The sequence below is a fragment of the Plectonema cf. radiosum LEGE 06105 genome, from assembly GCF_015207665.1.
Taxonomy (GTDB): domain Bacteria; phylum Cyanobacteriota; class Cyanobacteriia; order Cyanobacteriales; family Nostocaceae; genus Rivularia; species Rivularia radiosa_A.
This window is the reverse complement of record NZ_JADEWL010000019.1, coordinates 1-84,453: the sequence shown is the minus strand read 5'-3', so window position 1 is coordinate 84,453 and position 84,453 is coordinate 1. Positions and strand designations below refer to the sequence as shown.

Here is an 84,453-nt window from a genome sequence, read left to right as displayed (position 1 = left end):
CCCCCGAACCCCATCCCCTTAAGCTTGGGTGATGCTGACGATTTTTCCACCTTGACGGAGAATTTCTTGCATCTTATTTGATAAACGTTCGTAAGGTACGACAATCGCGTAGCTACTGCGTCTTACTTTGGGATACCCTGGAGAAAGCTGACCCGTTACTTCGATGCGATAGGAACGGTCTCCTATTCCGACTGCGTTTCCTACATTTTTTCTGGGAGATACATCGTTACTTGCACGGTAACTCCAGTTATTATTACTACCTGATGGTCCAACAATTGAAGATGCACTGTTGGTTCCTAATTCCCTGGCTAAACGAGACTTGTTTCCTTCTACCTGAGCGCGATCGCTATTGGCATAACCCCGGTATAAACGGAACATCCGATTAAACCCTACGGTTTTTTGTCCTGTTTGAGTTGCAAATCCACGATAATAAGGTACTATGTTATCACCAAAATTTTCGGTATACTCCACTGAATCAATGTAGGAGTCTATCTCAATGTCGTACCCTTCGTTATGATACAAATCGTTGTGGTAGCTCACTTCCGACTCATCGTAAGGAGCGCGACCCAATAAGTGCTTGTAATTTAGTTCGATAAATCGAGTTTGGAAATTGTTGTAGAAAAACTTCTTCTTATACAATTCCGATTTTGCAACTACACGCACAAACTCGCGCACGCTCATGTTACCGTCACGCAAAAGTGACTCAGCACTTGTGAGTTTTTCCGCAGCCATTAAATAATCATTACCTAAAAGCTGTTTATACGTAGCACGAATTACGCCTTCTATATCTTCCTTGGTGGCGTTGAGGCGTAATTCCACTCGCGGTGACTCATCAAAGGCTTCTGTTCCCAATCTGGATGCTGCTGATGTAATCGCCATTGCTATTATCCCCTTTTATTTTCACACAAATGGTGAACTGATTTTTGATATTTTTTTATCTATCTTTTAAAAACAATGCCCGGAGACCGATACAACCGCTAGGTGATAAACCCCATCCAGCACTTGCATCCCTCTCCGGGCTGACCGCAATACTTAGCTTAATGCGTTGATTGCGTAATCCATGTAGGTGTTAGCTTCGTTAGCAGCTTGACCGCTTAAACCGTGATTGCTTTTGATGTACTTCAAAGCTTCTATATACCAGCTAGGAGATAAGTCAAAAGAACGGTTGATTTCATCCAAACCTGCAATTAAGTACTCGTCCATAGGACCTGTACCACCAGCTACCAAACAGTAAGTTACCATTCTTAGATAGTGACCTACGTCGCGAGCGCACTTGGACTTACCGCGAGAATCAGCAGCGAACTGAGGTCCCTGCATTTGAGTGGTGTAAGGATACTTCTGATAAACAGCTTGAGCAGCACCATCAATCAATTGCTGAGCTTTGTTGGTCAAAGCACGAGCAGCTTCCATGCTCGCAGCAGCGCGATCAAAACGACCGTTAACAGCCTGTAATTCAGTGTTGCTTAAGAAACGACCTTGGGTATCGGCAGATGCAATTGCTTCGGTAATTGGTGTCTTCATGTCTTACAATCTCCTTTTATGTCTTGTTCTTTTTTTTGCCTGGATACCGATTTTTGGTTCCGGCTTGATTCTGGGTTTCTCTATCTTTATTTAGAATCTAGAAAGCGTTTTTCTACGCAACCGCAGCCGCAGCACGGTCAAAGTAACCACCCAATTCAGACATTAACTGGCTGCAATCACCCTTGGTGATTCCATTGGGGTCGTTAGCCATTTTGATCGCAGTATCTTTCATTTTTTGAACACCAACTGCTACGGAAGAACCGGGTGTACCCAAAGCTTGGTAAGTTTCGCGCAAACCATTCAAGCAACGGTCATCTAGTACGCTAGCGTCACCTGCAATCATGGAATAAGTTACATAGCGCAAGATGATTTCCATGTCGCGCAAGCAAGCAGCCATACGACGGTTGGTATAAGCGTTTCCACCAGGAGCAATTAACTGGGGCTGTTCTTCAAACAATGCACGAGCCGCATCGGTAACGATTTGAGAAGCATTGCTGGTAATCCGGTTAACAGTATCTAGGCGCTTGTTGCCTTCTTTTACCATGTTGCTCAGAGCATCTAACTGCTCGTTGCTCAAGAATTCACCTCTGGAGTCGGCTTGAGAAACTACCTTTGCGAATGCATCTAACATCGACTTTTTCTCCTGATTGCTTAGTTTTTATGTATGCCTTGATTAAAAATGGCAGTGTTTTATCAATGGATGGGATATAACAGATGTTGTTTTAACTGCCTTTTCGTTTTTCTCAATTTCTTTCTTCGACAATACCGAATTAGAAATATGAGAATCTTGGCTTATTTTATGAGAAATCGACAACCTTTACGAATTGATTGTCTCTTTTAAGTTTTGCCTGTTATTTAACCCCTCCAAATTATGTTTATACACTGCTATCAGAACATAATTTATTACAAAATGTTAATAAATACGATACTGCAATAAGAAAAACCTCAAGTCCTTCACATATAAGAACTTTGCCTGAAAAAACTGGCTTTTTATTGTTACAAAAGTTTGTATATTTACTTAAAATTGCTCATCTATTTATTTGTCAAGTTTTATTAATTATCCCAAAACCCTATGTATGGCAAGTAATTGAGTACCATGATACAATTCCAATCAGTAATGACTGACTTAATAGTTGTTAACAAAAACAAATATTAACTAAATGTAAAGATTTGAAAATTATTTTGCGATCGCCAAATCAAAAAAAGCTGAAAAGCCTTGGAATTCAAAGCGATTAGTGAAAAGTTCCCAGCGAACAGTTACTCACAAGGAACAAAAGAAAATTAATTGTCTATTGATCACTGTTGACTGTCTTAGGATTGGTATTTTCTATTTGAAGTAGGATTGATTCAGAAACTCGCTTAGCGTCGTCGTAAAACTTGTAATAAAGTTAAAAATACTTGAGGAAGAGGTGCAACAACTGCAACTAAATCCTTAGAAATAGGATGTTGTAACTGAAGTTTCCAAGCGTGTAAAGCTTGTCCGGGTAAGTTCACTCCTACCGAACGACCGGAACTATAAACAGAATCTCCTACAATGGGATGACCGATTTGAGCGCTATGGACGCGAATTTGATGGGTTCGTCCAGTTTCTAACTGAAAGTGCATTAATGTATAATTTCCTAAACGTTCTTTGATTTGCCAATGGGTAATAGCTTCTCGTCCACCTTTTTCCACGGGGACAACCGCCATTTTTTTGCGTTCTTTGGGATGACGACCTATGGGTAAATTAATGGTACCCAATTCTTCGGGAGTAACACCATACACTACACCAAGATATTCTCGTCGTGCAGTTTTGGCTTTAAGCTGGGCTTGTAAACTCTGATGTGCAACTTCAGTTTTGGCGATCGCGATCGCGCCTGTGGTATCTTTGTCAAGTCTGTGGACAATTCCGGGACGTTGAACACCCCCAATTCCTGGTAAATTGGGACAATGGGCCAAAAGTGCATTCACTAAAGTTCCGTCAGGATGACCTGGTGCGGGATGAACTACTAAACCTGCTGGTTTATTTAAAATTAGTATGTGATCGTCTTCATAAAGAATATCCAAAGGAATATTTTCCGAACGCAATTCTAAAGGTTCGGGCTGGGGTATCGTTAAAATAATCAAATCCCCTGCTTTTATCGGTACTTTTTTCGAGTGACAAACTTCACCATTAAGCTCAACGTTACCTTGTTCGATCAACTGTTGAATTCGCGATCGCGATAAATCGGTTTTATTTTGAGAAAGATAACTATCTAAACGGGAAGCGTTTTGCTCTACTCTTAAAGATATTGATTGATTTGATATCATTGGTGCAACTTCTCGAAATTGCTTCTTTCGGTACAAAAGGTAATTAAGAGGTGGTTTTTTGGTGTCTAGTTAAATTTCAAATAATAACCTATTATTATATTTTATTTATCGCTAACAGATTATTAGCTCTTAACTACTATGATTGATCGAAGGCAATATGTTTACAACGATATTTATAGCATTTTGTCCTAAATACTTAAAATTGTCAAAATATAAAAGTATTAAATCCAGCACGGGAGCAAACACCATTTGTCATTGCAACCGGAACGTAGTGCAGGGAAGCATTCACCCGTAGGGTGCGGTTCATCGCAGAATCTTTGGGATTACGTCGCTATCACCCGAAGGGTGCGGTTCATCGCTCGTAATGACAGGATGACGTTACTGTTGCGTAAGTCCTAAAATCCTACATTTTAATTGTAACTATTGAATTAATCGAAGCATGGAAAGATATGTAATAATTGCAACTATAATGCTAGTATAAAAAACTGATAACGTGTTCTAACTACATTGCTTGATTATTTTCAAATAATTTTGCAATGTTGAAATTTTTCTAAATGATTCGGCTCAAAGTTCCTTATTTTTGTTCTAGTATTTAAATGAGTGACGTTATAAGGAACGCTTAACAGAGTGTTAATAACTATCTAAAGAGTAAAATTGACTATTTATTAGACATATTTGGCTTTTTTTTATTTAGTGAAAGCATTCTGAGTACTAAATTGAAACCGAATTAACGAGATATGCAAAATAATAAATTGTCTTTAGAAAAATATTTATCGTTTGATTTAGAAAAAGCGGAAGATTATCAAAATCTAGAAGTAGACTTATTTGAGAATTTGAAAGATCAGGAAGATTCTTTTAGTGAAAATTATACAGAACTCAGCGGTCAAACTCAAAATTTAGATAATTCAAGTTTAAATGCATCTCAATCAGATGTTAATCAAAATAATGACAAGGTACATGATAACGGAAATAGCTTTCTAAATACAAATATTAATCAGGTAGATGATGGGATTAGAGAGGATTATTCCACCGTAGAAAAAAATGAAATCCACTATCTTAATTTCATTAGAAAATCTGAAATAGCGGTTTATCAACAAAATGCGTTAAGAAATCATCGTTACAGCGATTATCAGCAAGAAGAGAATCTCAAGACTTATACCGTTGTTTGTATTGATGATAGTAGAGCCGTAGTAAACGCGATTAAAATGTATTTAAATGATAAAATATTTTCTGTTATTGGCATCAATGATCCACTAAAAGCTCTAATGCAAATTGTCCGCTTAAAACCGGATATAATTTTATTAGATATTACTATGCCGACATTAGATGGATATGAATTGTGTTCTTTGTTAAGGAAACATTCTTTATTGAAAGAAACGCCGGTAATTATGGTGACAGGAAAAAAAGGAATCATCAATAGAGTTAAAGCCAAAATGGTAAAAGCATCAGATTATTTAACAAAACCCTTTCAGAAAAAAGATTTGCTCAAAGTAATATTTAAATATATTGTTTGATGATTATTTTCAAGCTTAAACCTGTATTTACGTCAAGTTAACCTTTTGTGAAAGCGAATAGTGGGAAAAAGTCAAACATACGTAGTTTTACGGAAGTGCAGTGAAGGAATTGTTAAGTGTATAACAGTACTGAACTGATGATATTATGAAACAGCTTTATGAAAAGCATTTACTTAAACTTCTCCGTAAAAGCTTCAGCTACAGCAATTAGTTACAGATTTGTATCTACCATTTCTCTAACATTGCTGTGCTTCTCCTCACCCTTACTCGTTATTAACACAGCTTCAGCACAGACAGCGGATAATACTAACCTTGAACAAACAGCAGTTGCGAGCATCAACTATGCAGTATCTACCTTAATGGAGGTATTGCGAAGTGAAAATGTAGAAGCTAGAATCAATGCTGCTCGTGCATTAGGTGGAATGGGTACTCAAGCTAAAATAGCTGAACCCGCTTTAACAGTAGCATTATACGACAAAGAAGCGCGAGTGCGTTATAGTGCTGCAAGCGCGATCGCAAATCTCGGTGGAGATACCAAAAATGCTTTTCCTGTCTTAGTCAAAGCTTTAGAAGATGAATCGAAATGGATTCGTCACGATGCTGCCTATGCTTTGAGCAATATTGCATTGAATTTCCAAGGGAAAGTTCGTGATTTATCAGCAGAAGAATTAAATCAAACAGTGACTAACCTTGAAAATAGCTTAAAAGTTATGCAAGATTCAAAATTAGAGATTCCCCCACAAGCGATTAAATCTATTAATGATTCCTTGGATACTTTGAAGAGAGAAAAACAGCGACAGTAATTTAGATCCAGAAGTCGGCTTTCTTAAACAAACCCGACTTCTCTGACAAGAAATACTTATGACTTTAGTCATAAATTTGAAATATTCAACATGAGATTTCTACCACAAACATTTTTTTGTTTAGAATGTTAATTAAGTGGGTCAAAGTTGTTTACAAAAAAATCCCCAACCCTATATCTTGCAATAATTACCACAAAAAACAGCTTTCATACTTCAATTTATTTGGTTAGCGAGAAAATTAGTTCTCGCAGAGAATGCAAGATATTAACAAAGATTTTTCCAATATTCCAACATTCCAACAAGTTATCAACAGAAGGTGTAGAAATGAATAGAACATTCAAACGTATATTCTTACCCAGTTTATTAGCTACAGGTATATTCGGTGCTACTTTTGTACCAGCAAAACCTGCTGCTGCTGATGATAAATTACTCGAAGACGTAGGAATTGGTGCTGCGGCTGGTGCGATTACCGGAATTATTACCAACAACGATTCTATTTTCACCAACGCTGCTAATGGTGCTGCTGCTGGTGCTGCGGTGAATGCTGCAAATAGCGGTAGAAGAAACAAAAGAGATCGTAACCTTGTTCAAGATATCGGAGCTGGTGCAGTCGGTGGTACTGTAGCAGGTGAAATTACCAACCGTAGAGGCACCCTGAGTAATACAATTAACGGTGCTGCTGCGGGTGCTGCTATCCATATTTTACGCAATAAATAAAGAATTGGTCATGGGTAATAGGGAATTAAATCTTTAAAATCCCTGTAATCCATGTAATCTATTTCAATCCGTGTTCTAGAATTGTTAGCTTTAAATCCAGCTTATTTTTTCATCAACCTATCCTTAACCTAACAGGACATCGAATTAAGGTATTCTACTTAATACAAAGGATTATTTGTTACATTAAGTGCTTACCTGAGTTAAAGATGACCAGACTATTGGATATCTTCTTAGCAGGGGGTTTTATGATGTTTCCTCTGCTATTTTTGTCGGTTGTAACCTTAGCTTACGCAATACAGCGCGGTTGGTTTTGGTTGAGGTTGGTGATTGAGGAAAGACAGGTAGTCCAGGATGTGTTAACGGTAGCACAATACGATTTGAACAAAGCAGAAAAAATCGCAAGAGGTAACAAAGATTTAGCAATTGCCCGTTTTCTTTCTGCACCGCTAAAACTGAATAATCCAACTCAGGAAAGCTTTCATTTAGCAGTAAAAGCAGCGGCTGATCAGGAATTAGTTGATATCGGCGGTAGTGACAAACTCTTAGAGAGCATAATTATTATTGCACCTTTATTGGGCATTTTAGGTACTGGTGGTGGTTTAATTGCCACTTTCATGACTTTTAGAAATGGTGGTGCAGACGGTAGCAATACTAGTGGGGTTGCAGATTCGATTTTGCAGGCATTGATTAGTAGTGCAGCAGGTATTGGGGTAGCGATTCTAGCATTTGCTTGTTTGCGATTTTTTGTAATATTACGTGCGCGTCGTGTAGATTATTTTTCTACACTAGGTAATCAATTAGAGTTGATTTATGTGCATTTTTGGGAGCAGCCAGTTGAAGATGCCAAAATCATTGAATAAATAGTCTACCTACGCTATCGAAATATTTAATTTATAACCTAATTAAAATGTAGAGACGTTGCAGTGCAACGTCTCTTTACGTAAGATATTGTATCAAATTAATATTCTATATTGCTGATTTGAAGTATAAAACGAATTGGATAACCAAAACGTTTATAGAGACGCAAGGATTTGCGTCTCTACATTCTGATTGCCTGTAAAATCAATTACAGATTAAGCAGGATTATTTTTCAACAAAAGAACAATTGCTCCTTTACCTTCTTTTGTAGGTACAAAAGAAATATACTTGATAAATTCACCTTTCTTGATTTCGTACAGAAGCTCAGAGGCTTCATCCTTTTTGATTCGAGATGCTTCAAAACCTTCGGATTCTAGGTTACTTTTGATAACTAGAGCTAATTCTTCAGGAGTGTTTTTTGCATCTTTACCCAAGACTTTTTCTACTTCGGGAGTGACAGCAAAATCCTTTTCTTCTGTCCAACCAAGTTGAGTGTAAAGATTGCTGAATGTTACATCAAATACTTGTTGCTCAGTCTGAGAATTTTCTTGCAGATTTTGATTACTCAATCTGTAGCAGTCAACTCTCTCTGAAGACAAAAGAATCATCGTACCCGGCTCTTTAGTTGCAAAAAGTTGCAAAAATTGAGTTAAATTTTCTTTGGAAACTTGATAAACCTTTGTATCAGGTTCGTCAGTGAGTTTTTCTACTTGGAAATCTGTAGCTGCTAATCTGTTCTCAAAATAAGCTGCAACTGCATCTAACGAATCAGATGTAAGTCGAGTACGTCTATCTAGTCTTGCGATTTGTGTTCCACAAAAAATCGGTCTAACGCTGATGTAGTTGGGAAAATCAGCAAATGGATTTACAGGAAGTTCTGTTGTATTGTTTGTTTCAGAAGGTGTTTCTTCTGATTGTGATTGTGTTGTTGTATCAGTAGATTCTGATGGTGCTATTTCTTCTGGTTGTGATTCTGTTGTTGTGCTGTTTGCTTCAGAAGATGTTTCTTCTGGTTGTGATTGAGTTGTTGTATCCGTAGATTCTGATTGTGCTATTTCTTCTGGTTCGGATACTGTATTTATAGGTTCTGGAACTAATTGGGATACTGGTTCGGATGGTGTGAAATTAATCTGCGACTCTGGTTCACTTGTACTAACATTGTTAGTTTCTGCTGGGAAATCTGGCAATGGTGCGGCATTGTTCTGTGATTCATTGAAAGAAATACCCGGCTCATTCAACGAAACATCTGATTCGCCTAAAGAATCACCCGACTGACTTGATTCATTTAAAGCTAAATCGGGGTTTGTATTAGTTCCATCTTCTAAATCGTTTAATAAAGGTGGTTCTTCGGGTATTGTTACCGTGTCCCCTTCACCCAAAGAATCTAGCTCTGGTTTCTCGGTAATCGAACCATCTTCGTTAAATAATTCTTCCTCGATTCCTGCTTCTGAGACATTTGCAGCATCTTCTGCATTTACATCAGCATCAGTCGAAGTGAAAGGTATTGGTGCTACAAATAGCAAACCGTGTAATGTTGCTGAAGCTAGCAACATTTGTGGAGAAACTTGTCGCAAGGGAACAAGCAAATTATTCAGAAAAAATGACTTAATCATGTATTTTGCTCTGGGAATCTGAATTGCACTTCGGGCAAGAAAAACTTAAGAAAATCAAATATCGATGCACAGAGCGAAACCAGATAATTATTTTGAAGCATAGAGCATGAATTATCAAGCCCAAAATTTCATACTCTATACTTTCTTAGTCAAAATTTATAGCATCCTGTATATCAATATGTTAATCATAGCATTATTTGAAATTCATATTGTTTTTTTGGCTTACAAAAGCTAGCTTAATTATAGATATTTATATGACTTTTTTCAAAACAAAATTTTTAATTTTTTTTGACAAAAACAATAGTTACTATTACCTAAAAATCAAAAATTAAACTGATTTTAATAATTTTCGACTGGTTTGTTTAACAATTCTTAACTAGTAAAAGGGTAGGGTATTTCTGGTAAGAACCTCACGTAGAATTCTATCCCCCACAAATCGAAATACTATGAATTTTAAAGCTACTGCATTGAATCGAATCGTAACTTCTTCTGTTGCTGCTGCTGCTGTTGTATTAAGTCCTGTTTTCGCAACAGTTGCTCAAGCGCAAACTCAATCTTTAACTGGTGCAGGTGCTAGTTTCCCTGCTCTTTTGTATCAACAATATACTCGTGAAGTTCGTAAAACACACTCTGATTTGCAAGTAAGCTACACCTCTTGTGGTTCTAGCTGTGGTATCCGCAACTTTATCAACGGAACTGTTGATTTTGGTGCTAGTGACGCAGCTATGAGCGATGCAGATATTGCTAAAGTTAGCCGTGGCACAATTTTAGTACCTACCGCAGGTGGTGCTGTTTCTGTTATTCATAACATTCCTGGTGTAAAGGATCTCAAGTTGTCCCGCACAACTCTACCTTTGATCTTTGGCGGCGCAATCACCAACTGGAACGACGCTAGAATCAAAAAAGATAATCCTGGCGTTAACTTGCCTAACCTAGCTATCACACCTGTTGTCCGTGCAGATGGTTCCGGTACCACTTTTATCTTCACAAACCACCTCAGCACCATTAGCAGCTACTTCAAGGGAAGAGTTGGTACTGGTCAGAATCCAAGCTGGCGTTTTAAGTCAGTGAGAAAGGGTCCCGGTAACAATGGTGTAGCTGCTTTGGTTAAACGTACTCGTGGTTCTGTTGGTTACGTTAACGACTCTTACGCTTTTCAGAACAAGCTTAACTCTGCAATGGTTCAAAACAGCAGCGGACAGTTTGTGGCTCCTTCTTTGAAGGCTTCTAACGAAGCTTTGGCTAGCGTCCAGTTCCCCGCTAACTACCGCGTATTCGTTGGAGATTCTTCCAAGGGTTATCCCATCGTTGGTTTAACCTGGATGATGATTTACAAAAAGTACCCCACCGCTGCTAAAGCTGCCGCTGTTAAGAAGTGGATCAATTGGGTAATGACCAAAGGTCAAAGCTTGAACGACGATTTGCTCTTCACCAGCATTCCTGCTAGCGTTAGACAGCGTGTTATTAATCAAGTTAACAGTGAAGTTAAGTAATTAATTTAGAACGCAGAAAGCTTTTAATTTGAATTGAGTTAAGAGTAAATTTTTCTAACTTCTGTGTTTCCAATTATTAGTTAATTGAACGAAGATGGGGTGGGCATTATGATCATTTTGCCCACCCTTGTTTTCAGGTGTGTGTAGTAAATTTACTTGATTGTAATTACAATCCAAAATCTAAAATCTAAAATCTAAATCACGGGTAATGGCTAATTCATCGGTTCAACCAAATTCAGCAGTTGATGGCAAGCTCGATATTTTCGCTCAAGATGCGAAAAATATATGGTTAGAGAAAGGGTTTAAGTGGCTGGTACATGGTTTTGCAATTTTTGTGGCAATTCTGTTTCTGTGGATGGTTTACATCATTTTTCAGCAAGCAAAACCAGCCATTGATAAGTTTGGGCTAGGATTTTTGTGGAGTCAAGAATGGAATATTGAAGCTGAGATTTATGGTGCATTACCCTACATTTACGGAACACTTGCAAGCAGCCTTTTAGCGATTTTAATTGCCGTACCTGTAGGGTTGGCGATCGCCTTAGTTACCAGTGAAGATTTTTTACCTTCCTACGTGCGATCGCCAGCAGCTTTTATGGTGGAATTAATCGCTGCAATTCCCAGTGTAATTATTGGTTTGTGGGGCGTTTATATTTTAATTCCGGTTATTTTACCCTTGCAAACTTGGTTGTCGGCAAATTTCAAATGGATACCGCTGTTTAATACTGATTCCCCTAGTGGTGATAATTTATTAACAGCGGGAATTATTTTAGCTATTATGATTTTGCCAATAATGGCAGCAATTAGCCGCGATGTTTTGTTAGTAATTCCCAAACATTATCGCAGCGGTTCGATGGCTTTAGGTGCTACTCGTTGGGAAACGATTTTTCGAGTATTATTACCTACTGGATTGCCTGGTATTGTTGGTGCTACTATGCTGGCTTTGGGACGTGCTTTAGGCGAAACAGTAGCTGTAACAATGGTAATCGGGAACTCACTATTCATCAGTGCTTCGTTGCTAGATGGAAGTTATACAATTCCGGCTGTATTAGCGAATGAATTTCCTGAAGCTGAGATTGGACTGCACACCGGAGCGTTAACGTATCTAGCTTTGATTTTGTTCGTTATTACTCTAGCAGTTAACATCGGGGCTGTGGTATTAGTTCAGTTATTGAATCGGAAGAAAAAGTAATTAATGTGACGTTAATGTCGGAAAGTTAGCAGTACTTCAGATAGACAAAGATTGGGATTGAAAATATTTCGCTAGGATTGAGGCAAATGAGTGCTAGTAAACGTCCGGAAATTGATTTGTCTGTAGCAAGGGAAGTATGTAGCCCTCTGTCGCCAGAAAGGTTTGTCTTCCAATATGGAATGACATTTATTGCTTTTTTTCTGACCTTTTTGGCATTATTACCTTTATTTTCACTAATATGGGTAATTTTCGCAAGAGGATTGTCTAATCTCAGACCAGAGATGTTTGTTAAGCAAGTGGTTGATTTTGGGTTTGCCAATGCGATTGTTGGTACTATCAAAATGGTTGGTATTGCTTCATTGTTTAGCATTCCGCTTGGGGTAATCACGGGGATATTTCTATCGGAATTTGGTAAAGATTCCAAAATCTATGGAATTGTGCGCTTTTTTACTACTGTCCTTAGCGGTGTACCTTCAATTGTTGTGGGTGTATTTGCTTATGGTGTTTTTGTGATTACAACTAAGCAATTTAGCGCTGTTGCTGGTGGATTTGCTTTAGCTATTATTATGCTGCCGATTATCGCTCTCACAACCGAACAAGTACTAAAACTTGTTCCCAATTCTTTACGTTTAGCATCCGCTGCATTGGGAGGAAACCGCTTCCAAACTACTTTTAAGGTTGTGTTAGCTGCTGGCTTACCTGGAATTACTACAGCTATATTATTGGCGATCGCTCGTGCTTCTGGTGAAACTGCACCGCTACTTTTCACAGCTTTGTTTAGCGATTTTTGGACAGAAAGTTTGCTGCGTCCTACAGCTTCTCTACCTGTATTAATTTATCGCTTTTATCAGCAAGACGACCCTCAAATCTTCCAATTAATTTGGACTGCTTCGATTGTATTAGTCAGTTTAGTGTTCTTATTAAATCTTCTGTCTAGGGTAATTACCAGTAAAAAAAGGTAAATACAGCAGATTCCAGGTTTCTTCAGTTGCAGTTTATTAGTTTATATCGTCAAAGTTTCTTTCTTCATGAGTAACTTAATTCCAGCCATTACTGTCAAAAATCTTGCTTTCTATTACGGTACTTTCAAGGCACTTCAAGGAGTGTCCCTAGATATTTATCAAAAGCAAGTAACAGCTCTTATCGGTCCTTCTGGTTGCGGTAAATCAACTTTGATCAAATCTCTCAATCGCATCGGCGAATTAGAGGCTGATGTCAGAGTTGATGGAAAAGTAGAATTTTTCGGTCAAAATATCTACTCTCCCCGCGTCAACCTTAACAGACTACGCCGCCAAATCGGTATGGTCTTCCAAAAACCGAATCTATTCCCGATGAGCATTTATGATAACGTAGCTTATGGAATCCGCATTGCCAGGCATTGTCCTAAATCTGAATTAGATGGGATTGTCGAATCTGCAATTAAAGGTGCTGCATTATGGGATGAAGTCAAGGACAAACTATACAAATCTGCTTTAGGTTTGTCTGGAGGTCAACAACAGCGTTTATGTATTGCTCGTTCTTTGGCTGTTAGACCCCAAATATTGCTAATGGATGAACCTTGTTCGGCGTTAGACCCCATTGCAACCATGAAGATTGAAGAGTTAATTCATGAATTACGCGGTGAATTAACAATTGCGATCGTTACTCATAATATGCAACAAGCGCAACGTGTAGCCGACTTCACCGCATTCTTCACTACTGATGAAAGCCGTGCCGGACAAATGGTTGAATTTGGAGCTACTCAACAAATATTCAAGAACCCCCTCGATCAGCGGACTCGCGATTACGTCTCTGGACGTTTTGGCTAAGTTACGACGACCACATATAATATATTTTTCAGGGTGCAGTCTCCGTTTTTTTTTCGGATTTAAATAAATATTAATTAAGTAATTAAATATTAAATTTATCAAGGCTATTATATACTTTTGCTTATATGAAAGCTTGTAGGTAATTTCATAACTTTTGATGATAAAAAAAATTGATGATGACAAATAAAAAAATGTAGAGATATCCCATTGTATATCTCTACAAAATATGTATAAAACAATGAATATAGAGTAACCTTAATAAGCACCAGTTTTGTGCAGTAATACTTTAAAAGTGCGGAGAAAAATGTTCAAATCAAGTGATATTGACCAATTCTCAATGTAGCTCATATCTAATTTAATTACATCATCAAAATTATCGATTTCAGAACGTCCAGAAACCTGCCATAATCCAGTAATACCGGGGAGAACTTCTTGACGAATAAAATGCTTGGTTTGAAATTTTTGTACGTCGCGGATTGGTAAAGGTCGAGGACCAATTAAACTCATTTCACCAACTAATACATTAAAAAATTGCGGTAATTCATCCAGACTGTAACGGCGTAAAAACTGACCAACTCTAGTTACTCTAGGGTCATTTTTCATTTTAAAAAACACACCATCTTTCATTTCATTTTTAGCTTCTAAAGAAACTTGAATTTTTTCTGCATCGGTAATCATTGTCCGGAATTTCCAAATCAGAAACTCTCTACTATGTAAACCAATACGTTTTTGACGAAAAAATATTGGTCCGGGAGAATCCAGTTTAATCAGTACAGCAATAGATAAATAAACAGGTGCGAGTAGGACTATTAAAAATAGCGCAAAATAAAAGTCAAACAACCGCTTTAACCAAAAATCAACCCCAGGAAAAATGGGTGCTGTAATGGTGGGGAAAGCTAATTCTCCAATCAAACTAAACTGAGATTTGGAGAAAGGAAGTTTATTTTCTGTTGGTAGAATGTGTATGGTAATTCCTGCATTATAAAAATGCCAGCAAAGAAAGGAGCGGTTTTTTATTGAATCCCAGGAAATAAATATTTCCTCTACATTTTGACTGCTTAAAAATGCAAAAGTCTTTTCTCTATTAGCCCAATCGAGACAGCTAGATTCTGCAAAACCTTGTACTGTATAACAGTTATCTTTTTCGACAATGTTGATTAATTGCTCTTTTTCTTGAGCGTCTGCGATGATAAAAATTGAATGACGAATGATACCTTTTTGGCGCAGAAAATTAGTTGAGAAATCGAATATTTTTCTAAAAATACAGATAGAAGCGATAGATGCAAGCCAATACAATAAATAATTAGAACGCTGAATGTAAGTACTTGGGTCGTAGATATAAGTGATGAATAATAGCAGTATAGATGATAAGGAAATTGCTTTTACGATGCTTACATAATTACGACGGTACATACCTGCTCGGTAAACACCACTGTTAACAAGAATAGCAATTTGAACTCCTAAACTTAGTAATAGAAATGGTAGATTTTTTGTCCATTCAGATTGTAAGGGAGAACTGTAAGTAATAACTAAATTCCAAGCGATACTCAAGGATGAAATATCGAGCAGTATTAATAGAATTACGCGCAGCAATCGGATAAATAATCCTCGCTGTATAGTTGCACTTTTCGCGGAGCGTAAGTCGGGCTTGAAGCTATTTATCGCTACATTCACGTAAGACACGATACTCAAATCTCCTGTTATAAATGTGTGTGAAATAAGGTTAGTTGAATTATCAAAATTAATGCAATAGAGTATCTAGTAGGATTTTGCTCGATCAGAAAAACCAAAGATTTCCTGAATCAATAATTTACCGATAAACCAGGGTTGAACTAAATAGCGCTTCCATAGTCTTTTGGGTTCGCTAAACAGACGATAAGACCATTCCAATCCCATTTTTCCCATCCACCGTGGGGGAGTTGGAACGACACCTGCAATATAGTCCATACAAGCACCACTGGGTAGAATTGCATTGGTCTGAAGCTGGTCGAGATTATCGAGAATCCAACGTTCTTGACGAGGCATACTCATTCCTACCATTAAAATGTGAGGTTGGAAAGCGTTGATTGCAGCGATGGTAGTTTGATTCTCTGGACTATCTTTAGTCACGTCGATATAACCATGAGCGCAAGCAATCTCTAAACCAGGGTATTTTTGACGTAAGATATCTGCTCCTTGTTGAGCAACTCCCGGTTTAGAACCTAAATAAAATATACGCCAATTTTTGTTAACAGCTTCTTCCATTAAAGACCATACCCAGTCAGCATAGGTAACTCGATGTTCTCGCTCGATGGAATATCCCCGCAGTTTACCAATGAATACTAATGGCATACCATCAACATGGATATAGTCAGCCTTGTTATAGAATTTACGCATCAGAGCGTCATGATGGTAAATATACAGACTATGCAAATTGTGATTGGCAATAATCCATTTTTTTTGCTGTTGAATAGACTCTGCAACTAAAGCATTCAATTGGGAAATATTGAGTGCATCGACTTCAATACCGAGAAATTTTAATGGGGAACGATTCATAGGTTTAAGATGTTTTAAAAGTTAAGCATTACTTGTGGATAAGAGAATATTTGCAATAGATTGCGCTCTAGCATTCCAGGAATATTTCTCTTTAATTAAGTTGTATGCAGCCTGAGCAAGGGGTTGATATTTTGCTTGATTTAAAGCAACATCTAAGATTTTTTGAGCAATGTCTTCGGCAGAGTAATCTGTTACTAAAAGATGTTGGAGATGGCGAAATTCTTCTAAACCACGCAATCCTTCAGGTGTGGAAATTACTAGTTTTTGACTTGCGAAATAATCAAGGGCTTTATTCCGCGCTCCTCCTGCTACTGCTTGTTTAGAAAATGGTAATAGAGTAATATCTGCATATTTAATGTGAGTTATAAAATCATTTCTACTAGGCAAAAATCCTGTGAATGAAATATTAGATGGGAATGTTTTTTCAATGTCGTCTTTGTTGCGACCGATGACAACAAAATGTATTTTTTCTGGCTGATTTTCTAGTTTTTTAGCAATATCTATTGTCATGGATACTGACATATCATTAGTCGGAAATCCATAGGTTTTCGGCGCGACAACTACTACAATTTTAGCTGGTCGTAATTGTTTATAAGGGTCTGTATCATTTAAAGAATGACTATTTAATAAATCTTCTGTAACTCCATTTCCTATACAGGATATTTGTTTGGGAGTTCTTCCATACCACTGAGAAATTAATTCGGGGGTAGATTCCCCAGCAGCAATGATAGGATGACCAGAAAAGATAAGTATTCCTTGAGCAATATAGGTTTTAATACATTGTTTGAACTCTTGAAACCAATTATTCACTGAAGATAAACGAGTCCAATATTCATAAGCAGAAAAAGTATGAAAATCCAAGACAAGAGAGCAATTTTGATTTTTTTTGAGTTTAAGAGCAATCAATGCAGCTATACTTGGAAGTGTTTCTTGAGCATATATAATATCTGGACGAAACTCATCAATAGATTTTTGTACTGCTTTAATATATGATTTAAGACTTCTAGAACCGACAGAAATTGATTGAGCATAATTAACAGATGAACAATCTAATCCTAGTTGACATACATCAAAATATTTAACTAGATATTGTCCAAGATAAAAAGGTCTGGTAAAAGCGCCAAAAGGCTCGCTAGAATCAAGATTAGAAACAATTAATAAACGTTTACCCATAATATAATTGGTAATTGGTAATTGGTAATTGGTAATTGGTAATTGGTGATTGGTGATTGGTAATTGGTAATTGGTAATTGAGAATAATATTAATGAGTTCTGGTTATTTTTTAATTAGTATTATGCAATTTCCTGCGGTATTTATTCTGTAAAAGTTGGAGATGCAGCTAAATTTTTATACCCAATAACGGCGCGAATATAAGGTAATAACCAATAAATCAACCAAAATCTTCCGGAATGACGGGAGCAAAATGTAGTCCAAGGTTTGAGAGGAAATCCTTTGACTTGTAATATTTTTCGCAAACGTTGTTGTAAGGGTAAATTAGTATCAGCCCAACTATTACGAATAGAATTTTTACTACAAGTACCAACATATCCAGGTGCAATCCAAATAGAACAGCCTAATTTACGCGCTCTGAGACCATAATCTAAGTCTCCTAAACTATGAATAAATGCTGCATCGATATTGCCAACTTTTGCCACAACACTATGAGGAATTAACACACAATTACCAAACATCGCGTCACATTGCTGTATGAGTTGAGTTGGTTCTAAAAATTCAAATTTATTAGAGTACCATTTTTTGGATTTAACAGCACCTCCATAGGTGGGTTTTTGAGTAATTGGGTCTTTAGTTGTACCTACCACAATCGAATTTTCACAACCTTGTTTGCTCAAATAAATTTGAATATTCAACAATTTATCTAAGGTATCGGTTTCTAAAAACGTGTCGTCATTCAACCAAAGATAATAATTGTAAGAATTTTTAATTGCTTCTGCGAATGCTAAACGCATTCCTCCGACCCAGAATAAATTACCGTTTCCTTGGAGAATTTTTACTTGTGGAAATTCTGCTTTGATTGCTTCTGCTGTACCATCAGAACTACCATCATTAGTTAAAAAAACATCAAATGTATTTGTTTGCTGATGCAACGCACGTAGACAAGCAAGAGTTGTTTCGCGTCGGTTAAAGCAGGTCATAATGACTGCTATTTGTGGTTGATTTATTCTAGTATTCATTGATAAAAAATAATAGGTTTTAGTGTGAAAAAATTGTGAAATATTTATCGATAGTATTAGTTTAATTTAAAGATTTGCTACCCGTTCTATCCAACCACTTAGGTTAATATTCAAGTTAAAATTATGCAATTTTTTCTCCAATTTTCTCACCGTCAACATATGTCTATGTAATACAGAAGTACGTGGCATTTGATGAGCAATTACTCTTTCACATAGCCATTTGTATTTATCTGAATCAAGATTAAAGTTTTTCAGTTTTTTGATTTGTTGATTCCAGTCATGGTAGTAGAACAAATTAAAATAATGCATCGAAATTAAATCATCCCATTTTTTTAATCGCCATTGTTTTGATAATCGATTGTGTAAAGGTAATGGATAACTATAATTATCGGAAAAATGCGAAACATTTTCTGATAATGCACATAAGGTAACAGATAAAACTGACTGTTCTACAAAATAAATACCTTGGGGAGGAGCAATATCTAAACGCATTACTTTTTCAAAATTTTCTTTCCAGGATGTAAATATTCCTGCATTTCTTCTAACAGCAACTAAACCGGAATTCCAATAAGCTCGAATTTTTTTATTCCCAATTGGAGCATTGACAAATATTTCGTTGTTGACTCCTAGCACCTCGTAAAGTTTTTGCCAGTACCATTCATGGGGGTCGTTTTTACCTGTAGAACCGATACCTTGACCATATTCAGGACGCATTCGCACGTTACAATCTGCTGGTAATAAAAATTCTGTTGGTTCTGCGAAAAAGCATTTATCACTATCAAGAAAAACTAGAATTTCTGCATCTATATTTTGTTCTGCATATGCACAAGTTAAGGGTTTATTTGCTAAATAGTATTCGTGAAATTCTTGGTTTATTGGTAGTTGTTGATGAATCACTCCTAATTGTTGAAATGCTTTTTGGGTTTCTATGGCAATTGGTGTACCTGTTCGAGGATGAAAACTATATATTGGTGTATCTTTTAAATTACCGCAGAATTTACGAATACTTTCTGCGAGCATCAACGATTGAGGTTCTAAACGACCTGGTTCTGTACAAATTATGAAGGCTAATGGTGTTGTCATTTGGTGTTAATCCTTGATGGTGTTTTTAGACAGTTATTTATTTAAACCGCAGAGACGCAGAGAGCGCTGAGGAAAGAAAGAAGGAACTATTTGATGATTTAGATTGCTTTGTTTCAGAGATAATTTGTGTAAATATTTGAGAATAACGTTTTGCTTGTAATTCGAGGGTGAATTCTCGTTGGGCTTTTTCTCTTGCGTAGAAAGATAGTTTTTCGTGTCTTTGAGTGTTTTCTAAAACCCAAATAATTCCTTGAGCAAAATCATCAATATCGTAAGGTTTAGCTAAGTAACCACACTGTTGATGGTCGATTATATCTTTTAAACCAGTTGCGTTAAATGCTACTACCGGAGTTCCACAAGCGAGGGATTCGGAGGCAGTTTGTCCGAAGGATTCTTGTAGAGATGGAACTAGCATTACATCGGCAGCGGAATAAACGGCAGCTAAAGATGTATCATCATATAAATGTCCTAAATAATGAGTTTTGAATCCTAATTCTGGTGGATTTTCTGGTTGAGAAGCACCAAAAATTACTATCTCGGTGTTATCTTTCCAACCAGATTGACTTAGTTTTTGTAATGCTGGTTGTAATAAATGAAATCCTTTATTTTTATCGCTGGTTGCTTCTAATGCTCCAAATAAAATCAGTTTTTTCTCTTGAGGTAAATTGAGAATTTCGCGAGCTATATTTTGGGGAATAGGTCGATATTTTTGAGTGTTCAATCCATGAGGAATTACTTCTATTCGTGAGTTTTTAAATAATGAACTGGACTTAGCACATTCAGCTATCCAATTACTAGGAGCAATCAAAGTTAAATTTAAGTTGCTTAAGGCTTTAACTTTACGGTTGTGTACCCAGCGAGATAAATCGCGTTCGCGATTGCTATTAAGTTGCGGGCAAGCACCACAAGATTGGGTATAGCGTTGACAATCTCTAGCAACGTGACAACCTCCAGTAAATACCCACATATCATGAAGTGTCCATACTAAAGGCTGTTTGAGTTTAGCGATGGATTCTATTTGCATAAAAGCTCCACTAATCCAATGCAAATTAATAATATCTGGATTAATTTGTGCGATTTGAGGGACAACTCTATCTGGTAACCATTGACTAAAAAATGTACTTTTGGTTTTATTTTTATAAAACTTCAAAGGTAAAGTTTCAAAGGTCAATTTTGTTTTAGCTATACCTTGGAATAATCGTATTTTTGGTGCAATTACTGTTTTATCATTACTTGATTTTTCTTGCACTAACATTTGTGAATCTAGTCCGATATGTTGTAATCCTTTGTGTAATCGATATGCAGCCCTAGCAGCACCACCGTTAATATCATGAGTACTTAAATGTAAAATTTTCATTGATTATTTCTCTCTTTTAATTATTTAAATAATTAATTAGTATTAAGCTTGTGCCAAATTGAGTAATGTTCTTCTTCTAGCTCTGTGATATTCCATCGTTAAAGTTAGAGAAGTTGTCAAATACATAAACCAATTCCAACTAGGAGTTAATAATCTAGCTTCAGAAATATTCACGATAATAATGATGACAAGCATTTGCATTGGTAAATAATCTTCAGGTTTTTTCGCAACTAATACAACTCGATAAAGTGCCATAGTAAAGAAGCGAATAAAACCGATAATAAAAATTAAGAATCCACCAATTCCGACATCTAACATTATCTCCAAAAAGCCATTATGAGAATTACTTGCCCATTCATAAGTTAATCTGGTATTTGAAGCGAATGGACTAGTCCAAAATCCAGCGTATCCGTAACCAAATAAAGGTCTTTTGAGAATTTGGTTTAATACAGGTTCCCATAAGTCTGTACGTCCACTTAAAGTTAAATCTTTGCCAGATGTACCAACTAAAGTTTCTGCGTTACCTACAATTAATATTAAACCGCTAACTAATAATATTAAAACAAAACTAATTGCAATTATTTGTAATTTATAGTTATTGTTTGTACTAAGTTTATATAAAGGTAAAAGAGATATCATTGTGATAACAATCATTAAAGAAGTTGTGGAACGAGAGAGAATAATTAAACAAATAGATAATGCAAATATTGTTAATCTGAGCCAGCGAAATCGAGATTCACTCAACGCTAAATGTAAAAAAATTCCTGCACTCCAAGCCATCATGTACCCCAATTCATTTTTATGACCAAAAATTCCAGCCCACATACCACCAGGTAATTCTGGTGTTGTATGAATTCCTCCAAAACTTGGTATTAAGGGAAAAATTATTGATAAAATTGTTGTTGTTCCCAGTGCAAAAGCGATGAATCTAATTTGTTCTTTGAAGCTATAGCGCATCGCTAAATAAATTGCCAGAAAATATATTCTAATTAAACCTCGGATGTATGTTAAACTCGAAGCCATATCTGCTGACCATAATACAGAAAATAGAATTAATATTAATAGTAATAATTGAAATACACCTTTACTACCAACATATATAAATCCTTTCCAATAGTTTGCAATCAAAACAGATAATATTAAATATGATAGAGCATTTAATAATTTATCTATAATTGCACCACCTAAAGGATGTTCGGAAATTTCATGAACTGGTTTAATTGTCAAAGCACCTACAGTAATCAGTATTAGTACAAGTGTGGCAAGTTTTTCAATGCGCTCAATTTTCATTTTCGTACCTCAATAAACTATCTACTCCCTACTCCCTATTCCCTATATTTACGAATGCATAATTAATTTTTTATCCTGAAGTATTTTCTTCAAATTCTGTTTAAAAATATCTATCCGACTTGCATGATATACAGTATCTTGAATAAACTTATCTGCTTGTAAGTTTTTTACTATATAAGGTGGATGGTTTAAAGGAAATTTCATTTCTTCTGTAGGAAGATTGATAAACGAAAATTCTTGAGAAGAATTAAAATTTGTGGAGTCTTCACCAACACCAACATTACTAATTAAATTGACGTTAGGAATAATATTCAATCCACCCTGTACCCAGCAAGCAAATGTCCACTGATAATCCCAAGTGATACCTGTAGGATTTTCATAAATAGAATCAAATATATTTTGCCAATAACTTACTGCTTTAGAATTGGGAAGAATGTTTTCTAAAATATTTGATTGTTTAATTTCTTGCCATAATTTAATATGTAAATCATAATGTTGCCAAGCACGTCTCCAACTTGCCCATCCCCAACAGTGACTGTAGGATGAAAAATAATAGCTATAATCGGTACGTTTTCTTCCTAATTGGGCATTTTGAGCAGCAATAGAAGTAATTCTACTATCGTATCGATATTTTTCTAGTAATTCTTCACAAAACCGGAAAAATGTAATATTCGGGATACAATCATCTTCTAAAATAATTGTTTCTTCTACATTATTAAATACCCAATCTAAACCACTAGAAACTCTTTTTGCACAGCCTAAGTTAACATCAGAGTAATTTTTAATAACTTCACAATCCCAATCAACTTTTTCGATAATTGCCCGTGTTGCAGCGCATTTTTCCGCTTCACTTTCGCGGTCGTGTCGAGGTCCATCGGCAATCACAAATAGCTTTTTGGGTTTAACTTGACGAATGATTTCAAATACTTTACTAGTGGTATCTGGACGCTTGAAAATGATAAAACTAATTGGTGTTTTTAGTTGTTTGTTCATGATTGTACTGTGTTCTCTAGTATATGGATTAAGTTTAATATTTTCAATGACAAAATTCGAGTATATAACAACTAATTGCTATGTCTAAAAATGAAATATTTTTCATTACTTGATGATAATTAATATTTATAAAAAGGCAAAAAAGACTGTATTTGAATTTGAAATAATTTGCGCGTTCTTTTATCTACAGCATTACTCAAAAAAGCTGCCACAGCTTGAGATGAAATAGTTGCGATCGCGGCACCAAGTCCTGCATATTCAGGTATAAGTAAAAAGTTGAGTATGACATTAAGAATTGCTCCCAGTAAAGTTTTACCTAAAGAAACATGATTTAATCCTTCTGCTATAAACCAAGGTGATGTTGCTACACCCATAAACACGAATAAAGAAGCCCAAATATGCACTGCTAAAATTGACCCAGCTTCTACATATCCACTACCAAACATCATTAAAACAATATCTTTTGAAAAGAATGTCATAGGAATAGAAATTGCTAGGGAGATATATGTTAATAAGCGCAATAACTGTCCGATTCGTTTATAGTAATGATGCTCTGATTTTTCTTTCGCTGCATAAATTGCCGGAGCAACAGAAGAAACAATGGTAGTCGGAATAAAATACCATAATTCAGAAATACGTACAGCCGCAGAATAAATACCAACTTCGTTATTACCCTTCATTTGACCTAACATTATCTGGTCAATTTTCATAAAAATCAAAATAGCAAATCCCGAAAAAATTAACGGGAAACTTTCTTTAAGTAACTTTTTTGCAGTTGTAAAATTCCATTTCCAATTCCATAATTTAGAAAATCCTTTAGCTTGATAAATAACAATTAAACCAATCGCACTCATGACAATTTCTGCTAATGTCACCCAAGCAAATGCTAATAACGGTGCTTTAATTAAAATTAATCCTACTTTCAGTAAAATACTCAGCAAATAGGTGATATTTTTCGCAATCACGCTGTACTTTGACTGCACCTGTGACTGAAACCATAAATCAATAGTATCGGCAGAGCGAAAAATTCCAGTTATGGCTAATATTGTCACCAGCCATATTGTTAATGGTTTATTTGCTTCTAAAAAAAATATACTTCCTACTACTAACAAAACCGAAACAATTCCACCTATTAATTTTAAACCAAAAGTAGTCCCTAAAATTTCTGATTTATCTGATGATTCTCGGACTAAATAACGCACTACTACATCATCTAAACCCAAAGTAAAAACTGGTGTAAATAAACTGACAAAAGCTAACCCATAATTAAAAAGACCATATTGTTGAGTTCCTAAATAACGTGCTACCCATACCCCGACAAACAAACCTCCACCCATCCGCAAAACGCGATCGCAAAACAACCATCCAGTATTACTAACAATTGCTCGTAGTTTTGAATGAGATTTAAAATATGATAGATTTTTAACTTTTAAGTTTCTCAGCATTAATAAAACTCTTATTTACTCAACATTTATCTCTGTGTAACTCTGCGCTTTCCTCCGCGTGCCTTTGCGTTAAAAAATATTATTTATTACTTATTTAACTTTCCAGCCAACAAAATTTTTAAGTAATATCCAAACAATAAAAATACTCCTTTAATTTTCCAATAAAAATTTGGCTCTAATAAACAGATAATTTTCAGATATAACTTAAAATCTTTATTTGTAGGACAAGGAATAGTTTTTAACTCCTGAAGTGAGGTATAAGCTAAAAATAATGGTAACGTTAAGCTATTTTTTTGCATAATATGATTCATAATTGCCGAACGCTTGAACAATCTCTTATATTCAAAACTGACACTTGTATCTAAATATTTATCATTGTGATAATTATTGTTTTTATGTATTCTATACATAACCAAAGTTTGAGACATATAAAACTTTTTCGCTCCTACTAAAGAAGCTCCCCATATTAAACAATCATCAGAGCGAACCCTCCAATCATCCGTATATGGAATCGGCAAAATTTTATTTACGATTTCTCGACGCATCGATATTGTAGAAGTAATAGAACCAATCCATTCTCCAAGACAATATGTTTTAATTACGGAATAACCCAAATCTAAATCATATTCATATTCTTCAAATACCCCTTCTGCTACTCCAAATTTTTTATAACCACAAAACAGAAAATCGCACTCTTGATAGCGTCGATAAAAATTCAGGGCATTTTCTAAATATTGAGGTTCGTACATATCATCCGCATCAAGAAAAAAGATAATATCTCCATTGGCAGCTAAAAACCCTTCATTAAATGAAGATAATTGTCCTTGATTTTTTTCCTTCAATATATATTTAATATTTGCTTCTCCACCAAACTTCTTAATTACTTCTGCTGAATTATCCGCAGATGCATCATCGACAATGATAATTTCATCAAATTTCACGCTTTGATTTAAAACACTGCTAATAGCATCAGGCAAAAAATTAGCGTAATTATAATTATTAATTAAACAAGTTGTTTTCATGATTTTTCTCCTTGAGACTCAGAAAGTTCGCTTTTTTGAATTTTCTTGAACATAGTTTGTTTAATTGGTGAAAACTCATTCGGACTTGTTACCGACTCTATCGCTTCCTTGGTGTAATACAAATAGCTATTCGGTTCGTTTTTCACATTCAAACCATTAACAACTATCCCCAAAACTTTCTGATTTGACTGAGTTAAATATTCTTTTGCTGCATTTGCACTGTCTAAATCAACAACACCAGGACGAACAACCAGTAAAATACCATCAGTAAGGTCACTTAATATTGCTGCATCAGCTGTTCCAACTACCGCTGGAGTATCAAAAATAACGAAATCATATTGTTGCGTAAAATTATCCAATAATGTTGCCATTCGCTGAGAATCAAGCAGAGCAATGGGATTAGGAGGTACAACACCAGAACAAAGTACATCTAAATTAGGTAATACCTCTTGTACAGCAGCATTAATATTCAGCCGATCAATAATTACATTACTTAGACCAACCGCATTAGTTAGCCCCCAAGTATGATGCTGGATGGGGTGACGCATATCTGCATCCACTAACAATACTCGTCTTCCCGTACTCGCCATTGCTACAGCGAGGTTTGCTGCAACTTCCGATTTTCCTTCTTTACTAACAGAACTTGTTACCACAATACTTTTTAACTGAGTATCCGAACAGAGGAATTTTAAGTTAGCTTGTAATATTTGATAAGCATTGCCTACGGGAAATTCCGGAATATCTCTACCGATAATTTGAGGAATAGGTCTGTTAACCCCAGCAACGGAAGAACTATGTTTGCTATGCTTACCCACTGCGGGAATCACTCCAAGCAATGTATATTTAAGAACTGCTCTGGCTTCTTTAACTGTCTTAACAGAGCGGTCTATTAAGTCTAAACCAAAGGCTGCCATCAGACCTAATAAGACACCCGCAGCAGCTCCACCGACGATAAATAGCATCTTACGCGGTCCCTGGGGTACATCAGGTACTAAAGCTGCGGAAATAATCCGTGCATTGGGAATCTTTTGATTTTCTGCAACGTTAATTTCCTGAATTTTTGTCAATAGTGTCTCATAGGTTGATTGCGCTGCTTTGAGTCTACGTTCTAATTCACGCTGGATTTGTTCTAATTGCGGTAGATAATCGGCTCGTTGTTTATAGGCAGAAAATTTCTTAGACAGCGAAATAATCTGCTGTTCCAACCCGACACGCTCTGCTTCCACACGGGTAATCTCTGCAATTAAACCTTGTCTGAGTTCTCCTAATTGTAAATTTCCCTGTTGAACTTGCTGTTCATTACCGGCAATATCCGTTGTTCTTTGATTGAGCAGATTTTTTAAAGCTGCAACTTTTTCTTCCCAACTAACAACACTAGGGTGTCCCGATTTAAAACGAGTTTTCTCTAACGCTAATTGACTTTCTGCTTCCTGTAACTGAGCAAGTACTTTTTGTACTCCTGGTGTTTGACTCAACTGTGCCGATATCACAGCTTGTTGTGGTTCCACCTGAGCTTCAGCCCGTAAAGTTGCTAAACGTGCAGTTATATTCGCTAATTGAGCTTGATTTTGAGATATTTGTTCTTCTAACTTATTAATTGTCCCAACTGCTGCATTAGCTTCTTCATCTAAAGCAATGATTCGATATTGTTGTTTAAATCGTCGCAATTCTAATTCTGCTTTTTTCACAGATGATTCTGCTTTTGGTAATTGCTCCAAAAGAAACTTGCGTGCGGTTTGTGCTTCTCCTTGATTCGCTAAAACATTTTGCTGAATATACTTATCGATAACTGTATTAACAATTTTGGCTGCTTTTTCAGGATTTGCATCAGTATAAGAAATTAATAAAACATCACTACCCTTAATTCCTTCAACATACAATTGACCAGCTAAAGTGGAAATTGGCAAACTTTCGCCTTTTTCATCTGTAAGATTTAGTGCGGTAATTGTTTCTTGAAGTACAGGATTTGATGTAACAATACGTGTTTGAGTATCTAAAGGATTATTATTTTGAGTTAATGCTTCCAAGCGTCCTAAATCTTCCGAAACTCCTGTTAGAGAAGAAGTCCGATTACTCTTAATCATTACACTTCCTTCTGCTCTATAGGTCGGTTTGCGTGAAAGTGCATACAATGATGTTCCCGCCACCGTCAGCGCACAAACTCCCAACGCAGGTAACCACCGACGTTTGAGAACCTGGAAATATTTTTGAATATCTATTTCTTCAATTTTTTCAATATTGTCTAGAGTTTCCATTGTCATAGCTACAAACAATCTATAATAATCTTGAAAATTGATATAATTGACAGCGCAAAATCACACGTTTTAGATGTAAAATCCAATCAATGCACGTCGATTTAAATCGACATTTATCGTTAAAATACTGTAAATAACTTTAGCCAAACCAGACTCTAGAAAGACTGGATGATAGAAACTATCTCAGTCCAACTCTAAAATCATCAATTAAACTCTTTTGCTACAGAATTTTTTTGATAGAATTGATTAATAACTGCTAGAAAATGCAAAGCCTGATGCGAATAGATGAAACATAGATGCTGTTGCTAATTAATCTTTCACACTGTTAAAAGTAACAGATTACCTGACTAATTGACATTACCGAAAACTGCAATAATAAAGTTCCACACAAGTGGTAAATTCACTTTTCAAAAACCAAACTTACTCATTAATTTTCATAGCTTATCCACTAGCTTTTACTTAATATCAGTATTTATACAATTAGTACCATAACATCCAACAGCAGCAATTAAATTTAAATTAAACTACTTTATAAAAAATTTATACATCGCTCTACGTGGTTAAGATTTATTTTTTGCAGACAAAATTTTGAAACCTTTGATAGCTATTTAATTAAGAAGTTGAGGTGATTTTATTTCTTGAAATAAAAATTTATAATGTAAAATAATTTACATTTAAATAAAAATAAATATTCGGTTAAGCCGGGTTCTTCATATGACTCGTTAAGCGCCTCCAAACTGGGGAAAAGTTTGGGTATGGCTTTCTTCTTATCTTATACCGTTGAATATGCATTGGGGAAAGTTCCACAGCGCAGGCTTGCACGGTGTACCGCTGACTTAATTAGCCCACCTCCGTGGGCTTTGCTTGTATAGCCGAGGCAGTGCGTTGCGGAGCGAGTGTGGTCTTGGGGTTTTCCCCCATGAACAACTCGCGTCGGGAAACACAGCCGTTTTAGCAACTGCCGCCCAGGATGACCGTCTGAGGGTAGATATTGCAAATCCGAGTCTAATATTTCCTAACATTATATATCAATAGTTTGTGATGTTATCAACAGGATATCAAACTCTTGTTTTGAAATATTTGAAATTCAATAAAAATATCTATCTAATTAATATTTAAAATACAAAGTCAAAAAAATTGGTATTATCTAAACTGCCAAACAAAAAAATAATTAAACGTTATTTGTTTAACCAAAACTTAACCTAAAATGGTTTATTTTTTAATACACTTTTCTTAGCATTTAAAATGTAGGTATTAACATTTACACGGTTATTGAGTAAAACCAGAAAAAACTCTGAGAAGAGATTCTGAGTTAAAAATAAATGCTTCAAGTAGTTAATTAGCAAACAAATTCTATGTCTCATAAAACTGGAATCGTGCGTGCTGGACTTGTGATAAACAAGGTTTTGAGTAACTCAAATAAATTAATTGTGGATGTAAAGCAGGATACTGGTAATAATGCTGATGATATGAAACAATACTCGAGCAAAATAGATTTTTAATTCAGAAAATACGGATACCAATTCTAGTTAATTCTGAGATGGTAGTAGCGAGAAAATGAGACATATATATTTGAGTAATTTTTCATCACGAGAGAGTCTTCTTGATTGACCAAATTACTTTTCAACTAGTTTGATTTATATCTATTTGAATGCATCAATTTAGTTGGGTGATTTGGAAAACTTGGCATCTTTTCGTATAACTATTAATTAGGAGAAGCTTTTTAGTGGCGACTGTATTTATTAACGAGTTTCATTACGACAATGACGGTAGCGATAGCAATGAATTTATCGAAATTGCTGGTGCTGCGGGAACTGACCTTACAGGTTGGTCAATTGTTCTCTATAACGGAAACGGTGGAGGAAGTTACAATACTACCAATTTAAGTGGTACAATTACTGACCAAAGCAATGGTTTTGGTACAGTTGCTGTTGATATCAGTGGCATTCAAAATGGAGCGCCAGATGGTATCGCTTTGGTAGACAATAATAATACTGTAGTACAGTTCCTCAGTTACGAAGGAACTTTCATTGCGGTTGGTGGTCCTGCGGATGGAATGACAAGTATTGATATTGGTGTTGTTCAAGTAGGTTCAACTCCTGTAAATAGTTCTTTGCAATTACAAGGGACTGGTAGTGAAGACTCAGATTTTAGTTGGGTTGTTGTTAATGGTAGCAATACCAAGGGTAGTGTTAACGCATCACAGACATTTTCTGGTGGCTCCAATAATAACGATACAACTGCTCCAGAACTTAATGCTACAACACCTCTAACTCCAGCAGACGAGGCAACGAATGCTGTAATTGATGCCGATTTAACAATCAAATTCAACGAAAGCGTCCAAAAGGGTACGGGTAATATTGTTATCAAGAGTAGCTCCGATGGTTCTGTAGTAGAAGCCTTTGATGTTGCAACTTCCCCAGCAATTACCGTTAGCGGCGATACTGTAACTATTAATCCTACAAATAACCTCGCAGCTTCAACTAGTTTTTATGTAGAGATTGATGCGGGAGCTATTGAAGATACAGCAGGAAATGACTTTGCGGGAATTTCGGGTAACAGTACTTGGAACTTTACTACTGGTACCGAAGATTCCATTACTCCAATCTACGACATCCAAGGTGCTGCTCACACTTCACCACTTGTAGGTCAATCTGTAACTACTACAGGGATTGTTACCGCAGTAGATACTAACGGTTTTTATCTCCAAGACTCTACAGGAGATAATAACAATGCAACTTCCGATGCTATTTTTGTTTTTACTAATTCTGCTCCCACAGTAGCAATTGGTGATGATATCGAAGTTAGCGGTACAGTTAGCGAATTCTTTCCTGGTGGTGCTAGCACTGGCAACCTTTCCACAACTCAAATTGGTGGAAATCCTGTTATAACTATCAAATCTAGTGGTAATGCGCTTCCTGCTGCCACAATCATCGGTGCAGGTGGGAGAATTCCTCCAACTGAAAATATTGATGATGATGCTTTTACTAGCTTCGATCCAAATACCGATGGGATTGATTTCTTTGAGTCGTTAGAAGCAATGCTAGTGACAGCGAAAGATGCTGTTGCTGTTTCTGGTACCAACCGTTTTGGGGAGATTTTCACGGTTGTAGATAATGGTGCGGGTGCTACAGGAATTAGCCAACGCGGTACTTTGAATATCAGTCCCGATGATTTTAATCCCGAAAGAGTCCAAATTCAACAAGATACCGGAATTTTACCAGGATTTACTATTCCTCAAGTAGATACTGGAGCAAAATTAGGAGATGTTACCGGGGTTGTTGGTTATAGTTTCGGTAACTTTGAAATTTTCCCAACTCAGCCGTTTACTGTTACTCCTTCAACTATCCAACCAAAAACCACAACTATCGAAGGTGATGCAGATAAGCTGACAGTTGCTAGCTACAACGTTTTGAATCTCGATCCCAATGATAATGATGGGGATACAGATATTGCAGATGGAAGATTTAACGCGATCGCAAATCAAATCGTCAATAACTTAAAAGCTCCTGACATCATCGGTTTACAGGAAGTTCAGGATAATACTGGTTCTGCGGATGATGGTGTAACTTCTGCTAGCGATACTTTACAAAAGCTAGTAGATGAAATTGCAGCAAATGGTGGTCCGACATATAGTTTTATCGACAACACCTTTATTGGTAATAATACTAGCGGCGGTCAACCTGGTGGAAATATTCGGACTGCTTTCCTCTACAATCCAGAGCGCGTAAGTCTTGTAGATGGTTCAGTTGAAACAATTGAAGACGATGCGTTCGCTGGTAGTCGCTTACCATTAGTCGCTAAATTTACTTTCAACGACGAAGAAGTTACGGTTGTTAACAATCACTTCTCTTCCAAAGGTGGTAGCGCTCCAATTTTGGGTGTACAGCAGCCTTTTGAAGAACGTCAAGAAGAAGTTGCAGTTAACGGCAGTCTTGATGAACGTCAAGCGCAAGCGCAAGCTGTTAAAGGTTACGTGGATGAAATTTTAGCAGCAGACGCAAACGCTAATATCGTTGTAGTCGGTGACTTGAACGAGTTTGAATTTGTCTCTCCTGTAGAAACCTTGGCAGAGAGCTTGACAAACTTAACAGAAACTGTGCCAGAAAACGAACGTTACACTTTCAACTTCCAAGGTAATTCCCAATCCTTGGATCATATTTTAGTTAGTGATAATTTAGCTAATGCGGAGTTGGATATCGTACACTTAAACTCTGAATTTGCGGAAACTACTCAAAGAGCTAGTGACCACGACCCATTAGTTGCAAGTTTAACAATTCCTAAAAACATGGACATCCCAAAAATTAATCTCAGTAAAATCAGTACTTTTACTGGCAATGGTGCAGAAATTGTTGCCCATGACCCCACAACCCAACGTTTGTTCGTCACTACTGGGGATACTGTAGAAATTATCGATATTACTGACCCAGTTAATCCTACAAAGTTTGGTGAAATTGATATCACTACTATTGGTGGTGGTGTTAATAGCGTTGCAGTGAAAAATGGTATCGTAGCTGTAGCAGTTGAAGCCAATACCCCGCAAGACCCTGGTTTAGTTGCATTCTACAACACCGACGGTGTATTCCAACGTTCCGTTGTAGTTGGTGCGCTTCCGGATATGCTCACCTTTACTCCTGATGGTACCAAAATCTTGGTTGCTAACGAAGGTGAACCCAATGAAGATTATACTATTGACCCAGAAGGTTCTATTAGTATCATTGATATCTCTGGTGGAATTGCCAACGCAACTGTAACTACTGCTGGTTTTACTGGCTTTAATAACCAAAAGCAAGGGTTAATTGATAGTGGAGTCCGCATTTTTGGACCTGGTGCAACAGTTGCTCAAGATTTAGAACCAGAATACATTGCAGTTTCTCCCGACGGTACCAAAGCATTTGTAACTCTACAAGAAAATAACGCGATCGCTGTTCTTGATATCGCGACTGCGACGGTAACAGATGTTTTACCTTTAGGTTATAAAGACCACAGCTTACCAGGAAATGGTCTAGATGCTAGCGATCGCGATGTTGATGGCAGCAGCGGTGGTGGTGGTAAAATTAACATCCAAAACTGGCCCATCTTCGGGATGTATCAACCAGATAGTATTGCTTCCTTTGAAGCTGATGGTAAAACTTACTACCTCACCGCGAATGAAGGGGATGCACGCATCCGTCCCACAGGTGATGACATTCTTCCAGCTCCTAATGATGACGAGGGAGACATTTTTAACGAAGAAGTCAGAATTGGCAATAATGCAGTTATTTTAGACCCTACCGCTTTCCCCAATGCTGCGGAGTTGAAAAATAATGCCAATCTTGGTCGTTTGCTAATTACAAATACCCTCGGTGATACAGACGGTGATGGCGACTACGATCAATTGTATGCTTTTGGTGGTCGTTCCTTCTCAATTTGGGATGACCAAGGTAATTTAGTATTCGATAGTGGAGACCAACTAGAACAAATTACCGCAGAACTGACTCCTGAATTCTTCAATGCTAACGACGGAGACCCTGAAGAATTTGATAACCGTTCCGACAACAAAGGACCAGAACCAGAAGCTGCAACCGTTGGTGTAATTAACGGCAAGACTTACGGATTCGTTGGTTTAGAACGTGCTGGTGGTGGTGTTATGGTTTACGACCTCAGCAACCCCGCAGCACCGAAATTTGTCCAGTACATTCGTACCGAAGGTGATATTTCTCCCGAAGGATTTAAGTTTATCTCCGCTGCGGAAAGTCCGAATGGTAATCCGGTGTTGGCAGTTGCAAATGAAGTGAGCAACACAACGACACTTTATAATATTGACGTTCCCAATTTCACACTACAACTACTCCACGCAGCAGACCAAGAAGCAGGTATTTCTGCACTTGATGACGCACCCCGCTTTAGTGCTGTGTTGAATGCGTTGAAAAATCAAGATGCTGATAATGATGGAAATGTAGATTACGAAAATACTCTGCTTTTATCTTCCGGTGACGCTTACATTCCTGGTTTATTCTTAAACGCAGCAGCAGATCCATCTTTAGCTCCTTTGTTAGGAAAAGAAGGTAGAGGACGCGCTGATATTATCATTCAAAACGAACTTGGTTTCCAAGCGATTGCTTTTGGTAATCATGAATTTGATTTTGGTACAGGTTTTGTGAACTCGGTACTTGCTCCGGATGGTGCTTATCCCGGTGCGAATTTCCCTTATTTGAGTTCCAACCTCGACTTTACACCCAACGCGGATTTAGCTCCTTTAGTAACTGCGGATGGTCAAGAAGCTAGTACCATTCCCGGTAAAATTGCTAAAAGTACCGTAATTACCGTTAACAATGAGAAAATTGGTGTAGTCGGTGCAACCACTCCCACACTAGCGCGGATTTCTTCTCCTGGTAACGTCGGTATTCTCCCCACAGACCCCACCGATATTGCTGCTTTGGCTGCGGAAATTCAAAAGTCAGTAGATGCGCTACTCGAAGCAAACCCCGATATCAACAAAGTTGTCTTGCTGTCTCATATGCAGCAAATCGCAATTGAAGAACAATTGGCTGGTTTGCTCAAAAATGTAGACATCATCATGGCTGGTGGTTCCAACACTCGCTTAGTAGACGAAACCGACCGTCTGCGAGATGGAGATACCGCTCAAGGTGTTTATCCCATTCTTAAAACCGATGCTGACGGTAAACCAGTTGCGGTGATAAATACTGACGGTAATTACAAGTATGTTGGTCGTTTGGTAGTTGATTTTGATGCTGAAGGTAACATCATTACTGATAGTATTGACCCCAATGTCAGTGGTGCTTATGCTACCGATGATGCAGGAGTTGCAGCATTAAATGCTCAAGATTTAGTAGACCCAGAAATCAAAGCCATTACCGATGCTTTACGGGAAGTAATTCAAGCGCAAGATGGTAATGTATTGGGTATCACCGATGTTTTCTTGAATGGCGATCGCGCTAGTGTCCGGACTGAAGAAACCAACTTGGGTAACTTAACAGCAGATGCAAACCTTGATTACGTTAAAGGTTTAGATTCAGCGGTTGCTGTTTCCATTAAAAACGGTGGTGGTATCCGCGATAACATCGGACGCATTGTCACACCCCCCGGTGCTACTGAATCGCAAAAACTTCCACCCGAAGGAAACGAATTATCTGGGAAACCTGACGGTGGTATTTCTCAACCAGATGCTCAAAATGCGCTCAGATTTAACAACGACTTAACTTTAATTACACTAACCCCAGAACAATTAAAGCAAGTTCTTGAACATGGTGTAGCAGGAGTAGCACCAGGTGCTACCCCCGGTCAATTCCCGCAAATTGGTGGTGTTTCCTTCAGCTTTGATGCAACCCAACCCGCAGGAGAAAGGATTCAAAACGCTGCGATTCTCAATGAAGATGGTAGCGTCAAAGAGGCTTTGGTCAAAGATGGTGAAATCCAAGGAGATGCAAGCCGGGGTATTCGGATTGTCACCCTTGGTTTCCTAGCTAGTGGTGGTGATGGTTATCCTTTTGCTGATTTTGTGACAGCAAATCCCACCTTTGCGAATCGAGTTGATTTAATTGGGGAAACGAGTACAGACCTCAACCTCAATGGTACTATCGACGCGGCTATTGACCCCACCTTATTCGACCCCGGACAATCTAGTTTTGCTAACTCCGGTACCGAACAAGATGCATTTGCTGAGTACTTATTAGCTAATTTCAATACTCCAGAGACAGCATTTAAAGTTGCTGACGTTCCACCAGCAGAAGATACCCGGATTCAGAATTTGGCTTTCCGTGAAGATACGGTATTAGCTGACCTAGAAATAGGAGAAGATACAGGAACATTAATATCTGGAACTAATGGAAATGATAATTTAGTTGCAGGTTCCGGTGGATTTAATGGTGTTCGCGATACTGTATTTACAGGTGCTGGTAACGATGAGGTTGATTTAACTCTTGGAGGAGGTAACAACCGCGTTAATGCTGGTAGCAGTGATGATTTGATTTTTGTCTCTCGTCAAGATAGAGTTTTCGGTGGTGTTGGTAATGACGAATTCGATGCTACCGAAGGTATGGGTGGTAATCGGATGTCCGGTGGTGAAGGTGATGATATCTTCTTCCTGGGAATGAATGACCGCGCTTTGGGTGGTGCAGGTGATGATAAATTCTTCGTACAATCCGGTGGTGATAACATCCTATCTGGCGGTCAAGGTGCAGACCAATTCTGGATTGTCAGTGCGGAATTACCCGAAGCTGCAAATACCATCATTGACTTTGAAATTGGTACTGATGTAATTGGTATTTTGGGTAGCGCTGATTTGGGTATTGATGCATCAACTTTAGAATTGAATGTAGTTGATGGTAATACCGAAATTGGTTTTGCTGGTAACACATTAGCTATTCTCAATAATGTTACTGGTTTCAATGTCAGCAACAGCGTTGTTTTTAGTTAATTAAAAGCTTGAATATAGTTTGTTCCTCAGTGAGGAATAAACTATCTCATCTCAAGTATTGACACCTGGGAACCGAGCGGTTGACTAGGTGTTTTTTTATGAGTTGATAGTTGCTAGTTGAGAGTTAAAATACCTCTTCGTAGGTTGGGTTAAGCGTTGGCGAAGCCTGTCCGACAGGACATAGCGCAACCCAACGCGGGTGCCGAGGCTCCACTACGTTTTGCTTCGCAACGCTTGCGCGAACAGCCCAACCTACAATATTACATTGATTACCCCTCATAACTTATGTGGTGGACCACTAGTAGTTCACCACATAAGTTATGAGGGGTTTGTTCGTCTACCGACGTGCTGTAGAGACGTTATACATAACGTCTCTAGACAATTTTGGGAAAAACTAACCATTCAAAATTAATGTGGTGGACCACTAGTACTCCGCCACATTAGTTTTGATGGGTTGTAGAGACGCGAAATTTCGCGTCTCTACATGGTTTTGGCAATAAACAAACCCATCATAATTAATGAAATGAACTACTATTATCAGAATCTAATATTATTTATTTACAGATATTTAAAGTTAGAATTACGATATTTTTATATTGCTATTATGGCAGTAATAGATTTTTTTTAATAAAAAATCAGAAATAAATTTTGTTAAACATTACTATCTATCCCCTGTTTCCTGTCTTGATTAATGTGTATTCATAAAAACAATGATTTATAACTGACATAAAAAGTTGTCATAACCTATTGTTAACTTTTTTACTATGCATTTTTTAACTTATATATGAAATCATAAATTCAAGCTTAATAAGCATTAATTCTAAGCTTTATTCTTGCTACGAAAACTAATTAAAACTGGAATTTTTGGAAAAACTTAATGGTTAAACTAACAGGATTTGCGTCTCTACCTGCTGACACTTTTGCTGAGGGACCTGACTCTGGTGCTAATGGTGGTAATGGTCAACCGATTTCTGCGAATGGACGGACTGGTCCTTTTGATGGTCAACCAGTTCAAGGTTTTAGTGGAGTACAGTTTGCTCCTGGTGTAGATGGTTCTTACTGGTTTTTGTCCGATAATGGTTTTGGCGGTCAAAATAATAGTGCTGATTACTTGTTGCGTCTTTACCAAGCTAATCCCAACTTTGCTGGGACAGAAAATGGTGATGGTTCTATTGAAGTAGAAGGTTTTGTACAACTTTCTGACCCCGATGGTTTAATTCCCTTTGATATTACTAATGAGGGAACTAATGAAAGGTTATTAACTGGTGCGGATTTTGATATTGAATCTTTTGTCATCGATAAAAATGGCGATATCTGGATTGGAGATGAGTTTGGACCTTATTTACTTCACTTCGACTCTACAGGTAAACTCTTAAAAGCTCCAATTGCGACACCTAATATTAATAATCTCCAAACTCTCAACGGTCAAGACCCTTTAGTAATTGCTCACCGTGGTGCGAGTGGTGATCTTCCCGAACATACTTTGGAAGCATATCGAGCAGCAATTGCTGGTGGTGCTGATTTCGTTGAACCAGATTTGGTAATTACTAGCGATGGGGTTCTAATTGCGCGTCACGAACCTTTGCTGGATGATACTACTAATGTCGCTGAGGTATTTGGTGAAGACCGCAAGTCTACCAAAATGCTTGATGGTGAAGAAATAACTGCTTATTTTGCAGAAGATTTTACAATAGCCGAAATTAAGCAGTTACGGGCGGTGCGAGCTCCTCAATTTCGCGACTCTTCCTTTGACGGTTTGTTTGAAATTCCGACTTTCAAGGAAGTTATTGAACTAGTTCAGGAAGTAGAAGCGCAAACTGGTAAGCAGATTGGTATTTATCCCGAAACCAAGCATCCGGCTTTCTTTGATGAACAAAATTTGTCTTTGGAAGAACCTTTAGTTGCAACTTTGCAAGAAACAGGTTTTACTGACCCCAGTCGCATTTTCATCCAGTCTTTTGAGGTGCAAAACCTGATTGAACTCAAAGCATCTCTAAATGCAGAAGGTTTGGGTGATATTCCTTTGGTTCAGCTATTTGGTGATACTGAAGGTGACTTTATTAATGAGAATGGTGGTGGTTTCTCAGTTCCTTATGATTTTGTTGTAAACACTGCTGGTGCAACTGAAGAACAACTCCGTGCAATTTACGGTGACTTGGTTGACTTAATTGACTTCAGTGCTAACCCCACTTACGGTGATTTAGCAAATGCTGAAGTACTTGAATTTATCAATACTTACGCTGATGGTATTGGTCCTTGGAAAAACAATATCTTTCTGCGGGAAAGTCTCGCACAACCAGTTGACGGAAATGGTGATGGTGTTGCACAAATTACTACCCAACTGACTGGTGAAGTATTCCCATTAATTGACTTGGCTCATGATGCTGGTCTCCAAGTTCACCCCTACACCCTACGGAATGAAGAGCGTTATCTCACCCTCAATCCCGATGGTACTCCTCAGACACCACAACAGGAGTTTGAGCAGTTCTTCCGAGCAGGTGTTGACGGTTTCTTCACCGACTTTGCTCGCAGTGCTGACCCCATACGCGATAAGATTGTTGCGTCAGAAGTTCGTTCTCCTCAAAATCCCGACCTTGATTTCAATACTTTAACTGGTGAAGCTCCTTTAGTAATCGGTCATCGTGGTGCGAGTGGTGATTTCCCCGAACACACTTTAGAAGCTTATCGTTTAGCAATTCTCCAAGGTGCTGATTTCGTTGAACCAGATTTGGTGATTACCAGCGATGGGGTTTTAATTGCGCGTCACGAACCAATCTTAGATGATACCACAAATGTAGCAGAGGTATTTGGTCCAGAGCGACAATCTACCAAAATGCTTGATGGTGAGGAAATAACTGCTTATTTTGCAGAAGATTTTACAATAGCCGAAATCAAGCAGTTACGTGCGGTGCAATCTCGTAATTTCCGTAGCGATGAGTTTGATGGCTTGTTTGAAATTCCTACTTTCAAGGAAGTAATTGAATTAGTTCAGGAAATGGAGTCTGAGTATGGGTTTACAGTAGGTATTTATCCTGAAACCAAGCATCCGACTTTCTTTGATGAACAAGGTCTTTCTTTGGAAGAACCTTTAATTGCGACTTTGCAAGAAACAGGTTTTACCGACCCCAATCGCATTTTCATTCAGTCTTTTGAAGTTGCAAATCTCATCGATCTGCAAAACAATCTCCTGCCTGCTGCTGGGTTAGAGAATTTACCTCTAGTTCAACTCCTCGGTGATGTAGAAGACGCTGAAATTAATCCAAATGGTGGTGGTTTCTCCGTTCCTTACGATATTGTTGCTAACTTCAGTAAGGAAGGTTTTGATGAAGCTGCTGCTAGAGCTACCTATGGCGATTTAGTTGACATCGTTCCCGATTTTGGTATCAACACTACTTATCAAGATTTAGCTACCGAGGAAGTATTTAATTACATCGGTGCTAACTACGCTGAAGGTGTTGGTCCTTGGAAAAACAGCTTTGTATTACGGGAACCTTTAGCTGCTCCCGTTGATGGAAATGGTGATGGTGTTGCCTCTATTACTTCTCAGTTAACAGGTGAAGTTCGTCCTTACGTAGAATGGGCGCATAATGCCGGAATGCAAATTCATCCTTATACTTTAAGAGATGAAGAGCGTTTTCTCACCCTTAATCCCGATGGTACTCCCCAAACTACTGGTGACGAATTCCGTCAACTGACAGAATTAGGTGTAGATGGTTTCTTCACCGATTTTCCTGAAACTGGACGCATCATTGTAGATGATTTAATTTTGGAATCCAACTTGGCTTCATCTCGTGGTTTCGAGGGTATGGCATTTAGTCCCGATCGCACCACAGCTTATCCTTTGTTAGAAGGTACAGTTTTTGGCGACCCAGCAAATTCCCTACGCATCTACGAATTTGACTTGACCACAGGTACATACAATGGTTTAGTTGGTTACTATCCTACCTCAGTTGCCAATCACGCCATTGGCGACTTTACCCCGATCAATGACAACGAATTCTTAGTTATTGAACGAGATGGTGGACAAGGAGATGCCGCACAGTTCAAGAAAATCTTCAAGATTGACATTTCCCAAGTCGATGAAAATGGCTTTGTGGAAAAAGAAGAAATCGTTGATTTATTGAACATTCAAGACCCCAACGATTTAAACGGTGATGGTGAAACCACCTTTGACTTCCCCTTTGTCACCATTGAAGATGTTTTAGTTCTTGACGAAAACACCATTTTGGTTGCAAACGACAATAACTATCCCTTCTCCGTTGGTCGCGGTCCCGACATTGATAACAACGAAGTTATCGTCTTAGAACTAGACGAACCTTTAAATCTAGATCCTCGTTTAGGTATAATCGAAACTGAACCTACACTCGTTTCGGGTACTAATGGTAATGACGAGTTAATCACTGGGGTCAACCTAGAGTTGCAGAATAATATCTTGTTTGCGGGTGCTGGTGCAGACGAAGTTGATTTAGCCTTTGGTAATGGAAGTAACAACCGTGTTAATGGTGGTAGCGGTAATGATACTATCTACGTAAGTAGCAGAGATAGAGTATTCGGTACTACTGGTAATGACGAATTTGATGCTACCGATGCGATGGGAAGTAATCGGATGTCCGGTGGTGAAGGTGATGATATCTTCTACTTAGGTAAAGAAGACCGTGCTTTGGGTGGTACAGGTGATGACCAATTCTATGTACAATCCGGTGGTGATAACATCCTATCTGGTGGTATGGGTGCTGACCAATTCTGGATTGTCAGTGGGGAATTACCAGAAGCTGCAAATACCATTATCGATTTTGAAATTGGTACTGATGTAATTGGTATTTTGGGTAGCGCTAGTTTGGGTATTGATGCATCAACTTTACAAATAAATGTAGTTGATGGTAATACCGAAATTGGTTTTGCTGGTAACACATTAGCGATGCTAAATGGTGTCACTGGTTTGGATGTAAATACTAGCGTTGTATTTGCTTGATATCAACAAGTTTGACGATTGATTATTTCATTTTTGCTAGAGTTGAATTTGACCGGCTTCAAAGAGAAGTCGGTTTTTTTATTCGTAATCGCTCGCCCGATTTCCAAAACAATATCAAGTAAGAAAATATACAAAATATAAAAATTAACGTAATTATAATCTTTTGTTAACTTAAATCGGTAGAAATATTAACTAGATTACATATAGGCTACTGAATATATAGCGATAAAGACTTAGAAGTTAAGTCTATTCGCAGTTATTCAGTACGTAAAAATAGGAACATCTCAATGGCAGTTAAATTAACAGGATTTGCATCATTGCCAGCCGATACTTTTGCCGAAGGTCCCCCAGCCGGTGCTGATATTTCGGCGAATGGACGCACCGGACCGTTTCCAGGACAGCCAGTTCAAGGTTTTAGTGGAGTACAGTTTGCTCCGGGTAATGAGGGTTCTTATTGGTTTTTGTCGGATAATGGTTTTGGAAGTAAAGATAATAGTGCTGATTATTTACTGCGGATTTATCAATTAGACCCCAATTTTAACAAAGCAGGTGAAGGGGATGGAACTATTGAAGTTGAGAAGTTTATTCAGCTTTCCGACCCTGATAATTTGATTCCTGTCGATATAGTTAACAAAGATTCTGAAGAACGTCTATTGACTGGTGCTGATTTCGATGTGGAATCTTTTGTGATTGCTGATGATGGTTCGATTTGGGTAGGGGATGAGTTCGGACCATTTCTACTTCACTTCGATTCGACAGGGAAATTGATTGAAGCACCAATTGAAACTCCGAATATCCAAAATTTAGAGACACTCAACGGTCAAGTTCCTTTGGTAATCGGTCATCGGGGTGCTAGCGGTTCTCGTCCGGAACATACTTTGGAAGCTTATGAGTTAGCGATCGCCTATGGTGCGGATTTCATCGAACCGGATTTAGTTGCTACCAAAGATGGCGTATTGATTGCGCGTCATGAAAATGCATTGGCGGTTGTGGAGCTTGATGACCAAGGAAATATCGTTCTTGATGAGAACGGTAATCCCAATGTTACTTCTGAAACTACTAACGTTGCTGAATTAGATAAATTTGCTGACCGTCTCACAGTTAAAGAAATCGATGGAGATAAAATTGGCGGTTGGTTCTCTGAAGATTTTACCTTAAGCGAAATCAAGGAACTACGAGCCAGAGAAAGAATTCCCGGTGTTCGTCCTTTGAATACTGCATTTAATGATGAGTACGAAATTCCGACGTTAGTAGAAGTTATCGATTTAGTTAAACGGGTAGAAGCGGAAACTGGGAAGCAAATCGGGATTTACCCGGAAACCAAGCATCCTACCTATTTTGCCAAAGAAGGAACTCTAGTTGATGGGACTCCGATTGATATTTCGCTATCACAACAGTTAATTGATACTTTAGTTGAGGAAGAGTTTACTGACCCCAATCGGATATTTATTCAGTCCTTTGAAATCGAGAATTTGATTGAACTGGATAAAAATATTATGCCTGAGAGCGGGGTTGATATTCCCTTGGTACAGCTTTTGGGCGACTTCAGCGATAACGGTGGTAGCTTCTCGGTTCCCTACGATGTCGTTTACAATTTCAATGCGGATAACGCAGACGCTAACCCTGAAGTTTACGCAGGTTTTCCCGTTGAGTTTGACGAAAACACCAACTATGGTGATTTAGCCAATCAAGATGTTGTGACCTATATCAGTACTTATGCTGATGGTTTGGGACCCTGGAAGAACAGCTTTATACTGCGCGAGCCTTTGGATACTCCTGTTGATGGTAACGGTGATGGGGAAGCGGAAATTACAACGCAGTTAACTGGGGAAATATTACCATTAATCGAGTGGGCGCATAATGCTGGTTTACAGGTTCACCCCTACACTTTACGGAACGAGGAACAGTTTTTAACGCTGAATCCTGATGGTACACCACAAACCCCAGAAGCAGAATTTGAGCAGTTGATTGAATTGGGTGCGGATGGGTTCTTCACCGATTATCCATTTACAGGAGACCAAGTAAGGGATGCTGTGGTTGCTCCTATAGTGCGATCGCCACAAAACCCCGATGTACTTTTCAACACCTTGGATGGTGAACCACCGTTAGTAATCGCTCACCGGGGTGCGAGTGGAGAATTACCCGAACATACTTTAGCAGCTTATAGAAGGGCGATCGCTCAAGGTGCAGATTTCGTCGAACCTGATTTGGTAATCACTAAAGATGGGGTATTGATTGCACGTCACGAACCAATTTTAGACAATACCACTAACGTTGCTGAGGTGTTCGGGGAAGAACGTAAATCAACAAAAAATCTCGATGGAGAAGAGATTACAGCATATTTTGCCGAGGATTTTACAATAGCCGAAATTAAGCAACTGCGGGCGGTACAACCCCTTGCTTTCCGCGACCAATCCTATAACGGTGAATTTGAAATTCCTACCTTTGAAGAAGTTATCGAATTGGTACAACAAGTAGAAGCAGAAAGCGGGGTAAAAGTAGGAATATATCCGGAGACAAAGCACCCAATATTTTTTGACGAACAAGGATTGTCTTTGGAAGAACCTTTAATTGCAACTTTGCAAGAGACTGGTTTTACCGACCCCAGCAGAATATTTATTCAGTCCTTTGAAGTTGCGAATCTTCTTGACTTACAAAATAACCTACTTCCCGAAGCTGGTTTAGAAGATATACCTTTGGTACAGCTTTTGGGTGATGTCGAGGATAATTCTATTAACGAAAACGGTGGCGGTTTTTCTGTACCTTACGATATTGTTGCCAATTTCAGCAACCCTGACTTTGATGCAGCAGACACAGAAGCTGTTTACGGGGATTTAGTTAATATTGTTGAAGATTTTGGCGAAGATGTCACGGGTGATGGTATAGCCGACACCACATACCAAGATTTAGCTACCAAGGAAGTATTTGATTATATTGGTGAAGCTTATGCTGAAGGTGTGGGACCTTGGAAAAACAGCTTTGTACTGCGCGAAGCCCTAGACACTCCCGTCGATGGGGATGGTGACGGGAATGCACAAATAACAACCCAACTCACTGGGGAAGTTCGTCCTTATGTAGAATGGGCTCATGATGCGGGTATGCAAATTCACCCGTACACTTTGCGAAATGAAGAACGTTATTTAACTTTAAACCCCGACGGTACCCCCCAAACCCCGGAAGATGAATTTGAACAGTTAATTGAATTAGGTGTAGATGGCTTTTTTACCGACTTCCCGGAAACTGGAAGAATTGCGGTTAATCAAGAAATAGTCCCCCCCAATCTGCCTTCATCTCGGGGTTTTGAAGGAATGGCATTTAGTCCAGACCGCAAAACCTTATATCCGTTATTAGAAGGTGCGGTAACGGGAGACCCGGATGACGCTTTACGCATTTACAAATTTGATGCTACCGCGAGCGAATATACTGACTTAGTTGGTTACTATCAAACCTCAGTTGTCGGTCATGCAATTGGCGACTTTACCCCTATCAACGATTCGGAATTTTTAGTTATAGAACGGGATGGGAACCAAGGAGAAGCAGCCGAGTTCAAGAAAATTTTCAAGATTGATATTTCTAACATAGATGAAAAGGGCTACGTAGAGAAAGAAGAAGTCGTCGATTTGTTGAATATAGAAGACCCCAACGACCTCAATAACGACGGTGAAACTACCTTTGATTTTCCCTTCGTCACCATCGAAGATGTTTTAGTTATCGACGAAAAGACAATTTTAGTCGCTAACGATAACAATTATCCTTTCTCCGTTGGTCGCGGTCCTGATATTGATAACAACGAAGTCATCCTCCTAGAGTTAGATAGAACCTTAGATTTAGACCCATCTTTAGGTAGAAGCGGGATAGAGGATGAACAGCCTAAATTAGTTTCCGGTAGTAATGGTCAAGACCTGTTCATCGTTGGAGACAACTTAGAGCCTGACAATAACATCCTGTTTGCTGGTTCTGGTAACGATGAGATTGATTTAGCTTTTGGTGGAAATAATAACCGGGTTAATGGTGGTAGCGGTGATGATCTGATTTTTGTCTCTCGTCAAGATAGAGTTTTCGGTGGTGCTGGTAATGATGAATTAGACGCTACCGACAGCATGGGTGGTAATCGGATGTCCGGTGGTGAAGGTGATGATATCTTCTTCCTGGGAATGAATGACCGCGCTCTTGGTGGTGCGGGTGATGACCAATTCTATGTACAATCCGGTGGTGATAACATCCTCTTTGGTGGTATGGGTGCTGACCAATTCTGGATTGTGAATTTAGAATTACCCGAAGCTGCAAATACCATCATTGACTTTGAAATGGGTACCGATGTAATTGGTATCTTTGGTAGTGCTGACTTGGGTATTGATGCATCAACTTTAGAATTGAATGTAGTTGATGGTAATACCGAAATCGCTTTTGGTGGTAACACATTAGCGATGGTTAATGGTGTGACTGGTTTGGATATCAATACTAGCGTTGTATTTGCTTGATATCTGCCGAATAATTAGTTTGAACGGGTAATTATGGAGACGTAGCAATGCTACGTCTCTACACGAATCATACAACTACAAATAAGGCAAATAATTATCACAAAAGTTGTTATTAACTTCAAAATTACTACTAATTTCTATTCATACAACAAGTTCAAAAAATAATTTAAATAAATATAATATTTAAAATCATTTAACTGTATTTTCAATAGGTACTTTGATTGTATTGTCAATATATCAATTAGCATATAAATATTATTCTGCCTACGTCTTAGGACTTATACAAATAGATAGATTAATGAATCTTTAAGCATAAAATGGCTCTTAGATACCTAACTTTTCAAGTCCTAAAAAAATCAAATCTTATTATTCTCTGGATAAATATTTTTAATTATCGCCTAATTAATCTAACTTTTACCTTTAATTAACACAGTCTTAAACTTTAATTTCTAGCCTGGGATTAGTAGTAATACTTAATATCAAGCTGCGACATTTTGGTTAAGAAATATATTCCTTTATTTTTCGCTTTTTTAAAGTAATTAAGGCAGGGGATATTAATTAACAAATTGAATGCAGCTTGGTATAAAAAATCATCAGCCCAGGATTAATAGAACTCAAAATGGCAAATAACAACGTTATATTTATCCATCCGGATGGTACAAGCCCTTCTCACTTCGGTGCTGGACGTTTTATTCAAGAAGGTCCCGATGGTAGATTGAATTGGGATGAGATGACCAATGCAGGAGTTTACCTAGGACATATTAAAGACCAAGTTGTTTCTACTTCCAATGCGGGTGCGGTAGTTCATTCCCATGGAACTAAACCTTATGCAGGTTCCTACGGTTTAGACGAAAACGGTAATCCTGTCGAGTCTCTTTCATATTTAGCCGGAAGAGTTAACGAACCGGGACTAACCATCATGGAAGAAGCGATAAACGCTGGTAAAGCGACTGCTGTAATTAACTCTGGCTTTATCGCAGAACCCGGAACCGGGGTATTTCTAGCTGCTGCGGAAAGTCGCAGTGATGTAGCGGAAATTACAAAACAGATTGTTGAGTCTGGAGTAGATATAATCATGGGTGGGGGTGAGATTCACTACCTACCTGAAGGTACTGTCGGGCGTTTTGGTGAAGAAGGTATCCGTACCGACGGACGCAATTTGATTGAGGAAGCCCAAGAAAATGGTTATACCGTTGTTTATACCCGCGAAGAATTAGAAAACCTCTCTGACGACGCAGATAAAGTATTAGGTATTTTCGCGGCGGAAGATACATACAACGATACTACCGAAGAAGCCAATATAGAAGCTGGTTTAGATAGTTACGGACAGCCGGGAAATGAGAATCCGCCCACGGTAGGTGAGATGTTAGCGGCTTCTCTACCCATCCTCAATCGAGACGAGGATGGCTTTTTTGTAGTGTTGGAAGAAGAAGGTACTGATAACTTCCCTAACAACAATAATTCACGCGGTTTTATTGAAGCTTTGTTACGAGCGGATCAAGCAATCGGTGTCGCTCAAGATTTTATCGATAACACTGACCCCAATACGTTGTTAGTTACTGCTGCTGATAGCGATGCAGGTGGTTTGGAAGTTATTGATACGGACAGCGATGAGGTCGGTACTATACCAGTACAACCCACTTTAGCAGACCGTTCGGATGCTATTGAAGCTCCCCTCGATGGACGAAACGGTAGAACTACCGAACCGTTTATTTCTGCTCCCAATGAAGATGGAGAGCAATTTCCCTTTGGTATCGGTTATGCTGGTACTCCCGATTTTGAAGGTAGCATTGTAGCTAAAACCTACGGGTTAAATGCCGAACAATTGCCTCCGACCGTGGACAATACGGGAATCTACGAAATTATGTATGAGACCCTGTTCGATACAGAACTGCCGTCTTACGTGGATGCACCAGAAGCAGATCCCGCACCACAGGCAACGCAACCTACGGGTAATGTTATCTTTATTCACCCCGACGGTACCAGTCCCGCCCACTACGCAGCCGGACGCTTCATCGAAAAAGGTCCCGATGGTAGATTGAATTGGGATATGATGTCCGATGCTGGGGTTTATTTAGGACATATCGACGACCAAATTGTTTCCACTTCCAACGCTGGTGCAGTAGTACACGCCTTTGGAACTAAACCTTATGCAGGTTCCTACGGCTTAGATGAAGCAGGTAATCCCATCGTTTCCCTTTCCGGAAAACCGGGGACAACCATCATGGAAGAAGCCATAGAAGCTGGTAAGGCGGTTGCCGTTATCAACTCTGGCTTTATCGCCGAACCCGGAACCGGAGTGTTTTTGTCAGATGCAGAAAATCGCGGTGACGTTGCTGAAATTACCGAAGAAATTGTTACTTCCGGGGCTGAGGTAATTTTGGGAGGTGGTGAAATTCACTATCTACCCCAAGGTACTGTTGGAAGATTTGGAGAAGAAGGTATCCGCGAAGACGGACGCAATTTAATTGAAGAAGCGCAAGAACTTGGTTATACCGTCGTTTACACCCGTGAAGAATTAGAAAATTTGGGCGAAGATACTGAGAAAGTGTTAGGTATTTTTGCTGCGGAAGATACCTATAACGATACTACAGAAGAAGCCAATATCGAGGCAGGATTAGATAATTACGGACAACCGGGTAACGAAAATCCGCCCACAGTGGGAGAAATGTTAGCAGCAGCTTTACCCATTGTCTCTAAAGACGAAGATGGTTTCTTTGTAGTGTTGGAAGAAGAAGCTACTGACAACTTTGGTAACAATAACAATTCACGCGGTGTCATCGAAGCCGTGTTGCGGGCTGATGAAGCCATTGGGGTAGCAATGGACTACATTGAAAACCAAGACCCCAACACCTTGTTATTAACCGCTGCTGACAGCGATGCAGGTGGTTTGCAAGTCATAGACCAAGACGGTGAAACAGTAGGTACTGTACCAGTCAACCCCACATTACCCAGTGGCGAAGATGCAGTAGAAGTACCTTTAGATGGGCAAAATGGTCGCAATACCGAACCTTTCGTTTCTGCTCCTGCTACCAACCCCGCAGCAGATGGGGAAACCTACACCTTTGGCGTTGGTTACGTAGGTACTCCCGACTTTGCCGGTAGTATAGTTAGCAAAGCCCACGGTTTGAATGCCGATCAGCTACCCCCTACTGCTGATAACACTGATATGTATCGTTTGATGTATCAAACTTTGTTTGGTGTTGAACCAGAAGAGGTAGCAGAACAGGAAAGTAACTTAGTTTCTGGAACCTCTGAGGATGACACTTTAATTCCGGGTATTAGCGAAAACTTTAACGGTCTTAATAACACCGTATTTACAGGTGCGGGTAACGATGAAATTGATTTAGCCTTCGGTGGAAACAACAACCGCGTTAATGCTGGTAGCGGTGATGATGTAATTTACGTAGGTAATCAAAACCGTGTATTTGGTGGAGCGGGAAATGACGAGTTTGAAGCTACCGACAGCATCGGTGAAAACCGGATGTCCGGTGGTGAAGGTAATGATATCTTCTACCTTGGTATGAATGACCGTGCTTTGGGTGGTGCAGGTGATGATAAATTCTTCGTTCAATCCGGTGGTGATAATATCCTATCTGGTGGTATGGGTGCCGACCAATTCTGGATTGTCAGTGCGGAATTACCCGAAGCTGCAAATACCATCATTGACTTTGAAATTGGTACTGATGTAATTGGTATTTTGGGTAGCGCTAGTTTGGGTATTGATGCATCAACTTTAGAATTGAATGTAGTTGATGGTAATACCGAAATTGGTTTTGCTGGTAACACATTAGCAATGCTCAACGGTGTGACTGGTTTGGATGTCAACACCAGCGTTGTATTTGCCTAATTTTACAGAAGTAGAAGGGTAATTATAGAAGTCGGGTTTTTGGTAGAAAAACCCGACTTCTTCCCCCACGACTCAAAACTCTCATAGAAGTCGGGTTTTTAGGATAAATATCTGTAACATCCAAATCAACAAAAATAGATTTTTAACCTGCATTTAATGTTAGATTAATTAATCGATGAAACAATAAGCATGATGTAATTAAGTATTTTCCCGGATAAAAAAATACTTAATAACTGATAACTTAGGACTGCTTTTATTTTTCAAGTCGGAAATCTTAAAATAGGGGAACTACCTTTAAAATGGCTAAGAATACCATTCTCATGATTGGTAACTGAAATGGGTGGTAATACTAGAATCGCTTTTGGTGGTGACACATTAGCGATGGTTAATGGTGTAACTGGTTATTATGATACCAGCTTTGCATTTCAAGCTTAATCTCAAGTTGGATGAGTTTTGATTAGATTAGTAATTAGTTAATTATTAGTTAATTAACAGAGCAATTGCTAATCAATTTTAAATAAAAATTAACCATCTTTTGTAGAACACATAATATCAAGTCCGGCTGATTAACAAATATTAATTAACCGGACTTGATATGAATGGGTAATTAATACGTAATACGTGTTTATCTAGATTCTCATTTAAATCATAAATAATCTAAAAATATTGCACTAGAGTATTTTTTAATCTAGCTTATAAGCCATTAAAATTAAAATTTAGTTTATTTATGTATCAACGTTTACTTGAGTTTAATCGTTACTCATATTTAGGTTGTATTTAAAAGTAAAAATATAAAAATCATAAACAAAAAAATGGCAACTATTAACGGTACTCCTGGCAATGATCAGCGAATAACTGTAGGAAGTAATGATGAATTATTAGGTTTAGAAGGTAATGATATTCTAGATGCTGGCGATGGAAAAGGAAATAATACTCTGCGTGGTGGTGCGGGAGATGATGAGTTATTTGCTTATAGTAACGATCAATTATTTGGAGATGCTGGGGACGATGACCTCTACTCCGATGGTGAAGGAAATAATACACTTGATGGGGGTGAAGGAAACGATGAAATTTTCCCTGACCGTAATGATACAGTTGATGGTGGTATTGGTGATGATATAATTTTCGCTGGACGTGGTGGTAATACTTTTACTGGTGGTTTAGGTAAAGATGTATTTTGGATTGCGAATGTTGAATTACCAGAAAATCCCAATACAATTACTGATTTTAATTTTGCTGAAGATACAATCAGAGTCGATTTAGCTGGTGTTGAAAATTTCAATGACCTTTCGATTACTCAACAAGGGAATGATAGTATTATCACTGCACTTGGTACACAATTAGTAACTGTTTCAGGTGTTGTTCCTAGTCAATTAAATCCACAGAATGTGGTTGTTGATAAAAATGCTCCTGACAATCCTGGACTAGATAAACCTGTTATTGAAGATGCTACTTTTTCTATTCGAGAACATAGTGTAGAGGAAACGTTAATCGGTACGGTTAGCGCTAATGACTCCGATAAAAATGATATCCTCATCTATAATATTACTGATGGTAATCTGGATATTGATGGTGATGGTAATACTGCTTTCACAATTGATGGAACGAGCGGTGAAATTATTGTTAATGACAGTGATGATTTAGATTTTGAAAAGAATCCTATTTTTAATTTATTAGTTACGGTTGCTGATAATAGTAGTTTCAGTCAGAATGCTAATATCACTATTAATTTGCAAGATGAACCTTTACCTGAATTTGATATTGAACAAAGTAAACAAGGTATTTTTAGTTTAATTGGAGATACTCAAGAAAAAGCAAATATATTGTTCTCCCTAGTTGGTACTGATGCGGATAACATCAGTGAATTAGGTGTTTTTATTGTTGATGAGAATAATGCTGTTAATGGCATAACTCCCGACTCTCCAGAATATATTCAAGAAGCATTACAACAAAGTAAAGTTATTTTTTCTGCTATTAATAATCAACCGAATGGTTATGCAGAATTAGAAAAAACACGCATTTTAGAAGGATATCAAAGCGGCGAACGTTTAGTATTTTATCTGGTCACAAATAGTACTACTGATAACGTCATTAGTGATGAAACTTCTCCAAATAACGTTCTCTTGAGTTCAACTTTTAGTAGTAGTGATTTTGCTCAAGTCAAAATTGCAGATATGGGTAATGGTAAATTTGAACTAGCCTGGGAAGACCAAATTGGTGGTGGCGATCGCGATTTCAATGATTTAGTATTGAACTTGGAAATTACTAACCAATCTGCACCAAATGGTACAAGTCAAGCTGGTAATACTGCGGAATTAATTGACTTGAGACAATTTGCTGGTGAAACCGTCACTGTGACAGCAGAAGTTTTCCGTGAAGCTAAGTTTGATAACGAAGTTGTTTTCTACAGACTTGATAACCCTGATGGTATTATCGATAGTCTTAACCCGAATCGCGATCGCGATTATCTCAATGCAGCTTTAGAGAATTTGGTTAAAGACACTAACGGTGAGGTTTTCACACTAAAAGCCGATAATCAAAGTACAGCTTCAATCACAGCAGACATTATAGCAGAGTCGATTTTCGCACCGATGATGATTGTTAATGGGAACTTGCAACAGCTTCAAGATAATGATACCAGCAACGACCCCACAGTTTACTTTCCCTACATTGGCGCTAATTCTGATGGTGTTGATCACATTCGTTTACTCGGTGACAATATCTTTGGTTTTGAGGATTTACGTAACGGTGGTGATATGGACTTTAATGATATGGTGGTTAAAATTGCTGTGGAATAAGAAGTCGGGTTTTGATCATGATTTTATGATGTGACTGATAGAAACTCGTAAAAACCCGACTTCTAAAAGTTGGAATTGCTGGGGTGAGAAGTCGGGTTTTTTTATATCCTAAAAACCTGACTTCTGGAGATTGGGTTAAATTATTAGCATTTATTCCTTGTACAATCTAGAAATAATCAAAGGCTGTTCCGAAAGAGTTTTGATTAATAAAATTATCTGCACTTAAACTATCAACATTGAGATTTTGCAAAATTGCGATATCCGAACCATTAACAGCAATTACAGTATCTTTACCTTGTTGGATAATATCGATATTCTCTAAATCAATATTCAAACCAGTAATATCAATCAAGTCATCATCAACTTTAAAATCAAAAATTTTATCCGTACCTTGATTCTGTTTCAAGAGAAATACATCATTACCAGTACCACCATTGAGACTATCATTACCCAAACCACCCGAAATTGTATCATCACCAGCATCACCCCAAATTCTGTCATTTCCTGCTTCACCGAAAATCAAATCATTACCAGCTTTACCACCGATACGATCATTTCCTGCTCCACCGTATATAGTGTCATCACCACCAATACTTCCACCACCAGAGGAATTATTTACATCTCCTCGTAAAATATCATTACCACCTTGACCGAAAATTAAATCATTCCCTAATCCTCCAGCTAAAATATCATCACGGTTTTCACCAGCAAGCGTATTATCCGCTTGATTCCCCACCATCAGATTACTTTCTTCTGGAACAATCGCACCAAAGCGTAAATAGTTAACTAGCGCTGTATAGTCGTCTTGATTATCTGGATTACTAATCAAATCGAAAAACTTCTCTTCCTCTACATCAAGCTCCGTAAACGTCTCTCCATTATTGACTAAACTGAGCAAATCAGCTTTATTTTCAACTCCATTAATTACATCAATCAAACCATCAACAAAATTACTGTCGAAAGAATCTAGTAAAGCCTCTGGAGTAATTTCATTTTCACTAGCACCAAGGAGAGTTTTAGTAATGCCGGAAAATACAGAATCTATCGAAAATGTCAAAGGTTGAAAATCTACTTGATTAATAAGAACTACAACAGTAGTATCAGTCTCTGGAAAATAGCTCATTCGGCTAATATAACCAAAAGTACCACCATCATGTCCCCAAATTTCACCCCAAGGAGTTTGTTCTTCGTATATACCTAATCCATATCCAGTTCCAACTTGTGCTTGTTCAATACCAGACCAAGAAAGCATATGATTGAGACTTTCAGGGTTTAATAATTCACCACTCAATAGTGCATCACTAAAACGAGCTACATCTTTGGTGTTAGAGATAATTCCACCATCACTTAACGTCGAAGCAATAGTTGAAAATGCATCTGTAGTATCTTCAAGAATACCATCTGCACCGAAATTTCCATCTTCTCCAATTACATCTCCATATCCTCTTACCAATCTTTCTTTGGGAATTTTATCTCCCACAAAATAAGTATTATCTAATTCCAAGGGTTCTAATATTAAGCGATTCACCTCACTTTTATAGGGATTACCCGTTGCAGCTTCAATTAGCATTCCTAACAAGAGATAATTAGTGTTGGAATAAAAGAATGATTCTCCTGGAGCAAAGTAAGCATCCTCTCCCGAAACATAATTTTTAAGTATTGCTTCTCGACTTCTATCAATATCAGCACCATTGAAAACAGCTAATTCATCTATGGCAAATTGTGGATTATTTGTATAGTTGAAAATACCACTGGTATGGTTCAACAATTGCTCGACAGTGATGTTGTTAGCATTGGGAATATTATTAATAATAGAATTGGGTAACCATTTATCGAGAGTATCTACTAAATTCAACTTTTCTTCTTCAATTAATTTGAGAATAGTTGCTGCTGTAAACGTCTTACTAATACTACCAATTTGGAACAAATCATCTTGATTGAGTGGTGTTTGTGTTTCCAGATTAGAAACTCCACTAGAACCGTACCAAGTACCTTGAGAATTAATCACAGCCACAGTCGCACCGGGAATTCCTGTATTTTCTACGCTAGAATCGAGAGATGTTTGTAGTTGTTGAGCTAATTCGGAAGAAATATTTTGATTCATTACTATAATTTCCTTGTGTTTAGTACAAATTTGATATGAAGAGATTACTCTGGGAATAGGGAATAGGGAATAGGGAATAAGAATTAACCATCCGAACTTGATATAACTTGAGGTGATTTCGATATCATCACAGAAGTCGGGTTTTTACAATCAATATTGATCGCAACACAAAACAGTCATAAAAACCCGACTTCTTTCCCTACGAAATATTTGAGAATAGGATACTCACAGAAGTCGGGTTTTTACAATCAATATCGAGCAAAAAATCAAAAAGTCATAAAAACCCGACTTCTTTACCTAGGAAAAATATCAGTTCTACAGCGGATTTACCCGCTAAACTTTAACTTAGTAAAAACTCTCATTAATAGTAAGAGTTTGGTTTTCATATTCTTGTTTTCTGGAAATGCTTCTCTTGTAAATTAACTGAAATGTTCACCTTTTTCATATTGTCTATAGTCATGCATATTTATGACTAAAGTCATATCGGCAATATTGGTCAAATAATTTTGGATTTTGGCTTTTAGATTAGTTCCTTCCCGGCAAAAGATTACCGATAAAAAAAAACCGCAGAGACGCAGAGAACGCAGAGGAAAGAGGTAAAAAGAGATGAACCGCACCCTCCGGGTGAAAGGTAATCTGTTTAGTGGAATAGGAGTAGTCCTTTCCCGGCTTTATGATTACTGAAATAAAAACCGATGCTTGACGCAGAGAACACGGAGGAAAGAGGTTTCATAGAAATTGGTAATTTTAGAAGGGGATAGGAGTAGTCTCGTTCTTAACTTCCGGGCTAAGAACTTTTATTTAACCTAAATATACTCTTGATTTAACCTATAGATGAAACATTTAAATTGAGTATTTTACAGGAAAACTAATCAGAATTTTTTTCTGTAAAAAATATTCATATTGCTTGTAAATTAAATTATCTAAAGGATAAATATTGATAATGGCTGATAATTTGAGCCAAAATAGCAAAGTGCGTTTCGCAACTTTCAACGCTTCTTTGAATCGCAACAGTACAGGTGAATTAATTAGTGATTTATCTACTCCCAATAACGACCAAGCTAAAGCTGTAGCTGAAATCATTCAGCGGACAAACCCCGATGTGTTATTGTTAAACGAGTTTGATTATGACGATAATGGAATTGCGATAGCAAATTTCCAGCAGAATTATTTAGAAGTTAGCCAAAATGGTGTAGATGCTGTAGAGTATCCCTACGTTTACTTAGCACCTTCCAATACTGGAATTCCCTCTGGGTTTGATTTTGATAATAACGGCTCTGTCGGTGGTGGTAATGACGCTTTCGGGTTTGGCAGTTTTCCCGGACAGTTTGGCATGGTATTATTATCCAAATACCCCATCGTAGAAAATGAAGTTCGTACTTTCCAAAATTTCTTGTGGAAAGATATGCCGAATGCATTACTTCCTGATGACTCTGCAACAGTAGAACCAAATGATTGGTATTCTCCAGAAGAATTAGAAGTTTTTCGTTTATCTTCTAAAAGTCATTGGGATATTCCAGTGAATGTGAATGGTGAAATTATTCATGTTTTAGCTTCTCATCCTACTCCACCAGTTTTTGACGGTGCAGAAGATCGAAACGGTAAGCGTAATCATGACGAAATTCGTTTTTGGGCTGATTATGTAACTCCTGGAGAAGGAGATTATATTTATGATGATACTGGTAATACAGGTGGATTAAATAGTAACGCAAAATTCGTCATTATGGGCGACCAAAACGCTGACCCGAATGATGGTGATAGTACTAATAATGCAATTTTACAACTGTTAGATAATCCCCAAATTAATACGAATGTCACTCCGTCGAGTGAAGGTGGAGTAGATGCAACAAGTCGTCAAGGTGGAGCTAATCTCAATCATACAGGAAATCCAGCGTTTGATACTGCTGATTTTGCTGATAATACTCCTGGTAATTTACGAGCTGATTATGTTTTACCTTCTCAGAATTTAAAAATTCAAGATGCAAAAGTCTTTTGGACTACTGCTCAAGATCCTTTGTTTAATCGGTTAATTGGGGATTTTCCCTTTCCCAGTTCCGACCATCGTTTAGTATATACGGATATAAACTTATCCTCAGTAGAAATGACCAATCAAAATCGTCAAAGTGTTACAAAGCTTTCTTTTCTTGGAGAAACGAGTTTTCCCACAGGTTTAGATTTCAGCGGTACAGAAGTTGGTGGACTTTCTGGGATTGGGTATGATGCAAGCAAAGGTGTCTATTACGCAATTGCCGATGACCGCAGTAGTAATGCTCGTTTTTATACTCTCAATATCGATTTAAGTGATGGTAAGTTAAATAAGGGCGATATTATTTTTAATGGTGTTACTACTTTACAAAATGCCAGCGGAAATGCTTTCGCTAATAATAGTTTAGACCCTGAAGGTATTGCGTTAACTGATAGTGGAAATTTATTTATTGCTTCCGAAGGGGATACAAACAATTTAATTAATCCCTTCATCAATGAGTTTTCTTTACAAGGTAGACAACTGAGTGAATTACCAATACCGGAAAAATTTCTCCCAACAGCAAACCAAAGCGGCGGAATTCGCAATAATCTCGCTTTTGAAAGTTTAACGATTACTCCCAATCAGCGTTATCTATATACTGCAACCGAAAATGCTTTATTCCAAGATGGAGCAGCAGCAGATGTAGAACAAGAAAGCTTATCACGGATTATAAAATACGATTTGACAACCGGACAACCCGTAGCGGAGTTTGTTTACGAAGTTGATCAAGTGGCTGTTGCTCCCGATTCTGATAATGCTTTTCGTACCAACGGTTTAGTCGAACTATTAGCTATCGATAATAACGGTACATTACTCGCTTTGGAGCGTTCTTTTACTCTTGGGAAAGGTAATACAGTTAAGCTTTATGAAGTTCAAACCCAAGGTGCCTTAGATGTTAGCAGTCAAGATGATTTATTCCGGGAAGAAGCTTTAGAAGATGATGGAGATATTATACCTCCTGGTGCTTTTGAAATCGACCCAGCAGTACAAAAACGGTTGTTGGTAGACTTTGCAGATTTGGGAATTACTCCCGATAACTTAGAAGGCTTGGCTTTAGGACCAACTTTACCGTCAGGGAGTCAAAGTTTGATTGTTGTCAGTGATAATAATTTTAGCAATACCCAAACAACTCAATTTATCGCTCTTGCGTTAGATTTTAAAACCACCCCAGCAGTACTTCCCACAGTGGAAACTCCCTACACCATTGATAATGAGGAAGTTCCAGTTGATGTTTTAGCAGGAGATTCCGATGATCCCGCAATTTGGGTAAATCCTGATAATCCTGGAGAAAGTATTGTAATTGGAACTTTGAAAGATGGTGGTTTAGTAACCTTTAACTTACAAGGAGAAATCCAACAAACAATTTCACCATTGGTATTTGGGGAACAACGTTTCAACAATGTTGATATTATTTATAACTTCCCTTTAGCATCCAGGATAGTAAGTGAGGAACCAAAAATTGATTTGGCTGTTGTTTCCGATCGAGCTAACGATACTTTAGCTATCTATAGTATTTCAGAAAACGGTCAACTTGAGAAATTATCCACACCACAATTAGATGATCCAGCTTTTTCAATTTTTGGTGTAGATGATGGTGAAGCAACTGCTTACGGTTTAGCGACTTATACCAGTCCGGTTTCTGGAAAATCTTACGTTTTTGTTACCCAAGCCGATGGTAATAAAGTTGCTCAAATCGAACTTACTTCTAAATTGGGACCTGCTGACGAACAATTAATAGAAGCTGAAGTTGTCCGTACTTTAGAATTACCCATACCCGAAGGTGGGGAAGCAGCAGATTCTCAGTCAGAAGGTTTAGTTGTAGATCAAGAATTGGGTTTCCTTTATGTTGCGATCGAAGGAGCCGATGTTCTCAAATTCGCAGCAGAACCCGAAACTGGTAATAATTTTACTGTAGTTCAAGCTTCCCAAGAACAAGCTGAATTGGAACAAGTACCATTTAGCGATTTTATCGCTTTTGGTGATAGTACCACAGATGTTGGTAATATTTTTCTCAGCACAGGGGGAACTTTCCCAGCATCTCCACCTTACTTTAACGGACGCTTATCCAACGGACTTTTAGTTCCTGAAATACTTGCAGAAGAAATCGGTTTATCTGCTTCTACACCTTTCCTTGGTGGTGGAACAAATTATGCTTTTGGTGGTGCGGAATTAGGTGCTGGTGATGGAGGAGAACCCAGCGTCGGAGAACAGATTAATTTCTATCTTGGGGCAGATGCACCAACTGCAACCGATTTATTCTTTATTTCTGCGGGTAGTAATAGTATTGTTCCAGATTTAGATGCGACTCCAGCGGAAATTATCGAGAATATTCCGGAGATAGAAGATATTGTTGCAGACTTAACCGGACATATTACCACCTTAGCCAATGCAGGTGCGGAAAACTTTATTATTTCTAACCTTCCTTCCTTTGGTGATACTCCTTTAATAACTAGTCAAGGAGTCAGCAATCAAGTCAACAGCGCAGTTATCGAATTTAACAACTTACTTGATACCGAATTAGATCAACTAGAAGACGAACTAGGAATAAATATTACTGAATTAGATGTTGCTAGTGAAATAGCGAAAATTCGAGCAAATCCTAGTCAATTCGGTTTTACCAACACTGACACACCCGCTTTCAATTCAACCACCGGAGCCGTCGTACCCAACCCCAATGAGTACTTCTGGTGGGATGACTTCCATCCTACTGCTACTGTTTACAGCTTAATTGCTCAAGGTTTAATTGATGATATTCCCCAAGCAACAACTCAATTTGCAGCTACTAACGTTTCTCCTTTAATCCCCGATATCGAAGGTTTATCAATATATTACGGTGACAACGGAACTGGTTATTTAATTGCCAATAGTCAAGGTGATTCTTCCTACGCTGTTTTTAGTCGGGAAGGTAATAACGAATATTTAAGTAGCTTCATTGTCGGCGATCATAACGGCATCGACCAAGTAAACGAAAGTGATGGTTTAGATATTACCAACGTTGCTTTAGGAAGCGAATTCCCCAATGGTTTATTAGTATTACAAGATGGAGCCAACGACCCCCAATTCGTGGTAGAAAACGATGAGGAATTGGAAAATATCAGCACTAACTTCAAATTTGTCCCTCTAGAAAATATCGAGGGATTCAACTTCGACAGCAATTTTGACCCCCGCAATCCTCAACCCCAATCTTTAATTAACGGTATCGCCAGCGGTGACACTACCCAAAATTCTACCGTTTTATGGGCGCGGAGTACATTCAAGGGTGAAATCACCTTTGAATATTCCACCGATGAATCGTTCAATTCCGTTATCGGAACAGTGACACAAAACGTTGAAAATATTAACGTTCCCGTCAAAGTCGAAATTGAAGGTTTAACACCAGGAACCCAGTATTATTATCGCGTCACCGATGCAGCTGGAGCTAGTGGAATTGGTAAACTGAAAACATCCGCACAAACGGGTGATTATCAAGGTTTCCGCTTTGGTGCTACAGGAGATTGGCAACAAGCACCTCCTTATCCTTCCTTGAAAAATGCCGATGATAGAGATTTAGAACTGTTTATCAAATTAGGAGATACCATTTACGCTGACTTAGAAACTCCAGCCCTTCCCGGTGTTTCCCAAGCTCGGAGTTTATCAGATTTTCGTACCAAACAAGCAGAAGTCTTAACAACTCGTTTCAACTTAAATACCGTCCCCGAACTTTACGCTTCTACCTCGATTCTCGCAACCATTGACGACCACGAAATCGTCGATAATTTCGCTGGTGGAGCAGCTCCGGGAGATTCCCCTGATGCTCCCGATATTGGTTCCTCTACCGAACCACTATTCACCGACGACGTTGAATTCGTTAACGATACCCAGGTTTACGAAGACGCTTTACAAGCCTATCAAGAATATCATCCCCTACAAAATAACTTCTACGGAGAAACCGGGGATAACCGGACTGCAAACGAACGCAAACTTTACCGCTACAATACCTACGGTAGCGATGCTGCGGTGATCATGCTTGATAGTCGCTCCTTCCGAGATGACCAAATAAACCCAGTTAACCTAACCAATCCCCAGGATGCTGCCAGATTCTTAGCAGAAGCTTCAGACCCCACTCGGACTCTTTTGGGAAGACAACAAGTAGCAGACTTAAAAGCAGACTTACTCGATGCCGAACAAAAAGGCATTACCTGGAAGTTTATCACCATTCCGGAACCAATTCAAAACTTTGGTTTATTAAATGCCGAAGACCGTTTTGAAGGTTATGCTGCTGAAAGAACCGAAATACTTAAATTTATCGACGACAACGATATAGATAACGTCGTCTTCATGGCTGGTGATTTCCACGGTACTATTGTCAATAACCTTACTTACCAAACTGCTCCCGGAACCGAACAAATTGCTACCAACGCTTTTGAAATTGTTACAGGTCCCGCTGCTTTCAACGATGGTTTATTTGGTCCGACAGTAGCTAATATAGCCACAGCAGCAGGTTTAATTACTCAAGAACAAAGAGCATTTTACGATGGTTTACCCGTTGCTACCGATGCAGATAACGAACTCAATGACAAAGATGATTTCATTAAGCAGTTACTTGTACAGCAAACTACACCTTTAGGTTACGACCCAGTTGGTTTAAATAACAACCTTTCCCAAGCCGAAAATTCCATAGATGCTCAATTACTACAAGGTGATTACGTATCTACCCATAAATTTGGTTGGACGGAATTTGATATTGACCAAGAAACCCAAGCTTTAACTGTAACAACTTATGGTATAGAACCTTATTCCGAAGCAGAATTACTCGCTAATCCCCAAAGTATAACTGGTCGAGAACCTCAAATAGTCAGTCAATTTGTCGTCAATCCGCAAACCGTAGACTCGCTAAATATCAACCCCATCGATACCACAAATAAAGATGCAAATGGAAATGAAATAGAACTAATTGACCTTACCCCATTCACAGGTCGTACCGTAACAGCCAGCTTTGAAATCAACCGAGAAGCAGATTACAATAATAACGTTTACTTCTACACAGTTGATAACGTTAACGGTGAAATCGGTTCCTTAGCACCTAATGCAAGCGGTTATCTGCAAGCTGCATTAAACAACGTTATCAACCCAACCGATGGCTTGACAACTCCCGACGAACAACCCACAACCGGAACCCTTGAAATTGTAGGTGGAAATATTCTTGGTATTGTCATCATTGCAGACGGTACCCTAGAGCAAGCTCAAAACAATATTAACAGCGTAGAAGGTGTTTACTTCTCCTACTTAGGTGCTAACACCGACAACGGAAGTTTTGACCACATCAAATTTGAGGATAATATGTTCAAATTTGAAGACTTAGCAAACGGTGGCGATCGCGATTTCAACGATATTGAAATCAACATCAATTTTACTGTTTAAGTAGGGTAATAAGTCGGGTTTTGATAAAAAACCCGACTTCTATCATGTTGGGTGAGGTAAGAAGTCGGGTTTTTTGCAGAATTTTCGGTGAGGTAACAAGTCGGGTTTTGATAAAAAACCCGACTTCTATGATGTCGGATGGGGTAAGAAGTCCGGTTTTTTGCAGAATTTTCTGATGTTACTGATACTTCTCGTAAAAACCCGACTTCTGAAGATTCCAATTAACCACAAAAGTAGCGATACCAGCTAGATTATCTCCTATAAAAAAACTACTATATTTAGCAACCAATAAATTTCAAAAAATAATTAATTACAAATAAAGTTTATCTACCTATTATTTACATAAGTAATTGTAGGATAAGCAAAGCTTATCCCACAAATAACAAGCCCTCAGAAAAACTACCTTTCGCCGTAAAAACAGCCCTTACAGCTCGCAATTTATCTATCCGGATTTTACTCGAACAAATCAAATAAGTGTGTTTGCTAAAAAACAAAATAGTAATTAATTCTTAATCAGTATTTTCTAAATTTTCTCATTTTTAGTTAATTCTTCTTTGTTATTTTTTACTATCTAAAAATCAAAAATTTCGCAACACCAACAAAATCTAGTTTCACAACTTTCTAATTCAAAACTATTCTGGGTGCCAAAATCTGAGTCATGTCCGTAATGCTTCGGTACGTGTTCCTTTATAAGCAGTAATAATGGCTAATCCAAACGCAAAAGAGCAGTATATGCTCGAATTAATCAACCGGATGCGAATCAATCCGGATGCTGAATACGATATTCTAGTTAATTCTACTAACCCAGATATTCAAACCGCTCTGAGCTATTTCAAGGTTAATTTAACTGAGTTGAAATCTCAGTGGGAGCAACTTAAACCCGCACAACCTGTAGCTTGGTCTAATAAATTACATGATTCGGCTGTTACTCATACTCAGTTAATGATTGATTATGACCTGCAATCCCATAATTTACCTGACGAAGCATCTCTTCGCGATCGCGTTTTAAATACTGGTTATCAATTTACGACGGTAGCGGAAAATATCTACGCCTACGGAAGTTCTGTACTTGAAAGTCATGCAGCTTTTGCCATCGATTGGGGAAATAATCCTAATGGTATTCAAAATGGAACAGGACACCGTAATGCCATCATGTCCAACAATTATCGAGAAGTCGGGATTGGCATTTTATCAGAAGATAATCCCTCGACACAAGTCGGTTCATTACTCACTACTCAACATTTTGCTAACAGTCAACAACTTTCCACAACTAATACTTCTTGGCTACTGGGTACGGTATTTAGGGATGTTGATAACGATGATTTCTACAGCATCGGTGAAGGCTTAAGTGATATTACTGTGAATATCAGCGGCATTAGTAACCCTAATTTTAATACGTCAATCAAAACTCTAAGTGCTGGTGGATACCAAACTTTATTATCTCCCGGAGAATATCAAATCGAATTCATCCGAGATCACAACACCATTAAAACCAAGAAAGTCATCATCGATAAACAAAATATCAAACTCGATTGGATGATAGATGGCAAAACTTACCAACTGGATAACGGAAAACGAGATGCTCACTATAATTCCGGTAGCGGTGACGCAATTGTATTTAATGCTTACACTGTGGAATCCCCATTTCAAACCATCGATTTTATTTCTGTCGGTTTATCTAACTTAGGTAATCCATCTGCTGTTTTTCTCTATGAAGATAAAGACAACGACAAACAACCAGACAGCGATGAAAAGATATTAGAGCTTGACACTAACCTTATAGATAGCGAGGGTTTTGCTCATATTTCTATCGCTCCTACAAAAGTAGAAAATACCTTTTTTGTTGGTGCTTTATATAAACATAACAATAACCAACCAACCTGGATTCCCATAAGTAATAACACTCCAACTAATCAATCTTGGATAGCTGCTACGAACAGTGGTAACTTAGACCTAGAAAACTTTTCTACTTCTTTATTAGAGGATAAAAATTGGCTGTTACGAGCTAGTTCATCAGACAACTCCATAATTACTCCTGTTGAACCACCGAATGATATACCCATTGGTACAAAGCTGCAAAAAAGCAACAATATTGAATTAGTAGATTTAACCAACCAAATTGGTAGTATTAAAACTAATGTTACAGTTACTCGTGATGCAGACTACGATAACATAATCGGGTTTTACGTAATTAACGATGTAAATGGTAGTATAAAAATTAATGACGAAATTATAAATCCGGGTGATACAAGATACAAACAAGCAGCTTTACAAAATCGGATAAGCAGCCTTGAACTACTACAAACTAAGGACTCTATTCAAAGTAACTTTAATGGAACATTGAGTGGTGGTAGTATATTTGCTCCCTTCATAATTGTCGATGGTACTTTCAATGATGCTCTCAACAACAAAGCAGAAGTATACTTTGCATATCAAGGAGCAAACAGCGACAACTTCGACCATATTCGCTTATTGGGTGATAATATTTTTGGTTTTGAAGATTTACCCAACGGTGGCGATCGCGATTATAACGATTTAATTATCAAGATGGATTTTAAGTTGTGAAACGTTCCTAGCCTCCAGACTGGGAATGGATTCGATCCTAATTAAGTTGTCGCGCATTTAATTTGTATTTTTCTAGCGGGCAGGCTTGCCCTCGAACAAAGTGAAGGGATGCCCGCACTACAAGACTTTAATCAAAGACGCTGCCACTACGAATAAATCACCCTACCTGAATGTGGCAGACTGTTAGTCGCAGGGCAGAATTTAGATCATCGACAGCAGATGACGAAATATTTTCAACTAAATTCCAACACCGACACTGTTGATAATTCTTAGATTTACTTTTACTATCTGGGATAAATACTGATAGTCTTGCTAGAAGATAACTAACCTGGCGGTTATTCAACATCTAGTTGCTTTGACTTTGGAGATTTATCCAACTGTCGTTATGTATATTATGATGAGCATTCTGTCAAGATTAATTTTACGGTTTAAATAATGGCGATTGATTGTTTAATTAGGAGTATGTATGAGCTTGACAATGCACTTATATTTGTAGCCAGGTCAAAAACTTCATACTCAATTTTGCACAACGGTTAAACTATTAAATATACTTATTGTAAATTGAATAAAAGTAACAAAATTACCAATGAATCAAATATATCCTTTGCAATTGCAAGATTTTTTCATTACTATAATTTTCAGTAATTATCCGAATAGCATATGTTCCCATATCTAGGTATTAATAACAGTCAGGAGATAATCGTAAAATTAACCATTAGCTTGTGCTTTATTTTTTATTAACCTTTAAACAACCCGTTAATAATTTTATAGACATAATTTGATTGAAATGATTGAAAGTAACTTCTCACAGCGGCAACCCGGATGAAACAGATATTATGACCGCAGTTTTGCAGATTGGCGATCGCACAATTAATCTTGATGAAATTATTCCGCTGCTCAAGCAGTACGGAATGCTTCCTCAATTACTAAAAGAGATAGTTATTGATAATGCAACAGCTTCTATTGAGCTTTCCGAAGAAGAAGTGCAAAAGGCATATAAACAATTTTACCAGCAGCAGCAACTAGGGGATGAAGAGCAATTACAAGCTTGGCTCAAATCCCGTGGTTGGGAGCGCGAACAACTAGAGTATTTGGTAACTCGCACTCTCAAACTAGAAAAATTCAAACAAGAGACTTGGGGGACGAAATTAGAATCATATTTTCTGCAACGCAAGGAAAAATTAGATAAAGTAATTTATTCATTAATTCGGATAAAGGATATTGCGATTGCTCAAGAATTATACTTTCGGGTTCAAGAAAATGAGCAGCCTTTTGCAGAGCTGGCTCGCGAGTATTCTCAAGGACCAGAAGCACAAACTGGTGGTTTAATTGGTCCAGTAGAATTGGGAGTTCCTCATCCAATTTTAGCAAAAATGTTGCTCAAATCTCAACCGGGACAAGTTTTACCACCCACTCGTTTGGGAGATTGGATTTTAATTGTTCGGTTAGACAATTTTATTCCGGCGCAGTTAGATGCAGCAACGCAACAGCGACTGTTAAACGAGCAATTTGAAGCTTGGTTACAAGGAGAAATTGCTTCTGCAATCAAAGATGGTAAGTTATCGGTGGATAATTCTACTCAAAGCTAGTTCGATTTTGGATTTTAGATTTTGGATTTTGGATTGGAATGTAAACAGTTTCGAGTTATGCCACTTAAAATATGGTTCATTTATGAAGTAAATCAATCACTATCTTAAAATCCAAAATCTAAAATTCCCAAGCCTTATTTTTATGAGGTTAATCTAAAATCTAAAATCTAAAATCTAAAATTCCCATGGCTTATACAACAACTAACATTCAAGAATTTTTAGCGGAAATCAGCCCCTTTAATCAGCTACAACCGGCTGTACTGTCAAAGCTTTTAGAAAAAGCACAACTGTTCCGCTACCGGATGGGACAAGTGATTTTAGCGCGGGAAAAAATGCCCGCTCAAGTATCGATTTTGCATTCGGGACAAGTGCGTTTATTGGGTTACGAACCCGAAACCCAAATACCCGTAACTTTGGCAAGATTGCAACCTGGAGAGGTTATGGGTTGGCTCGAAGCTTTACGGGGAATAGGTGGTTCTACTGCCATTGCTTCAACGGAAGTTATTTGTATTAACTTAAATACTGAGGATTTTCTGGCTTTATTAAGTCAAGAAGAAAGTTTTGCATCGTATTTTTACCCTCGTGCGGGAATAGTTGAAGTATTTGAGTTACTCTCGAAGCAATTAAAAACTCATGCAAATAGCCAGTTGATTCTAGAAGCATCCGATTGCAATAATTGTAAGGAATTAACGCTGAAAATTTTCGATGATGCACAAATTGTTAATTTAACAACTCGCGAAGCTGCCAAGCAATTAAATCCCGATTATCTGTGGTTAGTAAGTGGAGGAACAGTTTCTCCCGATGTAATCGGTAATCGCTTTGACTCCACCGAATCTTTACCAAAAGGAAGTCGAGTACGGTTGTTAGGTTTACCAGCAAATGTTTTTTCACCCCAACCAAGGCTCGAAGATATCGGGGAAGAAGCTCAACAAGCTCACATCGCAGAAGTAATTCCCGCTGGCACATCTTCAAATTCTTTCGATGATATTCCTTACGCACCAGTAGAACCACCAGAAGCCGCAAACAATACTAAGCGAGATTCTGCTGGTAGTAAATATCCTCATGTGCGCGGTAGTGGCGGATTAAACGCGATTCTGGCTTGTTTCCAGATGTTGAGCAAGCATCTAAATATGCCCTTCCGTCGGGAAGTGATTCGTAAAGTATTAATTAATCAGCAAAAACGCACGGGTTCGTTATCGTTGCAGCAGTGCGGTGCTGTAGCGCAATTAGTCGGTTTAAGACCCCAATTAATCGGCGTACCTGCAAACGCTATTGGTAGAATTGAAGCACCCGCCATCGTACAATGGCAAGACAGTTTTGCTGTACTTTACGAAATTAGCCCTAAAACCATCGTCCTTGGGGTACCAGAATCCGGAATCCTGCGTCAAAAGCCCTCAGATGTAGCGCAGGTGCTGATACAATCGAATCCCCAACCCAAAGAAGAGCAACAACAAGATGTCGTTCCCGTATTGCTGCTGCAAGCCACCTCGGAAACACCTCAGCAAAAATTTGGACTCAGTTGGTTTTTACCTTCCTTAGTTAAGTATAAAGGCGTACTTACAGAAGTATTTGTGGCTTCTTTCTTCGTACAATTATTTGGTTTGGCAAACCCTTTAGTAACCCAGGTAATTATCGATAAAGTAATTAACCAGAACAGCCCCGACACTCTACAAGTTCTCGGTATATTCCTCTTGGTAATTGCAGTCTTTGAAGCAGTACTTACTAGTATTCGGACTTATTTATTTGTCGATACCACCAACCGCATTGACTTAACCTTGGGTTCGGAAATTATCGACCACTTGTTACGCTTACCATTACGGTACTTTGAAAAACGACCTGTGGGTGAACTTTCCACCAGGGTGAACGAATTAGAAAAAATTCGCCAATTTTTAACCGGAACCGCTCTAACTGTGGTGTTAGATGCAATTTTCTCGGTAATTTACATCGTGGTGATGTTTATTTATAGCTGGTTACTGGCTTTAGTAGCTCTGGCGACATTGCCATTATTTGCCATTCTTACCTTCGTAGTTTCTCCTATTGTCCGCCGACAACTACGAGTCAAAGCAGAACGTAACGCTGAAGCGCAATCCCACCTAGTAGAGATTTTATCGGGTATCCAGACAGTTAAAGCCCAAAATATTGAATTGCGATCGCGCTGGCAGTGGCAAGAACGTTATGCTCGCTATGTGAGTGCTGGCTTCAAAACAGTGTTAACTTCTACTAGTGCTAGTTCTACCAGTGGATTTCTCAACAAACTTTCCGGGTTACTCGTACTCTGGGTAGGGGCTTTTTTAGTATTAGACCAAAAATTAACTTTAGGAGAATTAATCGCTTTTCGGATCATTGCCGGTTACGTGACTTCTCCGTTACTGCGTCTTACCCAACTATGGCAAAACTTCCAAGAAACTGCTTTATCCTTGGAGCGTTTGAGCGACATTATCGACTCTCCCCAAGAAGCCACTGAAGAAGATAAGGGTAACATTCCGATGCCGATGATTGAAGGGGCTGTAAAATTTGATAACGTCTCCTTCCGCTTCAAACCTACTGGACCGATGCAGTTGAATAACATTAACTTAGAATTTCCGGCGGGGGTATTTGTTGGTGTCGTCGGACAAAGTGGTTCCGGTAAAAGTACGCTAATGAAACTGGTACCGCGCTTGTATCCTTTAGAATCCGGACGCATTCTCATCGACGGTTACGACATCAATAAAGTAGAACTTTACTCCCTGCGAGAGCAAGTAGGGATTGTGCCTCAAGATACCCTACTTTTTGAAGGACCAGTCCAGGAAAACATCGCTTTAAATTATCCTGATGCCACCCCAGAGGAGATTATCGAAGCAGCTAAAATCGCAGTGGCACATGATTTTATCATGGATCTACCCAATGGGTACAATAGTAGAGTCGGTGAGCGAGGTAGCGCTTTATCCGGCGGACAGCGGCAAAGAATCGCAATTGCTCGGACAATTTTACAAAATCCCCGTTTATTAATCCTTGATGAAGCTACCAGCGCTCTAGACTACGAATCCGAACGTCAGGTATGCTTAAATTTAGCAGAAGCATTTAAAGGGAGGACTGTTTTCTTTATTACTCATAGATTAAGTACTATCCGCAATGCCGATACTATCTTGATGTTAGATAAAGGTTACGTTGTAGAACAAGGAACCCACCAAGAATTAATGTCACTCAAAGGACGTTACTACTGTCTGTATCAACAACAGGAAGCGCAAATTTAAAAAAATGGTAATTGGTAATCGGTAATCGGTAATCGGAGATGGGGAGACAAGGAGACAAGGGGAAGAATTAAAAACTCCTAACTCTTAACTCCTAACTCCTGACTCCTGATCTTCAATCTAAAATCTAAAATCTAAAATTTTTTTATGACTCAATTAAACGGAAATCTCAACGGTAATGGCTCACGACAAACGCTACTCCCTGGATTAGGGAACAGTCCCCAAGATTCGATTCCTCAGAAAAATGGTAAATCAAGAGTTTCTGAGTTTGATCAACCCGTAATTCTGCGGCGATCGCCACTATTTTCACGGGCGGCGCTATGGAGTATTTTGGGTGTAACTGTTTTTACCGTTACCTGGGCGTATTTTTCTCGAATTGACCAAGCTGTCCCCGCTCAAGGAAAGCTAGAACCCCAAGGAACGGTTAGAGAAGTCCAGGTTCCTGTAAATGGTATGGTAAAAGAGGTCTTTGTTAAGGATGGAGACCGGGTAAAACAAGGAGACTTACTGTTACGTCTGGATCACGCTGCGGCTGAAGCAGAATTGGTTTCGACGAGAAAAGTTCGCGAAGCTTTAAAGTTAGAAAATCAATTTTATCGCAGTTTATTCAGCGTTTCGGGTTCTTTACCAACAACAGCTTCGATCCAAGTACCCCAAGAAATGGCTAACTTGGCTCAAAGTCGGGCTGCTTTATTAAAAGAAAATCAATTTTATCGAGTGCTGTTAAGCGGAAATAGCAATGGTGTAAATTTGACCGGGGAGCAGCAACTGCGTTTGTTTTCCAGCCAAGAAGAATTAAGGTCTCAAGGCGCTCAAATCAAGTTAGAACAAGCTCAATTACAACAACAATTAGCACAAACTAAAGAAAAACTGGATAATTCCAGAAACATACTCAGCATCAATCAAGGTATTCTTAACGATTTAGAACCATTGTACAAAGAAGGGGCGATCGCTCGTTTACAATACTTACAACAAAAGCAAGAGGTTAGCAACCGTCAAAGTGAAGTTGCTCAACTTTCTCAAGAGATACAGCGTTTGAGGTTAGCTATTACTCAAACAGGTCAGCAGTTGCAAAATGCTTTATCAACTTCTACTAAAGATATATTGACTCAAATCGCAGACAATGAAAAACGTATTGCTGAAATTGACAGTCAAATTAATAAATCTATAGTCGAAAATGAAAAACGAATTGCCGAACTCGATGGTCAAATTAAGCAAGCTTTGTTAACTAGAGATTACCAAGTTGTAAAAGCTCCGGTAGATGGAGTTATATTTGATATGAAAGCAAGTAATCCGGGTTATGTTGCTAATACTACGGAACCCGTGCTGAAAGTAGTACCGGAACAATCGCTGAAAGCAGAAGTGTTTATTACTAATAAAGATATCGGGTTTGTCAAAGAAGGAATGCCGGTTGATGTTAGATTTGAAAGCTATAATTTCAGTGAGTTCGGCGATATTAAAGGCACTCTGGTCTCAATTGGTAAAGATGCTTTACCTCCAGATCAAATTTATCCCTACTACCGTTTTCCAGCAAAAGTTGAGTTAGATCGACAAACTTTAGCAGCCAACGGAAGGCAATTACCTTTGCAATCGGGGATGTCTGTTACTGCAAACATTAAAACTAGGGACAGAAGCATTTTAAGTATATTTACGGATAAATTTACTCAAACAGCCGAAAGCGTCAAATTTGTCAGATAGGTTATTGAAGTCCGGTTTTTACAATCACTATCGATAACACCCTTACAAGTAAAAAAAACCCAACTTCTGAAGATTCGGGTATTGAAGTCCGGTTTCACCTAGTTAATTACAGCAAGGTGAAAAATTTCTTATCCGAAATCATGAACAATTAATAAACTTTCTATAAAGAAATAAAATATGTGTGTTTCTTTACTTACTTTCTTTTTTTTTAGATTATTGTATATAAATAAGTTCTCTAAAAAAGTGTAAGTTAATGTTCCCTATATTTTACTCAGCCGAGAAATAAGTGTAAGAAAGTAGTTTTGTTGATGGTAGAAAATAAATAATTCATTAATTTCTATCAAAAAAGCAGTATTTCGTGTTCTACTTCTAACACGCGCTGAGTGAAAAAAATTTTATCAGTGTTTACACAACATTTCCGGAGGACAAGCAGAATATACTGTATTACAGTATTGCAGCTTACTAAAACTCGGAAAAGTTGAAATAAAGGTAACTCAAACCTTCTATATCAGGCTTTTAAACTGATGCACAATAGTAGGTTAATATTTTCTCACCCTATTTAATTTTTTTTTACGGCTAGTAGTTTGGTTTTCAAGAAAATTTTTCAAGTTTTCTTAATTTCACGCTGCCCAAATAAGGATTTTTGATACTAAAGGATGAAATCGCCTTCAGACATTTTTGAATGGTTCCATCCCAAAAAAAACATATCTATACCAATACTAACAAAATGTTGATAACAATGCCAAATTCTACACAAGTTAACGTCATCGCTCGCGAAAACCAAAACCTAGGTACAGCATCTCTTAACCTTGATGACAATGCTAATTATAAAATAACTCTCTCGCCGGTACAGCAAAATACTCAGTACAACTTTGCTTACATTATTGACGTATCAGACAGCATGAGCGGGAAGCCTCTTCAAGCCGCGAAAAATGCTTATATTAGTTTAACAAAGTCGTTAATTGATAGCGGGATTGCAGAGGTATCGCAATTTGCAGTAATTCCTTTTGGTTCTGATGCATTGCTCAACGCACCCTTAAATGCAACACAAGCAATCTCAACCATTGAAGGTTTATCTCTTAATGGTTTTACTAATTTTAATGCAGCACTCGAAAAAGCCAATCAGTTCTTTTCTACAGTACCTTTTGGAGCAACCAATAAAGTCTATTTTCTCTCTGATGGGTTTTCAACCACGGGAGGAAGTTTTAGAAATACAGCAAAAGCGCTACAAGCAGTAGCTGACGTTCAAGCTTATGGTATTGGTGCTGCAAATATTCAAGAATTAAGGATTGTAGATTCAGATCAACCTACCATCGTTGCTGAAGCATCAGAATTAGCAGATGAATTTGTTAATTCTATACTTTCTCGCGATGATATCTCTAAGATTAATATTCTTTTAGATGGCAAGATTATTGAAACAATTCAACCCGAAGAATTGGAAGAAAGTTCTGCTGGTTTAGCTTTTACAGGTTCCATTGACGGTTTAAATCCCGAAAAGGATACACAAAATAAGCTGTCCGCACAAATAGTTTATACTGAGCAAATCCCCGACACTACAGTTGATTTAGTCGTTAATTCAGAAACAGATAAAGATAATAATCAAGAAAATCTGGGTAATACAGTTCCACAAACTATACAACTAGTTCCAAAACTGGGTAGTGAGCTTCCTATTCTCAGCGTTGCAGATATTTCCATCGAAGAGAATAATATGGGAACCAACATCACTGAATTTCCTGCAACTTTTGAGAATAACAAACCAGAATATCCTAAAGTTGAGGTCATCGAAAACGATAATGTCGAACAAACTTCACCAATTGTTCCCCAAAATACAGTGCAAAATATCATCGATGGGAACGTACTTAACTTAGAATCCTTTACAGGTAATGTAGCAATCACTTTTGCTGTAGATAGAGAAGCATTATTTGATAATACTGTCGGTTTTTACAAAATTGAAGACGCAGAAGGAACCATTACCGATCCCATAACTGGAAACAAGCTTAAACCTAGTGATGGTAAAGCTTATGCAGAATTAGCCCTGAAGCTTCATCAACCCGAACTTGAACTAAGGGTAGATAACCTCAGTTCCACTATTATCCAAGACACCCTCTCAGGAGGATATCTTTACGCTCCCTTCATGATTGCTGACGGGAATCTTGATACTCTCAAAGGAGACTTTAGTCAAGTCTATTTCTCCTTTGCTCAAGCTAATTCCGATGGAGTAGAGCATATTCGCTCCCTAGGAAACAATACCTTGGGTTTTGAAGACTTATGGAATGGTGGAGATCACGACTTCAACGATATCGTTATTCGTACTGAGATTACAATGGTTTAACCTCCAAAGAAGTCGGGTTTTTACTACTCCCTTCCCGCTCTTATGATTACTGATTTTAAAAACCTTACTAGACGCAGAGTACGCAGAGGGAAGAGGTAAAAAGAGATGAACCGCACCCTAGGGGTGAAAGGTAATCTCAAAGCGGTTCGGGGGAGTAAAAATATCTCTAATCTCAGACAATTTTTCAAAAAACCCGACTTCTCAACCAATACAAAACCGTATAAGTATTCTTGCCAACACAATATTAATATTATTACCTTTAAAATAAATAAAGTTGCATATATATACTTAGAAGTATGTCGGCAAGTATCATTTAAAACCTAAGTAAAAAATATGAATAAAACTGTACAAATTCAGGAATTAGCGATCGCGATTACAGCTAAAGATTTGAATCCCAACGCTGTCAACCTGGATTTTTTGAAATATAGCAATATTATCTCATCCGATTGGGAACTAGCACGTCCTGCTGTTCAGACAAAAAGCTTGACTCAGCTTGTGTTTCAAAATGGGATTGCAATTGTTACACAACCGAACCGTATAGTTTTTGCAGAAGCTATTGATCAAAAAGATATCCAACAAAAAATTATTTCTCAATTAGCTGCTAAATTTATAGAAAAGCTACCTAATATACAATATCAAGCTGTAGGTATTAATCCCAAAGGATTTGTAACTTTTACAGAATCAAATGGTGCAGCTAACTATGTATTAAAAAACCTGCTTGCTTCGGGAGAATGGCGAGAATTTGGTAAAACACCCGTAAAAGCTGCAATCCAATTAGCCTATACTTTAGAAGATTATATATTGAATTTGACCATCAACGAAGGATTACTCAAAATTTCCGCAGAAAAATCCCTCCCAGCAGTATTATTCTCCGGAAATTTTAACTACAATATTGTCGGTAATCACCAACAAGAAAGACTACAAGATTTGCATCGAATTCTTCAGAATTGGAACAAAAACTTAGAAACTTATCAACAACTAATTAACGACAAATTTTTATCTGATCGATTTGAGGATAAAAACTTGATCCCCTTCGGTATTAGCATTTCTCCATCAATCTAAAATATCAGCGCGATCGCAATGTGAATTTATGAATTATTAATATTTATTGCTCTGATTCTCTCGAACCCTGTTTCTGACTAGAATCTCAAAGATAGAGGGTTTATAATTGTTATTTTGCTTCAAATTGGCTTGCTTAAGCAATTTTACGGTTATCAGATAAATTATTTAGTAGATATAAAAGGAAATATACCATTTAAAAATTGGTATTAGTTAGGATGTCCTATCTACTGTAATCAAACGAGCTATGACTGTTACGCTGACCAAATACCCTACAGCATTGTTGAATAAAATTGGCTCCTATGTTTGCCAAGCAGTTATTTATATTCAACAACAGCAACCAGAGCTTTTGCTCGATAAGTACAAAAGCATACCATGGCGTGACAATAGTAATCAATCGCGTTTGAAAGCAAAGTTAATTGAAGCAATTAGTAATGCTCAAGATTGGGAATCCTTAATTGCTCGAATGGACATATTTATTAAAGCTTTGTTAATACCTTCAGCGATTAACACACCTGTTTTAGTAAAATTACAAGAAAAAATTCGTCAACTTAATCCTGATATTTCTGAGTCAAAGACTTCCGAATCTCAACAAGATGTAACCAGAATAGCAAAAGAATCTAAAATTGAGAATATCGCAACAAAACCGGATGATAATAATCAAATAAGCTCCAAAGAACATCAAGCTGAAAATCACCAAGATACAATAAACTCTGCACCAATTGAATCTTTAGCTCCGACGGATGAGTTAAAAGATGAGTTAAAAGTTTCTCAAAATCAACAAGATATAAATTCAATAAAAAAAGAGCTACCTGTTAGCAATGGGAATCAACAGCAAACAGGAATAGCAGTATTACTTTTAGATGTAGAAAATATCCAAATTACAACTGAAACAGAACAGATTTTAAAAACCATTTGTAATCATCCCATTCAAATCAAAATTGCTTTTGCAAACTGGCAAAGTATGGGTAAAAAAGATATTGAATTTCATCATCGTGGATACGATTTAATTCATGTTCCTCGCGGTAAAGATAATGCTGACGGTAAAATGATTGCTTTTGGTTCACAAATTGATCAACATTATCCTCAAGTCAAGGAAGTTTTGGTTTGTTCCTCAGATACAGTCATGACTAATTTATGTAACCATCTTCAACAAAAAGGATTAACTGTTTATCAAATTAGTCAGCAATCTGGCAATTTAACTATATTTAATAGTAAAACTAATGAAACCGAAAACCACATAATATTACCTTCTATAGAACAACTTTTATATCAAATTAAAGACATAATTAAAGAGCAACAATTACAAACATCGAATCAATGGATAAAGCTTACTCAAATCTGTAAAAGATTTAAAGAGAAGTATAGCTTTGGTATCAATAAAGTCGTATCTCATCACCTTCCCGGTAAAACTGTAAAAAATATTTTTATCGATAAACCTGAATTTGTCATTCACCAAATACCCGAAAATCCAGAAGTTTATATTACTTTGTTCAAGATATCAAGTGAAGAAAAACCAGATAATCAAATATTGACATTTGAAAATAAATCCAGTTTAGAACAAGCACTAGTTAAAATTATTACTCAAGTAGTAGGTAAAACCCCAAGTAATTATATTCCTATCCATACTGTAGGAGAAAGATTTAATAAACAGTACGGTAAAGGAATTACCAAAATACTCAAAGAATTAAATCTGAGTCGTAATTTTGTCAACTTCTTAGAGTCGTGTAACTTGGTCGAAATGAAGAAAACAGGTAATATATGGCAAGTAGCTTTAAAGTGAGGAGTTAGTGGTTAGTGGATGGTGGTTAGGAATTTTAACCTTTAACCTTAGACCTTAGACCTTTAACCTTTAACCTCATCCCCCATCTTTCGAGAAAAATTTCAGCTAAAAATCACTATCTACTGCTTAGGAGTGACTTGAAAATCGAGCAAAAAAGGCAGAATTTACAAACAGATAAGCTGTTAATGCCTCTTGCTTCAATTAAAATGAGAATTGCTTACGTTCACTTCTATGTCGAAGATGCCATAATTTGGCGTGATTGGTTTGTACATCATCTTGGTTTTGAAAAATTAGACGATGGTGCTGTTATCCCCAGCTTCCCCGGTAAACAAGATACACCTTCTCATACCCGCACGGAAGTAGTTAAAAGCGGCTCAGTTTGCTTTGTGCTGTCTTCAGCAATATCATCTATTAGCCCAGTAGCTGAGTATCTCCGTCAACATCCACCCGGTGTGGTAGATATCGCTTTTGAAGTGGAAGATTTGTCTGCAACAATAACCCTAGCCAAAGCTTATGGAACAGACATTATACAACAACCCGGCATACAAGTACAAAAAAGTAAACAAAAAAATACAACTTACACTAAGCAAGCGAAAATTATTGCTTGGGGAGGACTTACTCATACTTTATTGGAAACACAATTAAAAGAGAATGCAATCGAAAATTATTCCTCTCCTTGTTCCATTCAAGCAATAGATCACCTTGTCCTCAATGTAGCGGTAGGTGATTTAAAAGCTGCTGTTAATTGGTACCAAAATATTCTCGGTTTTCGCCCCCAACAAAAATTTAACATTCAAACCGAATATTCTGCATTGCACAGCCAAGTAATGGTTTCTCCTGATGGGGATGTACAATTACCAATTAACGAACCTGCAACTCCCAATTCTCAAATTCAGGAATTTCTCAACGCTAACCGAGGAGCAGGAATTCAACATATTGCTTTAAAAACCAGAGATATTATCAGTAGTATTGCTGAATTTCGCGCCCGTGGCTTGTCTTTTCTGCCTATTTCTCAAAGCTACTATTCCCAGTTACAGCAGCGAGCAAATTTACCTCTGAAATCAAATGAACTAGTAAGTATCGCCAAACAAGAAATTTTGGTAGATTGGAAGGAAGATTATCCGAATGCTTTACTCTTACAAATTTTTACACGACCGATTTTTTCTCAACCTACCTTTTTCTTTGAGTTTATCGAGCGTCGAGAATGCGCTCAAGGTTTTGGAGAAGGTAACTTTCGCGCTTTATTTGAAGCAATGGAACTCGAACAAATTAAACGTGGAAGTTTACAAATAGGAGATAAAAAAGTGACTAAGGAATAAACTTTGTCCTAAGCTAACATTTAAATAGATGAGTATATACACTTGTAGAAAAATCTATATATCTACAAGTGCAGCAGTCAGCAATTTATTTAAAAATAAAATCAGTTCGGGAAATAAAAAATGATTGTAGTCATGAAAGTCGGTTCCCCAGAAGCAGAAATAAAACGCATTAGTGAAGAAATGATTAATTGGGGGCTAACACCAGAGAAAATAATTGGTCAACATAAGGTAGTAATCGGTTTAGTTGGAGAAACAGCAAGTTTAGATCCATTGCAAATTCAAGAAGTAAGTCCTTGGATTGAACAAGTATTGCGGGTAGAAAAGCCTTACAAACGTGCTAGTCGTCAGTTTCGACACGGTGAGGCTTCAGGGATTATAGTTAATACTCCCGATGGTGAAGTTACATTTGGCGAAAATTATCCTTTAGTAGTAATTGCGGGTCCTTGTTCGGTAGAAAATGAGGAAATGATTGTAGAAACCGCGCACCGTGTTAAAGCTGCTGGAGCCAAGTTTTTGCGTGGTGGTGCTTATAAACCCCGGACTTCACCTTATGCTTTCCAAGGACATGGTGAAAGCGCTTTAGAATTGTTAGCGAAAGCCAGAGAAGCCAGTGGATTAGGAATTATTACCGAAGTAATGGATGCTGCTGATTTGGACAAAATAGCCGAAGTCGCGGATGTTGTCCAAGTGGGTGCGAGAAATATGCAGAATTTCTCATTACTCAAAAAAGTCGGAGCGCAACCCAAACCCGTTTTACTCAAGCGCGGAATTTCCGCCACTATTGAAGAATGGTTAATGGCTGCTGAATACGTACTTGCTTCGGGAAATTCTAATGTAATTTTATGCGAAAGGGGTATTCGTTCCTTCGACCGTCAGTATACTCGTAATACCTTAGATTTATCAGTAATACCAGTATTGCGACAGCTAACTCACTTACCGATTATGATCGACCCTTCACACGGTACTGGGTTATCAGAATTTGTTCCTTCAATGTCCATGGCTGCTATAGCCGGTGGATGCGATTCCTTAATGATAGAAGTTCATCCCAACCCCGCGAAAGCCTTATCTGATGGGCCTCAATCCCTAACACCAGAACGTTTTGACCGTTTGATGCAAGAATTAGCAGTAATTGGTAAAGCCGTCGGACGTTGGGAACAAGCTGTTGCGATCGCCTGACGGAGATGGGGGATGGGGAGACAAGGAGACAAGGAGACAGGGAGAAATAAATAATAACTGTCCACTGTCAACTGTCAACTGTCAACTAACTCCTCACTCCTAACTCCTAACTTTTATTTACCGTCTTCTACCTCCAGTACCGAAACTACGACCACTGCGGCTTCCCGAACTTCGAGAACGAGTTCCACTACCAAAACTCCTGTTGGATGGATTATTTCTCGTTGATCCGGATTTTCCGGATTGTTTCAGGGTACTGCTGCCAAAACCGGAACCAGTAGCACGACTGTTACCAGTATTTGTACTGGGGGTAGTACGTCTGATATTTGAAGTTCCAGGACTTGTTCTTCTTAAATTTCCGGTAGTGCGGAAAGTGGTACGGTTTCGGACTGCTGCTGGTGGTTCGTTATAACGCTGACGATATCTATCAACTGCGACATCATAGCTGTTACCATATCCACCAAAACCAGTATATACAGACCTTCCCGGTTGATAGGCGGGTGGTACATAATACTGGGGTCTGAATAACAAACTACCGATTGCTTGACCGGCGATCGCACCAGCAAATGGAGCCCAAAAGCCGTTATTTCGCTGAACTATCACCGTTTCTTGTCGTCCAGTTTGGGGATCGGTTTTTGTTTCGGTAACGTTTTGAACGTATTCAATTTTAAAATCTGGTGTTAAATAAAGTGCAGGCTCTCCGTTTTCTACTTTCAGGTAGCTAGCTTTACCTTCCTTAATTTGTTCATCGGTAAGACGAGCCATTTGCAACTGATCAGTTTTAAAAGTGGGCTTAGGACTATTTAACAAAAATAGTGTATATTCTCCATCCGCATCGTTATAACTAGCTTGCTGTACGGGATATTCACCATCATTAATTTTAGTATTAGTCGGGGTTTGGCTTACATTTCTGGCTTGTGGAATATCTTGGCTACTTTGGTTAGTACCACCACAAGCAACTGTTGTAAAGCACAAACTGAATGCTAAAAAAACAGCTGTAAACTTACGCAAAATTTTCATATCCATATACTTTTATTCTATCTTTGAGCTTAACAACTTCTTTATCGGCTTGAGAGGTACGGAGAACCGTCTTTTTATAAAGGAATTAATTCGTGATAATGCTGTAATAATTGGTCGTTAGTCAGTTCATCTCCTAACTGTGCAGGTGAAAAATGTACTTGAACTGCTCGTATTTTATGTTTGTAATGTAAATCAATAAAAGCTTTCAAACCTTCTTGAAGATCGGCAATATTTGACAAATCATCTTCTAATTCCGGTACTTCTCCTTCATAAGCCACCGTAATCATCACCACTACATTACGGGTTACGGGAACGGTAAAAGATTCATCGACATCAGAATAATTGGACGGTGGTTCACTTAAATAACGTTGTGCCGAATCGGTAAATAATTCTTGAAAATAGTCTCCAGCATCACCTTCTTCCCAAAAGACATCACCTTCATTAGCAGCGGACATCCAATATTCATCGTATTGCAATAAGGTTTCGCAGATTGAAACTAATTGTTCTCCCAAAACCTCCATATCACCTTCGGCATCAACTGCTTCTCTGGCGCTACGATTTAATACTCCTAAAATAGGTGCGACTTCTGAACCACTTAGGTGTAACATGATACGACAAACTACATATCTGGTACGACCCATCATTTTATTAAACATACTTTTTGCTCCTTGATTCCCGTTTTTTTGAATGAATCATATTATGGTTTGAACTAAGCATGGGGCAATATGTATTATTTAGGCATTGCGGATTGTGCATTGATTTTTTTAGATTTTTTTTAGATTTGTTTTATATTTATTTAATAAATCTATTACTTGACTTGTCAAGATTTAAAATAATCAAAAATCCGACTTTTGATAATCTCAGATTAATTAATTATGGAAAATATTTTTAGAATGTTATGAGTGTTCTCTATTACAACTTAAACAATCATCAGTAATAAACCATTACTATAAAGTATAAAATATTTAACTCAGATATCTTGGATATCTATATCTTTAGGTCTATATCCTTATATATATCTTTTAGTGTAATCCTCCATTTAATAATCAAGTAAGATAATGAAAACCTTTAAAAAAATCCGCGCTTGCATTTATTGATGGTTGTCTGGATTGAGAAAGTTCGCTCAATTCATCTTCATCTAAATCAGTTTCAATTTGAGGATGGTCAATTAATCTTTTGCCAAAATGGGGACTATCATAAACGGTTAAATTTTTGGCGCTAGAATTTGTTAAAATTGTTTGCGTAGGAGCTTGAAAAAAGTTTAATTTTGCTGCAATTCCTAAAATTTTTGTCACACCTTTGATATAATCTGCATTTTCCCTTGCCTTATCCAATCGAGTAATTAATTGTTGCATCCGTTGAATAGTAATTAGCTGTCCATGCTCCTCTTGACTGGCAATCATTTCTATAGCTAGGTATATATTTTTGTGAGTTGCAACAGCATCTCGAAAAGGAAGAATTGCCATATAAGCAATAGGAAATAAACTTTCGTCACTGTCTGCACGGAAAGTAAAAACAGTACGACGACGACCAATTTCCATGCTAGGAGGTTGATGTAATCCTTGATATTTTTGAGTTATTTGAAAATAGGCACCAGCGATTGCAAAATTTGCCTCTGGATCTAAAGGTCTATCTACAATAATACGAATAGTTGGTGGAGTTTCGTTGAAAAATTCTCCCGAATCTTCCGCACTTAAGTAATGAATAATAGAGCGATCGCCTTTTTGACTCAAATCCACCCATTCACAAATCAACATATCCGTTTTCAAACCAAAGCGAGAAGTAGCATAAAGTTTTGCTCCGGTTAAAGTTGCTCCAGTTAAATCAGCACCCACCCATTCAGCTTGAATTAATTTTGCTTCAGTTAAATCGCTATGTACCAAACTGGTATTAGTCAAATTAGCATTGCTTAAATCGGCTCCAGCCAAATTTGCACCGCTTAATTTTGCACCGCTTAAATCAGTCCAAGAAAGATTTGCACCTCTCAAATCAGCCCAGCGAAGATTTGCATCGCTAAGATTAGCACCAAATAGGTTAGCACGAAACATATTTACTTGACGAAGTTCGGCTTCTCGTAAATTAGCACCGCTTAAATCAGCACGAACCAAATCGGTATTATTTAAAGTAGCTCGCTCCAGATTCGCTGCAACTAAAGATGCACCTCTCAAACAAGCTTGATTCAAATTCGCATGACGTAAAACAGCGTGACGGAGTGTAGCTTCCCGTAAATCAGCATTGCTTAAATTTGCTTCTAATAAATTAGCACGAGTGAAATCAGCGCGAATTAATTCACTTTGGATCAAAGAAGCTCTAACCAATTGAGCATGACTCAAATTAGCTCGAATTAAATTAGCCACATTCAAACTCGCTTCTGTGAGATTAGCTCCTTCAAGATGAGCGCCACTAAGTCTTGCTACATTCAGTTGAGCATAGCTAAAATTAGCCTTAGTTAAATTAGCACCGCTAAAATTTACAACACTTAAATTCCCATGACTAAAATCAACACCACTAAGTTTTACTCCACATAAATTAGCTTCGGGAAGTTGAATATTTCTAAAATCCGTACATCCCTTTTGGTATTTTTCCAATAATTCATCTACAGTCATCGATGCAACCTCTGATTTTATTTAATAATTGGTAATTGGTAATGGATAATTGGTAATTGGTAATTGGTAATTGGTAATGGGTAATTGGTAATTGGTAATGGGTAATTAAATTCCTAACTCCCTTCCTCCCAACTCCTACTCCCTTCCCGGCAGAAGATTACGAAAAAAAAACCGCAGAGACGCTCTTAGCGCAAAGGAAAGAGGTAAAAAGAGATGAACCGCACCCTACGGGTGATAGGTAATCTGTTTAGCGGTTCGGGGGAGTAACTCCTAACTCCTAACTCCTAACTCCTAACTCCTCACTCCTAACTCCTTTAATCTAAAATCTAAAATAAAATAACCCTTCTCCTAAAAATTAAGTATGATAATCGGTATTATTGGTCTTGGATTAATCGGTGGTTCTTTAGGTTTAGACTTAAAAAAGCAAGGACATCACGTTTTAGGAGTTAGTCGCCGTGAATCCACTACTCAAAGAGCAATTTCTCTTGGTGCTGTTTCCCAAGCGTCAGTCAATATGAACTTGCTATCAGAAGCAGAAGTCGTATTTATTTGTACACCTCTGGGACTTATTATTCCCACACTTGAGCAATTGATTGCTTATTTACCAAGTTCTTGTGTAATAACTGATGTTGGTTCGGTGAAAACCCCTATTGTAAAAGCGATTGCACCTGTATGGGAAAATTTTGTCGGCGGACATCCAATGGCAGGTAGTATTGATTCAGGTATAGAAGCCGCCCGTTCAAAATTATTTACCGATAAACCTTACGTACTTACACCTATTAATACAACTCCAACCAGCGCGATCGCAATTGTTGAAGATTTAATTAGTCAACTTGGTGTTAACATTCATTATTGTTCCCCAGAAGAACATGATAAAGCAGTTAGCTTGATTTCTCATTTACCAGTAATGGTGAGTGCTTCCTTAATTGCAGCTTGTGAAAAAGAACCCGATTCTCAAGTCCATCAGCTAGCTCAAAAGTTTGCCAGTTCTGGCTTTAGGGATACATCTCGTGTGGGTGGAGGGAATCCGGAATTGGGAGTAATGATGGCAAAATACAATCGAGAAGCATTACTAATGTCTCTGCAAAAGTATCGCTCGAATCTAGATGAATTAGTTAATTTGATTGAACGAGAAGATTGGGTAAGTTTAGAGCAAATATTGCATTCAACTCAGCAAGCTCGAAGTAAGTTTGTTAAGGAGTGAGAAATTTTTGTCAGGCTATAAAAATAAACAGTATCATCATGAAACAGATTATCAGAAAAGCAGTCACCCTACTTACGGTATACTACGCCTACATGGTAGAATATCGTGCCGAACTGATTTTATGGGTTTTGACGGGTTCGCTGCCTATAATCATGATGGGAGTTTGGACTCAAGCAGCGCAGGAAGGACAATTTGGTTTATCTCCAACAGAATTTGCGCGATATTTTCTAAGTGTATTTTTAGTCAGACAATTAACAGTAGTTTGGGTAATTTGGGAATTTGAAAAGGAAGTTGTAGAAGGTAAACTTTCACCCCGTTTATTACAACCTTTAGACCCAGTATGGCATCATGTAACATCTCATCTTGGAGAAAGAGTTGCTCGGATACCCTTTGCAATATTATTAGTATTATTATTTTTTGTACTTTATCCCCAAGCTTTTTGGATACCAAGTTTCACACAAGTAGTATTATTTATTCTGTCTTCAGCAATGGCTTTTGCGCTGCGTTTCGTGATTCAATACACTTTTGCCATGTTCGCATTTTGGACAGAAAGAGCATATGCTTTACATGATTTTTGGTTTTTATTCTATCTATTTTTATCGGGAACTATCGCACCATTAGAAGTATTTCCCCAACAAGTTAGACAGATAGTATTACTAACACCATTTCCTTATTTAATTGACTTTCCTGTGAGTATTTTAGTAGGCTTACCAACCAATATTACCAGAGGATTTTTAGCAACAGCAGGCTGGTTTTTACTATTTTTGGGAATCAATAGAATTATGTGGAGACAAGGATTGAAAAAGTATTCCGGAATGGGAGCGTGAGGGGAGACAAGGGGATGGGG

45 protein-coding genes are annotated in these 84,453 nt (G+C 38.0%); 25 read left to right on the top strand and 20 right to left on the bottom strand.

Features of this window, described 5'->3' with window-relative positions:
• Window positions 1–18 precede the first annotated feature (18 nt).
• From IQ247_RS08995 to IQ247_RS08980, 4 genes are all read right to left on the bottom strand, one after another.
• Window positions 19–879: a phycobilisome linker polypeptide gene (locus tag IQ247_RS08995; protein WP_193919093.1), complete on the bottom strand. Its 861-nt coding sequence runs from the start codon at window positions 877–879 to the stop codon at window positions 19–21.
• A gap of 153 nt (window positions 880–1,032) precedes the next feature.
• Window positions 1,033–1,521, bottom strand: coding sequence for a C-phycocyanin subunit alpha (gene cpcA, locus IQ247_RS08990; RefSeq protein ID WP_193919091.1), 489 nt, complete (start codon window positions 1,519–1,521; stop codon window positions 1,033–1,035).
• Between the two features lie 112 nt (window positions 1,522–1,633).
• Window positions 1,634–2,152 carry a C-phycocyanin subunit beta gene (cpcB, locus tag IQ247_RS08985; RefSeq protein WP_193919089.1) on the bottom strand — a complete coding sequence of 173 codons (519 nt, stop codon included), beginning with the start codon at window positions 2,150–2,152 and terminating at the stop codon, window positions 1,634–1,636.
• A gap of 728 nt (window positions 2,153–2,880) precedes the next feature.
• A complete protein-coding gene (locus IQ247_RS08980; protein ID WP_193919087.1) occupies window positions 2,881–3,810 on the bottom strand; it encodes an RluA family pseudouridine synthase in 930 nt (309 codons plus the stop codon).
• 737 nt (window positions 3,811–4,547) lie between these two features.
• On the opposite strand from IQ247_RS08980, the gene IQ247_RS08975 reads away from it, so the two are divergent.
• The 4 genes from IQ247_RS08975 (at window position 4,548) to IQ247_RS08960 (ending at window position 7,704) form a co-directional block, all read left to right on the top strand.
• Window positions 4,548–5,324 (top strand): response regulator, encoded by a 777-nt coding sequence (locus tag IQ247_RS08975; RefSeq protein WP_193919085.1) that lies wholly within the window; start codon window positions 4,548–4,550, stop codon window positions 5,322–5,324.
• A gap of 158 nt (window positions 5,325–5,482) precedes the next feature.
• Window positions 5,483–6,127, top strand: a complete 645-nt coding sequence (locus IQ247_RS08970) for a HEAT repeat domain-containing protein (RefSeq protein ID WP_193919083.1) — start codon at window positions 5,483–5,485, stop codon at window positions 6,125–6,127.
• A gap of 324 nt (window positions 6,128–6,451) precedes the next feature.
• Window positions 6,452–6,844, top strand: coding sequence for a hypothetical protein (locus tag IQ247_RS08965; protein WP_193919081.1), 393 nt, complete (start codon window positions 6,452–6,454; stop codon window positions 6,842–6,844).
• Window positions 6,845–7,050: 206 nt separating this feature from the next.
• Window positions 7,051–7,704: a MotA/TolQ/ExbB proton channel family protein gene (locus IQ247_RS08960; RefSeq protein ID WP_193919079.1), complete on the top strand. Its 654-nt coding sequence runs from the start codon at window positions 7,051–7,053 to the stop codon at window positions 7,702–7,704.
• A gap of 213 nt (window positions 7,705–7,917) precedes the next feature.
• On the opposite strand, the gene IQ247_RS08955 is transcribed toward IQ247_RS08960, so the two are convergent.
• Window positions 7,918–9,315 carry a hypothetical protein gene (locus IQ247_RS08955; RefSeq protein WP_193919076.1) on the bottom strand — a complete coding sequence of 466 codons (1,398 nt, stop codon included), beginning with the start codon at window positions 9,313–9,315 and terminating at the stop codon, window positions 7,918–7,920.
• Between the two features lie 446 nt (window positions 9,316–9,761).
• On the opposite strand from IQ247_RS08955, the gene pstS reads away from it, so the two are divergent.
• From pstS to pstB, 4 genes are all read left to right on the top strand, one after another.
• Entirely contained in the window at window positions 9,762–10,808 is a 1,047-nt protein-coding gene (gene pstS / locus IQ247_RS08950; RefSeq protein WP_193919074.1) for a phosphate ABC transporter substrate-binding protein PstS, read from the top strand.
• 208 nt (window positions 10,809–11,016) lie between these two features.
• On the top strand, window positions 11,017–11,997 hold the full coding sequence (pstC, locus tag IQ247_RS08945) for a phosphate ABC transporter permease subunit PstC (RefSeq protein WP_193919072.1): 981 nt from the start codon (window positions 11,017–11,019) through the stop codon (window positions 11,995–11,997).
• Between the two features lie 86 nt (window positions 11,998–12,083).
• Window positions 12,084–12,959 (top strand): phosphate ABC transporter permease PstA, encoded by an 876-nt coding sequence (pstA, locus tag IQ247_RS08940; protein ID WP_193919070.1) that lies wholly within the window; start codon window positions 12,084–12,086, stop codon window positions 12,957–12,959.
• Window positions 12,960–13,025: 66 nt separating this feature from the next.
• Entirely contained in the window at window positions 13,026–13,805 is a 780-nt protein-coding gene (gene pstB, locus IQ247_RS08935) for a phosphate ABC transporter ATP-binding protein PstB (protein ID WP_193919068.1), read from the top strand.
• 255 nt (window positions 13,806–14,060) lie between these two features.
• On the opposite strand, the gene IQ247_RS08930 is transcribed toward pstB, so the two are convergent.
• From IQ247_RS08930 to IQ247_RS08880, 11 genes are all read right to left on the bottom strand, one after another.
• Entirely contained in the window at window positions 14,061–15,488 is a 1,428-nt protein-coding gene (locus IQ247_RS08930; RefSeq protein WP_193919066.1) for a sugar transferase, read from the bottom strand.
• Between the two features lie 75 nt (window positions 15,489–15,563).
• Window positions 15,564–16,340, bottom strand: coding sequence for a WecB/TagA/CpsF family glycosyltransferase (locus tag IQ247_RS08925; protein WP_193919064.1), 777 nt, complete (start codon window positions 16,338–16,340; stop codon window positions 15,564–15,566).
• A gap of 21 nt (window positions 16,341–16,361) precedes the next feature.
• Window positions 16,362–17,513, bottom strand: coding sequence for a glycosyltransferase family 4 protein (locus tag IQ247_RS08920; RefSeq protein ID WP_193919062.1), 1,152 nt, complete (start codon window positions 17,511–17,513; stop codon window positions 16,362–16,364).
• Between the two features lie 141 nt (window positions 17,514–17,654).
• Window positions 17,655–18,533: a glycosyltransferase family 2 protein gene (locus IQ247_RS08915; protein WP_228059591.1), complete on the bottom strand. Its 879-nt coding sequence runs from the start codon at window positions 18,531–18,533 to the stop codon at window positions 17,655–17,657.
• Window positions 18,534–18,599: 66 nt separating this feature from the next.
• Window positions 18,600–19,616, bottom strand: coding sequence for a GT-B fold glycosyltransferase domain-containing protein (locus IQ247_RS08910; RefSeq protein ID WP_193919060.1), 1,017 nt, complete (start codon window positions 19,614–19,616; stop codon window positions 18,600–18,602).
• Between the two features lie 37 nt (window positions 19,617–19,653).
• The gene (locus tag IQ247_RS08905) at window positions 19,654–20,973 is read right to left on the bottom strand and encodes a glycosyltransferase family 4 protein (protein ID WP_193919058.1); all 1,320 of its coding nucleotides are present in this window, start codon (window positions 20,971–20,973) and stop codon (window positions 19,654–19,656) included.
• A gap of 42 nt (window positions 20,974–21,015) precedes the next feature.
• Window positions 21,016–22,263 carry an O-antigen ligase family protein gene (locus IQ247_RS08900; RefSeq protein WP_193919056.1) on the bottom strand — a complete coding sequence of 416 codons (1,248 nt, stop codon included), beginning with the start codon at window positions 22,261–22,263 and terminating at the stop codon, window positions 21,016–21,018.
• A gap of 48 nt (window positions 22,264–22,311) precedes the next feature.
• The gene (locus IQ247_RS08895) at window positions 22,312–23,256 is read right to left on the bottom strand and encodes a glycosyltransferase family 2 protein (protein WP_193919054.1); all 945 of its coding nucleotides are present in this window, start codon (window positions 23,254–23,256) and stop codon (window positions 22,312–22,314) included.
• A 119-nt stretch (window positions 23,257–23,375) separates the two neighbouring features.
• Window positions 23,376–24,701 carry a flippase gene (locus IQ247_RS08890; protein ID WP_193919052.1) on the bottom strand — a complete coding sequence of 442 codons (1,326 nt, stop codon included), beginning with the start codon at window positions 24,699–24,701 and terminating at the stop codon, window positions 23,376–23,378.
• Window positions 24,702–24,787: 86 nt separating this feature from the next.
• Window positions 24,788–25,723, bottom strand: coding sequence for a glycosyltransferase family 2 protein (locus IQ247_RS08885; RefSeq protein WP_193919050.1), 936 nt, complete (start codon window positions 25,721–25,723; stop codon window positions 24,788–24,790).
• Complete coding sequence (locus IQ247_RS08880; RefSeq protein WP_228059590.1) at window positions 25,720–27,978, bottom strand: GumC family protein; 2,259 nt, start codon at window positions 27,976–27,978, stop codon at window positions 25,720–25,722. The genes IQ247_RS08885 and IQ247_RS08880 overlap by 4 nt, the downstream gene beginning before the upstream one ends.
• 1,726 nt (window positions 27,979–29,704) lie before the next feature.
• Between IQ247_RS08880 and IQ247_RS08870 the strand changes: the two genes are divergently transcribed.
• From IQ247_RS08870 to IQ247_RS08850, 5 genes are all read left to right on the top strand, one after another.
• Window positions 29,705–36,397: a choice-of-anchor I family protein gene (locus IQ247_RS08870; protein ID WP_322745466.1), complete on the top strand. Its 6,693-nt coding sequence runs from the start codon at window positions 29,705–29,707 to the stop codon at window positions 36,395–36,397.
• Window positions 36,398–37,274: 877 nt separating this feature from the next.
• The gene (locus tag IQ247_RS08865) at window positions 37,275–41,369 is read left to right on the top strand and encodes a glycerophosphodiester phosphodiesterase family protein (RefSeq protein WP_193919044.1); all 4,095 of its coding nucleotides are present in this window, start codon (window positions 37,275–37,277) and stop codon (window positions 41,367–41,369) included.
• A 287-nt stretch (window positions 41,370–41,656) separates the two neighbouring features.
• Window positions 41,657–45,850 (top strand): glycerophosphodiester phosphodiesterase family protein, encoded by a 4,194-nt coding sequence (locus IQ247_RS08860; RefSeq protein ID WP_193919042.1) that lies wholly within the window; start codon window positions 41,657–41,659, stop codon window positions 45,848–45,850.
• Window positions 45,851–46,469: 619 nt separating this feature from the next.
• Window positions 46,470–49,700 (top strand): alkaline phosphatase, encoded by a 3,231-nt coding sequence (locus IQ247_RS08855; RefSeq protein ID WP_193919040.1) that lies wholly within the window; start codon window positions 46,470–46,472, stop codon window positions 49,698–49,700.
• A gap of 812 nt (window positions 49,701–50,512) precedes the next feature.
• Window positions 50,513–52,498, top strand: coding sequence for a DUF4114 domain-containing protein (locus IQ247_RS08850; protein WP_193919038.1), 1,986 nt, complete (start codon window positions 50,513–50,515; stop codon window positions 52,496–52,498).
• 166 nt (window positions 52,499–52,664) lie between these two features.
• Here the strand turns inward: IQ247_RS08850 and IQ247_RS08845 are convergent, their stop codons facing one another.
• Window positions 52,665–54,602 (bottom strand): serine hydrolase, encoded by a 1,938-nt coding sequence (locus IQ247_RS08845; protein ID WP_193919036.1) that lies wholly within the window; start codon window positions 54,600–54,602, stop codon window positions 52,665–52,667.
• A 943-nt stretch (window positions 54,603–55,545) separates the two neighbouring features.
• Between IQ247_RS08845 and IQ247_RS08840 the strand changes: the two genes are divergently transcribed.
• The 10 genes from IQ247_RS08840 (at window position 55,546) to aroF (ending at window position 78,779) form a co-directional block, all read left to right on the top strand.
• Window positions 55,546–62,028, top strand: a complete 6,483-nt coding sequence (locus IQ247_RS08840; protein ID WP_193919033.1) for a phytase — start codon at window positions 55,546–55,548, stop codon at window positions 62,026–62,028.
• Window positions 62,029–62,730: 702 nt separating this feature from the next.
• Window positions 62,731–64,593, top strand: a complete 1,863-nt coding sequence (locus IQ247_RS08835; RefSeq protein WP_193919031.1) for a DUF4114 domain-containing protein — start codon at window positions 62,731–62,733, stop codon at window positions 64,591–64,593.
• A 791-nt stretch (window positions 64,594–65,384) separates the two neighbouring features.
• A complete protein-coding gene (locus IQ247_RS08830) occupies window positions 65,385–66,182 on the top strand; it encodes a peptidylprolyl isomerase (RefSeq protein ID WP_322745465.1) in 798 nt (265 codons plus the stop codon).
• A gap of 185 nt (window positions 66,183–66,367) precedes the next feature.
• Complete coding sequence (locus tag IQ247_RS08825; protein ID WP_193919029.1) at window positions 66,368–69,415, top strand: peptidase domain-containing ABC transporter; 3,048 nt, start codon at window positions 66,368–66,370, stop codon at window positions 69,413–69,415.
• 144 nt (window positions 69,416–69,559) lie between these two features.
• The gene (locus tag IQ247_RS08820; RefSeq protein ID WP_193919027.1) at window positions 69,560–71,110 is read left to right on the top strand and encodes a beta-barrel domain-containing protein; all 1,551 of its coding nucleotides are present in this window, start codon (window positions 69,560–69,562) and stop codon (window positions 71,108–71,110) included.
• Window positions 71,111–71,849: 739 nt separating this feature from the next.
• The gene (locus IQ247_RS08815; protein WP_193919025.1) at window positions 71,850–73,442 is read left to right on the top strand and encodes a DUF4114 domain-containing protein; all 1,593 of its coding nucleotides are present in this window, start codon (window positions 71,850–71,852) and stop codon (window positions 73,440–73,442) included.
• Between the two features lie 333 nt (window positions 73,443–73,775).
• Window positions 73,776–74,504, top strand: a complete 729-nt coding sequence (locus IQ247_RS08810; protein ID WP_193919023.1) for a hypothetical protein — start codon at window positions 73,776–73,778, stop codon at window positions 74,502–74,504.
• 244 nt (window positions 74,505–74,748) lie between these two features.
• Window positions 74,749–76,284, top strand: a complete 1,536-nt coding sequence (locus tag IQ247_RS08805; protein WP_228059589.1) for an NYN domain-containing protein — start codon at window positions 74,749–74,751, stop codon at window positions 76,282–76,284.
• A gap of 137 nt (window positions 76,285–76,421) precedes the next feature.
• On the top strand, window positions 76,422–77,603 hold the full coding sequence (gene hppD / locus IQ247_RS08800; RefSeq protein WP_322745464.1) for a 4-hydroxyphenylpyruvate dioxygenase: 1,182 nt from the start codon (window positions 76,422–76,424) through the stop codon (window positions 77,601–77,603).
• A 120-nt stretch (window positions 77,604–77,723) separates the two neighbouring features.
• On the top strand, window positions 77,724–78,779 hold the full coding sequence (gene aroF, locus IQ247_RS08795) for a 3-deoxy-7-phosphoheptulonate synthase (protein WP_193919022.1): 1,056 nt from the start codon (window positions 77,724–77,726) through the stop codon (window positions 78,777–78,779).
• A 117-nt stretch (window positions 78,780–78,896) separates the two neighbouring features.
• On the opposite strand, the gene IQ247_RS08790 is transcribed toward aroF, so the two are convergent.
• The 3 genes from IQ247_RS08790 to IQ247_RS08780 all read right to left on the bottom strand — a co-directional run bounded on the left by IQ247_RS08790 (window position 78,897) and on the right by IQ247_RS08780 (window position 82,402).
• A complete protein-coding gene (locus IQ247_RS08790) occupies window positions 78,897–79,796 on the bottom strand; it encodes a DUF1190 domain-containing protein (protein WP_228059588.1) in 900 nt (299 codons plus the stop codon).
• A gap of 74 nt (window positions 79,797–79,870) precedes the next feature.
• On the bottom strand, window positions 79,871–80,452 hold the full coding sequence (locus IQ247_RS08785; protein WP_193919017.1) for a DUF1517 domain-containing protein: 582 nt from the start codon (window positions 80,450–80,452) through the stop codon (window positions 79,871–79,873).
• 390 nt (window positions 80,453–80,842) lie between these two features.
• Window positions 80,843–82,402: a pentapeptide repeat-containing protein gene (locus IQ247_RS08780; protein ID WP_193919015.1), complete on the bottom strand. Its 1,560-nt coding sequence runs from the start codon at window positions 82,400–82,402 to the stop codon at window positions 80,843–80,845.
• Between the two features lie 361 nt (window positions 82,403–82,763).
• Here IQ247_RS08780 and IQ247_RS08775 point away from each other — a divergent pair, with 361 nt between their 5' ends.
• Together IQ247_RS08775 and IQ247_RS08770 are read left to right on the top strand one after the other, a co-directional pair.
• Window positions 82,764–83,606: a prephenate/arogenate dehydrogenase gene (locus IQ247_RS08775; protein WP_193919013.1), complete on the top strand. Its 843-nt coding sequence runs from the start codon at window positions 82,764–82,766 to the stop codon at window positions 83,604–83,606.
• A gap of 38 nt (window positions 83,607–83,644) precedes the next feature.
• A complete protein-coding gene (locus tag IQ247_RS08770) occupies window positions 83,645–84,433 on the top strand; it encodes an ABC transporter permease (RefSeq protein WP_193919011.1) in 789 nt (262 codons plus the stop codon).
• Window positions 84,434–84,453: the final 20 nt, after the last annotated feature.

Excerpts from the sequence above, each read along its gene's own strand:
- IQ247_RS08995 (WP_193919093.1), bottom strand. The coding sequence starts at position 879 with ATGGCGATTACATCAGCAGCATCCAGATTGGGAACAGAAGCCTTTGAT.
- cpcA (WP_193919091.1), bottom strand. The coding sequence starts at position 1,521 with ATGAAGACACCAATTACCGAAGCAATTGCATCTGCCGATACCCAAGGT.
- cpcB (WP_193919089.1), bottom strand. The coding sequence starts at position 2,152 with ATGTTAGATGCATTCGCAAAGGTAGTTTCTCAAGCCGACTCCAGAGGT.
- IQ247_RS08980 (WP_193919087.1), bottom strand. The coding sequence starts at position 3,810 with ATGATATCAAATCAATCAATATCTTTAAGAGTAGAGCAAAACGCTTCC.
- IQ247_RS08975 (WP_193919085.1), top strand. The coding sequence starts at position 4,548 with ATGCAAAATAATAAATTGTCTTTAGAAAAATATTTATCGTTTGATTTA.
- IQ247_RS08970 (WP_193919083.1), top strand. The coding sequence starts at position 5,483 with ATGAAAAGCATTTACTTAAACTTCTCCGTAAAAGCTTCAGCTACAGCA.
- IQ247_RS08965 (WP_193919081.1), top strand. The coding sequence starts at position 6,452 with ATGAATAGAACATTCAAACGTATATTCTTACCCAGTTTATTAGCTACA.
- IQ247_RS08960 (WP_193919079.1), top strand. The coding sequence starts at position 7,051 with ATGACCAGACTATTGGATATCTTCTTAGCAGGGGGTTTTATGATGTTT.
- IQ247_RS08955 (WP_193919076.1), bottom strand. The coding sequence starts at position 9,315 with ATGATTAAGTCATTTTTTCTGAATAATTTGCTTGTTCCCTTGCGACAA.
- pstS (WP_193919074.1), top strand. The coding sequence starts at position 9,762 with ATGAATTTTAAAGCTACTGCATTGAATCGAATCGTAACTTCTTCTGTT.
- pstC (WP_193919072.1), top strand. The coding sequence starts at position 11,017 with ATGGCTAATTCATCGGTTCAACCAAATTCAGCAGTTGATGGCAAGCTC.
- pstA (WP_193919070.1), top strand. The coding sequence starts at position 12,084 with ATGAGTGCTAGTAAACGTCCGGAAATTGATTTGTCTGTAGCAAGGGAA.
- pstB (WP_193919068.1), top strand. The coding sequence starts at position 13,026 with ATGAGTAACTTAATTCCAGCCATTACTGTCAAAAATCTTGCTTTCTAT.
- IQ247_RS08925 (WP_193919064.1), bottom strand. The coding sequence starts at position 16,340 with ATGAATCGTTCCCCATTAAAATTTCTCGGTATTGAAGTCGATGCACTC.
- IQ247_RS08920 (WP_193919062.1), bottom strand. The coding sequence starts at position 17,513 with ATGGGTAAACGTTTATTAATTGTTTCTAATCTTGATTCTAGCGAGCCT.
- IQ247_RS08915 (WP_228059591.1), bottom strand. The coding sequence starts at position 18,533 with ATGAATACTAGAATAAATCAACCACAAATAGCAGTCATTATGACCTGC.
- IQ247_RS08910 (WP_193919060.1), bottom strand. The coding sequence starts at position 19,616 with ATGACAACACCATTAGCCTTCATAATTTGTACAGAACCAGGTCGTTTA.
- IQ247_RS08905 (WP_193919058.1), bottom strand. The coding sequence starts at position 20,973 with ATGAAAATTTTACATTTAAGTACTCATGATATTAACGGTGGTGCTGCT.
- IQ247_RS08900 (WP_193919056.1), bottom strand. The coding sequence starts at position 22,263 with ATGAAAATTGAGCGCATTGAAAAACTTGCCACACTTGTACTAATACTG.
- IQ247_RS08895 (WP_193919054.1), bottom strand. The coding sequence starts at position 23,256 with ATGAACAAACAACTAAAAACACCAATTAGTTTTATCATTTTCAAGCGT.
- IQ247_RS08890 (WP_193919052.1), bottom strand. The coding sequence starts at position 24,701 with ATGCTGAGAAACTTAAAAGTTAAAAATCTATCATATTTTAAATCTCAT.
- IQ247_RS08885 (WP_193919050.1), bottom strand. The coding sequence starts at position 25,723 with ATGAAAACAACTTGTTTAATTAATAATTATAATTACGCTAATTTTTTG.
- IQ247_RS08880 (WP_228059590.1), bottom strand. The coding sequence starts at position 27,978 with ATGGAAACTCTAGACAATATTGAAAAAATTGAAGAAATAGATATTCAA.
- IQ247_RS08865 (WP_193919044.1), top strand. The coding sequence starts at position 37,275 with ATGGTTAAACTAACAGGATTTGCGTCTCTACCTGCTGACACTTTTGCT.
- IQ247_RS08860 (WP_193919042.1), top strand. The coding sequence starts at position 41,657 with ATGGCAGTTAAATTAACAGGATTTGCATCATTGCCAGCCGATACTTTT.
- IQ247_RS08855 (WP_193919040.1), top strand. The coding sequence starts at position 46,470 with ATGGCAAATAACAACGTTATATTTATCCATCCGGATGGTACAAGCCCT.
- IQ247_RS08850 (WP_193919038.1), top strand. The coding sequence starts at position 50,513 with ATGGCAACTATTAACGGTACTCCTGGCAATGATCAGCGAATAACTGTA.
- IQ247_RS08845 (WP_193919036.1), bottom strand. The coding sequence starts at position 54,602 with ATGAATCAAAATATTTCTTCCGAATTAGCTCAACAACTACAAACATCT.
- IQ247_RS08840 (WP_193919033.1), top strand. The coding sequence starts at position 55,546 with ATGGCTGATAATTTGAGCCAAAATAGCAAAGTGCGTTTCGCAACTTTC.
- IQ247_RS08835 (WP_193919031.1), top strand. The coding sequence starts at position 62,731 with ATGGCTAATCCAAACGCAAAAGAGCAGTATATGCTCGAATTAATCAAC.
- IQ247_RS08825 (WP_193919029.1), top strand. The coding sequence starts at position 66,368 with ATGGCTTATACAACAACTAACATTCAAGAATTTTTAGCGGAAATCAGC.
- IQ247_RS08820 (WP_193919027.1), top strand. The coding sequence starts at position 69,560 with ATGACTCAATTAAACGGAAATCTCAACGGTAATGGCTCACGACAAACG.
- IQ247_RS08815 (WP_193919025.1), top strand. The coding sequence starts at position 71,850 with ATGCCAAATTCTACACAAGTTAACGTCATCGCTCGCGAAAACCAAAAC.
- IQ247_RS08810 (WP_193919023.1), top strand. The coding sequence starts at position 73,776 with ATGAATAAAACTGTACAAATTCAGGAATTAGCGATCGCGATTACAGCT.
- IQ247_RS08805 (WP_228059589.1), top strand. The coding sequence starts at position 74,749 with ATGACTGTTACGCTGACCAAATACCCTACAGCATTGTTGAATAAAATT.
- aroF (WP_193919022.1), top strand. The coding sequence starts at position 77,724 with ATGATTGTAGTCATGAAAGTCGGTTCCCCAGAAGCAGAAATAAAACGC.
- IQ247_RS08790 (WP_228059588.1), bottom strand. The coding sequence starts at position 79,796 with ATGAAAATTTTGCGTAAGTTTACAGCTGTTTTTTTAGCATTCAGTTTG.
- IQ247_RS08785 (WP_193919017.1), bottom strand. The coding sequence starts at position 80,452 with ATGTTTAATAAAATGATGGGTCGTACCAGATATGTAGTTTGTCGTATC.
- IQ247_RS08780 (WP_193919015.1), bottom strand. The coding sequence starts at position 82,402 with ATGACTGTAGATGAATTATTGGAAAAATACCAAAAGGGATGTACGGAT.
- IQ247_RS08775 (WP_193919013.1), top strand. The coding sequence starts at position 82,764 with ATGATAATCGGTATTATTGGTCTTGGATTAATCGGTGGTTCTTTAGGT.
- IQ247_RS08770 (WP_193919011.1), top strand. The coding sequence starts at position 83,645 with ATGAAACAGATTATCAGAAAAGCAGTCACCCTACTTACGGTATACTAC.